Below are 115343 nucleotides of genomic sequence, written 5' to 3'. Positions count from 1 at the left end.
GGTCTTCCCCACCGAGGACCACGACGAGGACCATGACGAGGACCTGACGTCGTCGCACGTCGAGGTGGCGACGCACGACGGCGAGGTGTGCGGCTTCGTCGCGGTCCGCGTCGAGGAGTGGCACTCCCGCCTGGTCGTCGAGCAGATCACCGTCGCCCCGGCCTACCGGGGGCTGGGTGTGGGCTCCGCCCTGATGGAGCGGGCCTGCGCCCACGGCCGCCGTGTCGGGGCGCGGACGGCCTGGCTGGAGACGTCGAACGTCAACGTTCCCGCCGTCCGCGCCTACCGGCGGATGGGGTTCCGGCTGTGCGGGCTCGACACCACGTTCTACGTGGGCACGGCGAGTGAGGGCGAGATCGCGCTCTTCATGGCGAAGGACCTCTAGTCGATGCGGTACGGGTCGCCGTAGACCTTCCACGACAGCGGCGGGTCGAGGTCGAGGTTGCCCTTCTTGAGGAAGACCCGCTGGGCGGTGTCGACCCGGCTGGTGTCCTCGTGCGCCTCCTCGGCCTGCATGGCCTTCTTGCGCGCGTCGAGGAAGGCGTTGAGGTAGGCGGTCTCGTCGCCGCCCTGCGCGGGCGGCTTGGCCTTCTTCAGCGCGTTCCTGCGGATCGCGCCGAAGCTCTCGGGGTCGCCGCCGTCGCCGTGCATGACGATGGCGTCGAAGTAGGCGAACTGGCCGAGCGCCCGCAGCCCGTCGGTCTTGGCCTGGGTGACGGCCGGGTTGAAGTAGACGCGGTCGCGCTCGTCCTCCTGGGCCTGCTGGAAGGCCCTGTCCTTGGCCGCGGTCCGCCAGTCCTTCTCGAACGCCGAGCCGAGCCCGGCGTGGGAGTCCGTGCCGTTGACCTTGCGCAGCGCGGGCAGGTACTTGGCCAGGACGTTGCCGGGCTTGCGCTGGGTGTACAGCTCGACGAGGTCGAGCATGTCGCCGGTGCCGGAGCAGAAGCCGACGATCCCGGCAGTGTAGCCGCGGCCGTCCTTGATGTCCTCGATGTAGCGGTACTGGGCGCGCCAGTCCAGCGAGGAGTTCTCCGCGCTGGAGAGGATCTGCATGGCGATCTCCTTCTTGCGCGGGTCGGTGAGGTCCACGCCGCTGCCGGCGCGCTGCTGCGCCGCCGCGAGGACGGGGGCGGGCGGCGCGGCCTGCGCCGGCGCGGCGACGGCCAGGGCGAGCAGCATGGACGGGACGGCCAGCGCGGGGGCCAGGCGGCGCAGGTGCATGGGGTCTCCTCGGGGGTCGGAGCGCACGGAGGTTAGGAAACCTTCCTAACGAACAACATCACGATCGTCAACCGTAGTTAGGAAACCTTCCTAACGTGTTGACAGGCCCCCGCGCCGCTGCCAGCATGCCGGGTGAGCGGCTTGGCGCGGCGCCCCCCGAGGGCGTGACGCGCTCAGTGAAAGGCACCTCTGCTGACCCGGCCGCACGCCGCCGCGGCGCGGCACGAGCGCCGTGCCCACCCTCCTCCCCCAGGAGACAGCGCATGTCTTCACCCCTCCCCCCACCCGCCGCCCGCCCCTCCGTCCCCCGCCGCGCGGTCGCCGCGCTCGCCGCCGCCGTCGCCCTCGCCGGCGGCCTGGTCGTCCTCACGGGCCCGGCCGAGGCCGCGGAGACCCTGCTGTCGCAGGGCCGCCCGGCCGCCTCCTCCTCCAAGGAGGGCTCCGACTACAGCTCGGGCAAGGCCGTCGACGGCGACCTCACCACCACCCGCTGGGCCTCCGCCGAGGGCAGCGACCCGCAGTGGATCAGGATCGACCTCGGCTCCGTACGCCACCTCAGCCGCGTCGTGCTGCACTGGGAGGCCGCCTACGGCAAGGAGTACTCCATCCAGGTGTCCGACGACGCCTCCACCTGGACCACCGTCCACACCACGACCTCCGGCGACGGCGGCGTCGACGACCTGGCCGTCTCCGGCTCGGGCCGCTACGTCCGCATGTACGGCACCAAGCGGGGCACCCCGTACGGCTACTCCCTGTGGGAGTTCCAGGTGTACGGCGACGACGGCTCCTCCCCCACCCCCACCCCGACCGTCACCCCGGGCGACGCGTTCACCGTCGCCGCCGCCGGCGACATCGCCGCCCAGTGCACCGCGAGCTCGTCCTCCTGCGCCCACCCCAAGACGGCGGCCCAGGTCGAGGCGATGAACCCCGCGTTCGTCCTCACGATGGGCGACAACCAGTACGACGACGCCCGCCTGACCGACTTCACGAAGTACTACGACAAGACCTGGGGCAGGTTCAAGAGCAAGACCCGCCCGGCGGCCGGCAACCACGAGACCTACGACCCGGCCGGCGTCTACGCCGGGTACAAGTCCTACTTCGGCTCGCTGGCCACGCCCCAGGGCAAGACGTACTACAGCTTCGACCACGGCGACTGGCACTTCGTCGCGCTCGACTCCAACGACCTCGACTCCGCGCAGCTCACCTGGCTCAAGGCCGACCTCGCCGCCAACACCAGGCGCTGCGTCGCCGCCTACTTCCACCACCCGCTGTTCAGCTCGGGCGAGCACGGCAACCAGCCCGCCTCCAGGCCCGCGTGGCAGGCCCTGTACGCCGCCGGCGCCGACCTCGTGCTCAACGGCCACGACCACCACTACGAGCGTTTCGCCCCGCAGAACCCCGACGGCCAGGCCGACGCGAAGGGCCCCGTCGAGGTCATCGGCGGCATGGGCGGCGCCGACCCGTACAACATCGAGAACGTCCAGCCCAACAGCCAGAAGCGGCTCAAGGACGTCTACGGGGTGCTCAAGCTGAACCTCGCCCCCACCTCGTTCTCCTGGCAGCTCGTCGGCATCGACGGCGCGGTCAAGGACACCAGCCCCACCTACACCTGCCACTAGATGTACGTCTCCGACACGGCCGCGGGCGGCTCCCGCCCGCGGCCCCGGCTCTCCTGGCGGGTGCCGGGCAACGTCCTCGCGCTCGGCGCGGTCAGCCTCGTCACCGACGTCTCCTCCGAGATGGTCACCGCCGTGCTGCCGCTGTACCTGACGCTCTCGCTCGGGCTCAGCATGCTGCAGTTCGGCGCCCTGGACGGCCTCTACACGGGCGTCACCGCCCTGGTCCGCCTCGCCGGGGGCCAGCTCGCGGACCGGTGGCGCCGCCGCAAGCTGGTCGCGGGCGCCGGCTACGGCCTGTCCGCCCTGTGCAAGCTCGGGCTGCTGGCCGCCGGCGGCTCTGTGCCGGCGCTCGGCGCGGTCATCGCCGCCGACCGCACCGGCAAGGGGCTGCGCACCGCCCCGCGCGACGCGCTCATCACCCTCAGCGCGCCCCCCGGCGCGCTCGGCCACGCCTTCGGCGTGCACCGGGCCATGGACACCTTCGGCGCCCTGCTCGGGCCGCTCGCCGCCTACGCCGTGCTCACCGCCACCGGCGGCGCGTACGACGCGGTGTTCGTCACCAGCTTCTGCGCCGCCGCGCTCGGCGTCCTGCTGCTCGTCCTGTACGTGCGCGAGCCGCGCGAGACGGCCGGGCCCCGCCTGCCCGCGTCGCTGCGGGCCGCCGCGGGGCTGCTGCGCCAGGCCTCCTTCCGCCGCCTGTGCGTGGCCGCCGCCGCGCTCGGGCTCGTCACCGTCAGCGACGCGTTCGTCTACCTGCTGCTGCAGCAGCGTGCCGGGCTCGACCCGGCCGTCTTCCCGCTGCTGCCCGTCGGCAGCAGCGCCGCCTACCTGCTGCTGGCCGTGCCCGCCGGGCGGCTGGCCGACCGGGCCGGCCGCGCGCCGGTCTTCCTGGCCGGGCACGCCGCGCTGGCCGCCGCCTGCGTGCTGCTGCTCGGGCCCGGCTGGATCGTCCCGGTGCTGCTGCTGCACGGCGCGTTCTACGCCGCCACCGACGGCGTGCTCATGGCGGTCGCCGGTCCCCTGCTGCCCGCCCACCTGCGCACCAGCGGACTGGCCCTGCTCCAGACCGGGCAGGCGGTCGCCCGCACCCTGTCGTCCGTCCTGTTCGGGGCGTTGTGGACGGTCTGGGGCGGCGACCTCGCCCTGACCGCCATGACGGCCGGCCTGGCCGCCTGCGCGCTGGCCGTCCTGCCGGTGCTCAGGCCCATCCGTGACAACACGCGCGAGAACACCCGGGAGAACAGTCGCGAGGAGGGACCATGAGGAGGACCGCCGGGCGCGTGGCGCGCCGGGGCGCCGCCCGAGGGGAGGACGCGTGAGGCGGGCCGGGCGCGCGGCGGTGCTGGCCGCCGCCGTCGTTCTGCTGGGCGGCGCCGCCACCGGGTACGCCGCGTGGAGCGCCCGGCGCGACCCCGCCGGGACCGACGGGACGGCCGCCACGGCGTCCCCCGTCGCCCCGGGGCAGCTCATGTTCCGCGCCGCCGACGGCCGGGTCGCCCGGGTGCCCCTCGACCGTCCCTCCGCCCCGCCCACCGCCGACGGGCCGCGCTGCGACCGTTTCTCCACCGGCGGCGGCGTCTCGGTGTGCCTGGTCGCCCGGCCCGGGCCCGTCACCACGACCGACGCCCTGATCCTCGACCGCTCCCTGCGTCAGACCCGGCGCGTCGAGCTCGCCGGCGTCCCGAACCGGGCCAGGGTGTCGGCCAGCGGCCGGATGGTGTCCTGGACCGTCTTCGTCACCGGGGACTCGTACAACCAGGGCGGCTTCTCCACCTGGACCGGCATCCTCGACACCCGCACCGGCTACGCCGTCACCAACATGGAGGACATCCCGCTCACGCTCGGCGGGCGCCGCTACCACGCCGCCGACGTCAACTACTGGGGCGTCACCTTCGCCCCCGACGACAACCGCTTCTACGCCACCGTCGCGACCAAGGGCAAGACCTACCTGGTGGAGGGCGACTACGGCGCGTGGCGGGCGCGCACGCTCAGGGAGAACGCCGAGTGCCCGTCCCTGTCGCCCGACGGCACCCGGCTCGTGTTCAAGAAGCGCGTCTCCGACGACCCCGACCGGCCCTGGCGGCTGCACGTGCTCGACCTGGCCACCATGCGCGAGACGCCGCTCGCCGAGCGGGACAGCGTGGACGACCAGGCCGCCTGGCTCGACGGGCGCACCGTGATGTACGCCAAGGGCCGCGACGTGTGGTCGGTGCCCGCCGACGGCGGCGGCGCCCCGTCCCTGCTGGTTCGCGGGGCGTCCTCCCCCGTGGCCGTCCGCTGACGCCCGGCGTGCTCGCCGAGCTGTGCCGCGGCGGGCACGCCGCCGCCCTCAGCGGGTACGGGGTTCACATGGGCCGCATCCTGGTGGGAACCGCTTCCTGGACCGACAGAACCCTGCTCGAGTCCGGCTGGTACCCCGACGACGTCACCACTCCGCGCGACCGGCTGGCCTACTACGCCGGCCAGTTCCCGCTGGTCGAGGTCGACTCCACCTACTACGCCCCGCCCGCCCAGAGCACCGTCGAGCTGTGGCGCGACCGCACCCCTGCCGGCTTCACCTTCGACGTCAAGGCGTTCTCCCTGCTCACCCAGCACCCCACCAGGCCGTCGGCCCTGTACAAGGACCTGCGCGAACGCGTCGGGAACGGCAAGAAGAACCTCTACCTGCGCGACCTGGACCCGCGGGCGGTGGACGAGGTGTGGGAACGCTTCCTCGCCGCCTGCGCGCCCCTGCACGAGGCCGGCCGGCTCGGCGCCATCCTCTTCCAGTTCCCCCGCTGGTTCCCCATCGGGGCGCGCAACCGCCACTACATCCTGGAGTGCAAGGCCCGCTGCGCGCCCCTGCCCCTCTGCGTCGAGTTCCGCAACCACACCTGGATGACCGAGGACAACCGGGCCGAGACCCTCGACTTCCTCACCTCCTACGGCCTGCCGTACGTCAGCGTGGACATGCCGCAGGGCTACCCCGACTCCATCCCGCCCGTCCTCGCCGCCACCGCCGACCTGGCCGTCGTCCGCTTCCACGGCCACTCCGACAAGTGGACCAGCAAGGACGTCCACGAACGCTTCGGCTACCTCTACCGCGAGGAGGAACTGCGGGAGTGGGCGCCCAGGCTGCGCCGCCTGGCCGAGGACGCCGGCACGACGCACGTGCTGATGAACAACTGCTACCGGGACCACGCGCAGGTCAACGCCCGCCAGCTGGCCCGCCTGCTCCCGCAGGAGTGACGCGGATCCGGCGAAACGCCCCTGGTCAGCGAGGGCGTATTTATGGTTCACTCAACGGACCATTTCGTACGTCCCCCCGTTAGGAGTGCCTCGTGGAGGTGTCCTTCTCCCCCCACGCGCCCGCGGACGCCGGCGCGGACCTGCTCGTCCTGCCCGCCTCGGCGGGCGCGGAGCTGGGTTTCGAGCTTCACCGCGCCGGTTTCGCCGGCCGGCCGGGCGAGGAGCTGCTGGTGCCGCGCCGCGAAGGTGACCGCTTCCGCGCCGGCGCCGTCCTGCTGATCGGCCTGGAGGCGGACGCCGACGAGCGCGCCGTGCGGCGGGCGGTGGGGCACGCGGCGTCCAGGATGGCCGGGTTCGGCGCGGTGGCCGTGGCCCTGCCGCATCCCGCGGCCGTCGTCGAGGGGGTACGCCTCGGCGGCTACCGGTTCGACCGCTACAAGAGCTCCCCCCAGGACCGCCCGGTCGGCCGCCTGGTCCTGCTCGCCCCCGGCACCGCGGAGGACCGCGCCGCCGTCGCCCGCGCCGAGGTGGTGGCCGAGGCCGTGACGTTCACCCGCGACCTCGTCAACACCCCCGCCGGCGACCTCGTCCCCGCGGACCTCGCCGCCCGCGCGGTGGAGATGGCCGCGGAGGCGGGGCTGGACGCGCGTGTCCTCACCGCGGACGACCTGCGCGCGGGCGGCTTCGGCGGCATCCTCGGCGTCGGCGCGGCCAGCGCGAACCCGCCGTGCCTGATCGAGGTCGGCTACCCCGGCGACGGGGGCGGCCTGGTCGGGCTGGCGGGCAAGGGCATCACCTTCGACGCGGGCGGCCTCGGCATCAAGAGCCAGAAGGCGATGGCGACGATGAAGAGCGACATGGCGGGCGGCGCCACCATGCTCGCCGTGGTCCGCGCCGCGGCCCGGCTCGGCCTTCGCACCGGCGTCGTCGCGGTGGTGCCGGCCGCCGAGAACATGGTGAGCGGGTCGGCCACCCGCCCCGGCGACGTGCTGCGCCACCGCAACGGCATCACCACCGAGGTGGCCGACACCGACGCCGAGGGGCGGCTGGTCCTGGCCGACGCCCTCGCCTACCTGGCCGAACGCCGTCCCGACGCCATCGTCGACGCCGCCACCCTCACCTACTCGGTCATGCACGCGCTCGGCGAGGACATCACCGGCCTGCTCGGCAACGACCGCGCCCTGCTCGGGGCGCTGACCGAGGCCGCGGAGGAGACGGGCGAGCCCGTCTGGGAGATGCCGATGTGGCGGCCGTACCTGGAACGCCTGAAGTCGGACGTGGCGGACTTCAAGAACGACGGCGGGGCGCACGCCGACGTGATCCTGGCCGCGCTGTTCCTGGAGAACTTCACCGGCGGCGTGCCGTGGGCGCACCTGGACGTCGCGACCACGGCCTACCTGGACAGCGCCACCGACCTCGGCCCCGCGGGCGCCACCGGCGCGATGGTCAGGACGCTGATCAGGTACCTCGAGGGTCGCTGAGGCTGCGTTCGAGCATCGCGCGCATGACGTCGGCCGTCAGCGTGAAGTGGCGTTCGGCGATGGACCCGGCCCGCTCGGCGTCGCCGTCGCGGATCGCCTCGTACATCGCGCGGTGCTCGCCCAGCGCCTGCCGGTAGGCCTGCGGGTCGTCCTCGCCGTACGGTTCCACGGGGAAGCCGAGGCTGACCCGCGTCAGCAGGTCACGCGAGAGCGCGTCGAGCTGGGGGTTGCCCGCGGCCGCGACCACGGCCGCGTGGAAGGCTCCGTCGGCCGTCTGCTCCTCCGCCAGGGTGGCGGCCCCCGCGTAGGCGTCGAGGGCGCGGCCCATCGCGTCGAGGTGCTCGTCGGTGCGGCGCTGCGCGGCGGCCCTCGCGGCCATGCCCTCGACGAGGCCGCGCAGGTCGAAGAGCTGCTCCAGCTCGGGCCAGCGCGGCGCGAGCACGCGCCGCACGGCGGGCGCGGTCGCCTCGGTCCAGCTCGTCCGGACGTACGCGCCGCCGGTGCGCCCGCGCCTGATCTCGACGATGCCGACGGCCTGCAGGCGGCCGATCGCCTCGCGGATCGTGGCCCTGCTGACGTCGAGGAGGGCGGCGAGCTCGCGCTCGCCCGGCAGCCGCTCGCCCGGGAGGTAGTCGCCGATCGCGATCGCCGTCATGAGGCGGTCGGCCACCTCGGTCGCCACCGAGGGGACGCGGACGGGGCCGAGCGCGCCGGGCGGGCGGTCGCCGTCGAGCATCCGGCCGAGCACGCGGGCGAGGTCGTCGGCGGGCGGGTCGCCGCCCGCCTGCGGCCGGGAGGCCGGCTGGTCCGGCCGGTCAGGCCGGGGTCGCGGGGTCGGCCGGGGGTCCTCGGCCGGGATCCGGGCGGTCAGGGAAAGGTCCTTTCTGAGGGCGGAACGTGATGTGCACCCTATCCGACCAGGCGGGGACAGAAAAGGTCTTGTGTCCAGGCCATTTATCCATATGCTGTGTCCCACACAACGGACATCTGTCTCATCTGGTGGCAGACCTTCACCCCCCATCCCCCCGCCGGAGGTTCCCTTGGCCATTCCCGAGTCGAACGTGCAGGGGCTCGCCCCCTTCGGCGAATGGCACACCTGGTACCGGGTGACCGGCGACCTCGACTCCCCCAAGACGCCCCTGGTGGTGCTCCACGGCGGGCCGGGCGCGGCCCACGACTACACGCTGCGCATCGCCCGCCTCGCCGAGCAGGGGCGGGCCGTCGTCCACTACGACCAGATCGGGGTGGGCCTGTCCACCCACCTGCCCGGCAGGGGCGCCGACTTCTGGACCGTCCGGCTCTTCCTCGACGAGCTGGACAACCTGCTCGCCCACCTCGGGATCGCCGGGCGCTACCACCTGCTCGGGCAGTCCTGGGGCGGGATGCTCGCCGCCGAGCACGCCGTACGGGCGCCGTCCGGCCTGCGCGGACTGGTCATCGCCGACTCGCCCGCCTCCATGGGGCTGTGGCGCGAGGAGTGCGACCGGCTGCGGTCGCAGCTCCCGCCCGACGTCGAACGCACCCTGCGGGAGCACGAGGCGGCCGGGACCACCGACAGCCCCGGGTACCGGGCGGCCGAGAAGGTCTTCAACGCCCGCCACGTCTGCACCGTCGTGCCCAACCCGCCCGAGGTGCTCGCCAGCGACGCCAAGACCGCCGCCGACCCGACGGTGTACCACACCATGAACGGGCCGAGCGAGTTCCACGTCGTCGGCACGCTCAAGGACTGGTCGGTCGTCGACCGGCTGGACCGGATCACCGTTCCCACCCTGCTCGTCTCAGGCCGGCACGACGAGGCCACCCCTCGCACCGTGCAGCCCTTCGCGGACCGCATCCCCGACGTCCGCTGGGAGCTGTTCGAGCACTCCAGTCACATGCCGCACATCGAGGAGGAAGAGCTCTACCTCCAGGTGGTTGGCGGCTTCCTCGACTCCACCGACTGATCGCGAGGGACCCTCTGATGAAGCGCATCACCGCCATCGCCGCCGCCGCGCTGCTGGCGGCCGGCGCCGCCGCCTGCTCCGGCGGCGGCGCCTCCACCGGCACCGGCCCGGCGACCGGCGCCGCCGCGCAGCCGGGCCAGGCCGCCGCCGGGTTCCAGGAACAGCACAAGGGCGGGACCCTCCGCCTGCTGGCCAAGGCCGGCGACGGCACGCTCGACCCGCACATCAACTACAGCAACGGCAACTGGCAGATCTTCCAGGCGCTCTACGACGGCCTGGTCTCCTTCAGGAAGACCGGCGGCGAGCGGTCGTACGACATCGTGCCCGACCTGGCGCAGGAGCTTCCCCAGGTCAGCGCCGACGGCACGACCTACACCTTCACCCTGCGCAAGGGCGTCGCCTTCTCCACCGGCGCCCCCGTGACGGCGGACGACGTCGTGGCGTCGTTCGAGCGGATCTTCCGGGTGTCCGGCCCGACGTCCGGCACCTTCTACGCCGGCATCGTCGGCGCCGCAGACTGCGTGAAGAAGCCCGCCGGCTGCACCCTCGACCAGGGCGTCGTCGCCGACGCCGCGGCGGGCACCGTCACGATCAAGCTGGTCGCGCCCGACCCCGAGTTCCTGCAGAAGCTGGCGCTCCCGCACGCCGCCGTCCTGCCCAAGGACACCCCCGCCAAGGACCAGGGCACCTCGCCCATCCCGGGCACCGGCCCGTACCAGGTGGTCTCGTACGACCCGAACAAGCAGATGAAGCTGGTTCGCAACCCCCACTTCAAGGAGTGGTCCAGGGACGCGCAGCCGCAGGGCTACCCCGACGAGATCGACTACGCCTACGGGCTCACCCCCGAGGCCGCCGTCACCGCCGTCCAGAACGGCCAGGCCGACTGGATCTTCGACCCGCTGCCCGCGGACCGGCTCACCGAGATCGGCACCCAGTACGCCCAGCAGGCCCACGTCAACGCGCTCGCCGCGTTCTGGTACATCCCGGTGAACGTCAACCTCGCCCCCTTCGACAAGCCGGAGGCCAGGGAGGCACTGCAGTGGGCGTTCGACAAGAACGCCATGGTGAAGATGTTCGGCGGCGCGAACGTCGCGCAACCCGCCTGCACGATCCTGCCGCCCGCCTTCCCCGGCCACGCCGACTTCTGCGACTTCCCGCGGCAGGACCTCGCCAAGGCCAAGGACCTCGTCCAGAAGTCCGGCACGGCGGGCCAGGAGGTCTCCGTCGTGGTCGCCGACGACGAGGTGAGCAAGCAGATCGGCGAGTACGTCCGCAGCTCGCTGGAGCAGATCGGCTACCAGGCCAAGTTGAAGGTCATCTCCACCAACATCCACTTCACCTACATCCAGAACACCAGGAACAAGGTCCAGCTCAGCGTCTCGCAGTGGTACGCCGACTACCCGGCCGCCTCGAACTTCCTCAACGTGCTGCTGTCCTGCGCCTCCTTCCGCGAGGGAAGCGACGCCAGCATCAACATCTCGGGCTACTGCGACAAGGACATGGACGCCAGGATGGCCGCGGCCATGAAGCTGGGCCAGACCGACCAGGCCGGCGCCGACAGGCAGTGGGGCGAGATCGACAGGGAGCTCATGAAGCGGGGCCCGATCGTCCCGCTGTTCAACCCCAAGCAGATCGACTTCGTCTCCAGGAACGTCGGCAACTACCAGTTCCACGCGCAGTTCCACGCGCTGCTCGACCAGCTGTGGGTCAAGTGAGCGGCGCCGTGACCTCCGCCGCCGACAAGGCGCGCACCGCGGCGGCCGGGCGGGCGGCGGGGCCGTCCGCCGGGCCGTGGCGGCGCGCGCTCGCCCGGCTGCGGCGCAACCGCTCCGCCGTGATCGCCGCGGCCGGCCTGCTGCTCATCGTGCTGGCCTGCGTCCTCGCGCCCGTCTACGCGGGCGCCGTCGCCCGCACCGACCCGTTCACCTCCAACGCCTCCGGCACGGCCATCGTGGACGGGCAGCGGGTGCCCGTCCTCGCCCAGAGCACCGAGGGCCTCGGCCTCGGCGTCACCCCGATCGGCCCCACCTGGGACCCCGGCAGCTACCTGCTCGGCGCCGACAACCAGGGCCGCGACGTGATGGCCAGGCTCCTGTACGGCGGGCGCAACAGCCTGCTGATCGGACTGTCCTCGGCGCTGCTGTGCTGCGCGATCGCCACCGTGCTCGGCGTCGTCGCCGGGTACTTCGGCGGGTGGATCGACGCCGTGCTCTCCCGCTTCTTCGACGTCGTCTGGGCCTTCCCCGTCTACCTGCTGGCGATCTGCCTGTCGGTGGTGCTGCTCACCAGCGGACTGCACCTCGGCCCGATCCACATCGACGCCGGCAGCCTCGCCCTGCCCGTCGTCATCATCGCGCTGATCTACGTCCCGTACGTGGCCAGGCCGCTGCGCGGGCAGGTGATGGCGCTGCGTGACAAGGAGTTCCTGCACGCGGCCGTCGGCCTGGGCGCGTCCGACCTGCGGATCATGCGCCGCGAGGTGCTGCCGAACGTGCTGCCCACCGTGGTGGTGTTCCTGCCGCTGATGACCGCGCTCAACATGCTCACCGAGTCGGCCCTGTCGTTCCTGTCGGTGGGCGTGCAGTCGCCGGACGCGAGCTGGGGCACCATCATCAACGACGGCCTCGCCCTGCTCTACACGCGGCCCGCGATCACGCTGGCGGCCGGCCTGTGCGTCGGGCTGACCGCCGTCGCGCTCAACGTCCTCGGCGACGGCGTGCGCGACGCGCTCGACCCGAACGCCCGCCTGCGCGGAGGCGCCTGATGATCGGCTACATCCTGCGCCGCTTCGGCGCCGCCGCGCTCGTGCTGTTCGCGATCAGCGTGCTGGTCTTCCTCATCTTCTTCGCCACCCCCGGCGTCGACCCGGCCGCCCGCATCGCGGGCAAGAACGCCGACCCGGCGACGCTAGAGCAGGTGCGGGCGTCGTTCGGCTTCGACCGGCCGCTGCCCGTCCAGTACCTGATGATGATGAAGCACCTGTTCGTCACCCACGACCTCACCTCGTTCGTCAACCGGGGCACGCTCGTGATCCCGCAGATCGTCGAGGCGATCCCGGTCACGCTGTCGCTCGTCGTCGGCGCGGCGGTGATCTGGATGGTGCTCGGCGTCGCCATGGGCACCCTCGCCGGCGCGATGCGCGGCACCCTGATCGACCCGCTGGTCATGCTGCTCGGCGTCTTCGGCGTCTCGCTGCCTGTGTACTGGCTGGGCGAGGTCGTCAACCTGCTCACGCAGAAGCAGCTGCACGACTCCGTCTTCTCCTGGGTGCCGCCGCTGGGCTACGCGCCGCTGTCGCAGGGCGTCGGCCAGTGGGCGCTGCACCTGCTCCTCCCCTGGCTCACGCTGGCCCTGCTGTACGCCGGCATCTACGCCAGGCTGCTGCGCGGCGAGCTGGCCGGCGCGCTCAACGAGGACTACGTCCGCACCGCCAGGGCCAAGGGACTGTCGGAGCGGCGCGTCCTCCTGCGCCACGCGCTGCGCTGCTCGCTGATCCCCATCGTGTCGCTGTTCGGCCTGGACTTCGGCGCGCTCGTCGGCGGGGCCGCGCTGCTGACCGAGGTGGTCTTCGGCCTCCCCGGGGTCGGCAAGCTCACCTACCAGGCGCTGCAGAACCTCGACCTGCCCGTGATCATGGGCACCGTCCTGTACGCGGCGTTCTTCGTCGTACTGGCCAACGCCGTGGTGGACGTGGTGTACGCCCGGCTCGACCCGAGGGTGCGCCGTGCCTGAACCGCTGCTGGAGGTCCGTGACCTGAGGATCCGCTTCGGCCGCTTCACCGCCGTGGACGGGCTGTCGTTCGCCCTGGGGCCCGGCGAGGTGCTGGGCGTCGTGGGCGAGTCGGGGTCGGGGAAGAGCGTGTCGATGCTCGCCGTGCTGGGCCTGATCCGCACGCCCGGAGCCCACGTTTCCGGAAATATCGTGTTTCGTGGGCGTGAGCTGCTCGGGCTGAAGGACGCCGAGATGCGCTCCGTACGGGGCCGGGAGATCGCCATGATCTTCCAGGACCCCATGACCGCGCTCACCCCCGTCTACACCGTCGGCTGGCAGATCGCCGAGCAGATCCGCGCCCACGAGAAGGTCTCCGCGCGCGCCGCCCGCGACCGCGCCGTCCGGCTCCTCGACGAGGTCGGCATCCCCTCCCCCGAACGGCGCGTGGACGCCTACCCCCACGAGTTCTCCGGAGGCATGCGCCAGCGGGCCGTCATCGCGATGGCGCTGTCCTGCAACCCCGCCCTGCTCATCGCCGACGAGCCCACCACCGCCCTCGACGTCACCACGCAGGCGCAGATCCTCGACCTCATGCGCCGCCTGCGCGCCGACCACGGCTCCGCCATCGTCATGATCACCCATGACATGGGCGTGGTGTCGGAGATCGCCGACGAGGTGCTCGTCATGTACGGCGGGCGGGCCGTCGAACGCGGCGCCCGCCGGCAGGTCTTCCACACCCCCCGCCACCCGTACACCTGGGGCCTGCTCGACTCCGTCCCCCGCGTGCGGGGCCCCCGCGCCCGGCGCCTGCCCGCCATCCCCGGCGCCCCCGGGGCGGCCGAGCGCGGCTGCCCGTTCGCCGACCGCTGCGCGCACCGCTTCGCCCCCTGCGACGAGGCGCCGCCCCTGACGCCGACCGGCGACCCCGGTCACCTCGACGCCTGCTGGCTGCCGGAAGACAGGAGGAGGACGCGATGAGCACCCTGCTCAAGGCCACCGACGTGGTCAAGCACTTCCGCACGGGCGGACACGCCGTCCACGCCGTCAACCAGGTCTCCCTGGAGGTGAGGAGCGGCGAGACGCTCGGCGTCGTCGGCGAGTCCGGGTGCGGCAAGTCCACCCTCGGCCGGTGCCTGGTCAGGCTCACCGACCTCACCTCCGGCAGCGTCGAGTTCCAGGGGCAGGACATCACCCGCCTGTCACGCCGCGCCCTGCGCCCGCTGCGTCCCGCCATGCAACTCGTCTTCCAGGACCCGTACGCCTCGCTCAACCCCCGCCGCACCGCCGGAGACGCCGTCGCGGAGCCGCTGCGGATCCACGGGTACGGCGACGCGGCAGCCGTCAGGAACCGGGTCGCCGAACTGTTCGACCTGGTCGGCCTGGCCCGCGCGCACCTGGACCGCTACCCGCACGAGTTCTCCGGCGGCCAGCGCCAGCGCATCGGCATCGCCCGCGCCATCGCGCTCGACCCGAAGCTCGTCGTGGCCGACGAGCCCGTCTCCGCCCTGGACGTCTCCGTGCAGGCCCAGGTGCTCAACCTCTTCGCCGACCTGCAGGAGGAACTGGGGCTGACGTACGTGTTCATCGCCCACGACCTCGGCGTGGTGCGGCACGTGTCCGACCGGATCGCGGTGATGTACCTGGGCGAGGTCGTCGAGGTGGCCGAGGCGGAGGACCTGTACGCGGCCCCCGCCCACCCGTACACCGAGGCCCTGCTGTCGGCCGTCCCGGAGATCGACGACGGCTCGGGGACGCCCCGGCGCGAGCGGATCGTGCTCACGGGGGACGTCCCGAGCCCCATCGACCGCCCGTCCGGCTGCTCCTTCCACCCGAGATGCCCGGCGGCCCAGCCCCGCTGCCGCACCGAACGCCCGCCCCTGCGCCAGACCGCGACCCGCCAGGTGGCCTGCCACTACCCCCTCACCCCCTGACCCGCCCCAGCCCGGCCCGGCCGGGCCGGGGCCGCGGCTCGCCCTCGCGCGCGGCCCATGTTCTGCCCACGCCCTGCCCGCGGCTCCCCCGCGAGCCGCGGCCCGGCCGGTTCGCTTACTGGAGCTAACGGCGCGTTAAGCTAATCGATCTTGTTGCGCCTCGGAGGCGCTGGTGGACTGGCGTCGTGAAGAACGCCCAAACCCAGCCACTCCGAAGGGCAGGCGAGATCAGACATCGCTGGCCTCCGGTCATCGCCGTGGCGCTGAGCACGTTCACGGTGGTGTCCTCCGAGATGATGCCCGTCGGCCTGCTCACCCCGATGGCGGAGACACTCTCCGTCTCCGACGGCGTCACCGGGCTCTCCCTCACGATCACAGGGATCGTCGCCGCGGCCGTGTCGCCCTTCGTTCCCGCGCTCATCGGACTCCGTGATCGCAGGAAGGTGCTCGTCGCCTTCATGATCCTGCTGTCCCTGGCGAACGCGCTGACCGCGGTCGCGCCCGGCTTCCCGATGCTGGCCTCCGCCCGGATCATCCTCGGCATCTCGATGGGCGTCATATGGGTGCTCGCCGCGGGAGTGGGCCCGAGACTCGCCGACGGGCCACGGATCGCGCTCGCCACCGCGCTCATATTCTCGGGAGTCTCGATCGCCTCGGTCATCGGCGTGCCGCTGGGGACGTACATCGCGGCGCTTCTGGGCTGGCGGGCCGCGTTCTGGGCGCTGGCGCTCCTCGGCGTGGTCGCAGCCGCCGTCCTCGCCGTGACGCTTCCCGCGCTCCCGGTCCACGAGCGGAGCAGGCTCGGCGGAATCGCCGGCGCGCTGAGGAACCGCGGTGTCGCCGCCGGGCTGGCGATCACGGCACTCGTCGTGCTCGGTCACTTCACCGGCTACACGTACGTCCGGCCCGTTCTCGAAGCCGGCGCGAGCATGAGCGCGGGCCTGATCGCGGCATGCCTGCTGGTCTACGGTCTGGCCGGCGTCGCCGGCACCTTCACCCTCGGCCCCTGGGCGGGCGGACGCACGAAGCAGGACCGTGGCGGGTGTGCTGGCGGGCGTGGCGCTGGCCGCGGCGCTGCTGCCGTTCGCGACCGCGAGCGCGGCCACGGCGCTGATCGTGCTGATGCTCTGGGGCGTCTCGTACGGCGCGGTCTCGGTGTCGACGCAGACCTGGGTCCGCAAGGCCGACCCCGCACGAGTCGAGACGTCGGGCGCGCTGTGGGTCTGCGTGTTCAACGCGAGCATCGCTCTCGGCGCCTTCGCGGGCGGGATCGTCATCGACCGCGCGGGACACCACGCCGTCATGTTCACGGCGGCGCTGATCACGCTCGCCGGGCTGATCGTGGCCGTCACCTCACGGCCGCAGCCACGGGCTCCACGACCTCGGCACGAGGACCCGGTCACCGCTGAGGGCACGCGACAAACCTGCGACGTCGGCGGCCTGGGCGCGTGACGGCCGGCCCCGCCTGGTCAGCCGGAGCGGTGCCGCCCCTCCCGGAAGTCCGAGAAGCGTTCCGCCGGCCGCGAGGCTACACGTGGCAGTCGACCATCGTCAGCTGCTCGTCGCCGGAGACGCGGCCGAGGAGCCCCCAGAACCTGGCGGCCCAGTACTGCGAGGTGTTGCCCCGCGCGCGGTCGCCCAGGTCGTGGCGGGAGTGCCACGTCCCGTTGACGACCAGCGCCTCGCTCACCCCGGCGGACCGGACCTGTTGCCCGACGTAGGCCGCTCTCGGGTCGGGGGCGTCCAGGCAGAACACGTTCTGCACGTCCGACGTGGACGTGGCGAAGGGCGAGGCCGCCGCCACCCAGGGGATCTTGAGATACTCCTCGCGCAGTGCCGCGTCCCGCTCCGGCCCACCCGCCCGCCGAGCCAGCCAGGCGGCCCGGGGAAGGGGGCGCTCCAGCCCTTTCACGGCCGCCGTGAACTCGGCGAACGTGGTCTCGGCCCGCTCCCGCGCGAGCCGCCGCATCCCTTCGAAGTCGACCTCGTCCTTCAACGCGTGGCTCACCCACTCGCCGTCGCGGCGCAGCAGCGCGCCCTCGAACCAGCCGCCCTCGCTGTAGTAATCGAAGCGCGCGTCAGGATTGGTCTCCCGCTCGATGACGTACTCGTCCGGCCCGACCTTCCTGACGTCCTCCCCGAGCCGGCGGGTGAGCACGGCGGCGACATCCGTCAGGTCGTCGACCTCGTCCGAGGGGTCGTCCCCGAGGTCCGCCAGAGCCTTCTCGTACTGCTCGCGCCACGATCTCAGCGGCCACCGCCCCGGCTCGTCAGGCAGGTGGATCAAGGGGTACGGCTGGAACGGGTCGAGCTGCTCCTCGACATCACCGACGACGAGGACAGGGAGATGAGCCATGCCGCGACCCTAACAGGTTGTTGATCATCGTTCTCAGGACGCCAGGAGGATGCCGGTGCTCGTGCCGCGGGGGCAACGCCGGCCCTTCGGCCCGGCGTGGTCCGCGCGCCACCCCGCGAGCTTCCGCACCCCGACCGTCTGCTCCCGATCCGTGTCGGTCTCAGCCCAGGTCGGGTTCCCAGCCGGGGGCGCGCAGGTCGCCGAGGCCGTAGAGGCCGACCAGGGTGCCGTCCGGCCGTGTCACCACGACGTGACGGACGCGCGCCCGCTCCATCCGCCGCCCCAGCCCCTCCAGCTCCTCGCTGGGACGTACGGTGGTGACGCCGAACCGCATCGCCTGCCCCGCCCTCACCCCGGGTTCGGCGTCCTTCAGCTCGCGCGGCCCCACCAGCCCCTCGACCACCCCGTCGCGGTCCACGACGACCGCCACCCCGGCCGGGTCGGCGATCAGCCGGTCCGCCACCTCCTGCAACGGGTCCTCCAGGTCGGCGACGACCGGGTCGCGGCGCACCGCCTGCAGCACGAGCGCCGCGTGCCCCTCGTACGGCAGCGCGCCCGCGATCCAGTCCATCTTGCCGGCCGCGTAGTCGTACACCTCCGGGAGACCGAGCCGCTCCAGGCGGCGTGCCGCGCGGGGGCTCAGGTCGCACAGCCAGTCGTGGCAGTAGACGACCACCGGACGATCGCGGTCCAGCCCGCCGGCCGCGGACCCGTCCAGCTCCTTCAGCGGCAGGTTCACCGCGCCGGGCAGGTGCGCCCAGTCGTACTCCGCGCGTGGCAGCACCTCGACGAGCTGGGCCCGTCCGCCTTCGAGCAGCTCCCCCACGGCTGCGCGGTCCACCACCACCGCCACGACGGCCTCCCCTCTCTTCCTCCCGGACGTCGGCTACCCGCACCCCAGACCGACGAACACCCCAAAAATCCCCATACCTGACTCACGACCACCGTCGCGGGTAGCGGAACGCCGGAAGGAGGGGACGGTCATGGTCGCACACGCCGGAGAGGCAGCCCAGGAGACGGGCGTGTTCCACTGCACGGAATGCGGCGAGAAAGTGCACGTGAAGAAGGGGGACAAAATCCCGAAATGCCCGAACGGCCACACCACCTTCGGCTCCCGCACCGGCGAGCCCGGCCGCTGACCGGCCGGTTACGGGCAGACCTGCATCGCGGCCCGGTTCATCACGCCGCGTCTTCTGCCACTTGGACCAGGACCACACCACCGCCTGCGGCTTGCGCCCGCCCGCGTGCCGCAGAAGCCGAACGCCGGGCCGCGCCCGCGCCGTGGCCGCACCTGCACGGCCATCACCGCGCTGAACGGCCGGCGGTCGTGCCACCCGGGCGCGGGCAGCGCTTACTGTGGCGTACCGGCTGGGCGCGCCTGATGCGGCATGCGGCCCGCCTGGCCGGTCACGTACGGGTCCGCCTGGCGCCTACTGTGGCGTAAAGGTCTCCCTGGCGCGGGCGACCTTCCCGGACACCCAGCCGGTGGCGCGGGCGAGCGACTTCTCGTTCACCCGGCCCGCCCAGTAGTACAGCCGCGGCGGTACGTACGGGAGCAGCAGGGAGTACCGCGCCCTGTGCAGCTTGAACATCTGCTCCGGCGGCAGGCCGGTGTAGCGCCGGATGTTCTCGTACCAGCGGGCGCTGCGCCGGCCCGCCAGGCGGGCGGTCCGCAGCGCCGCCTTCGCCTCCTTCTCGTAGGCGGCGAGCGCGGACGGCAGCCGCGGGTCCTCCAGCAACGCGTTGACGAGGGTCGCGGCGTCGCCCAGCGCGAGGCCGGTGCCCGCGCCGATGGAGTAGTGCGTGGTGTGGGCGGCGTCCCCGATCAGGACGACGTTGTCCCGGTACCACGTCCGGTTGTCGACCATGCGGAAGTTCAGCCAGTGCGCGCCGCCCTCGCCGTCGCCGCGGCCCATGAGCGGGTGGCCGTCCAGCATGCCGGCGAAGATCTTCTCCAGCCGGGCCAGTGTGTCGGCCTCGGTCCCCCGGTCGAACCCGAGCCCCTTCCACGTCTCCGGCGAGCATTCGACGACGCAGGTGCTGTGCCGCGGGTCGTACGGGTAGCCGTAGCACCAGATCCACCCGTGCACGGTCTCCTTGAACGCGAACGTGAAGAACTCGAACACCCGGGTCGTGCCGAGCCACAGGTAGACGTTCCGCCCGGCCGTCACCTGGGTGCCGAAGTGGTCGGCGTGACGGTTGCGCAGCGCGCTGTTGACCCCGTCACCGGCGACGATCAGGTCGGCCTCGGCCAGCTCGCCCTCGTCGGTGATCTCGCGCTCGTACTGGATGCGCACCCCGAGGACGCGGGCCCGCTGAGCCAGGATGGAGAGCAGCCGGCGGCGGCTGATGCCGTAACCCGCGTGGCCGGGACGCGTCGTCATGGCGACGTCCTCGCGGTGGTGGTCCCAGCGGTTCCAGGAGGCCGAACTCTCGGCGATGGCGCACGCGGACTCCTGGTCGGCGCTGTACAGATTGCCGAGCAACCGGTCCGAGTAGGTCACGCCCCACCCGTACGTGGATCCGACGGGGTCGCGCTCGTAGACCGTGATGTCCTCGGACGGGGACATCCGCTTCATCAGGATGGAGAAGTACAGGCTGGCGGGACCGCCGCCCACGCAGGCGATCTTCACTGCGAACCCCCATGGTGACTGATAGCACTTGATACGTCACCAACAGTAGCAATATGGCTATTCAGGCCGAATACCCCCTTCGGCAAAGTTGCGGCCTCATTCCCGGGACCATGACGGGCCGCACGGCCCAGGCGCCCAGGACACAGGGCGGGCCACACTCGTTCCTGTCCGACGAACACGGAACGCCGACAAACACGGCCCTCCCGCTCGCCGGACACGGGACGCCGGCCCGAACGGCGCTCCCTGACTGGTCAGCACAGGCCCGTCCCACCGGCGGGCCTGCCACCGAAGGAAGGAACGGAAGGAAACCCATGAAGCGCATGCTCACCGTCGCCGGCCTCGCCGCCGCCATCGCCGCCGCCGGCGCCCTCCACCACGCCGCCTCCGCCGAGACCGGCACCGCCCACCAGCTCGCCGCCGCCGTCACCGCCGGTACGGTCGCCTCCCAGGTCTCGCCCGTGCTCCCCGCCGACCTGCCCGTCCTGCGCGGCAAGTACTGGACGCGGGCCGGCTGCGAGCAGGCGGGCCGGGACGGGATCGATCGCGGCCACTGGTCGCAGTACCAGTGCGCGGACGGCACGCTCCAGTGGATCCTCTGGACGGACCGCTGACCACCCCCACCGGCCGGCCACCCCCACGCCGCCCCACCCCCTCCAACCGGCCCCCGCTCCACCGGTCCGGTACGGGAGCGGCCAAGGAGCCCAGCCCCTCCGGCCCCTCACGAACTGGCCAACCAGCCCACCCCTGCCCAGCCGCAGGAACCGGCTGACCGGCCCAGCCCCTCCAGGCCCTTACCGACCGACCAACCGGCCCTGCCCAGCCACAGAACCGGCTGACGGGCCCAGCCCCTCCGGGTAATGGACCGGCCAGCCGGTCCACCTTCCCCCCGGCCCGTACGGATCGGCCAACCAGCTCAGCAGTCCTCACCCGACCGTACGGGCCAGGCGGGGCCCTCTCCGAGCCGCCCGAGCGGGGCTCAACCCGGCCGACCAACCCGGTCCGCCCCCAGCACGGGGCGTGGCAAGCCAGAGCCGCTGCCATCCCGATCCAACACCGGCGACACCCCAGGGCGGCGCCGACCTGGTGTCAGCGCCGGGGACGGGCCATGCTGGGGCCGGTACTCGGTATGCCCTGAGGTCGGGAACGCGCCAGGTCAAGGGAGGGCCGATGCCGGTCCGACCACAGACGCACCGGCCAGCCCGGGGTCAGGGCGAATCTGGTCCCGGCGTCGCGGCGCGGGCCAGGCCAGGCTGGCGCGTACCCGGTCTGATCCCGAGGTCGGCGACCGGCCGGCCCAAGCCAGGCCTGTACCGGTCCGATTCAACATCGCAGGCGCGTCCGGCCGCCCCAGGGCGGCGCCGGTGTGGGGTCAGCATCGGGGGGTGGGTCCGGCCGACCAGAGTGGCGGCCGGGCTGGTCAGGCGGAGCCGAGGCCGGCGTTTCTCGCCCGGACGATCGCCGCGGCCCGGTCGGGGACCTGCAGCTTGGCGAAGATCGACCCGACGTGGTTGCGCACGGTCTTGTCGGCGACGACGAGCCGCTGCGCGATCTGCCGGTAGGTCAGCCCCTGCGCGAGCAGGTCGAGGATCTCGCGTTCCCTGCCTGTGAGGTTCGGGAACGCCTCCCTGGCGGGCCCCTCGGAGACGGCTGCGAACAGGCGGGCGAGGCGTTCGGCCATCGACGGGCTGAACACCGCGCCGCCCCGCCCGACTGTTCGCAGCGCGAGCAGGATCTCCTCCCGTACGGCGCCTTTCAGCAGGTAGCCGCGGGCACCGGCCCGGACGGCGGCCAGCAGGTTGTCGTCGTCCTCCGACATCGTCATGACGAGGACACGCGCGGCCGGCTGGGCCTGCAGGAGGAGCCGGGTCGTCTCCACACCGGACCGGCCCGGCAGCCCCAGGTCCATGACCACCAGGTCGGGTCGGGTACGGGCGGCCTCGGCGAGCGCCTCCTCGCCGGTGGCCGCCCTGCCCACGACCTCGAACTCGCCGTCGAGCCCCACCGCCGCGGCCAGCCCCTCCAGGAACAACGGGTGATCGTCGACCAGCAGCACCCGCCAGGGAGGCGCCGCACCGCCGTCATGCTCCTCCATCGCCGACCTCCTTGTCAGGGGATGCGAGGGCGCCCCCACCGTCGCGCGCTTCGTTCCTCATGCGAGGGGACGTCCCCTGGTCGGTGTCGGCATCCGCCGTAGAGGGGAGGGCGATCGCCGTAGAAGGGAAGGGGATCGCCGTTGCCGCGTCGGGGGCAAGATCGGCAGTCGAAAGGACAGCCCCGCCCGCGACCCCAGCGGAACCGGGGCCTGCACCAGGAAGGGCCATTCCGACGGCCGCTCCCACAGGGGCTGCCGGGAGGGCCACACCCCCGCCCGGAATCGTCCCCGCCGCCGGAAGGGGCCAGGAGGTCGCGCTCGTGCCCGGAGTCGTCCCCACCGCCCGAAAGAGCCAGGTAGTCGCGGCCATACTCGCAGTCGTCCCGGTCACCAGAAGTGGCCAGGAGGTCGCGCCCGTACCCAGAGGCGTGCCGGACGGCTGAGAGAGCCAGGAGGTCGCGGCCACGCCCGGGGGCGTCCCGGTCGCCTGCAAGCGCCAGGCGGTCGCAGCCGAATCCGGAATCGTCCCCGCCGCCAGAAAGGGCGAGCCGGTCGCGGCTGTGCCCGGAATCGCCCCCGCCGCCCGAAAGGGCCAGGGTGTTGCGGCCGTGCTCGGAGTCGTCACTCTCGGTTGAAGGGGCGTGGTGGGTGCGGGGCTGTCAGGGTTGGCGGCGGGTAAGGCCGTGGCGGGGGCGGCAGGGGGCGTTCTCATGGTGGGCAGGGTGGCGGTGATCGTGGTGCCGTCCGGGGTGGTGTCGATGGTGGCGCTGCCGCCGATCTCCTCGGCCCGCTCCACGAGCGAGGCCAGCCCGGTGCCCGGTACGACGCCGGCGGCGAACCCGGCGCCGTCGTCCGCGACGGTCACGGTGAGCTCGGCGGGCCCCGCCGTGAAGGCGACCCGGACGTGGCGGGCGCGCGCGTGCCGTACCGCGTTCGTGATCGCCTCGGCGGCGATGCGGTACGCGGCCGTCTCCACCGCGGGCGCCGGTGGCGGCAGCGGCGTGACCGGATCGTCCACGACGACCTCGACCGCTTCGGTGGTGAGCCGGCGCGCCAGCAGTCTGGTGGCGTCGAACAGGCCGCGCTCCACGAGGAGGGCGGGCGTGAGTCCGGCGGTGATGCGCCGGATCTCCGCCAGCGCCTCGCCCAGCACCTCCGCCGCCGCCCGCAGTTGCGCCCCGGCGGCACCCAGCGATCCGGCCGGACCCGCGGAGCTCCCGAACTCCCGGCCGCCACCCTCGACCGGCCCCGGCAAGCCCCCTGCATCAGCAGGACACGCGCATCCGGGACCGCCGGAGGCCGGCGAGGCACCATCGCGCGCCGCGCCTCCCGACGCCGCGACGTCGGCCATGCATGCCTGGGCTGTGCCGAGGCGGAGTTGCACGGCGGCCAGTTGCGGGCCGAGGCCGTCGTGGATCTCCCTGCGCAGCCGGCGGCGTTCCTCCTCGCGGGCGAGCACCAGGCGTTCGCGCGCCATCTGCGCCTCTTCCCCCAGGCGCAGGGCGGCCAGTGCCGGGCTGGCCTGGTCCGCCAGAAGCGACAGCAGCTCGCCGTCGCGCTCCTCCGGTGTGCTGGCGCCGTCCCTGGACGCCTCCAGACGGCCCACCACCTGCCCGTGGTGGCGCAGGAGGAAGACCTGAACGGGTTCGCCGACCGGGGCGCCGGCGGCGGCCAGCAGTCGCGGGCCCGACCGGGTCTCGACGGCGATGCGGGCCCCGGACAGCCCGAGGTCCTCCACCACGCTGCGGCAGATCTGCTCGGGCACGTCGCTCGGGTACGGCGCGTGCTGCAGCCGCGCGGCCAGCGCCCGCACCGCCTCGTGCGGGCGGGCGCGGGGACCGTAGAAGGCCCGCTCGACGGCCAGCGAGGCATGGCGCACGAGCGGCCTGGCCGCCCAGCCCGCCACCAGCGCGCATCCCACCGCGACGGCCGTCTCCGCGCTGCGCCCCGCCGGGTGGGCCGTCCAGGCCGCCGTTCCCGCGACGGCGGCGGCGACCGCGAGCACGGCCAGCACGAACGCGCGGGCCAGCCGGTGACTGGTGACCCGCTCCAACCGCCACAGCCCGCCGCGCGAGGCCGCGCCGCAGATCACCGCGAGCCACACCGCGACCCCGGCCGACCGCGCGACGACCGTGCCCCGCTCGCTCCACAGGTCGGACAGCAGCAGGCAGACGCACACCGGGTACGCCACCGCGATGAGCGCCCTGACACGGCGGCCGTCCCGCTCCGGCGCGCGGAGCGCGCCCCACGCCAGATCGGCCGTGACAGCGGTGGCCACCACGAGCGTCATGGCGTCGAGGGCGTCCTGGCTCTCGTGCAGCAGGTCGCCCGCCCACTCCCCCGGCCCCGTGCCCGACCACGGGCTCGGCACTCCGGCAAGTCCGGGCGTGCCAAGACCCCAGACCAGCGCGTACGCCATCGTCACCACGGCGCACCCGGCGACCACGCCACGCCGCCAGCCGGGCGGGAACGGGGACGGCAGCAGGCACAGGGGCAGCAGGAGGACGGTGAGCGGCTGGCAGGCGGTGGCCGACGCGGCCAGCAGCAGCGTCACCGCGGCGACCGGGACGGCCTGGCCCCACAGCCCGGCGAGCACCTCGAGCAACGCGGGAGGCCCGATCCAGACCGCGCCGGCGGCCAGCACCAGCGCGCCCCTGCGGCAGGCGTACCTGTCGGCGAGCAGCAGCACCGCGACCACGCAGACCGGCAGCCCGACCACGAGCCGGGTGGCCTCGGCGGCGGCGCGCACGCCGCCCGGCCCGCCGAACCCCTCCTCGCCCCACCCCGGGAGCAGCGCGGCGAGCCTCGCCACGAGGACGGCGAGCAGCAGCGCCCCCGCCATGCCGGCGGCGTACGCGCCGCGCCCGCGCAAAGCGCCGGACAGGCGGACAGAGGCAGGGACAGGGGCCGGACCAGGGGCCGGGGCGGAGGCTGCCGTTACTTCACCCACAGGTCCCACGTGCCGAGCCGGTCGAAGGGCGCCTTGACACAGATGTAGTGGCTCCACTTCCGCTGGCCCACGCCGTCGGCGCCCGCCTTCCTGCACCCTGCCTCGGTGAAGAAGGAGTCGATGTAGCGCTCACCGGCGTCGGTGTCGGCGCGTGCGCTGACGTGCGGCAGCGTCACCAGGGCGAGCGCGGCGCCGAGCACGGCCAGGGACGAGCCGAGGGGGTACAGGAGTGTGCGCATGAGGGGGCTCCCACCTGTTTACGAAGAGTTGCTTTTCGGTTGCTCATCGTAGCAATGCGGGATCGGCGCGGCGACTGGACTTCGGTCGGTGGTCGAGCTGTCGAGGATGCCGTCCTGCCCATGGAGACATGATCGGACCGAGCGCCTTTACATTGTAGATTCGTCGCGCCGCCCGCCGCCCGCCGCCCGCCGCCCGCCGCCCGCCGGCCGGCGGACCCGAAGACGCTCTCCCGAGTGCGAAGCGGCGCCTGGCCCAGGCCGAGGAGCCGGGCGGGCACGGCGTCGCGGGGTACGCAACGCGGCCCGACACCACGCCTCCTCGATTTCGCGCGGGCGGCCCGCTACCGGCGGCCCGTTCATCGAGGTCAAGGAGATGGTCGCCGGACTCTTCACCCTGGAGGCCCGACCTGGACGTCGCCTTGAAGATCGTCCAGCTCGACCCGGTCCACCTCGACGAGGCCGAGGGTCCGGCCGGCCGACTCGGGCTCGCCGTGTCCCTGCGCTCCCGCCGTGGCTTGGATTCGTACCCGATGACATGGCCTCCGCGCCGCGGACAGCGGCGGCTTTCCGCCTGGCCGAGCTTCCAGGGCCGTGGCGGCCGGAAACACGTCCCTGGAATTCAGTACGTTTCTGATGTCGAGAATGTGGCGGTGGCTCCGTCCCAGGTACATCAGCGGCCATGATGGGCCGCGCGACGAAGAAGGAGAACCACCATGACGATCAAGCGGATGGACAACGTCAGCATCATCGTCGACGACCTCGACGCGGTCATCGCGTTCTTCGTGGAACTCGGCATGGAGCTGGAGGGCAAGGCAGTGGTCGAAGGGCGTTGGGCGGCGAGTCTCGTCGGGCTCGACGACCAACGAGTGGACGTGGCGATGATGCGGACCCCGGACGGCCACGGGCGGATCGAGCTGGCGAAGTACCAGACGCCGGAGGCGATCCCCGGCGTGCCGGAGGACGCCCCGGTGAACACTCTGGGCATTCGCCGCATCATGTTCGCGGTCGAGGACATCGACGACGTCATCGCCCGCCTGCGTACCCACGGCGCCGAACTCATGGGCGACGTGGTCCGGTATCAGGACGTCTACCGGCTCTGCTACATCCGCGGCCCCGAGGGCATCGTCGTCGCCCTGGCCGAGGAACTCGGCTGACGGCCCGTCGCGGCCGACCCGCGACCGGCCAGAACGCGCCACCGGCCGGGCCGGGGAACGACGACGGCAAGAGCGACCTCGCCACCGAACGAGATCACCGAGGTGCCGAACCCAGGCGCCGCCGGCTCGCGACGTGACGCGCCTCGCGTGCGTCGCCGAGTACGGCACACCGCGCATGTCCCGTTCGCGTTCGCCTGGAACGGCTCGGAGACCGTGCGGAAGCTCCGGGCCCTGAGGGAGAACCGGATGGTAGCCCTGACGATCGGCGCCGAGCCGCGCCGCCCTGGATCCTGCTCGTCCGGGGCCGGGCCGGGCTGGACGTCGTCGGCGGCGTCCCGGACGAGCACCTCCAGGCGACCGGCGCCTACGGATGACGCCCCGGCGACCGGCGCCTACCGGAGGACGCCCCGGCGACGGGTCGAGTGTGATCGGCGTGCTCGTCCGTCGCATGGCGCGGCCGGTCGGCAGGGCCATGCGGACCGTCCCACACGTAGGGTCAAACCAGCCGCCGAGGCGATCCGGCTCAGCCGCCGGCCCGCGGCCGGGACCAGGCAGGAGGAGGAGGAGGCGGCGGGCCCGCTCCCGCTCATGCCGCTCCCCCACGCGCGGCGCCCGGCACGGACGGCCCCTCGGACGGCACGCTCGCGCCTCCGGTCGAGCGCAACGACCTCGGTGCGGTGAGCCGCGGCGGGGTGAGCCGCGGCGGGGTGAGCCGCGGCGGGGTGAGCCGCGGCGGGGTGAGCCGCGGCGGGGTGAGAACCCCTCAGACGAGGTGGGCCTCATAGGCGGCGATGACCAGGTGGACCCGGGTGCGGGCGCCGAGCTTGGTCAACAGGCTGCTGACGTGCGTTTTCACCGTACTGAGACTGACGTACAAGCTCTGGGCGATCTCCGCGTTGGACATGCCCCGCGCCACCAGGACGAGGACCTCGCGCTCGCGTTCGGTGATGTCGAGGCCGCCCGCCCGCGACGGCGGGTGCACGAACCGCTGGATCAGCCGCCGCGTGGCGGTCGGCGCCAGCAGCGACTCGCCCGACGCGATGACGTTCATGCTCCTGATCAGTTCGGCGGGCGGAGTGTCCTTGAGCAGGAAGCCCGCAGCGCCCGCCCGGAGTGCTCCGTAGACGTACTCGTCCAGGTCGAACGTGGTCACCATGAGCACGCGCGTGCCCGGATGGTCGGCGCAGATGCGACGTGTGGCCTCGATGCCGTCCATCTCCGGCATGCGCACGTCCATGAGCACCAGGTCGGGGTGGTCGCGAGCGCTCGCTGTCACCGCCTGCGCGCCCGTCGCCGCCTCGCCGACCGTCTGGAACCCCGGCGCGGAGTCGATCAACCTTCGGAAGCTCGCCCTGATGAGCGCCTGATCGTCGGCCACCAGCACCCTGATCACAGCGGCAGCCTCGCCATCACGCGGAAGCCGCGTACGGGGCGAGCGCCTGCCTCGAACTCGCCGCCGAAGAGGTGCACGCGCTCGCGCAGCCCTGTCAGGCCGTGTCCGTACGGCTGTGCCTGGCCTCGCGTGCCGTCGTCGGTGACCTCCACCCTCAACTCGTCCTCCTGCCGTTCGATCCGCACCAGGACGTGGCGGGCGCCGGCGTGTTTGAGCACGTTGGTCAGCGCCTCCTGGACGATCCGGTAGACCGTCGACTCCATCTCCCCGCCCACGTCGCCGTCGCTGTGCAGCTCCACCTCCAGGCCCGCCGCCCTGGTCCTCGCGACGAGCGCGTCGAGATCGGCGAGCCCGGGGGCCGGGGCGAGGTCGGCCTCGCCGTCCTCGCGCAGCACGCCGAGCAGCTGCCTGGTTTCGCGCAGGGCCGACCTGCTGGTCTCCTCGATCGAGGCCAGCGCGCGGCTCATCTCCTCCGCCCCGCCCACGTGGCCTGCCACGCCCGCCTGCACGGCGATCGTGCTGAGACTGTGGCCGATGACGTCGTGCAGTTCCCTGGCGATCCGCAGCCGCTCCGCCATCGCCTCCCCCCGTGCCCGTTCCCGCGCCTGCGCGGCGAGTTGCTCGGTGTAGAGCCTGCGCTGGCGCACGGCCGTGCCTGCGGCCCAGGAGGCTGTCAGGATCGCCAGCACCAGCCCGAGCTGGTCGCGCGTCACCGCCGAGAACGGGGGTTCCGCCACACCCTGCGCGGTGGCCACGGCCGCCACGAGCAGCGGGAGCACGGCCTTGCTCCGGGTGGCCAGGGTGTACAGCGCAAGAGGCAGGCAGAGCAGATCGGCGTGCGGGATGAAGAACTGGCGCATGCCCAGGCCCCCCAGCAGGACGATCAAGAACACCGGACGCGGCCACAACCGCCTGACCGCAACGGGCAGGCTGGTCGCGAGGGCTGCCGCGTAGTCGAGCACGTCGGGCTGCGACAGGTTCCTCGACGAGGCGAGCCCGATGAAGGAGGCCGCGAAGACCAGGGCGACGCCGGCGTCGATCGTCACCCAGGCCCAGGCCGGCACCCGGCTCAGCAGGGGAAGTCGGATCGGTTCGCGCACGGTATGAACCTAGCCCGGTCGCCGCGCTCGCCGTATCGGTCCCAAGACCGATGCGCGACGGGCCGGTTACGGCCGATCGTGAAAGACATGATCGAAGTCAACGGACTGACCAGACGCTTCGGGCGGACCCTGGCCGTGGACGACCTCTCCTTCACGGTCTCCCCCGGCAGGATCACCGGCTTCCTCGGCCCGAACGGCGCCGGCAAGACCACCACCATGCGGCTGCTCCTCGGCCTCGACCGGCCCACGGCCGGACGGGCCACGGTGAACGGCGTGCCCTACCGGGAGCTGAGAAGGCCGCTCACGCAGGTCGGCGCGCTGCTGGATGCGACCGCCGTGCAGGGCGGGCGGCGCGCGGACCGGCACCTGTGGTGGCTGGCCCGCTCCAACGGCATCTCCCGCACGCGCATCGGCGGGCTGCTGGAGCTGGTGGGGCTCGGGCACGTGGGAGGCGGGCGCGTCGGCGGGTTCTCCCTGGGCATGAAGCAGCGGCTGGGGCTCGCCGCGGCGCTGCTGGGCGACCCGGAGGTGCTCGTGCTCGACGAGCCGACCAACGGGCTCGACCCCGAAGGCATCCGCTGGATGCGCGGCCTGCTCAAGTCCCTAGCCGCGGAGGGCCGCGCCGTGCTCGTGTCGAGCCACCTGATGAGCGAGATGGCGGTCACGGCCGATCATCTGATCGTCGTCGCCCAGGGCCGGTTGCGCGCCGACGCCCCGATCAGCGAGCTGGTACGCCCCGGCATGTCACTGGAGGACGCGTTCATGGACGTCATCTCGAGGAGCGCCCGGTGAGCGCGGTCGCCGCCGAGTGGATCAAGCTCCGGACGCTGCGTTCCACCTGGTGGGCGCTGGGCGTCGGGGTGCTGATGTCGCTCGTGCTCACCGTGCTGGGCGCCTCCACCGTCATCGCGCGCTGGGATCCGGGCCGGACGAGCGATCAGGCCGCCATGGGGATCGTCGTGGCCGTGTACGTGGGAGTGGTCCTGGCCCAGCTGCCGTTCGGCATGCTGGGCACGATGAGCGTCAGCGGCGAGCACGCGTCCGGGATGATCGACACGACGTTCGTCGCCACGCCGTCCCGGGTCCGGGTGCTGATGGCGAAGGCGGCGGTCCTGAGCGGGGCCGCGGTCGGCGGTTCGCTGCTCATCTCCGTGCCCGGCTATCTCTTCGGGCGGTTCTTCGCCGCGGAGTTCCGCCCCTCGCTGCTGCCCGCCGGAGCCTGGACGGTGATCGCCGGCGGCACGCTGATGATCGTGGTCACCACGCTGCTCGGGCTGGCGCTCGGCGCGATCCTGCGCAACGGCGCCGTGGCGGCCACGGCGCTGGTGGCGATCGTTCTCGTGCTGCCGTTCCTCGTCATCAACCTGCCTGGGGGCGAGCAGATCAGCCGGTTCCTGCCGGCGTACCCGGCGCTCCAGCTGATCGAGCAGCTCCCGGACATCATGCCGACCTGGGCGGCGTTCACGGTGCTCGCCGCATGGGGGGTGATCCCGCTGCTGATCGCGACGGTCGCCGGCGCGCGGTCCCACCACGGATCCTGACGCGCGGCTGCCGCGGTTCATCCATCGGCGGGAAGGCGGCGTCCCGCCGCCCGCACCGGGCTCGGACGGCAGGCGGCGGCATGCGCAACCGGCCCGCCGTGCCGGCCGCCCTCGCCGGGCTCGGGCGGCAGGTGGCGGCGTGCGGACCCGGCGCGGCCCGGGCTCACAGCAGGCTGACTCTGGGCGACGAGGCGGTGGCGGGCGAGACAGCAGGGTGACGCTCCAGACAAGTAAGTCCGATTTCCGGTCAGCGGTCGTAGGCGATCAACGACCGGGTGATCGCTTCAGCCCCCAGTGGAACCGCGAGTGGCTGGCGCAGTAGCCGTAGCCCGCCCATCCGGCCAGGTCCGAGCGTTTCACAGTGGGGCCGGGACATTCCACAGGGTATCGGGGTGGAGTCCACGATCCAGCAGTCGTCGAGCCAGAAGTCGCTCGATTTCGCGAGCATCCGGATGACCCGTTTGATCAGCCCGAGCGCGGCGCGCAGCCGCTTGTTGTAGCCCGACTGTAGCGGCAAGTAGGGGAACAGGTCCCTGCGGTGCTTGCGGGCGTAGCGTAGCCAGTGGACCTCGGAAGTGAAGCCGGGCATCGGCTGGGCGACCGCGACACGGACCAGTTCGGAGTCGGTCAACACGGGAGGTCTGCCCATCCATCGCGGTCCGCCCAACTCGTCGTCGATCTTCACGTACAGTGCGGTCAAGAGGGTGTTCAGGTCTTGCGTCACAACATGGTCCTGAATGCCCTCCGCTCATTCCTGATCACCGGCCGCAGACCGGCTGGCGTTCCTGCCGCACACCCTGCCAACCATGCTGGTGGGCCTGAAGGTGACGCCGTGGCTGATGCGCCGCACCGACGATCGCGTGCTCATCGTCGCCGCGGCCGACGCGGGGGCAGCCTCCGGGCTGATGAGCACCGGCAAGCAGATCGGCGGCGCGCTCGGCCTGGCCGCCCTGGTGGCTGCAACGGCGGGGGAGGGTGGCGAATCCGGCGGTCCGGCCCCGCGCAGGAGTTGGCGGCCGGCTATGGGCAGGCCTTCGCCGCCATCGCCGTGGTGCCGGCCGCCGTCGCTCTCCTGGCGGCCGCACTGCCGCGACGGCGCGACACCGCCCCGGTGCACCCGGCGCTTCCGCGGTCGCCGGCCAGCACCGCGGACGAGCGCGGCCCCGCCCCTGGCCACGGCGGCGCCTGCTGTGCCGGCTTCTCCTACGTGTCGTCTCGATCGTGGCTTGCGAGCAGGGGCAGGGCGATCTGGTCGACGATCTCGGTGAGTGCGGTCTCAGGCAGCGGACGGCGATGGATGAGCGTCTCCACGGAGACGAGCGTGATGGGCGCGGCGGCGACCCGGGCCGGGGTGCGGGCGTGGTTGATCTCGCCGCGTAGCACAGCGCGTTGGAGCAGGGCGTCCATCTCGCGCGTACCGGCCTGGGTGACGCGCTCGCGCAGGTAGTCGGTGAGATCGCTGTCATCTGCCCGGCCGTCGCCGATGACTTGAAGGACGGGGGCGAGCTCGATCATGCGTGAGCTGACCAGGCGGAGCAGGGTCAGCAGGTCGGTGCGCAAAGAGCCGGTGTCAGGTATGGGCGGGGGTGCAGGCACCTGCTGACGCATGGCGGCCAGCACCAGGTCACGTCGATGCGGCCAGCGGCGATAGAGCACCGTCCGGCTCGTCCGGGCGCGGGCGGCCACGGCGTCGTAGGTGAGCTCGTGGTAGCCGACAGCGCGCAGTTCCTGCCAGGCCGCCTCCAAGAGGACCGTCTGCAGTTCCGCGCCCCGGCGGCGTCTGCGCCGGGTATCGTCCATCTCCGTTTTGGGCACATCGCGTATCTTATCTTCTACTTTAAGAAACTAAACGAACCTTAGGGGAGAGTCATGCGTGGCAAAGGCGTGCAGTACGACACCGGCACCTTTCCCAACGGCGACAGCAGCCGCAGCCTCTTCGACCCGGCGACCGTCGCACGCGAGATGCGCATCATCGCCGACGACCTGCACTGCAACGCCGTCCGGATCACCGGCGGCGACCTCGATCGGCTCACGACCGCCGCCCAGCACGCGGCCGAGGCCGGACTGCAGGTCTGGTTCTCGCCGTTTCCCTGTGAACTCACCGAGCAGCAGATGCTGCCCTACTTCGACGACTGCGCCGACCGGGCCGAAACGCTGCGCCGCCAGGGCGCCGACGTCGTGCTCGTCACCGGGTGCGAGCTGAGCCTGTTCGCCCGCGGTTACCTGCCTGGCGACACCTTCACCGAACGCATGCAGGCCCTGCGCGCCGCGCCCGAGGAGCGCGCCGCGGCACTGGCCGCGCTCCCCCGCCCCGTCAACGCCTTCCTCTCCCAGGTCGCCGCCTCCGTACGCCCCCGCTTCGGCGGCCCGCTCAGCTACGCCTCCATCCCCATCGAGCGCGTCGACTGGACGCCCTTCGACATCATCGGCGTGGACGCCTACCGCAACCGCCACAACGCCGCCACCTTCCGCCAGGACCTGCGCGAGCACTTCACCCACGGCAAGCCCGTCGCCGTCACCGAGGCCGGCTGCTGCACCTTCCGCGGCGCGGCCGACTGGGGCGCCGGCGGCTGGACCGTGGTTGAGAACGGCCGCGTCAAGCCCGGCACCGAACGCGACGAGGGCGAGCAGGTCCGCTACATGGACGACTTGCTGACCGTCTTCGACGAGGTCGGCATGGACACCGTCTTCTGGTTCAGCTTCGCCGGGTTCGAGCTCCCGCACCGCGCCAACCCCACAGACGACCTCGACATCGGCTCCTACGGCATCGTCAAGATGCTCGACGGCGCCCAAGCCACCACCTATCCCGGCATGCCGTGGGAGCCGAAGGAAGCCTTCCACGCCCTCGCTCGCCACTATGCGAGCCGGACCACGACTGCGACGACATCGCCCTGACCGTGCCATCACACAGGACTTACTCGTCTAGGCGACGAGGCGGTGGCGGGCGAGCGCGTCGTAGAACGGCTGGTGGTGCTCGGCGACGCGGCGCAGGTGCGCGTTCGTGTCCGGCGTGTCACGCCGCCTGGACTCCCTGGCCTCCAGCCCGCTGCTCTCCGCCACCTCCGCATGCCACCGGTCCGTACGCCGCCAGTGCGCCCGCCGCCCGGGATCCCAGCGCAGCGCCTCGGCCTTGAACGCGAGCCCGACCCGCTCGCAGTAGGCCCGGACCGTCGCCTCCGGATCGGACACGAGGTCGTCACCGTCGATCACCAGCGGGACCTCGCCGGCGGCCGACCGCACGGCCTCGAAGATGACGTGCAGGTACTCGAACCCGTACTCGTCCAGGGTGGCGCCGGGGTTCATGGCGTAGTGCGAGGAGATCGCCGCCCGCGGCTCACGGATCATGAAGGTGTTGACGACGTCGGTGTACAGGCGCCCGTCCTGGAGCAGCGGCGTGTACGTGTAGTCGGAGGTCTCCTTGACGAACACCCGGCGCCCGGTGGCGTTGATCTCGAGGATCACGTCGAGCAGCTCGGTCGCCGACGTGACCCGCCGGCCCGCCACCTCGAAGTGCCCGTCCACCTGCAGGTACGAGAACGGCTCGTGCAGCACCTCGAGGTCGCCGCGCTCGAGCATGACGCGCAGGAACGCCGTGGACCGCGACCGGGGCACCGCCCAGAGCACGATGGGCTTCCGCGCGGCGCTCATTGCGACCACGCGGTGGGCCGGCGGTCCCAGCGATGCTCGCGTAACCGCGCCATCAGGTCGTCGTTCAGTGGTTCGGCGTCGCTGGCGGCGATGTTGGCGTGCACGTGCGTGTGCTTGCGCATGCCGGGGATGACGGTGGCGACGTCGGGGTTGGCGAGGATGAAGCGGAGGGCGAGTTCGGGCATGGTCATGCCTTCGGGCACGATCCGCGCCAGCCGTTCCGCGCGCTCCACGCTCGGGACGAGGTTCTCGGGCACGAAGTACGTGTTGCGCCAGTCGCCTTCGGGCCAGCGGGTGTCCCGGGTGAGAGTGCCGGTGAGCGTGCCCTCGTCGAAGGGCACCCGGGCGATCACCGCGACGTCCAGTTCGCGGCAGGCCGGGAACAGCTCGTCCTCGGGGGCCTGGTCGAAGATGTTGTAGATGACCTGCACCGCGTCGATCAGCCCGGTGCTCAGCGTCCGCAGGACGTTCCAGGGTTCCCACCGGTTGACGCTGATCCCGACGCCTGCGATGAGCCCGCGTTCCTTCATCTCGATGACGGTGTCCTGCCAGGACGGGTCGTGTGCCCAGGAGTCCTCCCAGACGTGGAACTGGAACAGGTCGACGGACGGCGTGCCCAGCCCTTCGAGGCTGCGGTGCAGGTACTCCCAGAGGTGGTCCGGCGGGTACACGTCGGCCAGCCTGGAGTCGCGGGTGGACGGCCAGGTCCGGTCCTTCGGCGGGGGCTTGGTCGCGAGGTAGAGGCGGCGGCCGGGGTGCCGCCTGACCAGCTGCCCGAGCATCCTCTCGCTGTGTCCGCGCCCGTAGATCCAGGCGGTGTCGAAGAAGGTGCACCCGAGCCGCACGGCCTCGTCCAGGGCGGAGCCGCCGGTCTCGTCGTCGGCGCCGGTCCATCCGCCCTCGCCGCCGGCTATGCCCCACATCCCGTAGCCGACGTCGCCGACCTTCCAGCCCAGCCGGCCGAATCGACGCTCACGCATCGCGTTCTTCCTCTCATATCCGAAAGGCTCATGTCCGAACGGGCTCATGTCAGAAAAGCTCAGGCCCGAACGGGCTCATGTCCGAAAGGCCCAGGCCCGAACGGCTCAGGTTCGGACGGCGGCCACCTCGCTCCAGCGGTTGCCGCCCGAGCCGAACCGGGTCTGCTGCTCCACGCGGCCGGTCACCTCGGTCCGTTCGACCTGGACGACGCCCCGGCGCACGGACAGGGTCACGCTGCCGCCGACGTCGCCGACCAGCCGGTCGATCGCCGCCCGCGCCGCCTGCGCGGCCGGTTCGAGCCACCGCGCCTCGTACATCGCGGCGCCCAGCACGGCGGCCAGCCGGTCGTAGAGTTCGCGGCCGGGCGCGTCGAGGCTCGCCTGCAGGATCCGGGTCCACGCGGGGCCGAGGACCTCCAGGCCGGGCGCCTCGTAGACGCCGCGGCAGACCGTGCCGATGATGCGCCGCTCGACCACGTCGCGAAGCCAGACGCCGTGCCGGGCGCCGATCGCGTTGGCCCGCGTCATCCAGGCGACCGGGTCGGGCCCGCTGCCGTCGACGTCGGCGACCCGTCCGTCGCGGAAGCCGACCGTGACGGTCTCGGGCTCGGCCGGGCCCTGCCCGGGCCACGCGCTCCAACGCGGGTCGAGACGGCTGACCGGCGTTTCGAGGTCTTCCAGTTCCGCCGACTCGTGCGAGACGCCGGCGAGGTTGGCGTCGGTGGACCGTTCGGCGCCGCTGCCGGGGTCGAGCGGCAGCCCGCGCTCGACGACGGCGGCCAGCATCGCCTTGCGGTCGGGGAACCGCTCAAGCGCCCGCGGATCCGTCCACGGCTCGATGACGGCCAGTTCCGGTGCGGCCTGGGCGCCGTAGCGCGCGAAGCGGCGCTGGTCGTTGCCCCCGCCGACGCAGCCGTGCGCGAACATCCGGCATCCGTCCGCCCGCATGAGCGGTGCGAGCTCGCCGACGAGCACGAGGCGCGCCGCACCGGTCGTGTTCCAGTAGCCGCCGTCGTGGCGGGCGCCGTACCGGAGCAGATCCGACGCCGCGGCGGCCATCGGTGAGCGCAGGTCGACGACGACGGCTTCGTCCCCGAGTCTTCGCAGGCGGGCGGCGAGCGCGTCCATCCCGGTGCGGCCGGATTGCCCGATGTCGGCGATGTAGTGCCTCGTCGGGACGGACATTTCATGAAGCCAGACTCCGGCCGCCAAAGAGGAAAGCCCTCCTGATTGGAATAATCCGGCACGTGCGTTGTCATTGGCTGGCCGCACGACCTCCCCCTTACGTTGGTGATGGGCGCGACGCCGGCCCTGAATACGCCGACGGCCACCGACCCTACCCGCGGATGACGGATATTCACCCCCGGCGCGCGGCGATCTCGGACGTGCAGCGATGGCCGCCGGGGCGGGATTTTCTTCCGGCCCGAATTCATCGGGCCGGGCGTGCACCTATCCGAGGCCATTGACGGCCGATCGTCCGTGTTCTTCGGCAGGTCGCCACAAAAGCCCGCGACCCCGGATTAGCGGGCGGCGGCTCGGGTAACGCCGGGTATGCCTCTCGCGTCGCCCCGAGCCGCGCTCGTCCGGCTCCCCCGCACGGCACTCGGACGCCCGTCGCCACTCCACCCGAATTTCAGCGCGCGGCACATTCTCATTCCCGCAGGCCATACCGTCTCGCGCGGCGGCGTACGGGCGGATGGTGGCGACGGCCGGGGTTGCGCATCCCGGTTCCGTGTTCCAAGATGAGGATAACTCGTAATCATCCTGTTATCGGTTACTTCGATCGCACGTGCAGCGCTCAGCCGAGAGAAGAAGGGAGGAAACACATGGTCACTGCACGCACGAACCAGCACGTCATGAGCTACGACGTCGTCTCGGAGCCTTCACCGGCGGCATGTCGCCCAAGAGTGTGACAGCGCCGGCACGGGCCGCGGATCACCGCGCCCGCCCTCTCCTCTCACGCCGGGTGACCTAGCCGGTCGGCTGCGCGCATTCGACGGAGCCCGGCAATTCCTGTGATACGCGGCCATCTTTCCGTGCCGCGGACACGCCCATTCTTATTCGACTCTCGCCATGCTCGCCGAGGGCCGGTCCCGGCTACCTGAAACTCACCGACTTGAATAGCGGCCGATCCGCCGGAAACGAGGATCCGTCGCCGGTCGAGACCATGGGAGCACGATGCCACGCCATAAACAGAAGCACCTGAGCGAACACGTCCTGCCCTTATTCCTGGGACCGCAGCACGCGTTTCCCCGGCACCGCACCGTCCTTGACCTGTTCCACCGGCAGAAAGAGCGGGGACCGGACCGCCCCGCCATTCGCCATCGGGACACGACCATGAGCTATGCCGATCTCGACGCCGCGGCCGACATGACAGCCGTCCGGCTGATCGGCAACGGCGTGCTCCCCCGGCAATTGATACCCGTGCTGGTGGCGGACGGGCCGGAATTTCCGGCGGCGCTCTTCGGGGTGATGAAGACGGGATCGGCGTTCGTGCCGCTGGATCCGGCCTGGCCGATCGACCGGCTCAGCGCGATCGTGGCCGAATTGTCGCCGCCCGCCGTCGTGGCGTCGCCCGCGACCGTGGAGACCGCCGCCCAACTGGATCCGGCCCTCCCGGCGGTGATCGCCGACTGCGCGGAGGCGCCGTACGCTCCGGCCGGGCGGACCTCCCCGCCGGCCGACCGGAACCCGAAACCCGAGGACCTGATCTACGGGTTCTACACCTCCGGCTCGACGGGCACGCCCAAGTGCGCGCTCAACCGCCACCGCGGCCTGGTCAACAGACTGACCGCGATGTCACGCCGCTTCGGCGACGGCGCCGATCACATCACCTTGCAGAACAGCCGCTCCACGTTCGACTCCTCCATGTGGCAGGTGCTGTGGCCGCTGGTGTCGGGAGGGCAGGTCGTGCTGCCGCACCGCGACGGGATCCTCGACCTCGAACGGACCGCGACGACCATCGGCCGCTACGGCGTCACGATGACCGACTTCGTGCCGTCCGTGCTGGAGGCGTTCGTGTCGCTGCTGGAGGTGCGCGAGGATCTGCGCGAGGCGACGTCGGGCCTGCGGCGCATGCTGATCGGCGGGGAGGCGGCCGGCCCCGGCGTGGTGCACCGGCTGCGCGCGCTGCTGCCGGAGGTCGAGGTCACCAACACGTTCGGGCCGACGGAGTGCTCCATCGGGTCGGTGTTCCATGACGTCACGGACGCCGACGTCGACCGGATCCCCATCGGGCGTCCCATCGACAACACGGCCGCGCTCGTGCTCGGCGACGACCTCGAACCCCTCCCGGTGAACACGCCCGGCGAGCTGTACCTCGGCGGTGAGTGCGTCGGAGCGGGCTACCTCGGCGATCCCGGCCGCACCGCGCGGGTGCTCGTGGCCAACCCCTTCCCCCAGATCCCGGGCGAGAGACTCTACCGGACCGGCGACCTGGCGCGGTTCGGCGAGGACGGGCTGCTGTACTACCACGGCCGGCTCGACGAACAGGTCAAGGTCGGCGGGGTTCGGGTGGAGCTCGGCGACGTCGCATCGGCCCTGGCCGACCATCCGCTCGTGGGCAGCGCGGTGGCGCTCGTCCTCGGTGAGCCGCCCGCCTCCACGCTGGTCTGCTGCGTCACGCCGCGGTCGCCGGACGATCCGCCGTCCGCGGAGCGGCTTCGCGGGTACGCGGCGCAGAAGCTCCCGGCCGAGCAGGTCCCGCACCAGGTCGTGGTGCTCGACGCGCTCCCGCTCAACCACAACGGCAAGGCGGACCGCAAGGCCCTGGCCGCGCTCATCGCGGCCGGGACGGCGCGGCGGACGGGCCGGGAGGAGCGGGTCGAGCCGCCGGCCGGCCCCATGGAGGAGCTGGTCTGCTCGGCGTGGCGGGAGGTGCTCGGCCGGGACCGGGTTTCGGTGGTCGTGCCGTTCGCGGACTACGGGGGCACCTCGCTGCTCGCGTACCGCCTCACCGCCGCGATCGGTGAGCGGCTGGGCCGGCCGGTACGCCCCCGGGACCTGCTCGTCGCGCCGACGGTGCGCGAGCAGGCGGCGCGGCTGTCCGGGGGCGTCGGCGACGACAGCGCCGAGCTGGCCTGCATCAGGCGCGACCTGGCGTGGCGACCGCCGCGGAGCCTGCTGCTCACGGGCGCGACCGGCTTCGTCGGCGCGCACGTCTTCGCCGAGTTGCTGACGCGCTCCGACGCCGCGCTGATCTGCCTGGTGCGGTGCCGCGACCCTGAGGACGGCGCCCGGCGGCTGACCGAGGTCCTCGGCCGGTACGGTCTGACGTCCGCCCGGCAGGCGCTGCCCACGGCGCTCGGGACGGGGCGGGTGGAGGTGGTCCCCGGCGACCTGGGCAGCGAGCTGCTCGGCCTGCCGCAGTGGCGGTTCGACGCGATCGCGTCGGCCGTGTCCGGCGTCGTCAACGCGGCGGGCGCGGTGAACTTCCTGTCCGGCTACCTCGACCACCGGCCCGCCAACGTGCTCGGCGTGCAGGAGCTCATCAAACTGGCCTCGGGCGGCGGCGCCCGCCTGCACACCCTGTCCACGTTGAGCATCTTCCCGCCCACCGGGCCCGGCGCCCCGCGCATCACCGAGGACCGGATCCCGGAGATGGACCAGGTCGCCGCGGACGGCTACAACCGATCCAAGTACGTCGCGGAGAGCCTGCTCGCGGACGCGCACCGGCTGGGCGTCAGGTCCGTGGTGTACCGCCTGGGCGAGGTCTGGCCGCATCGGGCGATCGGCGTCGCCAATCCGGACTCGCCGGCGCACAACCTGCTGTACGCGTGCGCACGCACCGGCTGCGTGTTCCCCACCGAAGCCGAGACCGACGTGACGCCGGTGGACGTGGTCGGCGAGTTCGTGGCACGCGCCGCGACCGGCGACATCGAGGTGCCGGACGGCGCGATGCACGTCCTGTGGCCGGCCAGGCTGCGCTTCGCCGAGGCGTTCGCCGTGCTCGCCGGCCGGTGCGGGCTCGACCGGGTCGGCTACGCGCGGTTCCGCGAGCGCCTGGAGCTCGTCGCCGGGCCCGAGGAGCGGCTCGCCGGGCTGTCCCTGTTGCTGCCGCCTCCGGCCGCCGGCCGCGACGCGGCGCCGGCCGAGTTCGACCGGCTGTTCACCGACAGCACCCGGCACTTCGACACCCGGCGGTTCAGCCGGCACGCGGCCTCGGCGGCGCGGCCGGCGGCGGACGGGCTCAGGACGCTCGATCGCTATCTCGACGAGCTGACCGGCATTCCCGCCTTGGTACCCCAGGAGAGGTGAGCGCGATGGAGGAGAACGTCGTCGTGGTGATCAACCACGAGGAGCAGTACTCGATCTGGCCCGCGGGCCGGGAGATCCCGGCCGGCTGGCGCGAGGCCGGCGTCGAGGGCGGCAGGAGCGAATGCCTGGACCACATCGCGCGGGTGTGGACCGATCTGCGCCCGATCAGCGTGCGACGGTGAAGGAGGAAGCCGAGATCATGTCCGCACCCGAAGAACGCGACGTCGCCGGCATCAGGCGTGCCCTGCTGGAGCGGAAGGTCCGCCAGCGCGTGGCGGAGAAGGCCGAGCGGGAGAGGATCGTCCCCGTCCCGCGCACCGGCAAGATGGCCATCGCCGAACAGCAGCGGTACCTGTGGTTCCTGCACCAGATGGTGGCGGGCGCACCGGTCTACAACGTGCCGTTCGCGATGCGCCTGCGCGGGCCGCTCGACGTGGCCAGGTTGTCCGAGGCGCTGCGCGGGATCGTCGCGCGGCACGAGAGCCTGCGCACGCGGTTCGGCGACGAGCACGGCGTGCCCTTCCAGACGGTCGATCCGCCGCCCGAGACGTGGGACCTGCCGGTGACCGACGGCGGCGAGGAGTCCGTCCAGGACTGGATCGACGGGCAGGTGCGCGAGGAGTTCGACCTGCGCAACAGGCCGCCCTACCGGTTCGGCCTGATGCGGCTGGGCCCCGAGGACCACGTGCTGTCCGTCGTCTGGCATCACATCGTCATCGACGGATGGTCCTCGCGCCAGTTCGCCGACGAGCTGGCCGCCCGCTACGCCGATCCGGAGGGCGCGGAGTTCCCGGAGCTGACCCTTCAGCCCGCCGACTTCGCGGCGTGGCAGCGGCTCTGGCTGCTCAGCGAGGAACCCGGCAAGCAGATCGAGTACTGGCACTCCGCGGTGGACGGGATGGAACCTCTGGAGTGGCGCACCGACCGGCAGCGCCCGTCGGCGCCCACCGGGGCGGGCCGCATCCACGAGACCCGCCTGCCCGACGACCTCGCCCGCGGGATCCGCGACCTGGCCAAGGCCGAGGGTGTCTCCCTGCTCGCCCTGACGATGGCCGGGTACCAGGTCCTGCTGAACCGCTACACCGGCCAGCAGGACATCGCGCTCGGCTCGGTCCTCTCCGGGCGGACGCGCTCGGAGATCGAACCCATGATGGGGTTCTTCGCCAACACGGTGGTGGTCCGCGGCGATCTCCAGGGCAACCCCGTGTTCCGCGACCTGGCGCACGCCGCCAACGACAGGATCCTCGAGGCGATGGCCCACCAGGACGTGCCGTTCGGCCGCCTGGTGGAGGAGCTCGAACCGGAGCGGCTGCCGGGACGGAACCCGCTGGTCGCCCACCTGTTCACGCTGCTGCCCGAGCCGATGATCGCGCGCTGGCGCCTGCCCGGCGTGGACGTCGAGATGCTGACCCCGCAGCCGGGGACGACCCGGTTCGACATCACGTTCCAGATCAACGACCTGCCGGACGGCGGCCTGGGCGTGTGGATCGAGTACTCCTCCGAGCTGTTCGACCACGAGCGGATCGAGCGGCTGGTGGAGCACTTCACCACCGTCATGGCCGACGCACTGTCCAGGCCGGACGCCCGGGTGGACTCGCTGGAGATCATGTCCGACGACGAGTACCTGCGGGTGCTCACCGCGTGGAACCCCGAGCCGGGTGAGCGCGACGAGCGCCTGCTGCACGAGCTGGTCGCGGCGCGGGTGGCGGAGGCGCCCGACGCGGTCGCGATGCGGTTCGCGGGAGAGGACCTGACCTACGCGCAGCTGGACGAGCGGTCCAGCCGGCTGGCGCACGCGCTCGTCGAGGAGTTCAAGGTGGCGCCGGGGCGCGTGGTCGGGGTGCTGCTGGAGCGCGGCTTCGACCTGCCGGCCGCCGAACTCGGCGTGCTCAAGGCGGGCGGGGCGTGGCTGCCGCTCGACCCGCAGTACCCTCCGGAGCGGCTGGCGTACCAGCTGGGCGACGCCGACGTGGCGGCCGTGGTGACGACGTCGGATCTGGCCGGCCGCGTACCGGCGGAGGTGGGGCGGATCCTGCTGGACACGGACGTGCTCGACGGACGGCCCGCTTCGCCCCCGTCGGTGCGGGTGGCGCAGGAGGACACGGCGTACGTCATCTACACGTCGGGCTCGACCGGCACCCCGAAGGGGGTCATGGTCCCCCACCGGGCGGTGGTGAACTTCTGCACCACCTTCCGGCGGATGTTCTCGGTGACGCCGGACGACCGGATCCTGCAGTTCTCCAACCCCGCCTTCGACGTGAGCGTGTCGGACGTGTTCTCGACGCTCACCGCCGGCGGCACGATCGTGGGCGCGCCGCGCTCCGAACTGCTCGACCCGGAGCGGTTGCAGCGGTTGCTGGCCCGCGAGCGGGTGACGATGGTGGACATCCCGCCCGCCGTGCTGGGGTTGCTCGATCCGTCCGCCCTCGACGAGCTGCGGGTGTGCTTCATCGGCATGGAGCCGTTCGGCGCCGATCTGGTCAACCGGTGGAGCAGGCCGGGACGCGAGTTCCACAACGGGTACGGGCCGACGGAGGTCACGGTGACCTGCGTGGACTACCTGTGCCCGCCGGAGCCGTTGGACGGGCCGCCGCCGATCGGCCGGGCGATGGCCAACCAGCGGGCCTACGTCCTGGACCGGGCGCTGCGGCCGGTGCCGGTCGGCGTGCCGGGGGAGCTGTACATGGCGGGCGCGGGTCTGGCCATCGGCTACCTCGGCCGGCCCGACCAGACGGCCGAGAAGTTCCTGCCCGACCCGTTCGCCGCCGCGCCGGGCGAGCGCATGTACGCGACCGGCGACCTGGTGCGCTGGAACTCCGACGGCTACCTGGAGTTCCTGGGCCGGGCCGACCGTCAGGTGAAGCTGCGCGGGCTGCGCGTGGAGCTCGGCGAGATCGAGCACGCCGTCGAGACCTTCGACGGCGTGCGGCAGTGCGTCGTGACCGTGCGGGACCAGGGCACGTCCTCGGCCTGGCTGGCCGCGTACGTGGTCGGCGAGTTCGAGCAGGACGCGCTGCGCGAGCACCTGAGCGGGCTGCTGCCCCTGCACATGGTGCCCACCGACTACGTGCGGCTGGATCGGCTCCCGCTGACCTCGACCGGGAAGGTGGACCACGCGCGGCTGCCGGATCCGCGCCCCGGCGGCGGCGCGGGAAAGGTCGAGCCGGCCACCGAGACGCAGCGCCGGGTGGCCGAGATCTGGCAGAGCCTGCTGGGTCTCGATGCCGGCAGCGTCGGCGCGCAGGACAACTTCTTCGTCCTCGGCGGCAACTCCCTGCAGGTGACCCAGATGATCTCGCGGGTGCGCGACGCCTTCCAGGTGACGCTCGACCCGCGGCGGCTGTTCAGCTACCCGGTGCTCAGCCAGTTCGCCGCCCAGATCGACGAGGCGCAGCGCGCGCTGCTGGGCGAGGACGAGGTGGCGCGGCTGGAGGCCCAGGTCGCCGACCTGTCGGAGGAGGAACTCGACCGGCTGCTGAAGGAGTCGAGCTCATGACCGCCTCGCGTCCCTCCAGCGTGGCGGAGAAGCGGCGCGCGGTGCTGGACCTGCGGCTGCGGCGCGAGCGGGAGGAGGCTCTGGCCCGGCAGGGGGCCGCCTCCGGTCCGCAGGAGGGGCGGCCGGGCTCCCCGCTCGTGCCGCTCCGTCCGGCGGGGGCGAAGCCGCCGCTGTTCCTCGTGCACGCGGCGGGCGGATCGGTGGCGCCGTACGTCCCGCTGGCCCCGCTGCTGGGCGACGACCAGCCCGTCCACGCGCTGGAGGACCCGGGCCTGCGCGGCGCCCCGACCGAGGGCCGCGGGCTGACCGAGCTCGCGGCCGCCTACCTGGCCGCGGTCCGCGAGGTCCAGCCCGAGGGGCCGCTGCGGGTGGGCGGCTGGTCGGTGGGCGGCGCGGTGGCGCTGGAGATGGCGCGTCAGGACGGCGACGTCGCGCTGACGTTCGCGCTCGACACCGCCGTCCCGGACGAGCCCTCCCGTCCCGGCGACGACGAGCTGAGCGCGTGGTTCGCCGCCGACGCCGCGGCCATGGGCGCGGAACCGGGCGAGCCCGAGCTGGCCGAGCGGTTCCCGGTGTTCGCCGCGAACGTGCGCGCGCTCCTGGCGTTCCGCCCGTCGCGCGTGGACGGGCGGGTGGTGCTGCTGTGCGCCGAGGAGCCGGGGGCCGGGAGGATCGGCCGATGGCGCGCCTTCGCGGACGAGACCCGTGTGGTGCCGGGCGACCACTACACCATGCTCCGGCCCCCACACGTCGAGGCGCTGGCGGACGTCATGCGCGACGAACTGAGCGAGGTGAATGTCCGATGACGCCGGTCTTCACGCCGGAACAGGACGGCTTCCGGGAGGAGGTCTGCGAGCTGCTGTGCGAGGACGAGGTGCGCGCGGAGATCGCGCGGTGCCGGCGGATGCCGTACGGGGAGGAGAGCGGCCTGCTCGACGTGCACCGGCGGCTCGGCAAGCTCGGCTGGCTCGCGATCAACTGGCCCGAGCGGTACGGCGGAGCGGGCGCCACGATCGTGGAGAAGGCGATCCTCACCGAGGAGATGATCCGCCACGGGGTGCCCGACAACGTGCACTCGCTGGGCATCGACATCGTCGGGAACGCCATCCACCTGTTCGGCACGCAGGAGCAGAAGGAACGGTTCCTGCCGGGCCTGGCGCGCGGCGAGATCACCGCCAACGTGCTGTTCAGCGAGCCGGACGTCGGATCCGATCTGGCGTCGCTGAGCACGCGCGCCGAGCCGGACGGCGACCACTGGCGCCTGCGCGGCCGCAAGATCTACAACATGAAGGCGCAGCACAGCGAGTTCGCGCTGTGCGCGGCCCGCACGTCGCGCGGCCCGGTGAACTACGCCGGCATCACGCTGTTCCTGGTGCCGCTGCGGAGCATGGGCGTGGTCGTCGAGCCGGTGTGGAACCTGTCCGAGGAGCGGTTCGACCTGGTGACGCTCGACGGGATCCGGGTCGGGCGCGAGGACGTGCTCGGCGAGGTCGACGACGGGTGGCAGGTGCTGGGCAAGGTGCTGCCGCTGGAGCGCACCGGGCTGGACCACTCCGCCAAGGCGGAGCGCACGCTGGCCGCGCTGCGTGAGCACGCGCTGCCCGGGTGCGGGCAGCGGCTGGTGCAGCTCGAGACGCGGGTGCGCGCGGCGCGGCTGCTGGCCTGGCGGTGCGTGGCGAACCTGCGCGACGGGCGGCCCGACGAGGTGCACTCGGCGACCGCCAAGTGGTACGCGTCGGAGACGGCCAAGGAAGTGGCGGTGGCGGCGGTCGAACTGCTCGGGCCGCGGGCGCTGCTGGACGCGCGCGACCCGGCGGCGATCGCCGAAGGCGTCTTCGACGCCGGGTTCCGGGAGGCTCCGGGGCTCACGCTCGCCCAGGGTTCTTCGGAGATCATGCTGTTCTTCGTCGCCACATCGGCATTGGGGTTGCCGTCATGACCGCAGAGAAGACCACGGCGATCGCCCGCTTCTTCGACGGTGATCTGGCGCCGCTGGTGCGGCGGATGGCCGATCGGCCGCGCGCGGAGGGCGGCGACGACGGCGACGGCCGCGAGGTCCGCGCGATGGTGTGGGAGGGGCTGACCGGGCTCGACGCTCTCGGCTCCTCCGACACCGTGGGCCTGGCCGAGCTGCTCGGCTCGGTGCTGTACCAGGGGCCGCTGCTCGACACGCTCACGGCGCGGGAGCTGGTGCCCGGCGACGACCTCGGCCGGGCGCCGGTGGCGCTGGCGGTCGCGGAGGAGCCATGGACGGAACGCGACGGCGCGATCTCCGCGCGGCGGGCCTTCGTCGGGTTCGCGGCGGAGGTGGACCACTTCCTGGTGGGCGGCGTCGGCGACGCCGGGCTGCGCCTGGCGCTCGTCGGCGCCGGCCACCCGTCCATCACGATGCGGCGCTACGAGGAGACGAGCCGGGGCGAGGCGTACGAGGTCGAGTTCGCGGGCACGCCCGTGGCCGCGTGGGCCGGCTCCGCCGCCGAGTGGGCGGCGGCCTTGGCCGGCGCGCGGGTGCGCCAGGCGGCGTACCTGGTGGGTCTCGCCCAGGCCGCGCTCGACCACGCCGTCGAGCACGCCAGGACGCGCCGCCAGTTCGGCCGGCCCGTCGGCGGGTTCCAGGGACCGGCGTTCCGGCTCGCCGAGCTGTCGATGCACATCGACGCGACGCGCCTGCTGGTGCACGACCCGGGCGCGGCCGGGCACGCGGCGGCCTGCCTCGCGGCGGCGTCGGACCTGGCCCGCACCGTCACGACGCAGACCATGCAGGTCAACGGCGCCGCGGGCATGCGGTCCGACAACGACGCGCAGTTGTACTACAGGTGGGCGGCGTTCGAGTCGGTGCGGCTCGGCACGCCGGACCGGCTTCGCCGCGAGAGCTGGGAGGCGCGATGACGGAGACCGCGGCGGACGGCCGGCGAGCCGCCCGCGCCCGCGGCGCCGCGCGTGCGGCTCGCGCTGCCGAGCCGCACGCCGCGGCCCGACCTGGCCGGACGGTTCGCGACCGACGATGTGGCGCAGGAAGAGAAGGCCGATGGACCTGGTGATACAGAAGTACGGCGGGACATCACTGGGTGACACGAGCAGGATCCGTCGCGCGGCGCGCCGCATAGCCGCCGCGGACGGGCCCGTGGTCGCCGTGGTCTCCGCGATGGGCCGCACCACCGACTCGCTGCTCGACCTGGCCCGCGACCTGACCGACAGCCCGCACGCCAGGGAACTGGACCTCCTGCTCAGCACCGGTGAGCAGGCCTCGGCGGCCGCGCTCGCCCTGGCGCTGCACGGACTGGGCGTGCCCGCCCGTTCGTTCAGCGCCCGCGACTGCGGCATCGTCACCGACGGGGTGCACGGTCGCGCGCGGATCGCGAACGTCGACCCCGCCCCGATCCGCGCCTGCGTCGAGTCCGGCGTGGTGCCTGTGGTGACCGGCTTCCAGGGCGTCGCCGCCGGCAGCGGCGAGCTGACCACCCTGAGCCGGGGCGGCTCCGACACCACCGCCGTCGCCCTGGCCGCCGCGCTACGGGCCGGGGCGTGCGAGATCTTCACCGACGTCGAGGGCGTGTTCACCGCGGATCCCCGGCACGTCGCCGAGGCCCGGAAACTGGACCACCTCTCCTACGAGGACATGGCCGAGCTGGCCGCCTGCGGCGCCGCGGTGCTCGCCCGTTCCAGCGTGGAGTACGCCAGCGCCCATGGCGTGCCCGTCCACGTCCGGTCCAGCATGGCGGAGACCGCCGGCACCTGGGTGACCGGCCTCGACGCGGCCGGACTCGACGGCGGGCGGTCCACCGCCATCAGCGTCGTCCACCGGACCGGTCAGCTCCGCTGCCGGCTCGACGGGGTCACCCCCGCCGCCCTGACCACGATCGCCGCCACGCTGGCCGATCCGATGCCGCCCGTGGACGTGCTCGACCCCCTGGTCGCCGACCCCCCTGGCTCGCTGCGATTCCTCGTGAACGGGACCGACCGGGACCTGATCGACGGGGTGCTCGCCGGCCTGCGCGCGGCCGGCGCGTTCGCCGGATGCCACTGGTCCGGGCCCATGGGGACGGTGTCGCTGGTGGGCCGCGGCTTCTGCCCGCACCAGCCCGAGGTGCGCCTGCTGGCGGACACGCTCAGGACCCACGGCGTCGTGGTGCGGGACGTGACCGTCGATGCCCGGCGGATCTCCGTGACGTGCGCCGAGCACGACGTGCTCGACGCGGTGACGCACCTTCACCGCCTGTTCCTCGGCGCCCCTGCCGACGGCCACCCGCCCGGACACCGTCCTGCCGTGCCGAAACCCCTGCGGAGTCACGCGAGAACCCCGAACGCCGCCGCGCGGGGACCGGCTCCCGCTCCGGAACCGCATCGGGTCGGCCCGTGGTGCACCGCGAGATCGGGATGACCGGCCACGAGAGGGGCCCGCCCGAGGCGTCGGAAGCGACGGCAGGCAGGAGCGAAAGGAGCGGAGATGAAGCAGGCATCGTCACACGCGACCGGTGAGAGCGGCTTCCGGTCCCGGCAGTTCTGGCAGCTCACCGTCGTCTGCGGCACCCAGTTCCTGGTCGCTCTCGACTATTCCGTCATCAACGTCGCCGCCCCCAGCATTCGCGCGTCCATGGACTTCTCGTCGGGGGGCGGCGTCGCCTGGGTCCTCTCCGCGTACCCGCTCGCCTTCTGCGGCTTCCTCCTCCTGGGGGGCAGGGTCGCCGACCTGTACGGAAGAAAGCGCGTGTTCGTCTGGAGCCTGGCCGGCTTCCTCGTCGCCTCGCTCCTCGCGGGGCTCGCGTGGTCGCCGGCCTCTCTCGTCGCGGGCCGCGCCCTGCAGGGGGTCGCCGCCGCGTTCATCGCTCCGGCGGGGCTGGGGCTGCTCCAGGCGGCCATCCCGGAGGGGCCCCGACGCGAACGCGCTCTCGGCGTCTACGGGTCGGCGCTGTCGGCGGGGTTCGTCTCCGGCATGGTGCTCGGGGGCGTTCTCACGGAGTTCGCCGGCTGGAGGTCGGTCTTCCTGATCAACGTGCCCGTCGTCCTGGTCTTCGGCGTGCTCGCGAGGGTCCATCTCGACGAGAGCCGGGACAGGCACGCGTCCCGTCACCTCGACGTCGCCGGCGTCGTCCTGGCGACCACCGGCATGGTCGCGCTCGTGTTCGCCCTCACCGAAGGGGAGGAGTACGGCTGGACGTCGGTTCCGATCCTGCTCTCCGCGGTGATCGCGGTGCCCGCCGTCGCCCTCTTCGTCCGGGTGGAGTCCAGGAGGCGCGACGCCCTCGTGCCGATCTCCATCTTCGGCAGAGCCGCCATCGGCCCGGCCAACCTGGTCAGCGTCCTGCTGATCTGCTCCTACGGGGGAATGCTGTTCATCCTCACCCTCTACCTGCAGACCCGTCTCGGCATGGGCGCGCTGCCGACGGGCCTGACGTTCGCGGTCTCGGGCGTGGTCGCGATCGTCACGGGAGTCCGCGCGGGCAGGTTGGTCGAGCGCTTCGGGCTCTACCGCGTGCTCCTCTTCGGGATCGTCGTCGAGACGGCCGGCATCCTGATCATGGTGGGGCTGCCGGAGGATCACGGCCTCGCCCTCGTCCTGATCGGCACCTGCGTGAACGCCTTCGGCCACATCATCGCGCTGGTCACGACGAGCATCGCCGGCACGAACGGCGCCGAGGAGGGGCGGCAGGCCACGGCCGGCGCCCTGATCAACGTCTCCCAGCAGCTCGGGCTGGCCGTGGGGGTCGGCGTGGTGACCTCGGTGGCGGCCCACTTCGCCGCCGCCTCGGGCGGGCCGGAGGCCGCGCTGGTGGGCTGGCGCTGGGCCCTGTGGTGCTCCGTCGCGTTCGCGGCCGGGGCGGCCGTCACGACCGTCCTGCTCCGGAGACGTTTCCCGGGAGAGGTGACGTAGTGCACCAGCTCTAGCCATCTCCAAAGAAACCACTTACATTCGGTGAGATGGTTACTCTCACCACGAAGGCCCGGCCGCCGTGGCAGGACGCCCATTTCATCGGCGGCCACCCGGTGCTGGACCTCACCAACACCGTCTTCGACCGGAACCACCCGGCGGAGGACGGCGAGCTGCTGAAGGACGCCTCGGACGTCCTGACGTGGTGCGCGTCCGCGGGCCTGGCCGAGACGGTGCCGGCGTCGCCGGAGGACTCCGCGGGTGGTCTCGTGCGGGAGGTGCGGGCCGTTCGCGAACAGGCGTGGGCCGTCTTCAGCGCCATCGCGCACGGCCGGGCGGTGCCGCCGGAGCCGTTCGGCGCGCTGCTGGAGCGGGCCGGGAGGGGCGTGCGAGCGGGACAGGTGCGGCAGGCCGGCACCGCGCCCGGCCGTTTCACCGCGGACTGGACGGCGCCGGACGCGATTCCCGCCGCCCTGTCCCTGCTGGTGATCGACGCGGTGTTCACCCTTCCGCACGACCGGATCAGGGCCTGCGGACGGTGCGGGTGGTTGTTCCTGGATTCCTCGCGGGGCGGACGCCGCCGCTGGTGCAGCATGAGCGTCTGCGGGAACCGCGAGAAGGCGCGCCGTCACCGTCAGAGCCGGACGCGGCACTGACCGGCCGCGCGCCTCCTCGCGATCCGCGGCGTCAGCCGAGTCTCCGCCGCATGATCGGCCGATCCTTGCGGGGGCGGGCCACCTCGGAGAACCCGGCCTTGAGGAAGGCGCTGGCTATCCCGGTCATCGCCGTGTCCGCGCCCGCGCGTCTGCCGTCGGCAGGTTCGACCGGATAGCCCTCGGCGGTCGTGTAACCCGCGGAGGCCGCGTAGCCGCAGACGGCTTCGAGAACGGCCGGCAGCAGCCCGGAGCCCCGACGCCCCTTGTGGACGAAGACGCACGCGAGCGCGCAGACCGGCTCGTCGTCGATGCTCGACAGGAGCGGCGAGCGCTCCAGTCTCGGGAACGAGGAACGCGGCCCGAGCGAGCACCAGGCCACCGGCGCGTCCTCGTCGTAGACGATGACGCCGGGCGCCGGCTCGCGCCGCGCGAGACGGCTCATGGCCTTCTTGTTCCCCTCGCCCTTCCCTTCCGTCCACTCCGCGATGGACAGCCGCCAGTGCATGCACCAGCACCCGCGGGCGCCTCCGTTGTCTCCGAGAACCGTCTCGAAGTCGTTCCAGGTCTTCTCGGACAGCTCCTTGACCGTCAGGGAGCCGGACGTCTTCTGCTTGCCGTGAGCGTTCATCGCCGTACCGCCGATCTGGTTGGAAGGCCTGATGGACGTGGGTGGTCTCCGGTGATCACACCTCCTCTTCCCCGGACGGCCGCGAAACCGCATGACGGAGAATAACCCTTGTCATGTTTTTAAAGGTTACTCCAGGGCAGCAGGGCCGCATCCTTCATCAGGCAGCTCTTGCTTTGCGACGACGACGGAGGGCCGAGACTTGGCCGAAGAAGACGTCTTGGACATGCTGGAGGCCGAGGCGATCCACGTGCTGCGCGAGGTCGCCGGGGCGTTTCGCCGGCCGGTGTTGCTCTACTCGATCGGCAAGGACTCCTCCGTGCTGCTGCACCTGGCGGTCAAGGCGTTCGCGCCCGGCCGGATGCCTTTTCCCGTGCTGCACGTGGACACCGGCTGGAAGTTCCGCGAGATGATCGCCTTCCGTGACGAGACGGCCCGGCGGCTGGGGCTCGACCTGCGGGTGCACACCAACCCCGAAGGGGCGACGCCGTTCACCCACGGCGCCCACGAGTACACGCGGATCATGAAGACCGTCACGCTGCGCCGGGCGCTCGACGACAGCGGGTTCGACGCGGCGATCGGCGGCGCGCGGCGCGACGAGGAGCGGTCGCGGGCCAAGGAGAGGATCTTCTCGCTGCGTCAGCCCGGCCATCGCTGGGACCCGCGCTCGCAGCGTCCCGAGTTCTGGTGGTCGGCCAACACCGAGCTGGCCGACGGCCAGACGATGCGGGTGTTCCCGCTGTCGAACTGGACGGAGCTGGACGTCTGGCGCTACATCAGGCGGGAGAGCATCCCCGTGGTGCCGCTGTACTTCAGCGCGCCGCGCCCGGTCGTCGAGCGGAACGGCTCATTGATCATGGTGGACGACGAGCGCTACCCGCTGTCGCCCGGCGAGCAGCCACGCCTGCGCCGCGTACGGTTCCGCACCCTCGGCTGCTACCCGCTGACCGCGGCCGTCGAGTCGAAGGCGGAGACCCTCGACGAGGTCATCGACGAGATGCGGCTCGACCGCAGGTCCGAACGCGCCGGCCGGCTCATCGACGGCGAGGGCGGCGCCTCCATCGAGAGCAAGAAGTCCGAGGGGTACTTCTGATGACGGCGATGCTTCGAGTGATCGCGTGCGGCTCGGTCGACGACGGCAAGTCCACGCTCATCGGCCGGCTGCTCGCCCATGCCGGCGGCGCCACCGAGGAGCAGCTCGACCACGCGAGGCGGACCAGGCGCGGCGGGTCCACGATCCCGGCCGGGGCGGTGGACTACTCGCTGCTGACCGACGGGCTGGAGGCCGAGCACGAGCAGGGCATCACCATCGACGTCGCGTACCTCTTCCTGGACCTGCCGTCCGGGCGGCGGGTGATCATCGCCGACGCGCCGGGACACGAGCAGTACACCCGCAACATGGCGGTCGCGGCGTCCACCGCGGACGTCGCCGTGTTACTCGTCGACGCCGCCAAGGGGGTCCGCGAGCAGACCCGCCGGCACCTGGCGATCTGCGCGCTGATGGGCGTGCGGGCCGTCATCGCGGTGGTCAACAAGCTCGACGCGACGGGCTACGACCAGGCGGTGTTCGACAGGCTCGCGAGCGAGGCGCAGGCGGCGGCGGCCGGGTTCGACGTCGCGGCGAGCGTGATACCGGCCAGCGCGCTCAACGGCGACAACGTCGTCGAGCGGTCGCCGAACCTGCCCTGGTACGACGGGCCGACGCTGCTCGGCGCGCTGACGGCCTGGGAGCCGCCGCGACCGGGGAGCGCCCGCGACTACCGGCTGCCCGTCCAGTACGTGATCCGCGCGGACGGCTTCCGCGGTCTCGCCGGCACGGTGACCGGCGGCCCGGTCCGGCCGGGCGACACCGTCGCGGTCGCCGGCGGCGGCGCGACATCGACGATCGACCGGGTGCTCGGCCCCGGCGGCCACGACCTCGGCCAGGCCGGCCCCGGCACCCCGGTGACGGTGACGCTGGCCGACGACGTCGACGTCCGCCGCGGGGACCTGCTGACCACGCCGGGCGCCCTCGGCGACGGGCTGTCCCCGGCGACGGCGTACTCCGCCACGCTGGTCTGGACCTCCGAGGAGCCGCTGCGGCACGGCCGCTCCTACCTGCTGCTGGCCGGGCCGCGGACCGTGCCCGCCACGGTCACGGCCGTGCGCGGCCGGATGGAGGTGGTGTCCGGCAGGCGGCTCGCCGCCCGCACCCTCGGGCTCAACGACATCGGCACGGTCGAGCTGACCACCGACACCCCGGTCAGCCTGGACGGCTACCAGGCGTGCCGCGACACCGGCGGCTTCCTGCTCGTGGACCGGGTCAGCAAGGAGACCGTGGCGGCCGGCATGGTCAGGCACGCGCTGCGGCGCGGTCGCAACGTCGTGCCGCACGCCTACACGGTCGACCGCGACGCCCGGCAGCGGCTGAAGGGGCAGCGGGCCAGGGTGCTGTGGCTGACCGGTCTGCCGGGCGCCGGCAAGTCGACGATCGCCAACGCGCTGGAGCGGCGGCTGCACGGCATGGGGCTGCACACGTACGTGCTCGACGGCGACAACGTCCGGAGCGGGCTGAACAAGGACCTCGGGTTCACCCCGGAGGACCGCGCGGAGAACGTGCGCCGGGTCGCCGAGCTGGCCCGCATCCTGCTGGACGCCGGGCTGATCGTGATCGTCGCGCTGGTGTCGCCGTACCGGGCGGACCGGGCGACGGCCAGGAGCCTGTTCCAGCCGGGCGACTTCGCCGAGGTCTGGGTGGACACCCCGGCCGAGGTGTGCGTGCGCCGGGACCCGAAGGGCCTGTACGCCCAGGCCGAGGCCGGCCGGCTGCCGAACATGACGGGCCTCGGCCAGGTCTACGAGCCGCCCGAGCACCCCGACCTGGTGGTCGACGGCTCCGGTTCGCTCGACGACGTGACGGACGAGCTGTGCGGCCTGCTGGACGGTATGCCGGCCGAGCCCTGACCGGGGGCCGGGCGCCCGCGGCCGGGCGGGGTGAAGGGGAAGGCGACGTCGGCGGCGTGGTCCTCCGGCGCGGCCGTCTCCCAGGACGGATGGTAGATCTCCCTGGCCGGCAGGCACTGGGCCAGGTCGCGCGCGTCCAGCCAGGCGCGTACCGCGTCGTACGCGGCCACGATCGCCGGGTAGGCGCACTCCCCCTTCGCGACCTCGACGTACGCCTCGCGGTGGGCGGGCTCCACGCGCAGCCCGATCCTGCCGCGCGGGTCGAGGGGGCCGTCGGTGGGCAGGCACACCTCGACGGGCACGGCGTAGTCGTCGCTGACGGCGCCGTGGAACACGGTGAACGGCGGCCCGGACAGGCAGGCCCCCGCCTCGGTGAGGTGGGCGAAGAGGTCGCGGGACGCCCCGGTGATGAAGGCGGCCAGGTCGCCCGCGCCGACGTGGCTCTGGACGAACGCGACCCGCTGCTCGGGCACGTCGCGTTCGCGCACCTCGTACCCGTTCCCGGTGTCGCCGAGGAAGACGTGCCGGAGGTAGGCGAGGACGGACTGCCGCGCCCGGTGCTCGTCCTCCAGCCGCCGCCAGTGGTCGGACACGGCCCGCACGGCCGCCGGCCCGTCCAGCTCCAGCACCCGCGCCACCTCCGACAGCGGCATGCCGACGGCGCGCAGCAGCGTGATGCGCCTGGCCAGGCCGAGCTGTTCGCGGCTGTAGTAGCGGAACCCCGTGCGCGGATCGACCCGCGCGGGCGGGAGGAGCCCCTTGGCGTCGTAGAGGCGCAGGGCCTTCATCGTCAGGTTGGAGCGCGCGGAGAACTCCCCCGTCGTCATCGCGTCGGACATGCGACGAGTATCGGGGCTGCCCCTGGGGCAGGGGCAAAGCCGGTCAGGCGCGCGGCGCCACGGCCTCCCTCCTCCGCCAGGGCGCCTGGTACGCCCACTGCCAGGCCAGCTCCAGCGGCCCGCGCTCGAACCGGCGCAGCCACAGCGTGGCCAGCGTGGCGAACAGCAGGCAGACGGCCGCCCAGGCGACCGGCACCCACCAGGGGCGCAGCCCGTCGAGCCGGGCGGCGAGGCCGAGGCCCCAGCCGTAGCAGAGCGCGCTCGCGACGAGGTTCTGGAAGACGTAGCAGGACAGCGCCGTGCGGCCCACCGCGGCGAGCCCGGCGCGCACGCGGCCCGGCGCGCCCTTCAGCCGCAGGACGACCGTGGTGACCAGCGCGAGCAGGCCGAGCGCGACGAGCGGCGGCAGGAGGTAGCGGTCCACGGCGAACCAGGCGGGGCCGGCGAACGAGGTCAGGAGGTTGAGCGGGGCGGCGACGCCGAGGCCGGCGACGGCCAGCCTCCTGCGCAGGGCCGCTCCCCGCTCCTCGAACACGCCCGCCCGCAGCAGCCGGGACCCGAGCAGGAACAGCACGATCCCCATGGGCACGATGAGGACGAGTTCGGCCCTGAACACCAGGAAGTTCTGCAGGCGGGCGGCGACCTGGCCGGCCCAGGAGCCGTGGGTGTAGAGGGTCTCGGCGCCGGAGCCGCCGGTCCCGCCGCCCGTCCCGGTGAGCAGGGCCAGCGTCAGCAGCCCGACCAGGGTGACGTGCACGGCGCCCGCCGCGACCATCCAGCCCCGCACCACGCGCTCGCTCCTGCCGATCAGGTACGCCACCACGATCGAGGTGATCGCGTACCCCATGAGCACGTCGAACTCGAAGATCAGGACGTAGTGGAGCAGGCCCTCGGCGAACAGCAGGGCGGCGCGCCACAGGTACCGTCCCGGCCAGGTCAGGCCCCTGCGCACGGCGCTGCGGTACTGCAGTTCGAGCCCGACGCCGAACAGCAGCGTCAGCAGGCCCAGGAACTTGCCGTTCGACAGGAAGCGCAGGAAGGCCTCCGCCGCGCCGGGCGCGCCGTCCAGGGCGAGGAGGCCGGCCGGTCCCGAGGGGTCGGTGAAGATCCAGATGTTCGTGCCGAGCGTGCCCATGATGGCGATGCCGCGCAGCACGTCCAGTGCGTCGATGCGTGTGGTCACGTCTCAAGCCTTCCGGCGCGAGACGGCGCGGATCTCCTTCCGGCAGGCGAACCTTCGCGTACATCGATCGGCGGACCCACCGCCGCCTTTGGTCCGCGCGACGGCCCGCGGCCCGCGCGGCTACCCCAGGTCGGGATGGGGGACGTAGCGGTCGGGGCGGACCAGGGCGAGGGCGGCGTCGTCGGCCATGAAGGTGTCCATGTCGGCGATGCGCCATCCGGCGCCGATCAGTTCGGGCACGAGCGGGTGGACGCCGGGCACCGCGATCCGTGCCTCCGGGGGCGTGTCCGGCGTGCCCGGCAGCGGGATCCCCGCCTTCCCCGCCGCGCCCGGAGCCGTCGCGGCGGCGAGGGCGCCGAGCACGGCCCGCGCGCAGTCCTGCGGCGTCTCGCCGCCCGCCGGCCCGACGACCACCACGGGGCCGGTGTGGCGGGTGAAGGCGTAGCCCCGGCCGGTCGCGTACGCGGTGACGCCGGGGGTGGCGGCGTACCAGGCGAGCGTGGCGGAGCGGTCGCCGCCGGACGCGCGGGCGTCCCGGGCGGCGGCCTCGCCGGGGTCGATCGCGCGCGCGGGCGGTGCGGGGAGCGCGGCGGCGGGACCGGTCAGGTAGAGCAGCGGGCACCAGGGGCGCAGCCCGTGGCGTACGTACAGCCCCATGGCCCGCCGGTCGGAGGAGGCGAAGGTCACCTTCGGGCCGTCGCCGGCGAGCAGGCGCGACAGGATGGCCCTGCCGACGCCGGAGGACTGGTGCTCCGGCAGGACGAACAGGTCGCCGAGGTGGGTGAGGCCGCCCCGCCGCAGGGTGCCGCCGAAGGCGCGGGCCTGCGCCTCGCCGGCCGCGCCGGGGGCGAGGAGCAGCGTGCCGTACGCGCGCTCGGCGTCGAGGAAGTCGCGGCCCTGCGGCCAGCCGGACAGCAGCCCGAAGCGCGCGGCCACCTTCCGCACGGCGGGCATGTCCGCCATGACCGCGGCGCGTACGACATGTTCCACCTGTTTCACCCCATATGTTCCGTCAGGCCCCGCCCATCCTAGAACCGGCCCGACCCCTGGAGGCGATCGATCTCCGGGGCCGTGCGGTGTCCCGGCAGGCGCGGCGACCGCCCGCCGGCCGGGCATCGGCGCGCGGGCCGCTCTCACAGCGGCCAGGACGTCAGGCGTGCCCACGCCACGCCCGCCGCGGCGGCGAGCACGAGCACGTTCCCCCAGGCCAGGTGCGCCTCGCCGCGCATCAGGTGGGTGACCGTCGCCCCGGCCATGAGGACGGCCAGCCCCGCCGACGCGAGCGGCGTCAGCCAGGTCGCGATCCCGGTGATCCCGGGCAGGACGAGCCCGAGCGCGCCGCACACCTCCAGGACCCCGATCGCCCCGATCTGCAGCCGGGTGAAGTCCTCCACCCACGGCATCAGCCCGGTCAGCGCGTCGGCCGGCCTGGTCAGCTTGAGCGCGCCGGCGGCGAGGAACAGCACGGCGAGCAATCCTTGGAACACCCACAACACGATGGACATGCGCACCAGTGCACAGGCGGCGGGCGTCCGCCGTCCAAGACCGGTTTCCGCTCGGGCGATAGGTTCCGCCTATCATCCCTGGATGGCTTGGGACCTGCGGCGGTTGCGGTATTTCGTGGTGGTGGCCGAGGAGTTGCACTTCGGGCGGGCGGCGCAGCGGCTGCGCATCGCCCAGCCTTCCCTCAGCCAGCAGATCAAGGCCCTGGAGAAGGCGGTCGGCGCGACGCTGCTCGAACGCACGCCGCGCGGGGTCCGGCTGACGCCGGCGGGGGCCACGGCGCTGGAGGCGGCGCGGGAGCTGCTCGCCGGGTCGGAGCGGGCGCTGCTCCGGGTCAGGGAGCGCGCCGCCGCCGGGCGGACGGAGCTGCGGGTCGGGGTGTCCACGGGGATCGGCTCCGACGTGCTGAACCGGGTGTGCGCCGGGGCCGCGGAGGCCGGGGTGTCCGTCGGGTTCCGCGACGCCGGAGTCGCGGAGCAGGCGCGGCTGCTCACCGGCGGCACGCTCGGCGGTCAGCCCGACCACGGGGCCGACCACGGGCTCGACCACGGGCCCGGTCACGGTCACGGGCTCGACCACCGGCTCGACCTGGGGCTCGTCCTGGAGCCGCTGGGGCCTCTGGAGGCGGCGGGCCTGCGCCTGGCGCGCCTGTCGGACGAGCCGCTCGGCGTCGTCGCCGCGGCCGGGAGTCCCCTGCCCGACGAGCTGCCCGACGAGCTGTCCGCCGGTGACCTGACGGGCAGGGGGCTGCTCTGGATCGGGCGGGAGGAGGCCCCCGGCTACCACGATCACGTCCTGGAGTGGTGCCACGCGGCGGGGTGGCGGCCCGAGGTCGTGGTGACGCCGACCCGCCGGCTCGGCGCCGTCGTCGCGCTGCTCACCGCGCGGTCGGACCTGGTCTCGCTGGTGCCCGCCGGCAAGGCCGTCCACCCGGGGCTGGCGTGGCGTCCGCTGCGGGACGCGCCCCGCCACCGCGTCGCGCTCGCCTGGCACGCCGGCGACGGAAGGGAGAGCGTCGCCCGCCTGCGCGCCGCCTTGGCCGGGCCGCACAGTGAGACCCAAGCGGCGCACAAGTCGTACGCAAACCCTTTGCACCAGGCTGCTCCGGTCAACCCGATCATGAGGGAGCGTACGTGAGAAGGACATGGACGGCGCTGGCCGTCCTCCTGGTGGCGGCGGGCGGCCTGGCCGCGCCCGCGCAGGCGTCGGTGGACGCCGCCACCGCGACGGCAGGCGCCGCGCGAGCAGCAACGGTCAAGGTGGGCAGGGTGCGGGCGACGCCCGCCCGGTACGCGGGCCCGTGCCCGGCCACCACGTCGTTCACGGCGAAGGTGGCGGTGCGGGGCGCGAGCCAGGTGACGTACCGCTGGCTGCGCGAGGACGGCTCCAAGGGGCCCGTCGTCACCGCGCGGGCGGCGAACGGCTCGGTGGTCGCGCGCGACAGCAGGTCGTTCGCCGCGAGCACGTCCGGCTGGCAGGCGCTGCAGGTGCTGAGCCCGCGCAAGGCCACCTCGGCCAGGACCCGTTTCACCGTCACCTGCCAGGATCCGCCCTCGGGGCGGGCCGGCACGGGCATGGCCGGGGAACGGGCGCCGCGCGTCACCGTGAGCCTCGCGCGTCCCGCGCCGTCCTCGGGGACGTGCGCGGTGCCCGGCCGGACGGTGACGTTCACCGGGACGGTCAAGGTGTCGCGCACGCCCGCCGGGCTGTCGTACCGGTGGGTGGACAGCGACGGCGGCCCCGAGCCCGCCGAGCGGCTCTGGTTCGCGGCGGGCGGCCCGGCGGTGAAGGAGGTCGTCTCGCGGCGCACGTTCCTCGCCTCGCAGGCGGGGCGGCGCCGGCTGGAGATCCTGGACGGCAGGGGGCGGGTCGTGGCCCGCTCGGACGAGGCGCCGTACCGGGTGACGTGCGCGCCCGGCGGCGAGCCGCAGACCCCGGCGGCGTCCGCCGGGAACGTCCGCGTCACCCCCGCCCGCTACGAGGGCTCGTGCGACCGGCCCGTCGAGTTCGTCTTCCACGCCGACATCGCCGCCAGCGGGCCCGCGAAGGTGACGTACCGGTGGGTGCGCAGCGACGGCACGAGCGTCCCCGGCGAGGTGGTCCTGCCGCGCGACCTCACGACCACCGTCTCCACGACGTGGACCGTGACGGACCCGTCGGCGCTGGCGGGCGGCTCGGCGCGGCTGGAGCTGCTGTCGCCGACGGCCGTGACGACCGAGCCGGCCGCGTTCACGATCAGTTGCGGTGCGGACGCCGTGGCGGTCACCGGCATGGAGATCGTCCCGTTCGAGGAGAAGTGGCCGTGCCCGGGCACCTCGCACCACTACTCGGCGCTCGCGTCGGTCACGCCGACGGCGTCGGCCCGGCTGCCGCTCACGGTCAGCTACCGCTGGCGCTGGGCCGACGGCGGCCACACCGCTCCGCAGACCCACACCTTCACCTCGGCCTCGACGCTGCGCGCCGTGCGGACGTGGGAGGAGTGGACGAGCAAGTCGGGCGAGATCTGGCTGGAGGTGACCGCGCAGGGCAAGGTGACGCGCGGTGAGTCGGCCCGTTACGAGGTGGTCTGCGGGGGCAAGCCGCCGACCGGCTCCTACCCGAAGGTCGTGTCGATCACCAAGGCGTCGGCGACGCCGTCCGAGCACCGCGGCGCGTGCCCGGTGAAGATCAAGGTCAGGGCCGAGATCACCGTGTCCGCGCCGATGGACCTGCCGGTGATCGCGCAGTGGACGGTCGACGAGGTCCGCCAGCCTCTGGTGGACTACGCGAACTTCCCCGCGGGCGGCCCGCTGACCCGGGCCGTGGAGCGCGAGCTGACGGTGAACGCCTCCACCGGGAAGCCGGTGACCGTCTACCTGGAGACGAACCTGCCCAACGTCATGGCCTCCGAGCCGATGACGTACCAGGTGACCTGCACCTGACCCTACGAAAGGAGGGAAGCGGCGTGGCGAAGGGAGCGTCCCGGGCGTCCGGCCTTGATCGGCGGCGTCCCCGGCCCCGATAGTCGGGAGCCATGAACGAACTGCTCGACGGGCTGCTCTCCGACGCCGCCGCCCGGCACGGGGTGATGGGCGCGCAGCTCGCCGTCGTCATGGACGGCGAGCGCGCGCAGGCCGCGGCCGGGGTCGCCAACGCGGAGCTGGGCACCCCGGTGACCGGGGAGACGCTGTTCCAGATCGGCTCCACCACGAAGCTGCACACGGCGGCCCTGGTGCTCGGCCTGGCCGACGCCGGGCTGGTGGAGCTCGACCGGCCGGTCGCCGACCGGCTCCCCGGGCCGCGCCTCCCGCCAGGGCCGCTGCGCGACGTCACGCCGAGGCACCTGCTGTCGATGACGAGCGGGCTGGACAACGGCCCGTACGCCGACACCGGACGCGGCGACGACTGCGTGGCCCGCTACGTGGACCTGCTCGCGGACGTCCCGCCGGTGTTCGAGCCGGGCGAGGGGTTCGGCTACTCGAACGCCTCCACCGTCGTCTCGGGCCTGCTGGTCGAGCGCGTCACCGGCGCCACCTGGGACGCCGCGCTCCGCGACCGGCTCGCCGCCCCGCTGGGGCTCGCGCACACGGTCAGCCTGCCGGAGGAGCTGCCGTACCACCGGGTGGCCGTGGGGCACGACGCGGCGGGGCGGGTGGTGCGGCCGTGGCTGCTCTCGCGCGGGCTGGGGCCTTCGGGCAGCACCCTGTGCTCGACGGCCGCCGACCTGGCCGTCCTCGGGCAGACGCTGCTGGACGGCGGCGTGGCCCCCGGCGGCGTACGGCTGCTGTCGGCCGAGGCGGTCGAGGCGACGCGGACGCCGCACGTCGAGGTGGAGGCGCGCTGGTTCGCGGAGCAGTGGTGCGCGGGGCCGTACACGAAGGTGTGGGACGGCGTCGCCGTGTACGGGCACGGCGGCACCAACCTCGGCGGTTCCTCGACCCTCGTGTGGATCCCTGAGCGGAACGCGGTCCTCGCGGTCACGGCGAACACGCCGTCGCAGGGGTACCCGTTCGCGGAGGAGGTGTTCGGGGCCGTCTGCTCCGAGCTGCTGGGCCTGGCCCTGCCGGTGCGGGAGGAGCCCGACGCGGGCCTGCCGGTGGACGCCTCGCTCTACACCGGCGTCTACGAGACCTGCGACACCCGGTACGAGGTGGCGGAGCGGCCCGGCGGCATCGCCGTGACCACGACGTCGGGCGGCGGCGGTCTCACCTGCGACCTGCTGCCGCTCGGCGGCCACCGGTTCTGGCCGTCGGACGACCGGCTCGGCGGGATGCACCGGTGGGACGTCGCGTTCGTGCCCGGCCGGGACGGCCGGGCGGTGCGCTTCATGAACGGCGCGTTCGCCGCCCGCCGCACCGCCTGACCACGTGACCACTGCCCGTCGCACGGCGTGAGCGGACGTGCGACGTCAGCGGGTGACCAGGCCCGCGTCGTACGCCAGCAGGGCCGCCTGCGTGCGGTTGGCGCAGCCCAGCTTGCCGAGCAGGCGCGAGACGTACCCCTTCACGGTCGTCTCGCTGAGGAACAGCCTGCCGCCGATCTGCGCGTTCGACAGCCCCTCGCCGAGGCAGGTCAGCACCTCCCTCTCCCGCTCGGTCAGCCCGCCCACCAGGTCGCGCGCCTGGTGGCGGGCCGGCTCGGCCGCCGGGAACGCGCCGAACAGCCGCCGCGTCAGCTCGTGCGACACGACGGCGTGCCCCTCGGCCCCGACCCGGACGATGTCGACGAGGTCGTCCGGGTCGGTGTCCTTCAGCAGGAAGCCGGCGGCGCCGCCGCGCAGCGCCCGCACCGCGTACTCGTCGAGGTCGAACGTGGTCAGCACGATCACCTTCGGCGGGTCGGGCAGGGCGCAGACGCGTTCGGTCGCGGCGAGGCCGTCCACGCCCGGCATGCGGATGTCCATGAGCACGAGGTCGGGGGCGAGCACGACGGCCGCCTCCACCGCCTCGGCCCCGTCGTACGCCTCGCCGACGACCTCGATGTCGCCGGCCCGCGACAGGATGGCGCGCAGGTGCGCGCACACCATGCGCTCGTCGTCCACCAGCAGCACCCGGATCGGCCGCCGGGGGCCAGGCCGCCGCGCGGGTGCCCCGGACGCGCCCGTCATGGCGTCACCGCCGGGAGCCGGGCCGTCAGCTCGAACCCGCCGCACGCCGTCGGCCCGGCGTGGAACGCCCCGCCCACCAGCTCCACCCGCTGCCTGAGCCCGAGCAGGCCGGTGCGCGACGACGGCGGCAGCGACCCCGCGCCGCCCCCCGCCCGACGGTCGGCCGCCGTGGTGGTGACGCTGACGAGCAGCACGGCGCCGGCCTGGGCGAGCCTGACCCGGACCGCCGCGCCCGGCGCGTGCTTGCGCGCGTTCGTCAGCCCCTCCTGCACCACCCGGTACGCGGTGCGCCCCAGCGTGGAGGAGACCTCGATGCCGTCGTCCTGGGCCAGCTCGACCGGCAGCCCCGACGCGGCGACCAGCCGTGAGACGTCCACGAGGGCCGGCTGCGGCGCCAGCTCGGCCGGGCCGCGGTCGTGCAGCACGCCGACGACCTCCCGCAGCTCGTCCAGGGCCCGCCTGCCGGTGGCGCGCAGCTCCTCGGCGGCCCGCCTGACCTCCTCGTCGGGGGCGGCCGTCCGCAGCGCGCCCGCCTGCAGCGTCATGAGGCTGACGTGGTGGGTCACCACGTCGTGCATCTCGCGGGCCAGCCGGGTGCGTTCCTCGGCCCTGGCCTGCTCGGCCAGCAGCCGCTGCTCCTTCTCGGCGCGTTCGGCCCGCTCGGCGAGGGCCTCGGCGAGCCGCCTGCGGCTGTCGGCGTACAGGCCGAGGACGGTCGCGGGCACCACCACGAGCCCGCAGATCGACACCAGGTGGAGTGCCACGGCGAGGCTTCCCGCCTCCCACAGGTGGGACATCGTCAGCAGCGCGGCGGCGGCGACCGCGACGAGCAGCCGCCGGTCGCCGCGGTGCGCGCCGAGCGAGTACAGCGCGAACGGCGTGGCGAGCGGCACCTCGACGTAGCCGAGGGGGACCAGCGCGAGCGCGGCCGCGAGCGGGAAGCGCACGCGCGCCAGCAGCGCGGCGGCCCCGGCGACCTGCACCCACAGCCCCTGCCACGGGACGTCGGGCACGAGCGCCATCGGGACCGCGCCGTTGATGGTCAGGTCGCTGGTCACGCCCACCACGCCGACGGCGGCGGCGAGCGCGACGTTCCCGGTCAGCCGCCGGGCGTCGGGAGGCAGTCTCACGGGTCCACGCTAGCCGGGGCCTGGGGCCGTGCCGCGGGCGACGGCGGCGGACCCGACGAAAGTAGGTGCCCGTTCCCTACCTTCGCGACGCGGACGCGCTCCTTCCTCCGCTCGTGGCGGCCCGCGCGCCGGCGCGATCCTCGAACTCCCCTCACCGAGGAGGTTCCTCATGAACGATCCGCCGGAGACGGCTCAGGACCCGGGCGCGCGGCGGCGGCCGCTGGCCAGGGAGGAGGCACGGGCCGTGCTGGGCGTGACGGGCGGCGCCGGGGACAAGCCCCCGCTGCTGCGCACGCTCAGGGAGCACGGGACCGGCCTGTCCTTCATGGCCGGGCTCACCGCCCTGGCCGTCGTCGACACCTTCCAGACGCAGGCCTTCGGCGTCCTCGCGCCCGAGGTGGCGGACGGGCTCGGCGTCGACCTGGGCACGATCACGGCCGTCGTCGGCGCGCACGGCGTCGCCGCCGGGGTCACGCCGTTCGCGGTGGCGGCGCTGCTGCGCCGCCACCCGCACCGGGTCAGGCTCGCGGTCGGCACCGGGTTCGCCTGGAGCGTGGCCACCCTGTTCACCGGCATGGTGACGGGGCCGGCGTCGCTGGCCGCGCTCATGGTGGTGAACGGCGCCACCACCGGCACCGTCGCGCTCCTGCACCCTCCTCTGCTCATGGACGCCTACCCGCCTTCCGCCCGGATGCGGATCATGTCGCTGTACTCGGCGTCGGCGCCGGTGGCGAACATCCTGGCGCCGCTCGTCATCGCCGGGCTGGTGACGTGGCTCGGCATGGACTGGCGGGCGGTGTTCGTCACGCTCGGGGTGCTGTCGCTGCTGGTCTGCCTGCCCACGCTGCGCCTGCGTGAGCCGGTGCTCGGCCGCTGGGACGTGGCCGAGCTGAGCGCGCGCGCCGGGGTGGACCCGCCGCCCGCCGCCGGCGCGCCGGGGTTCCTGGCCACGGTCCGGCGGGTGCTGCTCGTCCCGTCGATCAGGCGGATGGCCGTGGGGTTCACCGCGATCGGCGCGCTCGCCGTGCCGTACGGGGTGGTGATCTCCACGCTGCTGGAGCGCGACTGGGGCCTGTCGGCGGGGCAGCGCGGCCTGTTCACCAGCGCCACCGCGGTGGTGTCGATCGTGGCGCTGGCCCTGTTCGGCGGCCGGGCGGAGGCGGCCTACCGGGCGGGTCCCGCCCGGTTCATGGCGCTCAGCGGAGGCGCGCTGGCGCTCGCGGCGTCGGCGTTCGCCCTGTCGGCGCTCGCGCCCGGCCTGTGGCTGGTGCTCGCGCTGCTGGCGCTGGGCCAGGCGCTGCTCGCGGTCGTCGGCCCGTGCCTGTTCATCGGCGGGCTGTCGGTCGTGCGCCCGCAGGACAGGGCGCACGCCATGGCGGCGCTCGGCCTGATCCTCGCCGCGGGCGGGCTGCTCGGCGCGGGCCTGCTGGGGCTGACGTCGTCGCTGTTCGGCCTGCGGGGCGCGCTGCTGGCGCTGCTCCTGCCCGCCGTCGCCGGGTCGCTGCTCATCGCGACCCTCCACAAGACCCTCCTGAGGGATCTCGACGCCCTCATCGACCACGCGATCGGAGAACGAACCACATGAGAGAGCGCTACGCGCGGGCCGAGGCCCTGCACGTCTCCAGGGAGGCCGCCCTGGTGCACCGGGCGTCCTTGACGCCCGTCTGGGAGGACGGCTCCTTCTGGTACCGGGTGAACACCGCCGACGGCCCGGCCTGCTACCGGGTGTTCCCGGAGACCGGCGAGCGGGTGCCGATCGACGACCCGTCGGGCGAGCCCGCGCCGCCGCCCGAGCTCACCGGCGTCGCGACGTCCCCCGGCGGCCGGTACGCCGTCACCGTCGAGGGCGGGAACCTGCTGGTGAACGGCGAGCCGGTCACCGGCGACGGCGAGCCCGACCACCGCTACGCCCAGCCGAGCGACCAGGGCGGGCTGCCGATCGTGGCGCTGCAGGCCGGCATGAGGGTGCCGCCGCTGGTGGTGTGGGCGCCCGACGGCCGCAGGTTCGCCACGCTGCGGGTGGACCAGCGGCACGTCCCCCTGCTGACGATGACGCAGTCGTGCCCGCCCGGCGGCGGCCCCCGCCCGCTCGCCCACACCCTGCGGTACGAGATGCCGGGCGACCCGCTGCCCACGTTCCAGCAGATGATCTTCGACGCGGAGACCGGGGCGCGGGTGGACGTCGCCGTCGAGCCGCTGCCGTTCACCCACGACGCGCCGCACGCGGTGGGCCGGGTGTGGTGGGAGGACGACGACACGCTCTGGACCCTGTACGCCACGCGCGGCCAGCGGGCGGCCAGGCTGTACCGGATCGACGCCCGCACCGGCGCCGCCGAGGTCGTCCTGGAGGAGCAGGCGGAGACGTTCATGCCGTCGGCGGCCACGATCGTCGAGCCGCCGCTCGTCCGCACCAGGGGCGAGGAGGTGCTGTGGTACTCGGCCCGCTCCGGCTGGGGCCACCTCTACCTGTACGCGGGCGGCGAGCTGCGCAACGCCGTCACCGGGGGCGAGTGGCTGGTGCGCGACGTGCTGCGCGTCGACTGGGACGCGCGCGAGGTGCTGTTCGTCTCCGGCGGGCACGGCTCCGACCCGTACCACCGGCGGCTGTGCCGGGCGGACCTGGACGGCGGCGGCGTCACCGTGCTCACCCCCGAGGACGCCGACCACCAGGTCTTCGTCTCCCCCGACGGCCGCTGGGTGGTCGACACCCACGCCGCCCCCGGCACGCCGCCCGTCACGGTGCTGCGCGACGCCGGCGGCGCGGTGGTCGCCGAGCTGGAGCGGGCCGACCTGAGCCGCCTGGAGAAGGCGGGCTGGCGGGCTCCGGAGCCGTTCACGGTCAAGGCCGCGGACGGCGAGACCGACCTGCACGGCCTGCTCTACCTGCCGGGCGACTTCGACCCGGGCGAGCGCTACCCCGTGCTCGACTCGATCTACAACGGGCCGCAGATCACCCGGCAGCTCCGCACCAGCCTGCGCGGCTTCACGATCGACCCGTACCTGCTGGACCCGGCGGGCGGCGCGCCGATGTTCGCCCAGCTCGGCCTGGCGGTCGTGGTGCTGGACGGGCGCGGCACCCCGTACCGGTCGAAGGCGTTCCAGGACGTCTCGTACGGCGACCCGGCGGGCACGGCCGGGCTCGACGACCACGTGGCCGCCATCAGGCAGCTCGCCGCCGAACGCCCCTACCTCGACCTGAGCAGGGTCGGGATCATCGGGCACTCGGCGGGCGGCGCCGCCGCGCTCAACGCGGCGCTGCGGCACCCGGAGTTCTTCACCGCGGCGGTCGCGTCCGCGGGCGACCACGACCACAGCGGCTACTACGCCATCTGGGGCGAGACGTACCAGGGGCCGCCGCCGCGGGACTACGCGGCGGGCTCGCCGCTCCCGCTCGCCGGCGAGCTGCGCGCCAAGCTGCTGCTGCTGTTCGGCGAGATGGACGACAACTGCCATCCCGGCCTGTCGCTGCGCGTCGTGGACGCGCTCGTCGCCGCCGACAGGGACTTCGAGATGCTCATGGTCCCCAACGCCGCCCACGGCTACGGGGCGGCCGAGCCGCACGTCCTGCGCCGCCAGTGGGACTTCCTCGTCCGGCACCTGATCGGCGCGCAGCCGCCGGCCGGCTACCGCATCGCCCCCGCCTCCGTCGGAGCCACCTCATGACCGCGTCTCCCCTGTCCCCGAGTCGCGCGCTCCCCTCGGCCGCCGAGCTGGGCGACCGGCTCGCCGCCCTGGCCCGCGAGCACGGCGTCACCGGCGCGGCGGTCGCCGTCGGGCTGGGCGACGCCGTCGTCGAGGCCGCCACCGGCGTGCTCAACACCCGCACCGGCCACCCGGTCACGACCGGGTCGCTGTTCCAGGTGGGCTCGGTCGCCAAGGTGTGGACGGCCACGCTCGTCATGCAGCTCGTCGCCGAGGGGAGGCTGTCGCTCGACGACACGGTCCGGTCGGTGCTGCCCGGCTTCGCCCTCGCCGACGAGGACGCCGCCGCCCGCGTCACCGTCAGGCAGCTCCTCACGCACACGGCCGGGTTCGAGGGCGACGCGCTCATCGACACCGGGCGCGGCGACGACGCCGTGGAACGCCTCGTCGCCCTGATGGGGGACCTGCCGCAGCTGTTCCCGCCGGGCGCGATGTGGTCGTACAGCAACGCGGGCTACTGCGTGCTCGGCCGGATCGTCGAGGTGCTGCGCGGCCTGCCGTTCGGGGCCGCGCTGAAGGCCCACCTGGCCGCCCCGCTCGGCCTGACCCATGTCGCCACCTGCGCCGACGAGGCCATCCTGTACGACGCCGCGGTGGGCCACGCGGGCGGCGAGCCGGTGCCCGTCTGGTCGATCCTGCGCTCGAACGAGCCCGCGGGGTCCAGCCTGGCCATGCCGGCGCGCGACCTGCTGGCGTTCGCGCGCATGCACCTGCGGGGCGGCCTGGCCGACGACGGCAGGCGGGTGCTGCCGGAGGAGCCGGCGGCGCTCATGCGGGAGCCGCAGGTCGAGCTGCCCGACCTCGGGCGGACGTCGTCCGCGGGGCTGGGGTGGGAGCTGCAGCGCTGGCGGGGCGGGGTGGTGGCCGCGCATGACGGCTCCACGCCGGGGCAGGCCGCCTCCCTGCGGGCGGTTCCCGGGGCGGGCGTGGCGGCCGTGCTGCTGACCAACGGCGGCGACCCGGACCCGCTGCGGGCGGGCCTGCTCCACCCGCTGGTGGAGGAGCTGGCCGGCCTGCGGGCCCCGGCCGCGCCGGCGCCGCCGTCGCCCCCGCTGCCCGTGGACGCCGCCCGCTACACCGGCCGGTACGTCTCGGACGCCGTGACCTGGGACGTGGAGGCGGACCCCGACGGCGACCCGGTGTCGCTGTGGCTGACCGCCACCCCGCTCGGGGTGTTGGCGGAGCACGGCGGCGCGCAGCGGTTCCGCCTGGTGCGGCTGCGGGGCGACGCGTTCGTGTTCGCCGAGGCGCGGGGCGGGACGCACAGCGTGGTGGCGTTCGTGCCGGACGGCGAGCGGATCGCCTTCCTCCACACCGGCCGGGCGAATCCGCGGCTCACCCATTGATCCGTATGCTGTACGGTATGGCGTACGGCAACAGAGAGGGGACCTCACCGTGTACCAGCCGAGTGACGCCGAGCTGAAGAGCGTGGACGACTGGTTCGCCCGGTACGACGCGCTGGCCGACGAGGGGGCGATCGAGCAGCTCGCCGACCTCGCGGTCTTCCCGATGAACCTCGCCACCGACGTGCCGGGCGGCACCGCCGCCGTCTGGCAGTGGACGCGCGAGGAGTACGTCGAGGCGATGAAGGAGGCCATGGGCGGAGGCACCGCCGGGCTCGGCCTGACGTCGGTCAGGACGCCGCGTTTCGTCAGCGAGAACCTGGTGGTCGTGGAGACCGAGGCGACGATGACGGTCGAGGGCCGCACGGAGCGCATGCACTACGCCGACCTGCTGGTGCGCACGGCGGACGGCTGGGCGTTCCAGACGATGGTGCAGGCCGGCTGGGGCCACGGCTGGCCCCCGGCCACGCGCGGCTGACCCCGGGCGACCCGCCCCGGGCCGGGCGGCCGGTCCGGGGCGGGCGGCCGGTCCGGGGCGGGCGGCCGGTCCGGGGCGGGCGGCCGGTCGGGGGCGGTACCGCCGGTCCGGGGCGAGGCGGGTGCGGGCGAGCGGGTCAGCTCCGGGCCGCGCCCGCCTGGTCCAGGGCGGCACGCAGGTCGCGGGCGAGGGCGCCCGCGTCCCCCATCTTCCAGAAGTGCAGGTAGAACAGGCGCGGCTGCTCGTACAGCAGGTGGTTGTGCAGCTCGACGACCGTCAGGCCGCGCTCGCGCAGCGCCCTGATGACCGGGTTGACGTGCTCGGCCGTCATGGTGAAGTCGCCGTTGACCGCGGCCCGCCCACCACCGAGCGGCTGGAACATCAGCAGCGTCGACGCCTCCATCGGCGCGGGCAGCCGGATGCCCGCCCGGGTGTCGACGATCTTCGCCGCCACCGGGACGTGGTACTGCAGCACGCCGTTCTCGTCCTCGCCCTTCGCGCCGATCACGCGGTTCAGCGCGGCCACGTCGAGCGCGACCGGAGGCTCCTTGCCCTCCTTCTGCCCGAGCGGGATGCCGGTGCGCGAGAGCGCGGCGCGCACGGTCCTCGCCATCGCGACGGGGTCACCGTAGCCGACGTAGTGCAGCCACCACAGCCGGGGCGTCTCGTCCTGCAGGTGCTTGTGCAGCGCGGTGACCTCCACGCCGCCCCGCTGGAGGCGGTCGGCCACCGGGCCCACCTCGTCCGCCTTCAGCGTCGCCTCGCCGATCATCACCGCCCCGCCCGCGGCCTTGTCGTGGAACGCCGCCTCGGCGCCCAGCTCCATGCCCGGGTTCTCGGCCACCCCGGCGTTGACCACGCGCAGGTCGGTGCGCAGCCACTCCGCCGTGTGCACGCCCCCCTCCTCCGGCTTCAGCTCCTTGCCGATCGCCGTGCCGACCGCCTTCCAGTCGACGCCCTGGCGGGCCTGCGCGGGCTGCGCGAACGCCGCGCCGGACGGCACCGCCAGCGCCGCCGCGACGACGGCCGCCACCGCGGGCCGGGCCAACGACCTCCTGCGAGCCTTGAACGTACGCGGCCGGGCCATGGGCGCCCCCTGTTCCGCCGGGCGACGCATCGGCCGTCGGCGGGCCGGTGCCGTCGGCTCTCGGCTGATCTCGACTGATGCCGCCCTCCCGTCCAGTCTAGGCACCGGTGGTCAGGGGCGTTCGCGGTAGAGGTCGGCGAGGAGCGCGACCGCCGCGTGGGTGGCCGGGTGGGGGTCGTGGCGGCGCCAGATCAGGTGCACCGGCACCGGGTCGGCGTCGCGCAGCAGGCGGTAGGCGATGCCGTCGCGGCGGTACTGGGTGACCGTGGCGTGCGGGGTGACGCCGACGCAGCGGCCGGTGGCGATGGCGGCGAGCCAGTCGTCGATGTCGTGCGTGTACTCCAGGGCGGGCCGGGCGTCCTCGGGCCACAGGTTCGCGGTGGTGGTGCCGGTGCGGCGGTCGACGACGAGGGTGCGCTCGCGGACCTCGTCCAGGCGGATGCCGCGCCGCCTGGCCCAGGGGTCGTCGGCGGCCATGGCGACGTAGCGGCGCTCGTGGCCGACGAGGGCGTGGGCGTGGCGACGGGTGTCGACGGGCGTGCGGATGACGGCGAGGTCGCACAGCCCTTCCGCGAGGCCGCCGGTGGGCGTGTTGTGGCGGATCAGGTGGAGCTCGACGCCGGGGTGGCGGTCGTGCCACCGGCGCTGGAACTCGGCGGTGTGCCGGCCCATCGCCGACCAGGCGTGGCCGATGCGCAGCCGGGCGTGGCCGGTGGTGGCCTCGCGCAGGAGGTCGTCGGCCTCGGCGAGCAGGTGGCGGGCGCGGGCGAGCACCTGCACGCCGGCCGTGGTCGGGGTGACGGTGCGGCTCGTACGGTGCAGCAGCCGCACGCCGAGGATCTTCTCCAGCGCGATCAGGGTGCGGGAGACGGCGGCCTGGGAGACGCCGAGGTCGAGCGCGGCGTCGGTGAAGCCGCCCGCGTCGACGATCGCGACGAGGCAGCGCAGGTGCCGGAGTTCGAGGTCCGGGCGGCCCTCATCCATGCGTCCAGCGTATAGGTGATGCGTCGGATGCATTTTGCGCATGCGCGCCGCTGCCCGATGGTGGTGGGCATGGCGATGCGGACGCGGAGCGGCGGGACCGCCACGGCGGGGGCGCGTACCGGCAGGTGGGCCGGGGTGGCGCTCATGCTGGGCAGCGGGCTGTCCAACCAGGTGGGGGCGGCGGTCGCCGCGCTCGCCTTCCCCGTGATCGGGCCGGTCGGCGTCGTGGCGGTGCGCCAGTGGGTGGCGGCGGGCGTGCTGCTGGCGGCGGGGCGGCCGAGGCCGTGGACGTTCACGGCGGCGCAGTGGCGTCCCGTGCTGGGTCTCGCCGTGGTGTTCGCCATGATGAACCTCTCCCTGTACGAGGCCGTCTCCCGCATCGGTCTCGGCCTCGCGGTCACGCTGGAGTTCCTGGGCCCGCTGGCGGTGGCGCTGGCGGGCTCGCGCCGCCGCGCGGACCTGGTGTGCGCCGTCGCCGCCGCGGGCGCGGTGGCCGTCCTCACCCGGCCGCGGCCGGCCACCGACTACCTGGGCATCGGCCTGGCGCTGCTGGCGGCGGCCTGCTGGGGCTGCTACATCCTGCTCAACCGCACGCTGGGCGCGCGCCTGCCCGGCGCGCAGGGCTCGGCGGCGGCCGCGGCGGTGTCCGGGCTGCTGTACGCGCCGGTGGGCGCGGTGGCGCTGTGGCTGCGCCCGCCGACCGCGCCGGCGCTCGCGTGCGCGCTGGCGGCCGGGGTGCTGGCGTCGGCCGTCCCGTTCCTGGCCGACGCGCTCGCGCTGCGCCGCGTCCCCGTGCACTTCTTCGGGATCTTCATGAGCGTCAACCCGGTGCTGGCGGCGCTGGTCGGCACGGTGGTGCTCGGGCAGCGGCTGGACGCGGCCTCCTGGGCGGCGATCGCGGTCGTCGTCACGGCGAACGCGACCGCCGTCACGACCGCCGCCCGCCGCTGACTCCGTGTTGGTCCTCAGAGGTCTGAGGACTGATATCTTGTCGCCATCGCGACGGACATGGGAGGGAGCGCGTCGAGTGACGAAGTCGCCGGGACTGCGGCACGGCCCAGTCGTGCCGCAGCTGGAGAGCCTGCTGCGCGAGCGCATCAGGCAGGGGCGGTGGAAGAGCGGCGAGCGGCTGCCGAGCGAGGTGCGGCTGGCCGCCGAGCTCGGGGTCGGACGTTCGACGGTGCGCGAGGCCGTCCGGCTGCTGGCCCACGACGGCTGGCTGGTCGTGCGGCACGGGTCGGGCACCTTCGTCGCCGACCCTCCTCCCTCCGCGGGCGAGGACGGCGACCTGCGCGGGCTGCTGCGCCGGGCGCGGGTGCTGGAGGCGTTCGAGGTCCGCAGGGCGCTGGAGGTCGAGGCGGCCAGGCTGGCCGCCGCCCGCATCAGGCCGGAGGACGTCGAGGAGCTGCGCGCCCTGCTGCACGGCCGCCAGGAGCGCCTCGGCGGCGACCCGGCCGCGTTCGTGGACGCCGACCTCGGCTTCCACCGCGCGGTCGTGGACCTCGCCGGCAACGCCGTGCTCTCCGGCCTGTACGCCACCGTGCAACCGGTGCTGCGCGCCGCGCTGGTCGAGCTGGTCGTCCACGAGACCGACCTGCCCGACATGTCGTACGCGCACGCCGACCTGCTCACCGCCCTCGCACACGGCGACGCGGACGGCGCCATCGCCGCCACCGTCGAGCACCTCGACGCCGTCATCACGCTGGTGAGGTCCGGGGAGGGCGGCCGATGACCGTCTCCCGTCCGTGCGACACCGGGCCCGTGCTGCGGGCCGACGCCGTCGCCATCGTCCGCGACGGCCGTCACCTGCTGCGCGACGTCTCGCTCACCGTGAACCGCGGCGAGCACTGGGCGCTGCTCGGCGCCAACGGCGCCGGCAAGAGCACCCTGCTCGGCCTGCTCGGCGCCGTCACCCACCCCACGCGCGGCCTCGTCCAGGTGCTCGGGCGCACGCTCGGCCGCGTGGACGTCCGCGAGCTGCGCTCCTACCTCGGGCACGTCAACCCGCGGCACGCCCCCGACGGCCCCCTGACGGTACGCGAGGTCGTCCTGACCGGCCTGACCAACACCGCCGCGTTCGTCCCCCGCTGGACCCCTTCGCCCGAGGAGGCGGAGCGGGCCGACCGGCTCGTCGCCATGCTCGGGATGGCCGCCAGGAGCGGCGCGTCCTGGGCGACGCTGTCGCAGGGCGAACGCGGACGCGCCCTCATCGCCCGCGCCCTCATGCCGCAGCCGCGCCTGCTGCTGCTCGACGAGCCCGCCACCGGGCTCGACCTGGCCGCCCGCGAGCAGCTCCTCAGCAGCATCGACGCCCTGCGCGCCGAACACCCCACGCTGGCCACCGTCCTGGTGACCCACCACCTGGAGGAGCTCCCCGCCAGCACCACGCACGCCATGCTGCTGCGCGACGGGCGCTGCCTGGCCTCCGGCCCGGTCGGCGACGTGCTCACCACCGACCTGGTCAGCGCCTGCTTCGACCACCCGGTGCTGATCGTCCGAGGCGACGACGGCCGGTGGAGCGCGCGGGCCGGCCGCGCTCCCGCCGCGCTCCCCCGCTGACGTCCGCGGCGGCTCCCCGCGCCGTCCGGACCGCCGAGGGGGCGACGTCACCCGGCCAGGAGCAGGGTCGCGGCGCGCCGTACGGACCGGATGTCGTCGTCGGTGGGGCCGCCGTCACGCAGGGTGCGCCGGGCCACGGCGTAGGGGAGATCGACGACGGCGAGGACGACGTCGCCGAGGGCGTGCCCGGTGCCGGCGGCGACCGCGGCGAGCGCCTCCCCCAGGGCGCGCCGGTTGGCCTCGGCCCGTTCGGCGAGCGCCGGCGAGACCTCGCCGCGCAGCAGGTCGCGCAGCGCGTGGCGCATCAGCAGGGCGGCGTCGCCGGGCTCGGCCCGGCACCAGGTCAGGACGGTGACCGCCGCCCGGACGCCGCCCTGGGCGTCGGGGGGGTTCAGGGCGTCGAGGTAGGCGCGCAGGAAGCGGTCCTGGGCGCGGAGCCAGGCGGCGGCGACGAGGTCGTCGCGGCGCGGGAAGCGGTGGTAGACCGAGCCGCTGGAGGCGCCGGTGGCCAGGCAGACGGCCCTGGCGGAGGCGGCGGCGGGTCCGCCGTCGAGGACCAGCGCGCGCACGGCGTCGAGCAGGGTGTCCGTGGAGTGCTTGACGGGCTGGGGCATGAACTAGAGACTACTCTCTAGTTCATTCCGCGAACAGTCACCAGGAGCAGATGTGGTCCTGAACGTGCACGAGCGGCGGCTCGCGGCGCCCGCGGCCCGCGCCGGGGCGCTGATCGACTCTCTGGCCGGGCAGGACGACCGGCTCTGGCCCCACGACCGGTGGCCGGCGATGCGCTTCGACCGGCCGCTGCAGGTCGGGGCGGAGGGCGGCCACGGGCCGGTCCGCTACCGGGTCGAGCACTACCGGCCGGGGACACGCGTCCGCTTCCGCTTCCGGGCTCCGGCGGGGTTCGACGGCTACCACGAGTACGAGGTGCGCCCGCTGGGCGACGGCGGATGCGTGCTGCGCCACTCGCTGGTCATGTCCACGCGCCCGCCGGCGTGGCTCACCTGGCCCCTGGTGTTCCGCCCGCTGCACGACGCCCTGCTGGAGGACAGCCTCGACAAGGCGGAACTTAGCCTGGGCGCCGGCCCGCGGCCGCCGCGCCGGTGGAGCGTCCGCGTCCGACTGCTGCGGTCGCTGGCCTCGGCCGTCTCCCGCTGACCGCCACCCCGGTCCTGGGGTGCCGCACCGCCCGGTCGCGCCCCTTGGCGCGCGACCTCGGGCGGCGTGCGGGCGGGGGCGTCAACGCGGTGGTCGGCTCGGGCACGTTGATCTACCTTTCCCGTCCTGCTGGCCACCGGGCTGCCCCCGGTCACGGCGACGGTGTCGAACGCGCTGGGGCTGATCCCCGGCTCGGTCGGCGGCGCCATCGGCTACCGCAGGGAGCTCGCGGGGCAGGGCCGGCGGGTCGTGCGGTTCGGCGCGGTGGCGGTGCACGGGGGCCACTTCGCCGCCGCCCAGGGCATCGTCTACACGGCCCTGACGGGGACGCTGCTCGACGAGGACGCGCAGCGCGTCAACGCCGTCAAGAACGTCCTCGTCGCGCTGGTCAACATCGTGGCGGTCGGCGCCGTGTCCATCGGCCACCTGCTGCTGAGCTGAGGCGTTCTCGCGCGCGCCGGCGCGACGAGGCCCGGGGCCCCGGCTGCGGGTGCGCCCGTCACGCCAGCACGGGCAGGCTCCGGTCCAGACCGGTGACGTGCAGCAGCCTCGACAGGTACGGCCGGGGCGCGGCCAGGGCGAGCGTGACGCCCATCGGCCTGGCCCGCCGCTGGACGCCGACCAGGACGGCGAGCCCGGCGGCGTCGCAGAAGGTCAGTGCGGACAGGTCGAGGATGAGCAGGCTCGTGCTGGACTGCAGGACGCCGAGCAGGCGCCGACGCAGCGCGGCACTGCTGAAGGCGTCGATCTCGCCGGTGAGGCGGATGACGGTCGGAGCCGACGGGTCGGCTCGGCCGAGCGGGAAGACGTCGATGACGGTCACGGGACGCTCCGATCGGAGAACGGGCACGGCACGGGCCAGGTCCGGGTGGACGCCATGTGCCGGGATGCCGGGTGGGAGGTCGTCCCTCAGCGGCTCGGGATGCGCGAGGAGGTTCTGGATCATGATGGCCGGCCTGACTGGGCCCTGCGGAAGCGCCGGGAGCTGTCGATCGCCGAAGGCGACGCCGACCTGGATGCCAACGCTCGGAAAGTCCTCGGTGTCTCCAGCGTACGTCTCGGGCCGGGATAGCGCCGCCACCGCGGGTAAAGCCCTGTCCCCGCTTCGGAAGGCCCCGCGGGGCACCGGTCGCGGGCTGTCGCCGACGTGGGCGGGTGCCACAGGCACGGCGCGGGCGGGGCCGGAGCTCATCGGCCGCCCGCGCCAGGTCGGCGGGAGTCGCCGTCGAGGGAGCCGGGCGACTGGAGCCTGCGGAGCTCCGGGCAGGTGGCCGACAGGCCGGCGAGGCTTCCCCGGCCCACCGCGCGGCCCCGGTCGAGGCGGCGCGGCGGCGGCCGGTGCGGGCAGGAGCAGGCGGAGGACGCGCCTACCTGAGGCGGCCCTCCCGCGGGTGTGCGAGGTCGGTGGAGGTGAGGACGTCAAGCGTCATGTCCTTAGCGTGAGATGCCTGGATGTGCCGGGTGGACATGACCGTGGTCCTCATCTCGCCCTCCTCCGCCGCGGGAACCCGCGCCGCTCCCGGGTGGGAACGCGCGCCGCAGGAGAGTAGAACAGCCGGGACGGCCGCCGGGCAACCCTTTTACCGCCGGTCCCGGGCACGCCCCCGTGGCCGAGTGCCCGTACCGGACGGATCAGCAGCAGCGCGGCCACCACGCCGCCGGCCACGGTCGCCGAGCCCAGCAGGAAGGTCCGCGGCTCGACCAGCAGGGCGGCCGGTCCGGCCAGCGCCTGGCCGACCGCCATGCCCGCGACCGACCCGGCCACCTGGTAGGCCGAGACCCGGTTGAGGACGTCAGGCGCGACCTGCGTCTGCACGCTGGTCGACCACATCACCGACCAGAACGCCCACGCGCATCCCCCGAGCACGTGCCCGGCCATCAGCACCGGCAGCGGCGAGCCGAGGGCGACCGTCAGCGGCACCGCGACGTACCCGGACAGCGCCACCGCTCCCGCCGCCAGCGGCCGGCGCGGCCGGAGCCGGATCGCGATCAGCCCGCCCGCCACCGTGCCCAGGCCGAGCGCCGCCATCACCCAGCCGTAGTCGGCCCCGATGACCTGCGACGACAGCGGCACGTACGGCCCGACCACGAGGACCCCCCAGAACACCCAGACCAGGATGACCGACCACATCCAGCTCCTGGCCCTGAACTCGTGCCAGCCTCGGCGCAGATCGCTCAGCACGTCCGCGGGCTCCCGCCTGGGTGCGGCGACGCGGACCAGCAGCAGGCACACCGCGCTGACCAGGAACGTCCCGGCGTCCAGCGCGTAGACGAGGACGGGGCCCGCCGTCAGCACGAGGACCCCGGCCAGCGCCGGCCCGGCCAGCTGCGTGATCGCCTCGGCGATCTTCAGGACGGCGTTGGCCCGCTGCGGATCGCGGGCGACGAGCGGCACCATCCCGTTCACCCCGGGCTCGAACATCCCGGCCGCGGTGCCGGACGCGAACGCCGTCACCAGCAGCAGGGCGTACGGCGGAGCGCCGTCGGCGAAGGCGAACGCCACCGCGCCCTGGGTGACGATCCGCACCACGTCCGCGCAGATCATCACGGTCCTGGGGCCGAGGCGGTCGGCGAGGACCCCGCCGAAGAGGATGAAGAGGACGGCGGAGGCGGTCCAGACGGCCAGCACGTAGCCGACTCCCGCGATGCCGTACACCTGGCCGATCGCGAGCGCGGCGGCGACGGGCATCATGGCGTCGCCGAGCAGTGAGATCGTCCGGGCCCCGAAGTAGAGGGTGAAGTTCCTCGTCCACATGACGACCAATTCTGGATATTTCAAGATCAGAGCACTGGTGTCCTAGATGACATCAATAGATACATTTGCGCCATGATCCCAGCGCCACCCCCCGCCACACTCCCGGTGTGCACCCCGGCGCCTCCCCCGCCCGACCCGCACCGCGTGGTCGCCCTGGTCGGCGACAACCAGGAGCTCTACCCCGTCACCTCGGCGTCGGCGGTCTTCGGCTACCAGGGTCACGAGATCCCCCAGCGCTACAGCTTCCGCCTCTGCGCCGAACGCCCCGGCGCGCTCACCACCACCCTCGGCGTCCCCATCCACGTCGAACACGGCCTCGACACCCTCGACAGCGCCGACACCGTGGTCATCGCCGGCTGGACGATCGCCCCCACGCCCGCCGTGCTCGACGCCGTAGCCGGAGTCCACGCCAGAGGCGGCCGGATCGTCGCCGTCTGCGCCGGGATCTACATCCCCGCCGCCCTCGGTCTGCTCGACGGCCGCCGCGCCTCGGTCCACTGGGAACTCACCGCCGACCTGGCCGCGCGCCACCCCCGCATCGTCCCCGACGACACCGTCATCTACGTGGACCACGGCGACGTCGCCACCGCCGGAGCCTCGGCCGCCACCCTGGACCTCTGCCTCCACCAGGTCCTCCAGGAGCACGGCGCGTCCCACGCCATGCGCATCGGCCGCCAGCTCGCCGCCGGGCCGCACCGCGAGGGCTGCCAGCGCCAGTACCCGCCTCTCCCCACCACCGGCCCCATGCCGGACTCCCTGGCGGGACTGCTGGAATGGCTGCTCGCCCGCCTGGCCGACCCCGTCACCGTGGAGGACATGGCCGCCTTCTCCGGTGTCTCCCCCCGCACCCTCACCCGCCAGTTCGGCGACCAGCTCGGCGTCCCGCCGGCCCGCTGGCTGCTGGAACGCCGCCTGGCCGCCGCCCGCGCGCTGCTGGAGGACACCGACCTGCCGGTCGAGGCCATCGCCACCCGGGTCGGCCTCTCCTCGGCGGTCAACCTGCGCCGCCGCTTCCACACCGCGCTCAACACCACCCCGGCCGCCTACCGCCGGTCCTTCCGCTGAGTGTCCCGGCCCCTCCGGCCCGCCGGGGCGGCGTTCAGCGCTCGATCGTCCAGTCCGGCGCCCAGGTCCCGGCGGCGCCGTGGCCGGGCGCGGCGGCGGCGAGGTGGGCGCGGAGGGTGGCCAGCGCGGGGTGGGGGTCGTCGCGGCGCCACAGGAGCGAGTGCGGGTAGACCGGTGTGGGGTCGGTCACCGGGACGCGGCGCAGGCCGTGGCCGGCGGGCCAGACGAGGCGGGTCCGCCCGCCCATGAACGTGGCCAGGGCCGGGGTGTCGGCGATGGTGTCGAGCAGCGCGTCGGAGCCGAAGTTGGGGCCGGTCGCCTCGATGGTGAGACCGAACTCGGCGACCAGGTCGGCGTAGTAGGCGGCCCACTCGGTTCCGGGGAGGAGGCCGGGCATCCAGATCCGGTGCCCGGCGAGCTGGGCGACGGTCACCGACCTGGCGCCGGCCAGCGCGTGGGCGGGACCGACGAGGAGTTCGAGCGGCTCGTCCAGCACCCGGACCGACGCGATGTCCTCGGGAAGGGGCCGGCCGGGCATGGCGACGGCGCGGAAGGACGCGTCGATCGTGCCGGACCGGATGGCGGCGACGGCCTCGCCGATGTCGATCAGCATCACCACGTCGAGGTCGATCTCGGGGTGCGCGCGGTGGAAGCCGCGCATCAGGCCCGACGCCGCGCTGCGTGAGGCGATCATGTCGACGCGCAGCGGGCGGCGTCCGGCGCGCACGGACGCGGCCGCGCGCTCGGCGACGCGCAGCAGCTCCCGGGCGTGGGGCAGGAACGCCTGCCCGTCGATGGTGAGCTCCGCGCCGCGCGGCGTGCGGGTGAACAGCCGCACGCCGAGGTCGCGCTCCAGCGCGGCGATGCGCTTGGAGACGGCCTGCTGCGTGACCGCCAGGTCGGCGGCGGCCTCCTGGAACTGTCCCGCGTCGGCGGCGGCGAGGAAGGTCCGGACGGTGTCGAGGTCCATGCTGGACACCCTACGGATACAACCAGCCGTTGTGGTCGGGGGGCCCTGCGGTTGTTTGATCTCCACGTATGGCGCTCGCTTTGATGCTTCCGATCGCGGATCGGTTGTGCGGGTGAGTGACGAGGAGCGTCGGACATGGGGAACGGGCACCGGTTGGGACGGCGGTTCGGGTGGCTCTGGGGAGCGTACGGGACGAGCGCGCTCGGCACCTGGCTCGCCTTCGGCGCGTTCCCGCTGATCGCGGTCCAGGTGCTGCACGCGGGGCCGGCGGAGGTCGCGGCGCTGTCCTCCGTGGGGGCCCTGGCGGGCGCGGCCCTGGCGGTGCCGCTGGGCCCGTGGGTGGAGTTCCGCCGCAAGCGGCCGGTGCTGATCGGGACGGACCTGGTGCGGTGCGCGGCGCTGCTGACGATCCCCGCCGCGTTCGCGCTCGGCGCGCTCACCTTCGTCCAGCTCCTGCTGGTCTCGGTCGTGGTCGCGGCGGCCGACATCACCTTCCGCGCCGCCTCCGGCGCTTACATGAAGACGCTGCTGCGGGCCGAGGACCTGCTCGTCGCCAACGCCCGCCTCGAGTCCACGGCCTGGACGACCACGATCATCGGCCCGCCACTGGGCGGCGCCGCGATCGGGCTCCTCGGTCCGGTGGCGACGGTGGTGGCCGACGCGGTCAGCTACCTGCTCTCGGCCCTGGGCCTCCGCGCGGCGGGCGGCCGGGAGCCGCGTCCCGAGCGCCGGGAGGCCGCGCGCCCGCGGGCCGGGGACCTGCTCGACGGCTGGCGGCACATCCTCGCCGACGCGACGCTGCGTCCGCTGTTCTTCAACACCGCCTTGTTCAACGGCCTGGTGATGGCCACCGACGCGCTGCTGGCCGTCCTGATGCTCGGCCGGCTCGGGTTCGCGCCGTGGCAGTACGGCCTCGCCTTCGCCGTGCCCGCGATCGGGGGGCTGCTCGGCTCGCGGCTGGCCCGGCCGCTCGTCACCCGGTTCGGGCAGCACCGGGTCCTGGTCGTGGCCGGGGTGCTGCGCGCGATCTGGCCCTTCGGGCTGGCCTTCGTGGGGCCGGGCGCCGGAGGGCTGCTGCTGGTGATGGGGGTCGAGCTCGGGCTCATCTTCTGCTGCGGGGTGTTCAACCCCGTCTGCGCCACCTACCGCCTGGAGCGCACGGCGACCGGACGGGTCGCCCGCACGCTGTCCGCCTGGTCGGTGACGGCCAAGGCCTCGACCGCGCTCCTGACGGCCGCGTGGGGCGTGCTCGGCGCCCTGCTCGGCCCGCGTACGGCCATCGGCCTGGCCGGCGTGCTCCTGCTGGCGACCCCGCTGCTGCTCCCCCGCCGCGCCGCGGCGCCCTTCGACGAGCGGAAGCCGGAGCCGGGGCCCGAGCCGAAGCCGGCGCCCGCACCTGCACCTGCCCAGAGCCGGGGTTGACGCGCCGCCGCGGCCGTCACCGCGATCGGGCCGCGCCGGCCCTGCCGGAGCGCGCCCCCTGTACAGCCGGCCCTGGCGCGCGATCGCGCGAGTCAGGGCGACCATCACCCAAGGAGAGAACATGACCGCCACGCCCCCGGCGCTGGACCCCAGGACGTCCGCGCTGCTCGTCATGGACTACCAGGAGGGGATCCTGGCCTCGCTCCCCGGCCCGGCGGACCGGGAAGCGCTGCTGACGCGGGTGGCCGGCGCCATCGCCGACATGCGGGCGCACGGAGCCGCCATCGCCTACGTACGAGTGGGATTCACCGACGCCGACTGGGCGGCGATCCCGCCGGCCAACATCGCCTTCTCCTTCCTCGGCGGGCAGCGCCTCATGCACCACGCGGATCCCGCCGCGGACATCCACCCCCGGCTCGCCCCCGAGCCCGGCGACATCACCGTCCGCAAGACCCGCTACGGCGCGCTGTCCACGACGGACCTGGACCGGCGGCTGCGGGATCGCGGGATCACCACCCTGGTCGTCGCCGGCCTCACCACCAGCGGCGCCGTCCTGTCCACCGTCACCGACGCCGCCGACCGCGACTACCGGCTCTACCTCCTCTCCGACGGCGTCGCCGACCCGGACCCGCAGGCCCACCGGACCCTGATGACCGGCGTCTTCCCGAGGCTGGCCCACGTCGTCGACACCGCCGGGCTGCGCTCGCTCCTGCGCGGGAGCCGTCCCGGCCGGGCACGGGCCCGGGCGGTCCCGGCCGCTGACGGATCAGGCGACCGCCCCGCCCCCTGAGCCGGCCCTCGGCCGCGCCGACGGTCTCGGCCGGCGCCTCCCCTGGTCGGTCGCGGACGGCTCCCGCGGAGCCCAGGGCGGCCGCGCGGCCTCAGCGGCGGGACCGGGCGAGGCCGGGCAGGCCGCCGTCGGGCAGCTCACCAGGCTCGGCACCGACACCGGCGTCGGAGTCGGAGTCGGAGTCGAGCTCAGTCTCGGCGTCGAGTTCGGTCTCGTCGTCGGGCAGGTCGTACCAGTGGACGTCGCCGGGGTACACGGCGCCCGCGGGTTCCCCGGCGGCCCGGCCGTCGTTCCGCGGAGCGGCGGCCGGCGGGCGGCGCGGCTGTTCGGTGATCACGGATGTGCGTCCTCGGAAGGGAGGCGCGCGGCGGCGCGCCGGAGGTGGGTGCCGTACGGTGCCGGACGGTGCCGGACGGTCCCGGACGAACCTACGAACGCGCGCCCGACAAGTCAACATTACCCACCGGATATACCTGGAAGCTGGCGCTGGATTTTCCACAAAGCTGGTAGGAAAATCAGCGATCGACGGAGAAGGAGGGACGATGCCACTGCCCCACTTCCTGGTGATCGGCGCGCCCAAGGCCGGGACGACCGCCCTGTACGCCGCCCTGCGCCGGCATCCGCAGCTGTACCTGCCCGACGTCAAGGAGCCGAAGTTCTTCCTCACCGACGGCCCGCCGCCGTCCACGGGCGGCCCCGGCGACGTCCAGACCTACCGGGAGCACGTCTGGCGCAAGGACGACTACGAGGAGCTCTTCGCGCCGGCCCCACCTGGCGCGCTCCTCGGCGAGGCCACCCCGTTCTACCTCTACGACCTGGACGCCCAGCGCCGCATCCGCGCGCTCGTCCCCGAGGCCAGGCTCATCGCGATCCTCCGCGACCCGGTCGAGCGGGCCCACTCCAACTGGACGCACCTGTGGTCGGCCGGGCTGGAGCCGATCGGCGACGTGGTCCGCGCCTGCGCCGCCGAGCCGCGCCGGGTACGGGACGGATGGGCGCACTTCTGGCACTACACCGGCCTCGGCAGGTACGGCGAGCAGCTCGCGCACCTGTTCACGCTGTTCCCGCGCGAGCAGGTGCTGGTGTTCAGGTACCGCGACCTGGTCGACAGGCCGGCGCGGACGCTCGACGGGATCTGCGCCTTCCTCGGGGTCGAGCAGGGCCTCGTCACCGAGGTGCCGAGGGAGAACGTCACCGCCCACCCGCCGGCGGGCGGGCGGCACGCCGTGCTGGCCGCCGCGCTACGGGCCGGGACGCGGGCCGGCAGGTTCCTGCCCGCCACGCTGGGCCGCGGCCTGACGGAGCGCGTGGAGCACCTGCTGCAGCGCCGTGGAGCCCGCCGCCGGCCGCTCACCTGGGAGCAGCGCAGCGCGCTGATCCCGTACTTCGCCGAGGATGTCGAGCTCCTGCGGCGCGTCACCGGCGAGGACTTCAGCGACTGGCTGCGGCCGAGGGAGCGCTCGGGCGGGCTGGTCGGGGCGCGCCCGCCGGGACAGCGGCAGTCACGCAACGGCCGCCCCCGCCCCGCCTGACCCAGGCGGCATGCCACCCGACCGGCCACGCGCCCCTCGCTCCTCCCGCTCCGGTCGGTCTGGGAGGGGAGGGCCGGGCCGGAGCGGAAGGGGATCAGGGAGCGCGTAGCTCGGTACGCAGCTCGTGGGCGCCGTCGGCGCGGGTGTGCTCGTAGTAGAGGCGCACCCCGCCGCCCGGCAGGTCCACGAGGTCGAGGTAGCGCAGGCCGCCTCCGCCGTGCCGGGACGACGCGGCGGGTGCGTCGCCGACCGGGGTGAGCGCGGCGGGGTCCGTGCCGACGGCGACGCCGGTGCGCTCCTCGTAGTTCTCCGCGGCGCTCGCCCTGCCGTCGTAGAAGGCGAGGACGCCGCCGGGTGTGAAGCGCACGGCCGACACCCGGGCGCCGCGGGAGTCCCAGGCGCCGGGACGGCCGCTCAGCGCGGTGCCGTGCCAGGTCCAGCTCAGCCCGTCGTCGCTGGTGGCGTAGTCGGTCACCATCTGGTCGGCCTCGTCGGGGTCGGCCAGCGGGTGGCAGGACGCCCACAGGTGCCAGGTGCCGTCCCGCCTGACGATGACGGTGTCCTTGACGCCGGTCTTCGGGTCGCCGGGCAGCACGGTGACCCGGCCCGCGGGGTCGAACGCCCCCGGCCGGGCCGCCTCCAGCACCTCCACGCGCCAGTGCTTGGTGCCGTGGGTGGCGCAGCTCAGGTAGAGCCGCCAGGAGCCCTGGGGCGTGCGCACCAGCGACGGGCGTTCGAGGGACTCGGCGTCCATCTCGTCCCGGGCGATGAACTGCAGGGTCTCGAAGCGCTCGCCGTCGGCGGATCGGGCCACGACCACGCCGTGCCCGCGCCCTTCGGAGACGGGCCTGCGCAGGCGGTAGGCGAGGTAGATCCAGCCGTCGTGGGCGACCGCGCTGGGCGCGCCGGCCCAGTGGCCGTCGCCGGGGGCGTCCGGGGCGATCGCGGTCACCGAGCGTGCGGGGTCGGGAAGGAACGCCCGAGCAGCGGCGGCGTTCCGGTCTTCGGTCGACATGGGCACGAGACTAGGCGGCGGGCCTGGGAGGTTCACGGAGCTTCCGCCCTTCATGGCGTGGGGATCGCGATCCCTTGACTATTTCATATATTCCCTATCCATTTCCTAGGAATAATGCGCGCACGCCTCACGGAGAGGTGGCGGCGATCACCTCGGTGACCAGGGCCGCCGACGTCACGCGCCGCGCGTACTCGGGCCGGCGCAGCTGCCCGCCCATGAACGGGAGCGGGTTGCGGTGCACCGCCGGGCTGGGGGCGTCCACCAGCGCCCCGAAGTGGATCTCCGTGACCCCGGTGGCCTCGACGACTCGGTTGACGTTGCGCGGCGTGATGCCGCCGCCGGGCATGACGACGAGCCGGTCGCCGGCGTGCTCGACGAGGGCGGCGATGAGCGGCGCGCCCTCCAGGGCGGTGACGTCCTGGCCGGAGGTGAGGACGCGGTCCACGCCGAGCCCGGCGAGGGCGTCCAGGGCGGCGAACGGGTCGGCCGCCATGTCGAAGGCGCGGTGGAAGGTGACGGACAGCCCGCCGGCCGCGCCGATGAGCCGCTCGGCGACCTCGGCGTCCACCTCGCCCGAGGGGGTGAGCGCGCCGATCACGACGCCGTGCGCGCCCGCGGCGGCCACGGTCGCCACGTCGCGTTCCATGGCGGCGATCTCGTACGGGTCGTAGATGAAGTCGCCGCCCCTCGGGCGGATGATGACGTGGACGCGGATCGACGAGACGGCGGCCAGTGTCGCCTCGACGGTGCCGAGCGTCGGCGTGAGCCCGCCCTCGAACAGGGCGGCGCACAGCTCGACCCGGTGCGCCCCGGCCTCCTCGGCGGCGAGGGCGCCGGCCGTGCTGTCGACGCAGATCTCGTACGTCAGACCCATCGTTCCCCCAGAGCGCGGATCTCGCCGACGGGGACGCCGCCGCCCAGCACCGGGACGCGTTCGAAGGCGGCGGCGCCGGAGACGTCGGCGCCCGCCGCCCGAAGGACGGCCAGCGCGATCGGGGTGGTGGCGCGGGGGCTGCCGTCGATCACCTTGACGGCGGCGGCGTGCCCGCTGCCGAGGGCGACGACGAGCACGCCTTCGGCTCCGCCCTTGACGACGGCTCCGGGCAGCGCCCGCATGAGGGTGGTGTTGGGGTGGCCGGTGCCGCCGACGTACTCGGGGTGGGCGCGCATGGCGTCGGCGACCGCCCTGCGGGGCGTCCCCGGCTCGGCGAGGACGAGCCGCTGCGCGGTCCGCGCCAGCCCGGCCAGGGTCATCCCGAACAGCGGCGCCCCGCACCCGTCCACGGCGACGTGGGCGGCGGGCTCGCCGGACAGCTCCTCGGCGACGGCGCGCACGCGCAGCTGGAGCGGGTGCGCCGGGTCGAGGTAGGCGCGGGTGTCCCAGCCGGAGGCCGCGCAGGCGGCGAGCATCGCGGCGTGCTTGCCCGAGCAGTTCATGCGCTCGGGCGCCGGCGCGCGGCCCTCCCGGATGAGCCGGTGCCTGGTGGGCTCGTCCTCGGGCCAGTCGGCGGGGCAGCGCAGCGCGTCGAGGCCGAGCCCGGCGTCGGCGAGCAGCCCGGTGACGAGCTCGACGTGGTAGTCCTCGCCGGTGTGGCTGCCCGCGGCGATGGCCAGGCGGGGGCCGCTCAGGGCGGCGCCGGACTCCAGGCAGGCGAGTGCCTGCACCGGCTTGGTGGACGAGCGCGGCAGCACGGGCGCGGCGACGCCGCCGAGGGCGACGGCGACGGCGCCGTCGGGTGCGAGGGCGACCGCGCTGCCCAGGTGCACGCTCTCGGTGAAGCCGGAGCGCACCACCTCGGCGAGGGGGACGGCTGCGGGGGGTTCAGGCACGGGCGGCGCGGTCATGGAGCCCTTCGTTCAGCGCGTTCATGGGAATCACGGGGCAACTTCCTTCGAGATCGAAGATAAATCGGACCGTAATGGGCGAATTCAGCGGAAGTCAATGCATTGCCGCACTAAGCCAAGCCGTGGTATTCCTCTGGTCATGTCAGGCAAAGATCGGCTGCCCGTACGGGGGGCGCAAGGAGAGCTCCTGCGCCTGGTCGCGGGCGGCCGGGCCGAATCCCGCGCGGAGCTCGCGCGGCTCTCGGGCCTGGCGGCCTCCAGCGTCTCGCTGCGCGTCGAGGAGCTGATCGACTCCGGCCTGCTCGTCGAGGAGGGCTCGGGCGGCTCGCGCGGCGGGCGGCGGCCCAGGCGCCTGCGGCTCAGCCCCACCGCCGGGGTGCTGGCGGTGGCCGACCTCGGGGCCCACCACGCCCGGCTCGGCCTGCTCGACCTGAGCGGCGACCCGATCGTCGTCGAGGAGCACCCCTGCGACATCACCCGCGGCCCCGAGGCGGTGCTCGACTGGCTGGCCGACGTCTTCGACGGCCTGCTGGAGCGCCACGCCGGCACGGGACCGTCGGCGACCCCGCTGCGCGGCGTCGGCACCGGCGTCCCCGGCCCGGTAGAGCCGTCCGCGGGCCGCGTGGTGTCCCCCTCACGCATGCCCGGCTGGAACTCCTTCCCCGTGGCCGAGCACCTGCGCAGACGCTACGACCTGCCGGTCCTCGTGGAGAACGACGCCAACCTCATGGCCGTCGGCGAGGCCCGCGCCTGGCCGGGCCACGACAACCTCATGGTGCTCAAGGCGGGCACCGGCATCGGGTGCGGCCTCGTCGTCGGCGGGCGCCTGCACAGGGGGCGGGGCGCGGCGGGCGACATCAGCCACGTCCGCGTCAGGACCGACGCGTCCGCCACCTGCTCGTGCGGGCACTCCGACTGCCTGGAGGCGTACGCGAGCGGCGCGGCGCTCATCGCCGCCCTGGCCGGGCAGGGCATGGCGCTGGAGCGGCCCGCCGACCTCGTGGCCCGCGTCGACGACGGCGTGCCGGAGGCCACGGCGCTGGTGCGCAACGCCGGGCGGCTCATCGGCGAGGTGCTCACCGTGCTGGTGAACTTCTTCAACCCCGACGCCGTCGTCGTCGGCGGCAGCCTGTCGGCGGCCGAGCCGCTGATCTCCGCCGTCAGGGCCGCCGTCTACGAGCGCTGCCTGCCGCTCGCCACGCGCGACCTGGAGATCGCGGCGACGCGGGTGGGCCGTGACGCGGCGCTGCTCGGGGCGGGCGCCCTGCTGCTCGACGCGGTCCTGTCCCCCGACCAGGCCCGCGTCTGACCCCCGCCGCCGCGCCGTACGGCGTCAGCGGTGGAAGCGCAGCGTCACCAGCTCGAACGGCCGCAGCGACAGCCGCACCGCCCGGCCCTCCCGCTCCGCCTCCCCGAGGGGGCGTTCCAGCAGGTCGGTCGCGCTCACCCGGGTGAACGGGAAGTTCGCCGTCAGCGTGGCCGCCGCCCGGCCGCCGTGGGCCTCGTGCAAGCGCACCACGACGTCGCCACTCTCGTCGTCGGCCAGCTTCACGGCGGTGACGACGACCGCGTCACGGTCCACGGCCACGAGCGGCTCGACGTCCCGGTCGCCCGGGACCAGCCGCGCCGGCAGGTTGGCGACGTACCCCTCGCGCACCGCGTCGCCGATGCCCGCGCCCGGCACGAGCGCGTGCAGGAAGCGGTGGACGCCCTGGTCGGTCTGCGGGTCGGGGAAGCGCGGCGCGCGCAGCAGCGACGCCCGCACGGTCGTGGTGGTGCCGCCGTCCGCCCGCACGACCCGCGTCACGTCGTGGCCGTAGGTGGAGTCGTTGACCAGGGCGACGCCCCAGCCCGGCTCCTCCAGGTGGACGAAGCGGTGGTTGCACGCCTCGAACTTGGCCGCCTCCCAGCTCGTGTTGGTGTGGGTGGCCCGGTAGGCGTGGCCGTACTGGGTCTCCGAGGCGTACCGGTCGGCGCGGACGTCCAGCGGGAAGGCGAGCTTGAGGAACTTCTCGGTCTCGTGCCAGTCCACCTCGGTCCTGATCTCCAGCCGCCCGGCGCCGGCGGGCAGGACGAGTAACTGCCGCACCGCCGACCGGCCGAACGCGCGGGTGACGCGCACCGAGCCCGGCTCCTCGCCCGGCGCCACCTCCTCGGCCTCCACCAGTTCGGTGACGGTGTTGCGGTAGAACTCGTCCACGTCCCAGGCGTCCCACATGTTGGGGAAGTCGGGGTGGAGCTGGAGCAGGTTGGCCGGCCGGTCCGGCGCGACCGTCTCGCGGCCCGCTGCGAGGTCGTACACGGAGACGACCAGCCCGCGCCCGTCGACCTCGACCCGCAGCAGGCCGTTGTCGAGGACGTGGCCGCCGCCCTCGCGCGGGCCCACCCGGGTGGCGGCGGCGGCCGCGGCGGGCCGGGCGGCGCCGCCCGCGGGCACGCCGTCCCTGGCGTGCGGAGTGGAGTTGAACAGCAGGGACGTCCCCGCCCCCGGGTCGCCGGCGAGCGCGCGCTGCGCGGAGCCGATGACCTCCTCCAGCTCCCGCGCCACGGCGGCGTAGGTCCGTTCGGCCTCGCGGTGCACCCAGGCGATGGACGACCCGGGCAGGATGTCGTGGAACTGGTGCAGCAGGACGGTCTTCCAGACGCGGTCGAGCCGCTCGTACGGGTAGGGGTGCCCGGCCCGGACGGCGGCGGTCGCGGCCCACAGCTCGGCCTCGCGCAGCAGCGACTCGCTGCGCCTGTTGCCCTGCTTGGTCCTGGCCTGGCTGGTGAGCGTGGCGCGGTGCAGCTCCAGGTACAGCTCGCCGGCCCAGACGGGCGGGTGCGGGTACTCCGCCTCGGCCTTGGCGAAGAACGCGGCGGGCGTCTCCCAGGTGACGGTGGCCGAGCCCTCCAGGTCGCGCATCCTGGCCGCCTTGGCGACCATCTCGCGGGTGGTGCCGCCGCCGCCGTCGCCCCAGCCGGTGGGGGCGAGCGAGTGCCGCGCGACGCCCTTGTCCTTGAAGTTGCGCGCGGCGTGGGCGATCTCGCTGCCCTGCATCGAGCAGTTGTAGGTGTCGACGGGCGGGAAGTGGGTGAAGATCTGCGTGCCGTCGATCCCCTCCCACAGGAACGTGTGGTGCGGGAAGGCGTTGGTCCTGCTCCAGGAGATCTTCTGGGTGAGCAGCCACCGCGATCCCGCGGCCTTGATGATCTGCGGCAGCCCGGCGGCGAAGCCGAACGTGTCCGGCAGCCACACCTCCTCGTTCTCGACGCCGAACTCGTCCAGGAAGAACCGCTTGCCGTGGACGAACTGCCTGGCCATCGCCTCCGAGCCGGGCATGTTCGTGTCGGACTCCACCCACATGCCGCCCGTCGGGACGAACCGCCCGCCGGCGACCGCCTTGGTCACCTTGGCCCAGACCTCGGGCCGGTGCTCCTTGACCCAGGCCCACTGCTGCGCCTGCGACATCGCGAAGACGAAGTCGGGCTCGCTGTCCAGCAGCGCCGCCATGTTGGAGGTGGTGCGGGCGACCTTGCGCACGGTCTCGCGCAGCGGCCACAGCCAGGCCGAGTCGATGTGGGCGTGGCCGACGGCGCTGATCCGGTGGGCCGACGGCACGGCGGGGGCCGACAGCACGCCGGCGAGCCGTTCGCGGGCCGCGGCCGCCGTCGCGCCCACGTCCTGCAGGTCGATCGCGTCGAGCGCGCGCCCGACCGCCCGCAGGACGTCCCAGCGGCGCGCGCTCTCGACGGGCAGCTCCCGCATGAGCTCGCCGAGCACCTCCAGGTCCATGACGAGCTGCCAGACGGTCTCGTCGAAGACGGCGAGGTCCATCCTGGCCAGCCGGTACTGCGGCCGCGTCCCGGCGGTCTCCCTGTCGCCCAGCTCGGTGGGCAGGAAGGGGTGGTAGTCGAGGATGACCGGGTTGGACGCCGCCTCGACGTGCAGCCGCACCTCCTCGCCGCCCTCGACGGGCGAGCCGATCCGCACCCAGTCGTTGCGCGGGTGCAGGCCCTTCACCGGGGTGCCGTCGGGCCGGTAGACCAGGCCCTCGCACTGGAAGCCCGGCATGTTCTTGTCGAAGCCCAGGTCGAGGACGGCCTCGACGGTCCTGCCCGCCCACGCGGCCGGCACCGTCCCGGTCACGGTGAACCAGCTCGTGCCCCACGGCGCGCCCCAGGCGTCGCCCACCGCGATCGGCTCCGGCGTGGCCGCCAGGCCCTCGGCCACGGGCACCGGCTCGCCGGGCGCGTGCCAGACGGCCACGTCGAGCGGCACGGACTCGGGGTACACCGCCGGTCTGACGCGCTCGTCGAGCACTCGCTTGAGCCGGTCCTCGACGAGCGTGCGGTCGTCATGCATGCGTGCTCCTGAAACAGTGGATGGTCAACCCTTGATCGCGCCTTCCTCGACGCCCCTGAAGAAGAAGCGCTGGAGTGCCGCGAACACGATCACGATCGGCACGAACGAGATCATCGTGCCTGCCGCGATGAGCCGCGGGTTGGCGGTGAACGTGCCGTTGAGGTACTGCAGCCCGACGGTGAGCGTGTAGTTCTCCGGGTCGGACAGGACGATGAGCGGCCACAGGAAGTCGTCCCACGCGCCGATGAAGGCGAAGATCGTGATGACGCTGAGCATGCCGCGGACGTTGGGCAGGCCGATGCGCAGCAGCCGCTGCCACGCGGTGGCCCCGTCGATGACGGCGGCCTCGTCCATCTCGGCCGGGATCGCCATGAAGGCGGTGCGCATGAGCAGGACGTTGAGCATGCCGATCGCGCCGGGCAGCGCCACGCCGAGCAGGGTGTCGGCCAGGCCGAGGCCGCGGATCGTGACGTACTGGGAGACGATCGTCACCTCGCCGGGCAGCACGAGCGTGGCGAGGAACAGGCCGAGCAGCAGCTTGGCGCCGCGGAAGCGCAGCTTGGCGAGGGCGTAACCGGCCAGGGTGGCGCCGACGGCGTTGCCGGCGATCACGACGGCGGCCACCACCAGCGAGTTGAGCGCGTACGACCACACCGGGATCGTCTCAGCGACCTGGGCGTAGTTGCCCAGGGTGGGGTGCTCGGGCAGGAAGCTCGGGGTGCCGGAGTAGATGTCCTCGTCGAGGCTCTTGAGCGAGGTGGACAGCTGCCAGAGGAACGGCGAGACGGTCAGCGCGAGCATCAGCGCGAGCAGGACGTAGCGCAGCGCCTTCTCGCCGGGGCCCGTGGCGTTGAGGCCGCCGCCGCGCGGGGACCTGGCGTGCGTCCCCATGTCAGGCCGCCTTCCTGCTGAGCCGGAGGAGCAGGAGCATGGGCCCGATCGTGACGACGAGCAGCAGGAGGCTGAGCGCGGAGGCGTAGCCGAGGTGGCCGGTGAAGCCGCGGCTGTAGAGCTGGATGAGCATCACCAGCGACATGTCGCGCCCGCCGGGGCCGCCGGTGCCGTTGGACAGCACGTACAGCTCGGAGAACACGCGCAGCGCCGACACCGACACCAGCACCGAGACCAGCAGCATGGTGTTGCGCACGCCGGGCACGGTGACGCTCCAGAACCTGCGCACCGGGCCCGCGCCGTCCACGGCGGCGGCCTCGTGCAGCTCGCGCCGCACGTTCCCCAGCGCCGAGAGGTAGATGATCATGTAGTAGCCGAGGCCCTTCCAGATCGTCAGGCTGATCGCGCTGAACAGCAGCAGCCAGCGGTCGGTGAGGAACGGCACCGGCTCCGCGATCACGCCGAGCCGCTGGGCCAGCCCGTTGACGAGCCCCCTGTCGTCCAGGACCCAGCCCCAGATGATGGCGACGACCACGGCGGAGGCGACCACCGGCGTGTAGAACGCGGTGCGGAAGAACGTGATGCCCGGCAGCCTCTTCTCCACCAGCACGGCCAGCAGCAGGGGCAGCATGGTGAGCAGCGGCAGGCAGACCAGCATGAACACGACGCTGTTGAGCAGCGCGTCGGCGAGCTGGTCGTCGTCCAGCGCCCGGGAGAAGTTGGCCAGCCCGGTGAAGTGGCCGCCGCCGAGCGGCTTGGCGTTGGTGAACGCCAGCACGAGCGTGTTGAGCGACGGCCAGACGTTGAACACCAGCAGCCACACGGCGGCGGGCGCCACCAGCAGCCAGGGCGTGAACCAGCGGCGGTGCGTCATCAGCCCGCGAGCAGCTCGTCGCACTTGGCCGCGGCCGTGTCGAGCGCCTGCTTCGAGGGGACCTCGCCGCTGATGGCGAGGGCGAACTGCTGCCTGACGAACTTGCTCATCGCGTCGGTGACGACGACCGGCTGCAGCATCTTCGCCTTCGCCAGCGAGGCGAACGCGATGACCTTGGCGTCGCCGGCGTTGGTGCCGTCGCTCCTGCTGAAGAACGGGTCGCCGGCCGACGCCTTGGTGCTGGGGAAGATACTGACGAGGTGGGCGAAGGCGGCCTGGTTCTCGGGGCTGGTCACCCAGCGGGCCAGCGCGACTGCCGCGGCCGGGTTCTTGGTCTGCTTCGACACCGAAAGGCCCTGCACGTACAGCGGCGGGACGCCCATGTCGGGCGACGGGACGACCTTCGGCGCGAGGGAGGGGTTGTCGACGGCGAGGCTGGTGATGTAGTTGCCGCCGCCCGTCGTCCACGCGGCGGTGCCCTCGTCGAACAGCTTGGCGTTGCCCGCGTACGTGTCGGTCAGCACGTCACGCGGCAGCAGGCCCTCCTTGTACGCGTCGCGGTACTTGTCGAGCAGCGCCGCGGCCTCGGGCGTGTTGAAGGTGAAGCGCTTGCCGTCGGCGGACATCAGCTCGACCCCGGCCTCGGCCAGGTCGCCCAGCTCGGGCCTGCGGCTCATGAGGTAGACCTTGCCGCCGGACTTCTCCTTCATGATCCTCGCCTGCGCCACCAGCTCGTCGAACGTCGTGGGCGGCTTCTTCACGTCGAGGCCGTACTTGGCCATGAGCTCGGAGTTCCAGTAGTTGACGTCGGTGTTGAGGTACCAGGGGTAGCCGTAGACGCCCTGCTGACCGGCGTAGGTGTAGGCCTCGACGCCGCCGGCGACGTACTCGTCGGAGATCTTCGGGTCGGCCTGGGCGACGTCGAGCAGCATGCCCTGCTTGACCAGGGGCAGCGCGAAGTCGGGCGGCAGGTTGGTGACGTCGGGCAGGGTGCCGCTGGCGGCCTGGCTGAGCACCTTGTCGGAGTAGCCGTCGCCCGGCTGGTCGAGCCACTCGACGGTGACGCCCGGGTAGCGCTTCTGGAAGGCGTCGATCACCCCTTGGACGTAGTCGGTGAACTTCGGCTTCAGCGCCCACGTCTGCAGGGTGACCTTGCCCTTCACCTCACCGGTGACGGCGGCGCTCGGCGCCCCGCCCTGCGCCGTGCCCTGAGGGCCCGCGTCGCCCAGCCCGCATCCGGCCGCCGCCAGCACGGCGGCGGCCAGGGCCGCACCTGCCCGGAACCTTCGCATCACGCTCTCCTTGGGGGGTACTAAACCGGTATAGTTGCGGGACTATTCACTGGCTAGACTCTCCTGTCAAGAGATGAGACGGATTCGTGAAGGAGCCGCACGTGGGCCGACCGACGATCGCCGACATCGCGGAGCGGGTCGGCGTGTCCAAGGGCGCGGTGTCCTTCGCGCTCAACGGCCGTCCCGGGATAGCCGAGTCGACCCGGGCCCGCATCCTGCAGGTGGCCAAGGAGATGAACTGGCGCCCGCACAGCGCGGCCAGGGCGCTGGGCGGCGCGCGGGCCGACGCGGCGGGGCTGGTGATCGCGAGGCCCGCCAGCACGCTCGGCGTGGAGCCGTTCTTCGCCCAGCTCCTGTCCGGGCTGCAGGCCGGGCTGTCGGCGCGGTCCGTGGCGCTGCACCTGATGATCGTCGAGGACGCCGCGGCCGAGATCGAGGTCTACCGCGACTGGGCCTCCGCGCACCGGGTCGACGGCTTCATCGTGGTCGACCTCAAGGTCCGCGACCCGCGCGTCGAGGTGCTGGAGGAGCTCGGCGTCCCGGCAGTCGTCCTGGGCGGCCCCGGCAGGCACGGCGCGCTGTCGAGCGTGTGGGCCGACGACCGCGAGGCGATGCTGTCGGTCGCCGACTACCTCGCCGCGCTCGGCCACCGGCGCATCGCGCACGTCGCCGGCCTGCCGGAGTTCCGCCACACCCAGCGCAGGATGCGGGCCCTGCGCGACTCCAGCCGCAGGCTGGGGCTGGCCGACACGGTGTCGGTGACCACCGACTTCAGCGACGCCGAGGGCGCGGCGGCCACCAGGACGCTGCTGTCGCGCCCCCGCAGGCCGACCGCCATCGTCTACGACAGCGACGTGATGGCCCTCGCCGGCCTCGGCGTCGCGGGCGAGATGGGCGTGCGGGTGCCGGGCGAGCTGTCGATCGTGGCCTTCGACGACTCGGTGCTGACGCGCATCGCGCACCCGTCCATCACCGCGCTGTCGCGCGACACCGTCGCCTACGGCCGCACGCTCGCCGAGGTGATGCTGGAGCTCATCGACGACCCCGGGCGCCGCAGGGACGTCAGGACCGCCACCCCGAGGCTGACGGTCAGGGAGAGCACGGCTCCGCCCGGGTCTTGGCAAGAGGACTAAACCGGTTTAGGGTCCCCGAGAGATCGACTCACCTCTCGGAGGACGCGTGCCCCTGTCCCACCCCATCCGCTTCGGTGCCAACTACGTGCCTTCGGCAGGCTGGTTCCACAGCTGGCTCGACCTGTCCCCCGACGCCGTCCGCCGCGACTTCGCCGACCTCGCCGGGATCGGGCTCGACCACGTCCGGATCTTCCCGATCTGGCCGTGGCTCCAGCCGAACCGCGGGCTGATCAGGCGGCGCGGCGTCGACGACCTGCTCACCGTGATCGACATCGCCGCCGAGTTCGGCCTGTCGGTGGCGGTGGACCTGCTCCAGGGGCACCTGTCCAGCTTCGACTTCCTGCCGTCGTGGGTGCTCACCTGGCACCGGCGCAGCCTCTTCACCGACCCGGACGTCCGCGCCGGCCTCGCCGCCTACGCCGCCGCCGTGGCCGGCGCGGTGGCCGGGCGCGGCAACGTGTTCGCCGTGACCCTCGGCAACGAGGTCAACAACCTGTACCCGGCCAACCCGACGACGCCCGAGGCGTCCACCCGGTGGGCGGCCGAGCTGATCGACGTCGTCCGCGCCGCCGCGCCCGGCCTGCTGTCCCTGCACTCCCTGTACGACGCCACCTGGTACGACCCCGCCCACCCGTTCCACCCGGCCGACAACGTGGACCTCGGCGACCTGACGACGGTGCACTCGTGGGTGTTCAACGGGGTGTCCGCCGTGGACGGGCCGCTCGGCCCCGCCACGGTCACCCACGCCGACTACCTCGTCGAGCTGGCCGCCGCCACCTCGCTCGACCCGGCCCGCCCCGTCTGGCTGCAGGAGGTCGGCGCGCCCCGCCCCGACGTCCCCGAGGCCGACGCCCCCGCCTTCGTCCGCGCCACGCTGGAGGCGGTCACCGCCAACCCCGCCCTGTGGGGCGTCACCTGGTGGTGCTCCCACGACCTCGACCGGTCCCTCGCCGACTTCCCCGACCGCGAGTACGACCTCGGCCTGTTCACCGTCGGCCACCGGGCCAAGCCCGCGGCCGCGGAGCTGGCCTCGGCGATCGAGGAGTGCCGCCGCGCGGCCCGCACGGCGGCCCGCAGGCCCGCCCTGCTGTGCGACGTGGACCTCAGGACCGAACCCGAACGGCGCGCCGAGGTCGCACCCGGCAGCGCCTTCCACACCGAGTGGGTCCGGCTGCGCCAGGCCGGGCCGCTCGCGATCGTCACCACCGGCCGCGCCGACGACGCCGGCCACCTCAGCGCTCGGGGGATCGACGCCGTCCTGACCCAGGCATGAGAGGAAATGTCCGCATGCGACGAAGACTGTTATCCCAGCTCCGCGTACCCCTGCCGCACGCGCGCCTGCTGCGCCCGACCCTGTCCCGCGCCGCCGTCGCCGCCCTCGCCGTCCTGGCCGCCACCCTGGCCACCACCGTGGCCTCGCTCGGGCCCCTCCCCGCGCGGGCGGACGCCGGGCCGAGCCCCACCCCCGCCGCCCGCGCCCTTGCGAGCGCCGCGGGCGGCCAGCCGTACGCGTCGTACTGGTACCCCAAGACCATCCTGAACTGGGACCCCGCCACCGACCCCGACGCCCGCTTCAACCGCTCCCGGGTGCCGCTGCGGCCCCGCACCTCCGACCCCGCGCTCAGGGCGAACCAGAACGCCCGCGCCGGCGAGGGGCGGATCGCCTCGCTCGTGTCCTTCGCCCCCACCTCGGGCAACCCGTCGCAGGGCGCGCTCGACGCCGGCTACTACGCCTTCACCTACTGGCAGTACGTCGACACGCTGGTCTTCTGGGGCGGCTCGGCCGGCGAGGGCCTGATCCTCGCGCCCAACCCCACCGTGATCGACGCCGCCCACCGCAACGGCGTCAAGGTGTACGGCACCGTCTTCTTCCCGCCCACGGCGTACGGCGGGCAGATCGGGTGGGTGCGCGACTTCGTCCTCAGATCCGGCGCCACCTACCCGGTGGCGGACAAGCTGGCCGAGGTGGCGAGGTACTACGGCTTCGACGGCTGGTTCGTCAACCAGGAGACCGCGGGCGGCGACGCCGCGCTCGCGACCGAGCTGCGCTCCTTCATGAAGTACGCCAGGTCCAAGGGCCAGGTCGAGTTCATGTGGTACGACGCCATGACCGAGAGCGGCGCGATCTCCTGGCAGGACGCCCTGACGTCGGCCAACGACGCCTTCCTCAGCGACCCCGACCGGGTGTCGGACGCGATGTTCCTCGACTTCGGCTGGGGCGCGGGCGCGCTGCGCTCGTCGCGCGACCTGGCCAGGTCGCTCGGCCGGGACGAGCACGACCTCTACGCCGGCATCGACACCGAGGCCAACGGCTACAACACCGGCGTGCCGTGGGAGGCGGTGTTCCCCTCGGGGCAGCCCCACGTGACCTCGCTCGGCATCTACCGCCCCGAGTGGACGTGGAAGTCGTCGAGCGGCCCCGCCGACTTCCGCGCCCGCGACTCGCGCTTCTGGGTGGGCGCCAACGCCGACCCGTCCGACACCTCGACGACGTCGTCGTGGAAGGGCCTCGCGCACTACGTCGCGGAGTCCACGCCCGTGACCGCCAAGCCGTTCGTGACCGGGTTCAACACCGGGCACGGCGACTTCTACAACGTCGGCGGCGTCCGCGTGCGCGACGGCGGCTGGAACAACCTGTCGCTGCAGGACGTGCCGCCCACGTACCGGTGGCTGGTGACGTCGTCCGGGAGCAGGCTGACCCCGTCCATCGACTACGGCGACGCCTACGAGGGCGGCTCGTCGCTGCGCCTCACCGGCCGGCTCGACGCCGTCAACACCGTGCGCCTCTACCAGGCCCGGCTGCCCGTGGCCGCCGACACGCGGCTGTCGGTCGTGGTCAAAACGCCCGCCGCGGGTCCGACCAGGCTCAAGGCCGCGGTCGCGTTCACCGACGCGCCCACGACCTTCGTCACCTTCGACCTCGGCTCGACCGGCGGCACCGGCTGGGAGCGCAGGACGATCGACCTGTCGGCCCACGCGGGCAGGACGATCGCGCAGCTCGGGCTGCAGGCCGAGGGCAGCGACGACGCGTACGACATCCGGGTGGGGCAGCTCGCCGTCCACGACGGCCCCGTGGACGGCGTCGCCGCGCCGTCCGGGCTGACCGTGCTCGGCGCCGCCGACGTCTCCGCCACGAGCAAGTCGCTGCGCCTGTCCTGGACGGGCTCGGGCCAGGTCCACCACTACGACGTGTACCGCCGCAACCCGGACGGGAGCCGCACCTACCTCGGCGCGACCCCGAACGACGCCTACTTCGTGCCCCGGCTCGACCGGGTGGGGGCCGAGACCTCCACGACCGTCGAGGTCGAGGCCGTAGGCGCGGAGTACGGCCGCTCCGCCCCCGCCACGACCACGGTCACCTGGGACGGGACGCCTCCCGAAGGGACCAACCTGGCGCTGGGCCGGCCCGCCACCGCGTCGGGGCAGTGCGCCGCCGAGGAGGGCCCGGCCAAGGCGGTCAACGGCAGCGTGACGGGCGGCACGTCCGACAAGTGGTGCGCCACGACCTCGGCCCCCTGGCTGGAGGTGGACCTCGGGTCCGCCCGGCGGATCACCCGGTTCACCGTCAGGCACGCGCAGGCGGGCGGCGAGCAGGCGGCGTGGAACACGCGCGACTTCACCGTGCAGGTGCGGTCGGCCGCGGGCGACCCGTGGACGACCGCGGTGACCGTCACGGGGAACACGGCGGCCGTGACCGACCACCCGGTCACGGTCACCGCCCGGTACGTCCGGCTGGCCGTGACCCGGCCGACGCAGGGCTCCGACCCGGCCGCCCGGATCTACGAGTTCGAGGCCTGGGGCTCCTGACGCCCTGAGGCCCCGGGCGCCGCGCGGGCGCCCGGGGCCGTCCCGGGCAGGTGGCCGCTACGCCGGCGACGCGCCTGCCAGCATGCCGTTCGGGTCGAGCACGTACTTGCGCGCCGCGCCCTCGTCGAACTCGTGGTAGCCCCGAGGGGCCTGGTCCAGCGGGATCGGCGTGGCGTTGACCGCCTTGGCGATGTGCACCCGGTCGTGCAGGATCGCCATCATCAGCTGGCGGTTGTAGCGCATCACCGGGCACTGACCGGTCGTGAAGCTGTGCGACTTGGCCCAGCCGAGCCCGATCCTGATCGACAGCGAGCCCTTCCTGGCGGCCTCCTCCTTGGCCCCCGGGTCGCCCGTCACGTACAGGCCGGGGATGCCGAGCGCGCCGCCCGCCCGCGTGACGTCCATCAGGGTGTTGAGCACGGTCGCCGGGTGCTCGGTCTCCGCCTCGCGGCCGTGGCCGCGGGCCTCGAAGCCGACCGCGTCCACGGCGCAGTCCACCTCGGGGTTGCCGAGGATGTGCTCGATCTGGTCCTTCGGGTCGCCGAGGGCCACGTTCACCGTCTCGCAGCCGAAGCTGCGGGCCTGGTCGAGGCGTTCCTTGTTGAGGTCGCCGACGATGACGACGGCGGCGCCCAGCAGGAACGCGGAGGCCGCGGCGGCCAGCCCGACCGGCCCTGCGCCCGCGATGTACACGGTCGCGCCCGGCTTCACCCCCGCGGTGACGCAGCCGTGGAACCCGGTCGGGAAGATGTCCGACAGCATGGCCAGGTCGAGGATCTTCTCCATCGCCCGGTCCTTGTCGGGGAACTTCAGCAGGTTCCAGTCGGCGTAGGGCACCATGACGTACTGCGCCTGGCCGCCGACCCAGCCGCCCATGTCGACGTAGCCGTACGCCGAGCCGGCGCGGTCCGGGTTGACGTTCTCGCAGACGCCGGTCTTGCCCTCCTTGCAGTTGCGGCACCGTCCGCAGGCGATGTTGAACGGCACGGAACACAGGTCGCCGTTCTTGATGAACTCGACGTCGGGGCCGGTCTCGACGACCTCGCCGGTGATCTCGTGCCCCAGGATGAGCCCCGGCGGCGCGGTGGTGCGCCCGCGGACCATGTGCTGGTCGCTGCCGCAGATGTTGGTGGCGACGCACTTGAGTATGGCGCCGTGCGGCAGCTTGCGCCCGATGTTGGCCGGGTTGACCCCGGGCCCGTCCTTGATCTCGAACTCCGGATACGCGGTCTCGTGGACCTCGACCTTGCCTGGACCCTCGTAGATGACGCCTCTGTTCTCAGGCATTCCGCCTCCCTCAGCGGACGACGCGGTTGAGCGGTGGGTTCACGCGGTCGTTCCGATCACCTCCCCGGGCCGTGCCGCCACGGCCGCCGCCACCCTCCGTGCGCGGCGTGGCCCCTGAGCTCCTCCTCGTGCGGGCGGCGCGCCTCGGGCACGGTCCCTCCCGGCACGGTCCCCTCGGCAGCCGTCCCCTCCCGGCCTTCCACGCTCTCCGGGCGCGGACCGCGCTCGCCGAGGATCGGCCCCATGGTGCCCTGCTCGACACCGGCCGGCACCTCGCCGCCCGGCTCGCGGGCGCCCGTGATCTCGCCGGCCAGCCCCTGCTCGGCGCCCGCGGGCAGCTCCCGCTCCGGCCTGGCCACGAAGTCGTACACGACCACGGCGACGACGGCGCCGATCACGGGCCCGGCGATGTACACGCCGAGCTGCGCCCAGGGCGTGCTGCCGCCGAACAGGGCGTTGGCCAGGTACGGCCCGAACGTGCGGGCGGGGTTGACGGAGCCGTTCGTGAGCGGGCCGAGCACGAAGATCTCACCCGCGACGGCCAGTCCGATCATCAGCCCGGCCCAGCCGGTCGGCGCGCGCCTGTCCACGGCCAGCGCCATGATCGTGAGCAGCAGCAGGAACGTGCCGAGCGCCTCGAACAGCAGGCCCTGCCAGGGGTTGACGCCTGGCTGGAGCTGGGTCAGCCCGACGCCGCCCAGCCTGACCGCCCGCCCGCCGAAACCTCCGACGATGAGCAGCGCGCCGACGAACCCGCCGATGAGCTGGGCGACGATGTAGGACGGCACCTCGCTCCACGGGAACCGGCGGCCGGCCGCCAGCGCGACGGTGACCGCCGGGTTGATGTGGGCGCCCGACGTCGTGCCGAAGGCGAAGACGGCGACCGCGACCGCCACGGCGAAGGACAGCGAGATGATGCCGAGCCCCGCGTAGTTGAGCGTGCCGCGGCCGACGACCAGGGCCGCCACGATCGATCCGGCTCCGAAGAGGACGAGCAGCATGGTTCCGATGGCTTCCGCGACGAGCCGCCGCGGCAGGTCTCCGACCATCGTGCCCCCCGATGACGATGGTGTCGCTTAGACCCCGAATATATACCCGGACATTTCGGACGAATCATAACCCACGGGCGGCCCGCCCCCCTCGCACGCCGGGACCGGCGACGGCCCGGCGGGAAAATGGGATGCGCCGCCCCGCATCCCTGGCGTAGCGTGTCGGCCATGGCTACGCCACGTATTTCCTAGCCAGGACACCCGCTTCCACGCCATCACTGTGTCCTCTAGGTCTTACGGAGCGTTACCTCATGATCACCGTCAGCGGTGTCGATCTGCGCGCGGGCGCGCGCCTGCTGCTGTCCGGCGTCTCCTTCCACGTGTCCCCCGGCGACCGCGTCGGCCTGGTGGGCCGCAACGGCGCGGGCAAGACCACCCTGCTGCGCACCCTGGCCGGCGACCTGCGGCCCGCCGCGGGCGCCGTCACCCACACCGGCTCGATCGGCTACCTGCCGCAGGACCCGCGGGCCGCCGACCCGTCGGGCACCGTCACCGACCGCGTCCTGTCCGCGCGCGGCCTCGACCGGGCCGTCCGCGCCCTGCGCGCGGCCGAGGCCGCCATGGCGCAGGCCGCGGACGCCGCCGCGCAGGAGGCGGCGATGGCCCGGTACGTCCGCGCCGAGGCCGAGTTCCAGGCGGCGGGCGGGTACGCCGCCGAGGCGGAGGCCGCCCGGGTGGCGTCCGGCGTCGGGCTGCCGCCCCGCGTCATGGACCAGCGGCTCGGCGAGCTGTCGGGCGGGCAGCGGCGGCGGGTGGAACTGGCCCGCATCCTGTTCGCCGGGCACGACACGCTGCTGCTCGACGAGCCGACCAACCACCTGGACGCCGACTCGGTCGCCTGGCTGCGCGGCTTCCTGTCCGGCCACCCGGGCGGGCTGGTCCTCGTCAGCCACGACCTGGGCCTGCTGTCCGCCACCGTGACGCGGGTCTTCCACCTCGACCCGCAGCGCGCCACGGTGGACGTCCACAACACCGGCTGGGACGCCTACCTCGCGCAGCGCGACGCCGACGAGCGCCGCCGCACCCGCGAGCGCGCCAACGCCGAGCGCAAGGCCGCCGCCCTGCACGCGCAGGCCGGCCGGATGCGGGCCCGCTCGTCCACGGCGGTGCGCGCCAGGGACATGGCGCGCAGGGCCGACAGGATGCTGGCGCGGCTGGAGCCGTCCAGGCGCGCCGAGAAGGTGGCGCGGATCCGGCTGCCCGAGCCGGAGCCGTGCGGCAGGACGCCGCTCGGCGCGATCAGCCTGGCCAAGGCGTACGGGACGCACCAGGTGCTGTCGGGCGTGGACCTCGCCGTGGACCGGGGCGGCCGCCTGGTGGTGCTGGGGCTGAACGGCGCGGGCAAGACGACGCTGCTGCGCATCCTCGCGGGCGGGGAACGTCCCGACTCCGGGCGGGTCGTCCACGGCCACGGGCTGCGCCTGGGCTACTTCGCGCAGGAGCACGACACGCTCGACCCGGCGCTGACCGTCCGGCAGAACCTCGCCCTGGCCGCGCCGCACCTCACGGACGGTGAGGCGCGGACGGTGCTCGGCGCGTTCCTGTTCGGCGGCGACGACGCCGACAAGCCGGCGGGCGTGCTGTCGGGCGGGGAGAAGACGCGCCTGGCCCTGGCGGGGCTCGTCCACTCCGGCGCGAACGTGCTGCTGCTCGACGAGCCGACCAACAACCTCGACCCCGCCTCGCGCGGCGAGGTGCTGTCGGCGCTGGAGGCGTATCCGGGGGCGGTGGTGCTGGTGACGCACGACGAGGAGGCCATCGAGGCGCTGCGGCCGGACCGGGTCCTGCTGCTGCCCGACGGCGTCGAGGACCTGTGGGACGACGGCTACCTCGACCTGGTCTCCCTCGCCTGACCGGGCCGCGCCGGTTCGGGGGTGCGGCGGCGGCCCCTCGGGACGGGACGACTCGCCTACCATGGCGATCATGACCGACCGTTGGTTGATCCGATGGCAGCCACGAACCGAGCCGGCGCTGCGCCTGATCTGCTTCCCCTACGCCGGCGGCGGGCCCGCGCTGTTCAGGACGTGGCCGCAGGCGCTGCCGCCCCAGGCCGAGGTGTGCGCCGTGCAGTTGCCCGGCCGTGGGGCGCGCTTCACAGAGCCGCCCTTCACGTCGATGGACGAGCTGCTGCCCGCGCTGGCCGACGGCCTGGCGCCGTTCCTGGACCGGCCGTACGTGACCTTCGGGCACAGCCTGGGCGGGATCATCAGCTTCGAACTGGTCCGATTCCTGCGCGCGAAGAACCTCGGACAACCCGAGCTCATGATCATATCGGGGTGCCGCGCCGCTCAGGCACCACGTTCAGGGCCGCGGATCCATGACCTGCCCACGGCCGAGTTCCGCGCCGAACTCAGGCGCATCAACGGCACCCCGCAGGAGGTGCTGGAGGATGAGGGACTGCTCGAGGTCGTGGAGCCGATGGTCCGTGCCGACATGGCACTCGGCGAACGCTATCTCCACCTGCCCGAGCCGCCTCTGGACGTGCCGATGTCCGTCGTCCACGGCAGCGCGGACGCCACGGTGACCAGAGCAGCCGCCGAGGCCTGGCACGAGCAGACGACAGGCGAATTCGTCGTGCGCGAGGTTCCCGGCGACCACTTCTTCATCCACGACGCCGAGGCCGACTTGCTGCCGCTCGTGCGGGAAAGCCTCAGGCCGTGGGTCCTTCCATCGCCTCGATGAGGCTCTTGGGCCGCATGTCGGTCCAATTGGCCTCCACGTAGTCGAGGCAGGCCTGCCGGGTACCCTCGCCATGGACAACGGTCCACCCGGCGGGCACATCGACGAATGACGGCCACAGTGAGTGCTGTCCCTCGTCGTTCACGAGAACCAGGTAAGTGCCGTCCGGGTCCTCGAATGGATTCGTCATCTCGGCCTTCCCCTTAATATCCCAGTAATTCGCTCAACGCACACTATAGGGCTCGGATCACAGCTAATTAAGGCTTTCAGTAGAGCTAACGGATTATTTCCACAAAGTGTTGCATGACAGTGATCACTGCCGTTAGTCTTCGCGAATCGGCGAGAACCTTCGCGGACCATCGCGCGGATTGACCGAAGGGCATGCGCTGTGACACGGGCCATGGACGAGGCCGCCTCCGTACCTGTCGCTCCCGCTCGGAACCGGAGCCGCGGGTACCCGATCCCGGCGATGGCGGCCTGGCTGCTCGCTTCGCTCGCCGCGCTGCTGTCCGTCCTGCAGATCGTGCCGCCCGACCCCGTGCCCGCCCAGGCCGGCCCGGGCGAGTTCTCCTCAGCCAGGGCGATGGAGCACCTGAAGCAGATCGCGGTGGAACCGCGTCCGACGGGCTCGCCGCGGGCGGCCGCCGTCCGCGACCTCCTCGTGCGCACCCTGACCTCCGCCGGATTCACCGCCCAGGTCCAGGTGACGACCGTCGTTCGCGGCCAGGCGCCGGGAATGTTCACCGGCGCGCGGGTGGAGAACGTGGTGGCCCGCCTGCGGGGCATGCAGCAGGGGCCGGCGGTGCTGCTCAGCGCCCATTACGACTCGGTTCCTGCCGGCCCCGGCGCCAACGACGACGGGGTGGCGGTCGCCGCCCTGCTGGAGACGGCTCGCGCGCTCAAGGCCGGGCCGCCGCTGCGCAACGACGTGATCATCCTGCTCAGCGACGGCGAGGAACGCGGGCTCCTCGGCGCTCAGGCCTTCGTCGACCAGCATCCGTGGGCCAGATCCGTCGGCATGGCCTTGAACTTCGAGGCGCGCGGAGGGGGCGGCCCCTCGATCATGTTCGAGACCGGCCGGGGCAACGGACTGCTGATCAAGGGACTAGCCCAGGCTCCCGACCCGGTCGCCACCTCACTGGCCACGGCCGTCTACCGGACGCTGCCGAACGACACCGACTTCTCGATCTTCAGACAGGCGGACATCCCGGGGCTCAACTTCGCGTACGTGGGTGAGCACGCCTACTACCACAACGCGGCCGACACGCTGGAGAACGTCGAGCCCGCCACCGTCCAGCATCAGGGCGACTACGCGCTGACCTTGGCCAGGCACTTCGGCATGGCCGATCTGAACGCGGTACGCGCCCCTGACGTCAGCTTCTTCACGCTGCCAGGACTGGGGCTGGTCTCCTACCAGAACGGGCTCGTACTGCCCCTCGGCGGGCTCGCCCTGCTCCTGCTCGCCGCGGCCGTGACCGTCGGCGTCAGGCGCCGCAGGCTGAGCGGGAAGGGGCTAAGGACCTCGCTGCTCTTCCTCCTGGCGGGCACGGCGAGCTCGGCCCTGGTTCCGGCCGCCCTCTGGTGGGGCATCACGGTGATCCGCCCCGACCATCAGGTCATCGTCTACGACGACGTCTGGTACGGGACCGCGCTGCTGCTGGCCGCCGCGGGCACGGCCCTGCTGTGGCTGCGCGCCGCGATCCGGCGGGCCGGATCCGACCATCTGCTCGCCGGCGTCGGCCTGGTGTGGGCGCTGCCGCTCGCGGTGGCGTTGGCGCTCGCTCCCGAGGGCGCCTACCTGCTGACCTGGCCGCTGCTGCTGTACGCGGGGGCGCTGCTGTACCTGTACGCCCGGCCCGATCGGTCGCCGGCGGCCCTCGTCCCGGCCGCCGTGGCCGCCGCCGTCCTCTTCGCACCGGTCCTGTACCTGCTGCACCTCACGCTGGGGATCGCACTGATCTGGGTGGTCGCGATCGGTCTCACGCTGGTTCTCTGGATGATGTCGGCCTTCGCCGGCCAGAGCAGGAAGCACCGGTGGTCGCTCCTGGTCGTGGCCGCCGTCGCGCTGCTGATCCTGGCCGGCGACCTCACGTCCGGGTTCACCGCCCGCGAGCCGCGCCCGGCCACGCTGCTCTACGGCCTGGACGCCGACACGGGCACGGCCCGGTGGATCTCGCCCGACCCGGTGCTGCAGCCCTGGCAGGAGAAGCTGCTGCCCGACTCGCACAGCGGTCCCATGCCCGTCTTCTTCCAGAACCCCATGAGCCTGCGGACGGGCCAGGCGCCGGTGGTGCCCGCGCTGACGCCGCCGCAGGTCGAGGTACTGGCCGACACGGTCGCCGCGGACGGCACACGGACGGTGCGGCTGCGGGCCAGGTCCACGCGGGGCGCCGCGATGCTCCAGCTCGTCAACGACTCACCCGTCCGCCTGCTGGGCCTGTCGGTGGACGGAACCGCGGCCGCCGCACCCGCGCCCACCCAGCGATGGAGCCTCACCTTCTTCGCCCCGGCCGCCACCGGCATCGAGGTGACCCTGCGGCTGTCCGGGGCCGAGCAGCCGGTGATCAGGCTGCGTGACCGCAGCTTCGGGCTGGCCGAGATCCCGTTCCAGGTGGGACGGCCGGGCGCCACCGTCCCCGGCACCGATGACGGCGACTTCGTGGTCGTCAGCCGCCGCGTGCCCCTGTCCTGAGCACGCTTTCGTCACCGGTGCCCCCGCCGTGACCGGCTGGGCGGCGCGCTCAGGCGTAGGAGATGCCGCGCCCGGTGGAGCTGATGTTGACGAGGATGTTCCCCGAGGACCGGCGCCGGGCCTCGGCGGCGACGGCGGCCAGTTGGTAGCCGGTCTCCAGGGCCACGGTGCGGCCCTGGGTGGTGGCGAACAGCTCGGCCGCGTCCCTGGCCTCCCTGTCGCCGAACGTCTCCGTCGTGATCAGGCCGTCGGCGTGGAAGCGGGCGACGGGGGCGGCCACGATCGTCGAGCCGAGCCCACCGATGTAGACGTCGTCGCCGAGCAGCCGGTCCAGCCCGTACGTGCGCAGCCGCGGGTAGAAGTCCTGATCGTCGATGGAGTACGCGCCGAGCCGTCCCTTGCTGACGATCGGGCACAGCTCCGATTCCGCGCAGACCACGTCGACCGGTGCCCCATGCTCGATCTTGTCGACCAGGAACGCCGCCGCGATGCCCAGCAGGTTGGCCCCTCCGCCGCAGCTGCCCACCACCACGTCGGGCCGGATCCGGCCGAGCTGCTGCTTCGCCTCGATGCCGACGATGGTCTGGGGCAGGATGAAGTAGTTGTAGACACTGCCGAAGATGTAGCGCGCCCCTGGGCGCCGACGGGTGTAGGAGACGGCGCGGTTGGCCGAGAGCACCAGCGGGTCGAAGCCGGCGCCCTCCTCGTCCGGGCCGACGACCTCGACGCGCGCTCCCGCCTCCGTCATCAGGCGTACCCGGTCGGGCCTTGCGCGCACGCTCGCCTGGTCGATGAAGCAGCTCACCTCGATGCCGAACGCGGCGGCCGCCTTGGCCAGCGCGATCCCCCAGTTGCCCGTCGTCTCCGTGGTGATCTCGGCGACCCCGTCGGCCGCGCAGTGGTAGGCCACCCAGAACGCGCTGTTGGCCTTGTGGTTGGACGACGGCGTGGCCCCCTCGTCCTTGACGAAGATCCGGCAGCCCGTCCCGAGAGCGCGGGCGAACTCCTCCGCCTCGAACAGCGGCGTCGGCCGGTAGCCGGTGAAGAGGTCGAGGAGGTGACCGGGGATGGGCACCGAGGGCCGCGAGGACAGCTCCAGTGCCGCAAGCGACGGAGGCAGCGCGTCGCGGAGCCTTTCCGCGCTGATCGGCGACCTGGTGACGGGATCGAGCACGGTGCCGGGACAGTAGGCGGACAGGTTGATCAGTTCGGCGGTCATGCTGTGCCTTTCCTCAAAGGATCACTCGGGAGGGCGCGCTCGCCCGCAGGGCACGGGACTTGCGCAGGTCTCTGGTCACCATGACCCTGCGCAGCCAGCGGTCGGTGCCGTCGTAGCGGGCGGTGAAGGGTTTCCTGCCGTGCACGGCACGGTAGTTGTCGATCAGGCACGCGTCTCCCGGCTCCAGCACCACGTCGACCAGGGATTCGCCGAGCCGCTCCGCCAGCCGCCGCAGGGCCGAGGCCGCGGGCTCATCGCTGCCGCGCATGTACGCGGGGTCGATGCGCAGATACGGCGCGCGCGGGTGGCCGAACAGCACTCGCACCACCCGCTCCCCGGTCCAGTCGGTGGCCGCCTCGTCCCCGGTCAGCGTGGCGCTGTTCCTGCGCAGCTCGTCGTCGGCCCAGAGGCGGAAGCGGGGCTGTGACAGGATCGCCGCGTCGCTCTCCGGCAGCCGGCTGAGGTCGACGGCCCCCACCGTGGTGGGGGTCCGGTCCGGGTTACGCAGGCAGAGCAGCCCCAGGTAGTCGCAGCGCATGTCGTGGAAGGCGTCCTCGCCGTGGAACTCCAGGCAGACGTCGCTGCTGTGGCCGGTCTGCTCCTGTTCGCCGCCGGGAATCGGCAGCACGCTGCTGACGAGCCGCCCTTCCTGCAGCGTGCGCCAGCCGAACGGCTCGCCCAGCACCGATCCGAGCAGCATCAGATACAGGTCGGGCACCAGCGTGGCGGCGGGGTCCGCCGCGCGCCAGTGCAACGGGGTCGGGGCCAGGTCCTCCGGGACGGGGAATCCCCGCACGACCGTGACGGGCGCCGACTCCTCCAGCATCAGCCGGCGCAGTGCGAGCACCAGGTGCTCGGGCAGCAGCGCCGCCAGCATCGGCATCCCGCGCAGGAAGTCCTCGTCCTCCACGCCGGTGTACCGCTCGGCTGTCGCCTCGATCGCCGCGCGCAGCCCGGCGCCTTCAGCGCTCACGTCGACGACCCGCACGATCCCCATCACACGCTCCCGTCCACTCGTTCCTGCGCGACGTCCTGCCTGGCCGCGTCGGACAGCTCCGACTCCACGAGCCTGACCCGCGGGTTCGCGTACGCCGCCCCCGCCGCGGCGATCATCAGGACGCCCAGGCAGGACAGCAGGAACGCGGCCCGGCCCGCTCCCGTCTCGGCCAGCGCCCCGATCAGCAGGTACGCGATCGGCACGCACGACTGGGCGATCATGCGGCGGGCCGAGAAGACCCTGCCCTGCAGCGCGGGTTCCACCTTGACCTGCCAGATCGTCTGGCTGGACGCGTTGACCACCGGAATGCACAGGAAGTAGGCGAAGGACACGACGCCGAAGACCACCACCCCCGGCCAGGCGCCCGCGGCCACGAGCAGCCCGCCCCCCGCGGCGGCGGCCACGACGATCAGGGGCACCCGGCGGGCCGAGCCGCCGCCCCAGATCGACATGAGCAGCCCGCCCGCCAGCATGCCGGCGCCGCCGATCGTCCCGATCAGCCCGAGCGTCGTGACGGGGGCGACGGACAGCACGAGCGGCGTCACGAGCACGGTGACGCCGCCGGTGGCGAAGTTGCAGATCGCGAAGAACACCAGCAGCCCGAGCAGCCCTCGCCGCGCCAGGATGTAGCGCCACCCCAGCGCGATCTCGTGCCCGAGGGACCGCGCGGTCTCCCGTTCCGCTGGGACGTCGGGAATCCTGACCACGGCCAGGGTCAGCACGGCGCAGCCGAACGACGCGAAGTCCATCACGACCACGGCGCCCAGCCCCGGCCCGCTCAGCAGCACGGCCCCGAGCAACGGCGCGCTCAGCTCGGCGATCGCCTGCCCGGTGCCGATCAGCCCGTTGGCCCGGCCGAGGTGCTGTCGGGGCACGAGCGCGGAGATGGCGGCGGTCAGGGCGGGCCACTGGAAGGCGGCGCAGAGCGAGGCGACGGCCTGGAAGGCGTACACCTGCCAGACCTGCAGGTCACCCAGCGTGTACGCGAGGACGACGCCGCCCATGGCCAGACCGGCCGCCCCGTCGGCCGCCAGCAGCACGGTGCGCCGGTTCCACCGGTCGATGACCACCCCGGCGAGCGGGGCGGCCACGATGCCCGGCAGGAAGCCGCAGATCAGGCTCACACCGAACCTGGCCACCGAGCCGGTCTCCTGGTAGACCCAGAGGCTGAGCGCGAAGCCGCTGGTCGCGGATCCCATCATGGAGACGAGCTGGCCGACCCAGATCACCGTGAACGCCGGCATTCCCTTGGGGGCGCGTGACATCCCTACCTCACCTCCGCGGCCCTGGCGATGAGCCGGGAGGCGAGCGCCTCCCCGTTCGGCCCGCTCAGCAGCGAATAGTGGGTGCCGTCGACGATCTCGATGTCGAGCCTCCCGGTGACGACCGGCGCCCAGCCGAGGTCGGGCGGCGCGCCCTCGTGACCTTCCGAGGGCCGGTAGAGCACGGCGTCGGCGTCCAGCGGTCCCGGCCGGTAGGCCAGCGAGGCGCGGGCGTGCGCGCCGTACACGCGGGTGATGCGCCTGAGCTGGTCCTTGGTGAGGATGTCCTGGCGGATGTCGGTGGCCTGCTTGGCGGCGGCGAACACCCGGGTGAGGCGTTCTTCCTCGGTGAGCCCCGCCAGGTCGTCAGCGGTGAGGTCGAGCGCCTTGGCGTAGACGACGTCGAGCAGCAGCCGGGCCTCGTCCTGCGCGTAGGCCTCGGGTACGGGCTCGTCGGCGCTGGAGCTGATGATGCCGAGCAGGCCCACCCGCTCCCCCGCGGCCAGCAGCCTGCGGGCCATCTCGTACACCACCACGCCGCCCATGCACCAGCCCGTCAGCAGGTACGGGCCGTGCGGCTGGACCTGCCGGGCCGCGTCGACGTAGTGCTGCGCGAGTTCCTCGATGCTCGTCATCGGCTCGCCGTGGTCGAGCCCGGGGGCTTGGAAGGCGTAGAAGGGATGCCCTGCGGCGCCCAGGTGGCCGGCCATCTCGCGGTAGCAGAACACGTGGCCGCCCAGAGGGTGCACGCACAGCAGCGGCGTACGCCCGCCCTCGGCGTGCAGGACGACGAGCGGGCCCGAGCGCGGCTGCGACCTGGACCTGATCGCCTCGGCCATCGCGGCCACCGTCCCTTGCTCGAACAGGACGACGGCCGGGACCTCGCTGGTGAACTGCTGGCGGACCTTCGCCAGCAGCCTCAACGCCAGCAGCGAGTCACCGCCGAGATCGAAGAACTGGTCGTGCACCCCGATCGACTCGAAGCGCAGCGTCTCCGCCCACAGCTGGGCGAGGTCCCGCTCCAGGTCGTCGCGCGGCGGTGTCGGGGTCCTGGCCAGCACCGGCCGGGCGTTCCCCGCGCGCGGCAGGGCTTTGCGGTCGATCTTCCCGTTCGGTGTCAACGGCATGGACTCCAGCGGGATGAAGGCCGCGGGCACCAGCTGGACGGGAAGCTTGGCGGCCAGGTAGCCGCGCGGGTCGGACGGCGGGCGGGCGTCGGGTTCGAGCACCACGTAGGCGATCAGCCGCCGGTCGCCCGGCGCGTCCTCCTGCAGGGTGACGACGGTCGAGTGCACGCTGGGGTGGGCCAGGATCGCGGACTCGATCTCGGCCAGCTCGATGCGGTGGCCGCGGAGTTTGACCTGGTCGTCGAGCCTGCCGAGGAACTCGATCCGGCCGTCGGGCCGGCGCCTCGCCGCGTCGCCCGTCCGGTAGAGCCGGGCGCAGGGCTCGCCGGAGAACGGGTCGGCGACGAACCGGGTGGCGGTCAGGCCCGGCCGGTCCAGGTAGCCCCAGGTCACCCCGGCACCGCCGATGTACAGCTCGCCGGGGACACCGACCGGCGCCGGCGACAGGTCGTCGTCGAGCACGTAGAGCCGGGTGTTGGCCACCGGGTGGCCGAGGGTCGGCGGGCTGCCCGGCGTGATCTCGTCGGCGGATGACCAGATGGTGGTCTCGGTGGGGCCGTACACGTTCCACACGCGGTCGAAGCGGGCGGCGAGGTCGGCCGCGAGGTCGTCGGGCAGCGCCTCGCCGCCGCACAGGACGCGCAGGGACGGCGGCAGGTCGAGGCCGCCGACCAGCAGTTGCCGCCAGGCCGACGGCGTCGCCTGCATGAGCGTGGGCGTGCCCCGCAGCCCGGCGAGCGCGCGTTCCGGGTCGAACAGCAGGTCTCCCGCGACGGCCAGCCTGGCGCCGGTGACCAGGGGCAGGAACAGCTCCAGCGCCGCGATGTCGAACGACAGCGACGTCAGCGCCACCAGCAGCTCGTCGTGGCCCGCCGCAACCAGATCCGCCATCGAGCTCAGCAGGTTGACGACATTCGCGTGCGTGACCATGACGCCCTTGGGGCTTCCCGTCGAGCCGGAGGTGTAGATCACGTACATCAGGTCCTCGGGCCCGTGCGCGGCGGGGACGGCGGGCGCCGGCTCGTCCTGGAGTATCCGGTGGACGTCGACCAGGGGCACGCCCGGCGGGATCGACCCCGCGGCGCCGGCGTCGGTCAGGATGAGCGGTAGCCGCGCGTCCTGGATCATGTACGTGATCCGCTCGGCCGGGTAGGCGGGGTCGATCGGCACGTACGCCGCCCCGGCCGCCAGCACCCCGAGGACGGCGACCACCACCTCGGCGGAGCGCCCCATGCACACGCCCACCAGGGAGCCGCGCTCCACGCCTCTGGCCCGCAGATCCGCGGCGACCCGATCGACGCCCTCCATCAACGCGCCGTAGGTCAGGTCGCCGACCGCGAGGGCCGCGGGGGTGCGTGCCGCCTGCTCCCTGACCAGCGCGTCCAGGCTGGAGCGCGGCCGGTCGGCGGTGGTGTCGTTCCAGGCGCCCGCGAGTTCCTCGCGTTCCTCGTCCGGCAGCAGCTCGCCCACGATCATGAGGTCGTCGGGACGCTCGGCCAGGGCGATCACCGCGGCCTGGTAATACCGGGCGATCGTGCGCAGCTGGGAGGTGGGGAACTCGCGAGGGTCGCTGACGAGGGTGAATTCCAGCCCGGGACCGGTCATGCCGGCGTTGACCGTCAGCGGGAAGTTGTTGCGCTCGAAGAACCTGGCGTCCACGACCCTGGTCTCCGCGCTGTCCGCCAACGCCTCGTAGACGTGGAAGTCGCGGAAGTCGAAGACCACCTCGAACAGCGACTCGCCGGCGGGCACATGGTCGCGGTGGAGCTGCGCGAGCGGGTAACGCCGGTGCGGCATCATCCGCGTCTCCGCCTGGAACACCCGGGTCACGGCCGAGCGCCAGCTCTCCCTGGCGGACGTGAACCTGAACGGGACCGTGTTGAGGAACAGCCCGAGCGCCCTGTCCCCGCCGGCTGTCTCCGGGCGGCCGTGCGTGACCAGGCCCGTGCACAGGTCACCTTCGCCCGTCAGCAGCCGCAGCACCGCCAGATGCGCCGTCAGGAGCACGGACCTGACGGGGACGCCGAGTTCCGCGGCGAGCGCGCGCAGCCGGTCCGCGACGCCGGTGTCGAGTGTCATCCGGACCGCCGCGTGGTCGTCCCGCTCGCGGTCCCGTACGCGTGGCAGGGCCGTGAACGGGCGCTCCCGCAGCGTCTCCGCCCAGAAGCGCCTGGCATCCTCGGAGGCCAGCGCCTTGCGTTCGAGCGCCGCGTGGTCGCGCATGGCCGCGGCGGGCGCGGGGAGGACGGCCAGGCCGCCATAGCGCGCCATGAGCTCGGTGACCAGGGAGGCCAGGCTCCATCCGTCGAGCACGGCGTGGTGGAAGGTGAGGCCGATCCGGTGCCGCCGCTCGCCCAGCCGGTGGACCTGGAACCTGGCCAGCGGCGGGCTGGCCCAGTCGATCTCCCGGTGTTTCTCGGCCTCGAACCACTCCTCGATCCGGCGCGCCTGCTCGTCCTCGCCGAGCCCGCGCAGGTCGGTCACCGTGACCGGCGCGCGGACGTCCTCGTAGAGCAGTTGCATCGGCTCACTGAACGACGTCAGGTCGAAGCCGGTACGCAGCGCGCCGTGGGCGGCCACCGTGTCGTCGAGGACCCGCTGGAACGCCGCCAGGTCGAGCGGCCCGGCCACGTCGAGGCTCAGGATGTCCCGGTAGGTCGAGCTGCCGGTGTCGTTCTGGCTGTGGAACAGCATGCCGCTCTGCAGCATCGACAGCGGGTAGGCGTCAATCAGACGCATGGCTTTCCTCATTCTCTTCGTGCGCTTCGACGGCGCGCCTGAGCGCGGCGAACCGCTCGCGGTCAGCGTCGGAGAGCAGGCCTGCCGCCGGGTCCTGGGGCGACGTGTCCCTGGCCGCGGCCGCCAGTTCCTCGATCGTGGGGTGCTGGAACAGGTCGTTGACGTCGAGTTCGAGGCCCCGGTCGCGGGCGAGGGCGACGACCCGGATGGCCTTGATCGAATCACCTCCGAGAGTGAAGAAGTTGTTCCGCACCCCGACCTCGGTGTGACCGAGCACCTCGGCCCAGACCTCCACGAGCGCGCTCTGCGCGGGCGTGGACGGCGGCACGAGACCCGCCGGCCGCTCCGGCGACGGCTCCGGCAGCGCCGACCAGTCCACCTTGCCGTTCACCGACAGAGGCAGGGACTCCACCACCACGAACGTGGCGGGGATCGCGAACTCCGGCAGCGTCCGGGCCAGCAGGCCCCGCATCGCGGGCCCGCCCGGCCAGTCAGGCGCCACCACGTACGCCACGAGCCCGGTGTCCGGCCACGCGCGCACGGCGGCGGCACGAACGCCCGGCTGACGGCAGAGCGCGGCCTCCACCTCTCCGGGCTCGACCCGATGCCCGCGCACCTTGACCTGGCGATCGTCACGCCCGAGGAACTCCAGCGATCCGTCGGCCCGGCGCCGCGCCCGGTCCCCGGTCCTGTACAGCCGCCCGCCCACGCCGAACGGGTCGGCCACGAACCGCTCGGCGGTCGCCGCGGGCCGCGCCGCGTACCCTCGGGCCAGTTGCCTGCCGCCGATGAAGAGCTCGCCCGCCACGTTCACCGGCGCCGGCCGCATCCTCTCGTCCAGCACGTATGCGCGCACGCCTGGGACCGGCCGCCCGATCGGGACCGAGACGGTGTCGGCCGCGCCGACGGTGTGCGCGGTGACGTCGATGGCGGCCTCGGTCGGGCCGTAGAGGTTGACCAGCGTGGCCGCGCTGCTTCCCCGGAACCGCTCGGCCAGGTCGGAGGTGAGCGCCTCCCCGCTGCAGACGACCCTGGTGACCGTGGCGGGCAGCCTCTCGTGTTCCAGGTAGGCCCGCAGCATGGACGGCACGAAGTGGCACATCGTCACCCCCTGCTCGGCCATGATCCGGGTGAGCCAGGCGGGGTCGCGGTGGGCGCCGGGCGGCGCGACGACCAGGCGGGCGCCGGTGACCAGCGGCAGAAGCAGCTCCCACACCGACACGTCGAACCCGATGGGCGTCTTGTGCAGGATGACGTCGCCCGGCCCGACCTGGTGCTGGTCCCGCATGCCCAGCAGCCGGTTGACGATGGCGGCGTGGGTGACCTGCACGCCCTTGGGCCGCCCGGTGGACCCTGACGTGAAGATCGTGTAGGCGAGATGTCCAGGCCCGCGACGCGCCGCCGGCGGCGCGTCGCGGCTTCCGTGGTCCGCGGCGGC

At 73.4% G+C, this 115343-nt stretch carries 96 protein-coding genes and 3 pseudogenes (2 of these 99 cut by a window edge); 55 read left to right on the top strand and 44 right to left on the bottom strand.

What is annotated here, in order from left to right; translation table 11 throughout:
• On the top strand, positions 1-385 hold the 3' portion of the coding sequence (locus tag BMX74_RS03950; protein ID WP_091098333.1) for a GNAT family N-acetyltransferase. Its footprint begins 164 nt before the window's first position; only the last 385 of its 549 coding nucleotides appear in the window; its start codon lies off the left edge, out of view; its stop codon occupies positions 383-385.
• Here the strand turns inward: BMX74_RS03950 and BMX74_RS03945 are convergent.
• Positions 382-1221, bottom strand: coding sequence for a chitosanase (locus tag BMX74_RS03945; protein ID WP_091098331.1), 840 nt, complete (start codon positions 1219-1221; stop codon positions 382-384). The genes BMX74_RS03950 and BMX74_RS03945 overlap by 4 nt on opposite strands.
• Positions 1222-1484: 263 nt before the next feature.
• On the opposite strand from BMX74_RS03945, the gene BMX74_RS03940 reads away from it, so the two are divergent.
• The 5 genes from BMX74_RS03940 to BMX74_RS03920 all read left to right on the top strand — a co-directional run bounded on the left by BMX74_RS03940 (position 1485) and on the right by BMX74_RS03920 (position 7549).
• The gene (locus tag BMX74_RS03940; protein WP_055501664.1) at positions 1485-2840 is read left to right on the top strand and encodes a discoidin domain-containing protein; all 1356 of its coding nucleotides are present in this window, start codon (positions 1485-1487) and stop codon (positions 2838-2840) included.
• Positions 2841-4103, top strand: coding sequence for an MFS transporter (locus BMX74_RS03935; RefSeq protein WP_091098329.1), 1263 nt, complete (start codon positions 2841-2843; stop codon positions 4101-4103).
• 52 nt (positions 4104-4155) lie between these two features.
• Complete coding sequence (locus BMX74_RS03930; protein WP_055501663.1) at positions 4156-5121, top strand: TolB family protein; 966 nt, start codon at positions 4156-4158, stop codon at positions 5119-5121.
• Between the two features lie 8 nt (positions 5122-5129).
• On the top strand, positions 5130-6068 hold the full coding sequence (locus BMX74_RS03925) for a DUF72 domain-containing protein (RefSeq protein WP_236714574.1): 939 nt from the start codon (positions 5130-5132) through the stop codon (positions 6066-6068).
• Between the two features lie 92 nt (positions 6069-6160).
• Entirely contained in the window at positions 6161-7549 is a 1389-nt protein-coding gene (locus BMX74_RS03920) for a leucyl aminopeptidase (RefSeq protein WP_091098326.1), read from the top strand.
• On the opposite strand, the gene BMX74_RS03915 is transcribed toward BMX74_RS03920, so the two are convergent.
• Positions 7527-8297 carry a FadR/GntR family transcriptional regulator gene (locus BMX74_RS03915; RefSeq protein ID WP_082534651.1) on the bottom strand — a complete coding sequence of 257 codons (771 nt, stop codon included), beginning with the start codon at positions 8295-8297 and terminating at the stop codon, positions 7527-7529. The two genes, BMX74_RS03920 and BMX74_RS03915, sit on opposite strands and share 23 nt — an antisense overlap.
• 292 nt (positions 8298-8589) lie before the next feature.
• Between BMX74_RS03915 and BMX74_RS03910 the strand changes: the two genes are divergently transcribed.
• From BMX74_RS03910 to BMX74_RS43780, 8 genes and pseudogenes are all read left to right on the top strand, one after another.
• Entirely contained in the window at positions 8590-9492 is a 903-nt protein-coding gene (locus tag BMX74_RS03910; RefSeq protein WP_218153860.1) for a proline iminopeptidase-family hydrolase, read from the top strand.
• Between the two features lie 17 nt (positions 9493-9509).
• On the top strand, positions 9510-11207 hold the full coding sequence (locus BMX74_RS03905; protein ID WP_091098321.1) for an ABC transporter substrate-binding protein: 1698 nt from the start codon (positions 9510-9512) through the stop codon (positions 11205-11207).
• A complete protein-coding gene (locus tag BMX74_RS03900) occupies positions 11204-12256 on the top strand; it encodes an ABC transporter permease (protein WP_256256761.1) in 1053 nt (350 codons plus the stop codon). The genes BMX74_RS03905 and BMX74_RS03900 overlap by 4 nt, the downstream gene beginning before the upstream one ends.
• Positions 12256-13224 carry an ABC transporter permease gene (locus BMX74_RS03895; protein WP_055501658.1) on the top strand — a complete coding sequence of 323 codons (969 nt, stop codon included), beginning with the start codon at positions 12256-12258 and terminating at the stop codon, positions 13222-13224. The genes BMX74_RS03900 and BMX74_RS03895 overlap by 1 nt, the downstream gene beginning before the upstream one ends.
• Complete coding sequence (locus BMX74_RS03890; RefSeq protein ID WP_091098319.1) at positions 13217-14182, top strand: ABC transporter ATP-binding protein; 966 nt, start codon at positions 13217-13219, stop codon at positions 14180-14182. The genes BMX74_RS03895 and BMX74_RS03890 overlap by 8 nt, the downstream gene beginning before the upstream one ends.
• The gene (locus BMX74_RS03885) at positions 14179-15135 is read left to right on the top strand and encodes an ABC transporter ATP-binding protein (RefSeq protein ID WP_091098317.1); all 957 of its coding nucleotides are present in this window, start codon (positions 14179-14181) and stop codon (positions 15133-15135) included. The genes BMX74_RS03890 and BMX74_RS03885 overlap by 4 nt, the downstream gene beginning before the upstream one ends.
• Positions 15136-15428: 293 nt before the next feature.
• A pseudogene (locus BMX74_RS46575) lies at positions 15429-16097 on the top strand (MFS transporter); the annotation flags it as partial.
• Between the two features lie 73 nt (positions 16098-16170).
• Positions 16171-16587 carry an MFS transporter gene (locus tag BMX74_RS43780; RefSeq protein WP_177227211.1) on the top strand — a complete coding sequence of 139 codons (417 nt, stop codon included), beginning with the start codon at positions 16171-16173 and terminating at the stop codon, positions 16585-16587.
• A 76-nt stretch (positions 16588-16663) separates the two neighbouring features.
• On the opposite strand, the gene BMX74_RS03875 is transcribed toward BMX74_RS43780, so the two are convergent.
• Together BMX74_RS03875 and BMX74_RS03870 are read right to left on the bottom strand one after the other, a co-directional pair.
• On the bottom strand, positions 16664-17491 hold the full coding sequence (locus BMX74_RS03875; protein ID WP_091098314.1) for a hypothetical protein: 828 nt from the start codon (positions 17489-17491) through the stop codon (positions 16664-16666).
• Between the two features lie 160 nt (positions 17492-17651).
• The gene (locus tag BMX74_RS03870) at positions 17652-18344 is read right to left on the bottom strand and encodes a rhodanese-like domain-containing protein (protein ID WP_091098312.1); all 693 of its coding nucleotides are present in this window, start codon (positions 18342-18344) and stop codon (positions 17652-17654) included.
• Positions 18345-18474: 130 nt separating this feature from the next.
• Between BMX74_RS03870 and BMX74_RS03865 the strand changes: the two genes are divergently transcribed.
• Positions 18475-18630 (top strand): zinc ribbon-containing protein, encoded by a 156-nt coding sequence (locus tag BMX74_RS03865; RefSeq protein ID WP_055501653.1) that lies wholly within the window; start codon positions 18475-18477, stop codon positions 18628-18630.
• 291 nt (positions 18631-18921) lie between these two features.
• Here BMX74_RS03865 and BMX74_RS03860 read toward each other — a convergent pair whose 3' ends face one another.
• Positions 18922-20124: an FAD-dependent monooxygenase gene (locus BMX74_RS03860; protein ID WP_143078544.1), complete on the bottom strand. Its 1203-nt coding sequence runs from the start codon at positions 20122-20124 to the stop codon at positions 18922-18924.
• 311 nt (positions 20125-20435) lie between these two features.
• On the opposite strand from BMX74_RS03860, the gene BMX74_RS03855 reads away from it, so the two are divergent.
• Positions 20436-20735 (top strand): hypothetical protein, encoded by a 300-nt coding sequence (locus BMX74_RS03855; protein ID WP_091098309.1) that lies wholly within the window; start codon positions 20436-20438, stop codon positions 20733-20735.
• 806 nt (positions 20736-21541) lie between these two features.
• Here the strand turns inward: BMX74_RS03855 and BMX74_RS03850 are convergent.
• The 3 genes from BMX74_RS03850 to BMX74_RS03835 form a co-directional block, all read right to left on the bottom strand.
• Positions 21542-22216, bottom strand: a complete 675-nt coding sequence (locus BMX74_RS03850; RefSeq protein ID WP_091098307.1) for a response regulator — start codon at positions 22214-22216, stop codon at positions 21542-21544.
• Positions 22203-25058: an ATP-binding protein gene (locus BMX74_RS45355; protein WP_256256759.1), complete on the bottom strand. Its 2856-nt coding sequence runs from the start codon at positions 25056-25058 to the stop codon at positions 22203-22205. Before BMX74_RS45355 ends, BMX74_RS03850 begins: the two co-directional genes overlap by 14 nt.
• A 95-nt stretch (positions 25059-25153) precedes the next feature.
• On the bottom strand, positions 25154-25405 hold the full coding sequence (locus BMX74_RS03835) for a hypothetical protein (protein WP_082534648.1): 252 nt from the start codon (positions 25403-25405) through the stop codon (positions 25154-25156).
• 728 nt (positions 25406-26133) lie between these two features.
• On the opposite strand from BMX74_RS03835, the gene BMX74_RS03830 reads away from it, so the two are divergent.
• A complete protein-coding gene (locus BMX74_RS03830) occupies positions 26134-26559 on the top strand; it encodes a VOC family protein (protein WP_201784551.1) in 426 nt (141 codons plus the stop codon).
• A gap of 763 nt (positions 26560-27322) precedes the next feature.
• Here BMX74_RS03830 and BMX74_RS03825 read toward each other — a convergent pair.
• Together BMX74_RS03825 and BMX74_RS03820 are read right to left on the bottom strand one after the other, a co-directional pair.
• Entirely contained in the window at positions 27323-27952 is a 630-nt protein-coding gene (locus BMX74_RS03825; RefSeq protein WP_091098305.1) for a response regulator, read from the bottom strand.
• Entirely contained in the window at positions 27949-29052 is a 1104-nt protein-coding gene (locus BMX74_RS03820; protein WP_063791948.1) for a sensor histidine kinase, read from the bottom strand. Before BMX74_RS03820 ends, BMX74_RS03825 begins: the two co-directional genes overlap by 4 nt.
• 87 nt (positions 29053-29139) lie before the next feature.
• On the opposite strand from BMX74_RS03820, the gene BMX74_RS03815 reads away from it, so the two are divergent.
• The 3 genes from BMX74_RS03815 to BMX74_RS43775 all read left to right on the top strand — a co-directional run bounded on the left by BMX74_RS03815 (position 29140) and on the right by BMX74_RS43775 (position 30811).
• Positions 29140-29844, top strand: a complete 705-nt coding sequence (locus tag BMX74_RS03815) for an ABC transporter ATP-binding protein (protein WP_091098303.1) — start codon at positions 29140-29142, stop codon at positions 29842-29844.
• On the top strand, positions 29841-30593 hold the full coding sequence (locus tag BMX74_RS03810) for an ABC transporter permease (RefSeq protein ID WP_055501645.1): 753 nt from the start codon (positions 29841-29843) through the stop codon (positions 30591-30593). Before BMX74_RS03815 ends, BMX74_RS03810 begins: the two co-directional genes overlap by 4 nt.
• 80 nt (positions 30594-30673) lie before the next feature.
• Positions 30674-30811, top strand: coding sequence for a hypothetical protein (locus BMX74_RS43775; protein ID WP_177227209.1), 138 nt, complete (start codon positions 30674-30676; stop codon positions 30809-30811).
• A 64-nt stretch (positions 30812-30875) separates the two neighbouring features.
• On the opposite strand, the pseudogene BMX74_RS03805 reads toward BMX74_RS43775, so the two are convergent.
• Positions 30876-31317, bottom strand: a pseudogene (locus tag BMX74_RS03805) (transposase family protein); the annotation flags it as partial.
• A 479-nt stretch (positions 31318-31796) separates the two neighbouring features.
• Positions 31797-32408 (bottom strand): TetR/AcrR family transcriptional regulator, encoded by a 612-nt coding sequence (locus BMX74_RS03795; protein ID WP_143078542.1) that lies wholly within the window; start codon positions 32406-32408, stop codon positions 31797-31799.
• Between the two features lie 54 nt (positions 32409-32462).
• On the opposite strand from BMX74_RS03795, the gene BMX74_RS03790 reads away from it, so the two are divergent.
• Complete coding sequence (locus tag BMX74_RS03790) at positions 32463-33488, top strand: hypothetical protein (RefSeq protein ID WP_055501643.1); 1026 nt, start codon at positions 32463-32465, stop codon at positions 33486-33488.
• 27 nt (positions 33489-33515) lie between these two features.
• Here the strand turns inward: BMX74_RS03790 and BMX74_RS03785 are convergent, their stop codons facing one another.
• The 3 genes from BMX74_RS03785 to BMX74_RS03775 form a co-directional block, all read right to left on the bottom strand.
• The gene (locus BMX74_RS03785; protein WP_055501642.1) at positions 33516-34241 is read right to left on the bottom strand and encodes a sulfotransferase-like domain-containing protein; all 726 of its coding nucleotides are present in this window, start codon (positions 34239-34241) and stop codon (positions 33516-33518) included.
• A complete protein-coding gene (locus BMX74_RS03780; protein WP_091098300.1) occupies positions 34238-35221 on the bottom strand; it encodes an aldo/keto reductase in 984 nt (327 codons plus the stop codon). The genes BMX74_RS03785 and BMX74_RS03780 overlap by 4 nt, the downstream gene beginning before the upstream one ends.
• Before the next feature lie 105 nt (positions 35222-35326).
• Positions 35327-36493 (bottom strand): argininosuccinate synthase domain-containing protein, encoded by a 1167-nt coding sequence (locus tag BMX74_RS03775; protein ID WP_256256758.1) that lies wholly within the window; start codon positions 36491-36493, stop codon positions 35327-35329.
• 906 nt (positions 36494-37399) lie between these two features.
• Here BMX74_RS03775 and BMX74_RS03770 point away from each other — a divergent pair.
• From BMX74_RS03770 to BMX74_RS03730, 9 genes are all read left to right on the top strand, one after another.
• The gene (locus BMX74_RS03770) at positions 37400-40477 is read left to right on the top strand and encodes a non-ribosomal peptide synthetase (protein WP_091098296.1); all 3078 of its coding nucleotides are present in this window, start codon (positions 37400-37402) and stop codon (positions 40475-40477) included.
• Between the two features lie 5 nt (positions 40478-40482).
• Positions 40483-40659, top strand: coding sequence for an MbtH family protein (locus tag BMX74_RS03765; RefSeq protein WP_055501638.1), 177 nt, complete (start codon positions 40483-40485; stop codon positions 40657-40659).
• 17 nt (positions 40660-40676) lie between these two features.
• On the top strand, positions 40677-43973 hold the full coding sequence (locus BMX74_RS03760) for a non-ribosomal peptide synthetase (protein ID WP_177227206.1): 3297 nt from the start codon (positions 40677-40679) through the stop codon (positions 43971-43973).
• Positions 43970-44779, top strand: a complete 810-nt coding sequence (locus BMX74_RS03755; protein ID WP_091098290.1) for a thioesterase domain-containing protein — start codon at positions 43970-43972, stop codon at positions 44777-44779. The genes BMX74_RS03760 and BMX74_RS03755 overlap by 4 nt, the downstream gene beginning before the upstream one ends.
• Positions 44776-45912 (top strand): acyl-CoA dehydrogenase family protein, encoded by a 1137-nt coding sequence (locus BMX74_RS03750; protein ID WP_177227204.1) that lies wholly within the window; start codon positions 44776-44778, stop codon positions 45910-45912. Before BMX74_RS03755 ends, BMX74_RS03750 begins: the two co-directional genes overlap by 4 nt.
• Positions 45909-46862: an acyl-CoA dehydrogenase family protein gene (locus BMX74_RS03745; protein WP_055501634.1), complete on the top strand. Its 954-nt coding sequence runs from the start codon at positions 45909-45911 to the stop codon at positions 46860-46862. The genes BMX74_RS03750 and BMX74_RS03745 overlap by 4 nt, the downstream gene beginning before the upstream one ends.
• 139 nt (positions 46863-47001) lie before the next feature.
• Positions 47002-48354: an aspartate kinase gene (locus tag BMX74_RS03740; RefSeq protein ID WP_218153858.1), complete on the top strand. Its 1353-nt coding sequence runs from the start codon at positions 47002-47004 to the stop codon at positions 48352-48354.
• A 66-nt stretch (positions 48355-48420) separates the two neighbouring features.
• Entirely contained in the window at positions 48421-49845 is a 1425-nt protein-coding gene (locus tag BMX74_RS03735; RefSeq protein ID WP_091098286.1) for an MFS transporter, read from the top strand.
• A 47-nt stretch (positions 49846-49892) separates the two neighbouring features.
• The gene (locus tag BMX74_RS03730) at positions 49893-50498 is read left to right on the top strand and encodes a CGNR zinc finger domain-containing protein (protein WP_091098285.1); all 606 of its coding nucleotides are present in this window, start codon (positions 49893-49895) and stop codon (positions 50496-50498) included.
• A gap of 31 nt (positions 50499-50529) precedes the next feature.
• Here the strand turns inward: BMX74_RS03730 and BMX74_RS03725 are convergent, their stop codons facing one another.
• Positions 50530-51126, bottom strand: coding sequence for a GNAT family N-acetyltransferase (locus BMX74_RS03725; protein WP_055501630.1), 597 nt, complete (start codon positions 51124-51126; stop codon positions 50530-50532).
• 91 nt (positions 51127-51217) lie between these two features.
• On the opposite strand from BMX74_RS03725, the gene cysD reads away from it, so the two are divergent.
• Together cysD and cysC are read left to right on the top strand one after the other, a co-directional pair.
• Entirely contained in the window at positions 51218-52216 is a 999-nt protein-coding gene (gene cysD, locus BMX74_RS03720; protein WP_091098282.1) for a sulfate adenylyltransferase subunit CysD, read from the top strand.
• Between the two features lie 8 nt (positions 52217-52224).
• Positions 52225-54066 carry an adenylyl-sulfate kinase gene (gene cysC, locus BMX74_RS03715; protein ID WP_176573275.1) on the top strand — a complete coding sequence of 614 codons (1842 nt, stop codon included), beginning with the start codon at positions 52225-52227 and terminating at the stop codon, positions 54064-54066.
• Here the strand turns inward: cysC and BMX74_RS03710 are convergent.
• The 4 genes from BMX74_RS03710 to BMX74_RS03695 all read right to left on the bottom strand — a co-directional run bounded on the left by BMX74_RS03710 (position 53958) and on the right by BMX74_RS03695 (position 57593).
• Positions 53958-54905, bottom strand: a complete 948-nt coding sequence (locus BMX74_RS03710; protein WP_091098280.1) for a MerR family transcriptional regulator — start codon at positions 54903-54905, stop codon at positions 53958-53960. The genes cysC and BMX74_RS03710 overlap by 109 nt on opposite strands.
• Before the next feature lie 43 nt (positions 54906-54948).
• Positions 54949-56088, bottom strand: a complete 1140-nt coding sequence (locus BMX74_RS03705) for a DUF418 domain-containing protein (RefSeq protein WP_256256757.1) — start codon at positions 56086-56088, stop codon at positions 54949-54951.
• 120 nt (positions 56089-56208) lie between these two features.
• A complete protein-coding gene (locus tag BMX74_RS03700; protein ID WP_091098278.1) occupies positions 56209-57078 on the bottom strand; it encodes a GNAT family N-acetyltransferase in 870 nt (289 codons plus the stop codon).
• A gap of 143 nt (positions 57079-57221) precedes the next feature.
• Positions 57222-57593 (bottom strand): DoxX family protein, encoded by a 372-nt coding sequence (locus BMX74_RS03695; protein WP_091098276.1) that lies wholly within the window; start codon positions 57591-57593, stop codon positions 57222-57224.
• An 82-nt stretch (positions 57594-57675) separates the two neighbouring features.
• On the opposite strand from BMX74_RS03695, the gene BMX74_RS03690 reads away from it, so the two are divergent.
• The 3 genes from BMX74_RS03690 to BMX74_RS03680 all read left to right on the top strand — a co-directional run bounded on the left by BMX74_RS03690 (position 57676) and on the right by BMX74_RS03680 (position 61933).
• Positions 57676-58728, top strand: a complete 1053-nt coding sequence (locus BMX74_RS03690; protein WP_177227202.1) for a LysR family transcriptional regulator — start codon at positions 57676-57678, stop codon at positions 58726-58728.
• On the top strand, positions 58725-60512 hold the full coding sequence (locus tag BMX74_RS03685; protein ID WP_091098271.1) for a hypothetical protein: 1788 nt from the start codon (positions 58725-58727) through the stop codon (positions 60510-60512). Before BMX74_RS03690 ends, BMX74_RS03685 begins: the two co-directional genes overlap by 4 nt.
• 92 nt (positions 60513-60604) lie before the next feature.
• Complete coding sequence (locus BMX74_RS03680; RefSeq protein WP_091098269.1) at positions 60605-61933, top strand: serine hydrolase domain-containing protein; 1329 nt, start codon at positions 60605-60607, stop codon at positions 61931-61933.
• 45 nt (positions 61934-61978) lie between these two features.
• Here the strand turns inward: BMX74_RS03680 and BMX74_RS03675 are convergent, their stop codons facing one another.
• Both BMX74_RS03675 and BMX74_RS03670 read right to left on the bottom strand, forming a co-directional pair.
• The gene (locus BMX74_RS03675) at positions 61979-62677 is read right to left on the bottom strand and encodes a response regulator (RefSeq protein ID WP_055501620.1); all 699 of its coding nucleotides are present in this window, start codon (positions 62675-62677) and stop codon (positions 61979-61981) included.
• Positions 62674-63807: a sensor histidine kinase gene (locus BMX74_RS03670; RefSeq protein WP_055501619.1), complete on the bottom strand. Its 1134-nt coding sequence runs from the start codon at positions 63805-63807 to the stop codon at positions 62674-62676. Before BMX74_RS03670 ends, BMX74_RS03675 begins: the two co-directional genes overlap by 4 nt.
• A gap of 169 nt (positions 63808-63976) precedes the next feature.
• On the opposite strand from BMX74_RS03670, the gene BMX74_RS03665 reads away from it, so the two are divergent.
• Genes BMX74_RS03665 through BMX74_RS03650 form a run of 4 tightly spaced genes read left to right on the top strand, consistent with a single transcriptional unit; the run spans position 63977 to position 69330 of the window.
• On the top strand, positions 63977-65392 hold the full coding sequence (locus BMX74_RS03665; RefSeq protein ID WP_091098267.1) for an MFS transporter: 1416 nt from the start codon (positions 63977-63979) through the stop codon (positions 65390-65392).
• Complete coding sequence (locus BMX74_RS03660) at positions 65389-67470, top strand: alpha/beta fold hydrolase (RefSeq protein ID WP_091098264.1); 2082 nt, start codon at positions 65389-65391, stop codon at positions 67468-67470. The genes BMX74_RS03665 and BMX74_RS03660 overlap by 4 nt, the downstream gene beginning before the upstream one ends.
• Positions 67467-68855: a serine hydrolase domain-containing protein gene (locus BMX74_RS03655; protein WP_091098263.1), complete on the top strand. Its 1389-nt coding sequence runs from the start codon at positions 67467-67469 to the stop codon at positions 68853-68855. Before BMX74_RS03660 ends, BMX74_RS03655 begins: the two co-directional genes overlap by 4 nt.
• Before the next feature lie 49 nt (positions 68856-68904).
• Positions 68905-69330: a hypothetical protein gene (locus tag BMX74_RS03650; RefSeq protein ID WP_091098260.1), complete on the top strand. Its 426-nt coding sequence runs from the start codon at positions 68905-68907 to the stop codon at positions 69328-69330.
• A 136-nt stretch (positions 69331-69466) separates the two neighbouring features.
• On the opposite strand, the gene BMX74_RS03645 is transcribed toward BMX74_RS03650, so the two are convergent.
• Both BMX74_RS03645 and BMX74_RS03640 read right to left on the bottom strand, forming a co-directional pair.
• Positions 69467-70417 carry an LppY/LpqO family protein gene (locus BMX74_RS03645; RefSeq protein WP_177227201.1) on the bottom strand — a complete coding sequence of 317 codons (951 nt, stop codon included), beginning with the start codon at positions 70415-70417 and terminating at the stop codon, positions 69467-69469.
• A 111-nt stretch (positions 70418-70528) separates the two neighbouring features.
• Positions 70529-71401, bottom strand: coding sequence for a LysR family transcriptional regulator (locus tag BMX74_RS03640; RefSeq protein WP_055501613.1), 873 nt, complete (start codon positions 71399-71401; stop codon positions 70529-70531).
• Positions 71402-71470: 69 nt separating this feature from the next.
• Between BMX74_RS03640 and BMX74_RS03635 the strand changes: the two genes are divergently transcribed.
• The 3 genes from BMX74_RS03635 (at position 71471) to BMX74_RS03625 (ending at position 73960) form a co-directional block, all read left to right on the top strand.
• A complete protein-coding gene (locus tag BMX74_RS03635) occupies positions 71471-72352 on the top strand; it encodes an EamA family transporter (RefSeq protein WP_218153857.1) in 882 nt (293 codons plus the stop codon).
• A gap of 76 nt (positions 72353-72428) precedes the next feature.
• The gene (locus tag BMX74_RS03630) at positions 72429-73133 is read left to right on the top strand and encodes a FadR/GntR family transcriptional regulator (protein ID WP_091098256.1); all 705 of its coding nucleotides are present in this window, start codon (positions 72429-72431) and stop codon (positions 73131-73133) included.
• Entirely contained in the window at positions 73130-73960 is an 831-nt protein-coding gene (locus BMX74_RS03625; protein WP_055501611.1) for an ABC transporter ATP-binding protein, read from the top strand. Before BMX74_RS03630 ends, BMX74_RS03625 begins: the two co-directional genes overlap by 4 nt.
• Positions 73961-74007: 47 nt before the next feature.
• Here the strand turns inward: BMX74_RS03625 and BMX74_RS03620 are convergent, their stop codons facing one another.
• Positions 74008-74574, bottom strand: a complete 567-nt coding sequence (locus tag BMX74_RS03620) for a TetR/AcrR family transcriptional regulator (protein ID WP_091098253.1) — start codon at positions 74572-74574, stop codon at positions 74008-74010.
• 52 nt (positions 74575-74626) lie between these two features.
• On the opposite strand from BMX74_RS03620, the gene BMX74_RS03615 reads away from it, so the two are divergent.
• Positions 74627-75118, top strand: coding sequence for an SRPBCC family protein (locus tag BMX74_RS03615; protein ID WP_091098252.1), 492 nt, complete (start codon positions 74627-74629; stop codon positions 75116-75118).
• 44 nt (positions 75119-75162) lie between these two features.
• Positions 75163-75520 (top strand): annotated as a pseudogene (locus BMX74_RS03610) (TSUP family transporter); the annotation flags it as partial.
• Between the two features lie 97 nt (positions 75521-75617).
• On the opposite strand, the gene BMX74_RS03605 reads toward BMX74_RS03610, so the two are convergent.
• Together BMX74_RS03605 and BMX74_RS03595 are read right to left on the bottom strand one after the other, a co-directional pair.
• Complete coding sequence (locus BMX74_RS03605; protein WP_236714572.1) at positions 75618-76064, bottom strand: STAS domain-containing protein; 447 nt, start codon at positions 76062-76064, stop codon at positions 75618-75620.
• A gap of 534 nt (positions 76065-76598) precedes the next feature.
• Positions 76599-77873, bottom strand: a complete 1275-nt coding sequence (locus BMX74_RS03595) for an MFS transporter (protein WP_091098823.1) — start codon at positions 77871-77873, stop codon at positions 76599-76601.
• A gap of 72 nt (positions 77874-77945) precedes the next feature.
• Here BMX74_RS03595 and BMX74_RS03590 point away from each other — a divergent pair, with 72 nt between their 5' ends.
• Positions 77946-78938, top strand: a complete 993-nt coding sequence (locus BMX74_RS03590; RefSeq protein ID WP_091098249.1) for a GlxA family transcriptional regulator — start codon at positions 77946-77948, stop codon at positions 78936-78938.
• Between the two features lie 34 nt (positions 78939-78972).
• Here the strand turns inward: BMX74_RS03590 and BMX74_RS03585 are convergent, their stop codons facing one another.
• Positions 78973-79908 (bottom strand): LysR family transcriptional regulator, encoded by a 936-nt coding sequence (locus BMX74_RS03585; RefSeq protein ID WP_055501605.1) that lies wholly within the window; start codon positions 79906-79908, stop codon positions 78973-78975.
• Between the two features lie 135 nt (positions 79909-80043).
• On the opposite strand from BMX74_RS03585, the gene BMX74_RS03580 reads away from it, so the two are divergent.
• The gene (locus tag BMX74_RS03580) at positions 80044-81330 is read left to right on the top strand and encodes an MFS transporter (protein ID WP_091098247.1); all 1287 of its coding nucleotides are present in this window, start codon (positions 80044-80046) and stop codon (positions 81328-81330) included.
• Between the two features lie 121 nt (positions 81331-81451).
• Positions 81452-82120, top strand: a complete 669-nt coding sequence (locus tag BMX74_RS03575) for a cysteine hydrolase family protein (protein ID WP_091098245.1) — start codon at positions 81452-81454, stop codon at positions 82118-82120.
• Positions 82121-82211: 91 nt separating this feature from the next.
• Here the strand turns inward: BMX74_RS03575 and BMX74_RS03570 are convergent, their stop codons facing one another.
• Positions 82212-82457: a hypothetical protein gene (locus BMX74_RS03570; RefSeq protein ID WP_091098242.1), complete on the bottom strand. Its 246-nt coding sequence runs from the start codon at positions 82455-82457 to the stop codon at positions 82212-82214.
• A gap of 205 nt (positions 82458-82662) precedes the next feature.
• Between BMX74_RS03570 and BMX74_RS03565 the strand changes: the two genes are divergently transcribed.
• The gene (locus BMX74_RS03565; protein WP_055501602.1) at positions 82663-83652 is read left to right on the top strand and encodes a sulfotransferase family protein; all 990 of its coding nucleotides are present in this window, start codon (positions 82663-82665) and stop codon (positions 83650-83652) included.
• 94 nt (positions 83653-83746) lie between these two features.
• On the opposite strand, the gene BMX74_RS03560 is transcribed toward BMX74_RS03565, so the two are convergent.
• From BMX74_RS03560 to BMX74_RS03550, 3 genes are all read right to left on the bottom strand, one after another.
• Positions 83747-84667, bottom strand: a complete 921-nt coding sequence (locus BMX74_RS03560) for a glycoside hydrolase family protein (protein ID WP_091098239.1) — start codon at positions 84665-84667, stop codon at positions 83747-83749.
• 127 nt (positions 84668-84794) lie between these two features.
• Complete coding sequence (locus tag BMX74_RS03555) at positions 84795-85541, bottom strand: copper homeostasis protein CutC (protein WP_055501600.1); 747 nt, start codon at positions 85539-85541, stop codon at positions 84795-84797.
• Positions 85532-86512: an asparaginase gene (locus tag BMX74_RS03550; RefSeq protein ID WP_091098237.1), complete on the bottom strand. Its 981-nt coding sequence runs from the start codon at positions 86510-86512 to the stop codon at positions 85532-85534. The genes BMX74_RS03555 and BMX74_RS03550 overlap by 10 nt, the downstream gene beginning before the upstream one ends.
• Positions 86513-86651: 139 nt before the next feature.
• Here BMX74_RS03550 and BMX74_RS03545 point away from each other — a divergent pair, with 139 nt between their 5' ends.
• Positions 86652-87821: an ROK family protein gene (locus BMX74_RS03545; RefSeq protein ID WP_091098235.1), complete on the top strand. Its 1170-nt coding sequence runs from the start codon at positions 86652-86654 to the stop codon at positions 87819-87821.
• Between the two features lie 24 nt (positions 87822-87845).
• Here BMX74_RS03545 and BMX74_RS03540 read toward each other — a convergent pair whose 3' ends face one another.
• The 4 genes from BMX74_RS03540 to BMX74_RS03525 are packed head-to-tail and all read right to left on the bottom strand — an operon-like array spanning position 87846 to position 93914.
• Positions 87846-90857, bottom strand: a complete 3012-nt coding sequence (locus BMX74_RS03540) for an alpha-mannosidase (RefSeq protein WP_091098234.1) — start codon at positions 90855-90857, stop codon at positions 87846-87848.
• Positions 90858-90881: 24 nt separating this feature from the next.
• Positions 90882-91748, bottom strand: coding sequence for a carbohydrate ABC transporter permease (locus BMX74_RS03535; RefSeq protein ID WP_091098232.1), 867 nt, complete (start codon positions 91746-91748; stop codon positions 90882-90884).
• 1 nt (position 91749) lies between these two features.
• Complete coding sequence (locus BMX74_RS03530; RefSeq protein ID WP_091098229.1) at positions 91750-92622, bottom strand: carbohydrate ABC transporter permease; 873 nt, start codon at positions 92620-92622, stop codon at positions 91750-91752.
• On the bottom strand, positions 92622-93914 hold the full coding sequence (locus BMX74_RS03525; RefSeq protein ID WP_091098228.1) for an ABC transporter substrate-binding protein: 1293 nt from the start codon (positions 93912-93914) through the stop codon (positions 92622-92624). The genes BMX74_RS03530 and BMX74_RS03525 overlap by 1 nt, the downstream gene beginning before the upstream one ends.
• Positions 93915-94015: 101 nt before the next feature.
• Between BMX74_RS03525 and BMX74_RS03520 the strand changes: the two genes are divergently transcribed.
• Genes BMX74_RS03520 through BMX74_RS03510 form a run of 3 tightly spaced genes read left to right on the top strand, consistent with a single transcriptional unit; the run spans position 94016 to position 98854 of the window.
• The gene (locus tag BMX74_RS03520; RefSeq protein WP_055503797.1) at positions 94016-95047 is read left to right on the top strand and encodes a LacI family DNA-binding transcriptional regulator; all 1032 of its coding nucleotides are present in this window, start codon (positions 94016-94018) and stop codon (positions 95045-95047) included.
• A gap of 46 nt (positions 95048-95093) precedes the next feature.
• A complete protein-coding gene (locus tag BMX74_RS03515) occupies positions 95094-96320 on the top strand; it encodes a glycoside hydrolase 5 family protein (RefSeq protein ID WP_082534637.1) in 1227 nt (408 codons plus the stop codon).
• Positions 96321-96334: 14 nt separating this feature from the next.
• Positions 96335-98854 carry an endo-beta-N-acetylglucosaminidase gene (locus BMX74_RS03510; protein WP_091098225.1) on the top strand — a complete coding sequence of 840 codons (2520 nt, stop codon included), beginning with the start codon at positions 96335-96337 and terminating at the stop codon, positions 98852-98854.
• 57 nt (positions 98855-98911) lie between these two features.
• On the opposite strand, the gene fdhA is transcribed toward BMX74_RS03510, so the two are convergent.
• A complete protein-coding gene (gene fdhA / locus BMX74_RS03505) occupies positions 98912-100141 on the bottom strand; it encodes a formaldehyde dehydrogenase, glutathione-independent (protein ID WP_091098224.1) in 1230 nt (409 codons plus the stop codon).
• Between the two features lie 56 nt (positions 100142-100197).
• On the bottom strand, positions 100198-101190 hold the full coding sequence (locus BMX74_RS03500; protein ID WP_091098221.1) for an MIP/aquaporin family protein: 993 nt from the start codon (positions 101188-101190) through the stop codon (positions 100198-100200).
• 251 nt (positions 101191-101441) lie between these two features.
• Between BMX74_RS03500 and BMX74_RS03495 the strand changes: the two genes are divergently transcribed.
• Together BMX74_RS03495 and BMX74_RS03490 are read left to right on the top strand one after the other, a co-directional pair.
• Positions 101442-103043, top strand: a complete 1602-nt coding sequence (locus tag BMX74_RS03495) for an ABC-F family ATP-binding cassette domain-containing protein (RefSeq protein ID WP_055501590.1) — start codon at positions 101442-101444, stop codon at positions 103041-103043.
• A gap of 70 nt (positions 103044-103113) precedes the next feature.
• The gene (locus tag BMX74_RS03490) at positions 103114-103872 is read left to right on the top strand and encodes a thioesterase II family protein (protein WP_177227200.1); all 759 of its coding nucleotides are present in this window, start codon (positions 103114-103116) and stop codon (positions 103870-103872) included.
• Here the strand turns inward: BMX74_RS03490 and BMX74_RS03485 are convergent.
• Complete coding sequence (locus BMX74_RS03485; protein ID WP_091098215.1) at positions 103841-104059, bottom strand: MbtH family protein; 219 nt, start codon at positions 104057-104059, stop codon at positions 103841-103843. The two genes, BMX74_RS03490 and BMX74_RS03485, sit on opposite strands and share 32 nt — an antisense overlap.
• 279 nt (positions 104060-104338) lie before the next feature.
• Here BMX74_RS03485 and BMX74_RS03480 point away from each other — a divergent pair, with 279 nt between their 5' ends.
• A complete protein-coding gene (locus BMX74_RS03480) occupies positions 104339-106561 on the top strand; it encodes a M28 family peptidase (protein ID WP_177227198.1) in 2223 nt (740 codons plus the stop codon).
• A 49-nt stretch (positions 106562-106610) separates the two neighbouring features.
• Here the strand turns inward: BMX74_RS03480 and BMX74_RS03475 are convergent, their stop codons facing one another.
• The 5 genes in view from BMX74_RS03475 to BMX74_RS03455 are tightly spaced (at most 13 nt apart) and all read right to left on the bottom strand, a layout consistent with a single transcriptional unit that may run on beyond the window.
• A complete protein-coding gene (locus tag BMX74_RS03475) occupies positions 106611-107780 on the bottom strand; it encodes a pyridoxal-phosphate dependent enzyme (RefSeq protein WP_091098211.1) in 1170 nt (389 codons plus the stop codon).
• Between the two features lie 13 nt (positions 107781-107793).
• On the bottom strand, positions 107794-108777 hold the full coding sequence (gene gntD / locus BMX74_RS03470) for a guanitoxin biosynthesis L-enduracididine beta-hydroxylase GntD (RefSeq protein WP_091098209.1): 984 nt from the start codon (positions 108775-108777) through the stop codon (positions 107794-107796).
• Positions 108777-110042, bottom strand: coding sequence for an MFS transporter (locus BMX74_RS03465; protein WP_091098207.1), 1266 nt, complete (start codon positions 110040-110042; stop codon positions 108777-108779). The genes gntD and BMX74_RS03465 overlap by 1 nt, the downstream gene beginning before the upstream one ends.
• A 2-nt stretch (positions 110043-110044) precedes the next feature.
• Positions 110045-113905, bottom strand: coding sequence for a non-ribosomal peptide synthetase (locus BMX74_RS03460; RefSeq protein WP_177227196.1), 3861 nt, complete (start codon positions 113903-113905; stop codon positions 110045-110047).
• Positions 113892-115343 carry the 3' portion of a non-ribosomal peptide synthetase gene (locus BMX74_RS03455; RefSeq protein WP_091098203.1) on the bottom strand. It continues 1776 nt past the right edge of the window, so the window shows 1452 of its 3228 coding nt (coding positions 1777-3228); its start codon lies beyond the right edge, outside the window — the gene reads right to left on this strand; its stop codon occupies positions 113892-113894. Before BMX74_RS03455 ends, BMX74_RS03460 begins: the two co-directional genes overlap by 14 nt.

The organism is Nonomuraea pusilla, from assembly GCF_900109355.1.
Taxonomy (GTDB): domain Bacteria; phylum Actinomycetota; class Actinomycetes; order Streptosporangiales; family Streptosporangiaceae; genus Nonomuraea; species Nonomuraea pusilla.
The sequence above is the reverse complement of the archived record's forward strand: the minus strand, read 5'-3'. Positions and strand labels throughout refer to the sequence as shown.

Coding starts and splice junctions, on each gene's coding strand:
- BMX74_RS03785 (WP_055501642.1), bottom strand. CDS start 34,241: ATGAGCGCCGCGCGGAAGCCCATCGTGCTCTGGGCGGTGCCCCGGTCG.
- BMX74_RS03645 (WP_177227201.1), bottom strand. CDS start 70,417: ATGGCCCGGCCGCGTACGTTCAAGGCTCGCAGGAGGTCGTTGGCCCGG.
- BMX74_RS03680 (WP_091098269.1), top strand. CDS start 60,605: ATGAACGAACTGCTCGACGGGCTGCTCTCCGACGCCGCCGCCCGGCAC.
- BMX74_RS03815 (WP_091098303.1), top strand. CDS start 29,140: ATGATCGAAGTCAACGGACTGACCAGACGCTTCGGGCGGACCCTGGCC.
- BMX74_RS03865 (WP_055501653.1), top strand. CDS start 18,475: ATGGTCGCACACGCCGGAGAGGCAGCCCAGGAGACGGGCGTGTTCCAC.
- BMX74_RS03550 (WP_091098237.1), bottom strand. CDS start 86,512: ATGACCGCGCCGCCCGTGCCTGAACCCCCCGCAGCCGTCCCCCTCGCC.
- BMX74_RS03905 (WP_091098321.1), top strand. CDS start 9,510: ATGAAGCGCATCACCGCCATCGCCGCCGCCGCGCTGCTGGCGGCCGGC.
- BMX74_RS03625 (WP_055501611.1), top strand. CDS start 73,130: ATGACCGTCTCCCGTCCGTGCGACACCGGGCCCGTGCTGCGGGCCGAC.
- BMX74_RS03535 (WP_091098232.1), bottom strand. CDS start 91,748: ATGGGGACGCACGCCAGGTCCCCGCGCGGCGGCGGCCTCAACGCCACG.
- BMX74_RS03765 (WP_055501638.1), top strand. CDS start 40,483: ATGGAGGAGAACGTCGTCGTGGTGATCAACCACGAGGAGCAGTACTCG.
- BMX74_RS03755 (WP_091098290.1), top strand. CDS start 43,970: ATGACCGCCTCGCGTCCCTCCAGCGTGGCGGAGAAGCGGCGCGCGGTG.
- BMX74_RS03620 (WP_091098253.1), bottom strand. CDS start 74,574: ATGCCCCAGCCCGTCAAGCACTCCACGGACACCCTGCTCGACGCCGTG.
- BMX74_RS03580 (WP_091098247.1), top strand. CDS start 80,044: ATGGGGAACGGGCACCGGTTGGGACGGCGGTTCGGGTGGCTCTGGGGA.
- BMX74_RS03740 (WP_218153858.1), top strand. CDS start 47,002: ATGGACCTGGTGATACAGAAGTACGGCGGGACATCACTGGGTGACACG.
- BMX74_RS03725 (WP_055501630.1), bottom strand. CDS start 51,126: ATGAACGCTCACGGCAAGCAGAAGACGTCCGGCTCCCTGACGGTCAAG.
- BMX74_RS43775 (WP_177227209.1), top strand. CDS start 30,674: ATGCGCAACCGGCCCGCCGTGCCGGCCGCCCTCGCCGGGCTCGGGCGG.
- BMX74_RS03750 (WP_177227204.1), top strand. CDS start 44,776: ATGACGCCGGTCTTCACGCCGGAACAGGACGGCTTCCGGGAGGAGGTC.
- BMX74_RS03760 (WP_177227206.1), top strand. CDS start 40,677: ATGTCCGCACCCGAAGAACGCGACGTCGCCGGCATCAGGCGTGCCCTG.
- BMX74_RS03835 (WP_082534648.1), bottom strand. CDS start 25,405: ATGCGCACACTCCTGTACCCCCTCGGCTCGTCCCTGGCCGTGCTCGGC.
- BMX74_RS03565 (WP_055501602.1), top strand. CDS start 82,663: ATGCCACTGCCCCACTTCCTGGTGATCGGCGCGCCCAAGGCCGGGACG.
- cysC (WP_176573275.1), top strand. CDS start 52,225: ATGCTTCGAGTGATCGCGTGCGGCTCGGTCGACGACGGCAAGTCCACG.
- BMX74_RS03530 (WP_091098229.1), bottom strand. CDS start 92,622: ATGACGCACCGCCGCTGGTTCACGCCCTGGCTGCTGGTGGCGCCCGCC.
- BMX74_RS03510 (WP_091098225.1), top strand. CDS start 96,335: ATGCGACGAAGACTGTTATCCCAGCTCCGCGTACCCCTGCCGCACGCG.
- BMX74_RS03475 (WP_091098211.1), bottom strand. CDS start 107,780: ATGACCGCCGAACTGATCAACCTGTCCGCCTACTGTCCCGGCACCGTG.
- BMX74_RS03895 (WP_055501658.1), top strand. CDS start 12,256: ATGATCGGCTACATCCTGCGCCGCTTCGGCGCCGCCGCGCTCGTGCTG.
- BMX74_RS03790 (WP_055501643.1), top strand. CDS start 32,463: ATGCGTGGCAAAGGCGTGCAGTACGACACCGGCACCTTTCCCAACGGC.
- BMX74_RS03635 (WP_218153857.1), top strand. CDS start 71,471: ATGGCGATGCGGACGCGGAGCGGCGGGACCGCCACGGCGGGGGCGCGT.
- BMX74_RS03590 (WP_091098249.1), top strand. CDS start 77,946: ATGATCCCAGCGCCACCCCCCGCCACACTCCCGGTGTGCACCCCGGCG.
- BMX74_RS03780 (WP_091098300.1), bottom strand. CDS start 35,221: ATGCGTGAGCGTCGATTCGGCCGGCTGGGCTGGAAGGTCGGCGACGTC.
- BMX74_RS03745 (WP_055501634.1), top strand. CDS start 45,909: ATGACCGCAGAGAAGACCACGGCGATCGCCCGCTTCTTCGACGGTGAT.
- BMX74_RS03690 (WP_177227202.1), top strand. CDS start 57,676: ATGGCTTGGGACCTGCGGCGGTTGCGGTATTTCGTGGTGGTGGCCGAG.
- BMX74_RS03875 (WP_091098314.1), bottom strand. CDS start 17,491: ATGGCTCATCTCCCTGTCCTCGTCGTCGGTGATGTCGAGGAGCAGCTC.
- BMX74_RS03660 (WP_091098264.1), top strand. CDS start 65,389: ATGAGAGAGCGCTACGCGCGGGCCGAGGCCCTGCACGTCTCCAGGGAG.
- BMX74_RS03945 (WP_091098331.1), bottom strand. CDS start 1,221: ATGCACCTGCGCCGCCTGGCCCCCGCGCTGGCCGTCCCGTCCATGCTG.
- BMX74_RS03495 (WP_055501590.1), top strand. CDS start 101,442: ATGATCACCGTCAGCGGTGTCGATCTGCGCGCGGGCGCGCGCCTGCTG.
- BMX74_RS03710 (WP_091098280.1), bottom strand. CDS start 54,905: ATGTCCGACGCGATGACGACGGGGGAGTTCTCCGCGCGCTCCAACCTG.
- BMX74_RS03770 (WP_091098296.1), top strand. CDS start 37,400: ATGCCACGCCATAAACAGAAGCACCTGAGCGAACACGTCCTGCCCTTA.
- BMX74_RS03830 (WP_201784551.1), top strand. CDS start 26,134: ATGGACAACGTCAGCATCATCGTCGACGACCTCGACGCGGTCATCGCG.
- BMX74_RS03885 (WP_091098317.1), top strand. CDS start 14,179: ATGAGCACCCTGCTCAAGGCCACCGACGTGGTCAAGCACTTCCGCACG.
- BMX74_RS03855 (WP_091098309.1), top strand. CDS start 20,436: ATGAAGCGCATGCTCACCGTCGCCGGCCTCGCCGCCGCCATCGCCGCC.
- BMX74_RS03485 (WP_091098215.1), bottom strand. CDS start 104,059: ATGACGAATCCATTCGAGGACCCGGACGGCACTTACCTGGTTCTCGTG.
- BMX74_RS03940 (WP_055501664.1), top strand. CDS start 1,485: ATGTCTTCACCCCTCCCCCCACCCGCCGCCCGCCCCTCCGTCCCCCGC.
- BMX74_RS03735 (WP_091098286.1), top strand. CDS start 48,421: ATGAAGCAGGCATCGTCACACGCGACCGGTGAGAGCGGCTTCCGGTCC.
- BMX74_RS03730 (WP_091098285.1), top strand. CDS start 49,893: ATGGTTACTCTCACCACGAAGGCCCGGCCGCCGTGGCAGGACGCCCAT.
- cysD (WP_091098282.1), top strand. CDS start 51,218: ATGACGGAGAATAACCCTTGTCATGTTTTTAAAGGTTACTCCAGGGCA.
- BMX74_RS03935 (WP_091098329.1), top strand. CDS start 2,841: ATGTACGTCTCCGACACGGCCGCGGGCGGCTCCCGCCCGCGGCCCCGG.
- BMX74_RS03605 (WP_236714572.1), bottom strand. CDS start 76,064: ATGATCCAGAACCTCCTCGCGCATCCCGAGCCGCTGAGGGACGACCTC.
- BMX74_RS03655 (WP_091098263.1), top strand. CDS start 67,467: ATGACCGCGTCTCCCCTGTCCCCGAGTCGCGCGCTCCCCTCGGCCGCC.
- BMX74_RS03595 (WP_091098823.1), bottom strand. CDS start 77,873: ATGTGGACGAGGAACTTCACCCTCTACTTCGGGGCCCGGACGATCTCA.
- BMX74_RS03555 (WP_055501600.1), bottom strand. CDS start 85,541: ATGGGTCTGACGTACGAGATCTGCGTCGACAGCACGGCCGGCGCCCTC.
- fdhA (WP_091098224.1), bottom strand. CDS start 100,141: ATGCCTGAGAACAGAGGCGTCATCTACGAGGGTCCAGGCAAGGTCGAG.
- BMX74_RS03695 (WP_091098276.1), bottom strand. CDS start 57,593: ATGTCCATCGTGTTGTGGGTGTTCCAAGGATTGCTCGCCGTGCTGTTC.
- BMX74_RS03545 (WP_091098235.1), top strand. CDS start 86,652: ATGTCAGGCAAAGATCGGCTGCCCGTACGGGGGGCGCAAGGAGAGCTC.
- gntD (WP_091098209.1), bottom strand. CDS start 108,777: ATGGGGATCGTGCGGGTCGTCGACGTGAGCGCTGAAGGCGCCGGGCTG.
- BMX74_RS03675 (WP_055501620.1), bottom strand. CDS start 62,677: ATGACGGGCGCGTCCGGGGCACCCGCGCGGCGGCCTGGCCCCCGGCGG.
- BMX74_RS03540 (WP_091098234.1), bottom strand. CDS start 90,857: ATGCATGACGACCGCACGCTCGTCGAGGACCGGCTCAAGCGAGTGCTC.
- BMX74_RS03665 (WP_091098267.1), top strand. CDS start 63,977: ATGAACGATCCGCCGGAGACGGCTCAGGACCCGGGCGCGCGGCGGCGG.
- BMX74_RS03585 (WP_055501605.1), bottom strand. CDS start 79,908: ATGGACCTCGACACCGTCCGGACCTTCCTCGCCGCCGCCGACGCGGGA.
- BMX74_RS03525 (WP_091098228.1), bottom strand. CDS start 93,914: ATGCGAAGGTTCCGGGCAGGTGCGGCCCTGGCCGCCGCCGTGCTGGCG.
- BMX74_RS03490 (WP_177227200.1), top strand. CDS start 103,114: ATGACCGACCGTTGGTTGATCCGATGGCAGCCACGAACCGAGCCGGCG.
- BMX74_RS03575 (WP_091098245.1), top strand. CDS start 81,452: ATGACCGCCACGCCCCCGGCGCTGGACCCCAGGACGTCCGCGCTGCTC.
- BMX74_RS03480 (WP_177227198.1), top strand. CDS start 104,339: ATGGCGGCCTGGCTGCTCGCTTCGCTCGCCGCGCTGCTGTCCGTCCTG.
- BMX74_RS03560 (WP_091098239.1), bottom strand. CDS start 84,667: ATGTCGACCGAAGACCGGAACGCCGCCGCTGCTCGGGCGTTCCTTCCC.
- BMX74_RS03640 (WP_055501613.1), bottom strand. CDS start 71,401: ATGGATGAGGGCCGCCCGGACCTCGAACTCCGGCACCTGCGCTGCCTC.
- BMX74_RS03500 (WP_091098221.1), bottom strand. CDS start 101,190: ATGGTCGGAGACCTGCCGCGGCGGCTCGTCGCGGAAGCCATCGGAACC.
- BMX74_RS03465 (WP_091098207.1), bottom strand. CDS start 110,042: ATGTCACGCGCCCCCAAGGGAATGCCGGCGTTCACGGTGATCTGGGTC.
- BMX74_RS03460 (WP_177227196.1), bottom strand. CDS start 113,905: ATGCGTCTGATTGACGCCTACCCGCTGTCGATGCTGCAGAGCGGCATG.
- BMX74_RS45355 (WP_256256759.1), bottom strand. CDS start 25,058: ATGGCGGGGGCGCTGCTGCTCGCCGTCCTCGTGGCGAGGCTCGCCGCG.
- BMX74_RS03850 (WP_091098307.1), bottom strand. CDS start 22,216: ATGGAGGAGCATGACGGCGGTGCGGCGCCTCCCTGGCGGGTGCTGCTG.